This is a genomic window from Flavihumibacter solisilvae (genome assembly GCF_000814475.1).
GTDB lineage: Bacteria > Bacteroidota > Bacteroidia > Chitinophagales > Chitinophagaceae > Flavihumibacter > Flavihumibacter solisilvae.
In genome coordinates this window covers 1-115,343 of sequence record NZ_JSVC01000021.1, presented here as the reverse complement: position 1 = coordinate 115,343, position 115,343 = coordinate 1, and the positions used below count along the sequence as shown (strand labels likewise).

General features: G+C 46.9%; 100 protein-coding genes, 1 tRNA gene and 1 pseudogene (1 of these 102 running past the window's edge). 59 read left to right on the top strand and 43 right to left on the bottom strand.

From position 1 onward, the window contains the following. The 3 genes from OI18_RS18395 to OI18_RS18385 form a co-directional block, all read right to left on the bottom strand. Nucleotides 1–951, bottom strand: partial view of an OmpA family protein gene (locus OI18_RS18395; RefSeq protein ID WP_039142491.1) — the 5' end (the start) only. Its footprint begins 957 nt before the window's first position; 951 of the gene's 1,908 nt are visible here — the first part of the coding sequence; the start codon lies at nucleotides 949–951; the stop codon falls past the left edge of the window. A gap of 109 nt (nucleotides 952–1,060) precedes the next feature. Next, entirely contained in the window at nucleotides 1,061–1,693 is a 633-nt protein-coding gene (locus tag OI18_RS18390; RefSeq protein ID WP_240312794.1) for a 7-carboxy-7-deazaguanine synthase QueE, read from the bottom strand. A gap of 18 nt (nucleotides 1,694–1,711) precedes the next feature. Further along, a complete protein-coding gene (locus OI18_RS18385) occupies nucleotides 1,712–2,587 on the bottom strand; it encodes a bifunctional 5,10-methylenetetrahydrofolate dehydrogenase/5,10-methenyltetrahydrofolate cyclohydrolase (protein WP_039142489.1) in 876 nt (291 codons plus the stop codon). Nucleotides 2,588–2,847: 260 nt separating this feature from the next. Between OI18_RS18385 and OI18_RS18380 the strand changes: the two genes are divergently transcribed. The 8 genes from OI18_RS18380 (at nucleotide 2,848) to OI18_RS18345 (ending at nucleotide 16,892) form a co-directional block, all read left to right on the top strand. Further along, a complete protein-coding gene (locus OI18_RS18380; protein WP_039142488.1) occupies nucleotides 2,848–6,093 on the top strand; it encodes a SusC/RagA family TonB-linked outer membrane protein in 3,246 nt (1,081 codons plus the stop codon). 13 nt (nucleotides 6,094–6,106) lie between these two features. Beyond that, entirely contained in the window at nucleotides 6,107–7,537 is a 1,431-nt protein-coding gene (locus tag OI18_RS18375) for a SusD/RagB family nutrient-binding outer membrane lipoprotein (RefSeq protein ID WP_039142486.1), read from the top strand. Between the two features lie 300 nt (nucleotides 7,538–7,837). Beyond that, a complete protein-coding gene (locus OI18_RS18370) occupies nucleotides 7,838–11,059 on the top strand; it encodes a SusC/RagA family TonB-linked outer membrane protein (RefSeq protein WP_039142485.1) in 3,222 nt (1,073 codons plus the stop codon). Between the two features lie 32 nt (nucleotides 11,060–11,091). Beyond that, nucleotides 11,092–12,552, top strand: a complete 1,461-nt coding sequence (locus OI18_RS18365) for a SusD/RagB family nutrient-binding outer membrane lipoprotein (protein ID WP_039142483.1) — start codon at nucleotides 11,092–11,094, stop codon at nucleotides 12,550–12,552. 41 nt (nucleotides 12,553–12,593) lie between these two features. Continuing rightward, nucleotides 12,594–13,562: a BT_3987 domain-containing protein gene (locus tag OI18_RS18360; protein ID WP_039142481.1), complete on the top strand. Its 969-nt coding sequence runs from the start codon at nucleotides 12,594–12,596 to the stop codon at nucleotides 13,560–13,562. Nucleotides 13,563–13,676: 114 nt separating this feature from the next. Then, nucleotides 13,677–14,471: a hypothetical protein gene (locus OI18_RS18355; RefSeq protein WP_152616879.1), complete on the top strand. Its 795-nt coding sequence runs from the start codon at nucleotides 13,677–13,679 to the stop codon at nucleotides 14,469–14,471. Beyond that, complete coding sequence (locus OI18_RS18350; RefSeq protein WP_039142478.1) at nucleotides 14,468–16,537, top strand: helix-hairpin-helix domain-containing protein; 2,070 nt, start codon at nucleotides 14,468–14,470, stop codon at nucleotides 16,535–16,537. Before OI18_RS18355 ends, OI18_RS18350 begins: the two co-directional genes overlap by 4 nt. Before the next feature lie 40 nt (nucleotides 16,538–16,577). Continuing rightward, on the top strand, nucleotides 16,578–16,892 hold the full coding sequence (locus OI18_RS18345; RefSeq protein WP_039142476.1) for a DUF3467 domain-containing protein: 315 nt from the start codon (nucleotides 16,578–16,580) through the stop codon (nucleotides 16,890–16,892). 6 nt (nucleotides 16,893–16,898) lie between these two features. On the opposite strand, the gene radC is transcribed toward OI18_RS18345, so the two are convergent. After that, the gene (radC, locus tag OI18_RS18340) at nucleotides 16,899–17,591 is read right to left on the bottom strand and encodes a RadC family protein (RefSeq protein ID WP_039142475.1); all 693 of its coding nucleotides are present in this window, start codon (nucleotides 17,589–17,591) and stop codon (nucleotides 16,899–16,901) included. Between the two features lie 96 nt (nucleotides 17,592–17,687). Here radC and OI18_RS18335 point away from each other — a divergent pair, with 96 nt between their 5' ends. From OI18_RS18335 to OI18_RS18280, 12 genes are all read left to right on the top strand, one after another. Beyond that, on the top strand, nucleotides 17,688–17,885 hold the full coding sequence (locus OI18_RS18335) for a hypothetical protein (protein WP_039142473.1): 198 nt from the start codon (nucleotides 17,688–17,690) through the stop codon (nucleotides 17,883–17,885). Nucleotides 17,886–18,036: 151 nt separating this feature from the next. Then, nucleotides 18,037–18,987 (top strand): ribose-phosphate pyrophosphokinase, encoded by a 951-nt coding sequence (locus tag OI18_RS18330; protein ID WP_039142472.1) that lies wholly within the window; start codon nucleotides 18,037–18,039, stop codon nucleotides 18,985–18,987. A gap of 23 nt (nucleotides 18,988–19,010) precedes the next feature. Beyond that, nucleotides 19,011–19,595: a 50S ribosomal protein L25 gene (locus OI18_RS18325; RefSeq protein ID WP_039142470.1), complete on the top strand. Its 585-nt coding sequence runs from the start codon at nucleotides 19,011–19,013 to the stop codon at nucleotides 19,593–19,595. 173 nt (nucleotides 19,596–19,768) lie between these two features. Further along, entirely contained in the window at nucleotides 19,769–20,347 is a 579-nt protein-coding gene (pth, locus tag OI18_RS18320) for an aminoacyl-tRNA hydrolase (RefSeq protein ID WP_039142469.1), read from the top strand. 134 nt (nucleotides 20,348–20,481) lie between these two features. Next, nucleotides 20,482–21,093 (top strand): fumarylacetoacetate hydrolase family protein, encoded by a 612-nt coding sequence (locus OI18_RS18315; RefSeq protein ID WP_039142468.1) that lies wholly within the window; start codon nucleotides 20,482–20,484, stop codon nucleotides 21,091–21,093. 57 nt (nucleotides 21,094–21,150) lie between these two features. Next, a complete protein-coding gene (locus OI18_RS18310; protein WP_039142467.1) occupies nucleotides 21,151–23,217 on the top strand; it encodes an alpha-ketoacid dehydrogenase subunit alpha/beta in 2,067 nt (688 codons plus the stop codon). A 135-nt stretch (nucleotides 23,218–23,352) separates the two neighbouring features. Next, nucleotides 23,353–23,964 (top strand): hypothetical protein, encoded by a 612-nt coding sequence (locus tag OI18_RS18305; protein WP_152616878.1) that lies wholly within the window; start codon nucleotides 23,353–23,355, stop codon nucleotides 23,962–23,964. 367 nt (nucleotides 23,965–24,331) lie between these two features. Continuing rightward, nucleotides 24,332–27,502 (top strand): SusC/RagA family TonB-linked outer membrane protein, encoded by a 3,171-nt coding sequence (locus tag OI18_RS18300; protein ID WP_072039046.1) that lies wholly within the window; start codon nucleotides 24,332–24,334, stop codon nucleotides 27,500–27,502. 16 nt (nucleotides 27,503–27,518) lie between these two features. Then, nucleotides 27,519–29,030: a SusD/RagB family nutrient-binding outer membrane lipoprotein gene (locus OI18_RS18295; protein ID WP_039142461.1), complete on the top strand. Its 1,512-nt coding sequence runs from the start codon at nucleotides 27,519–27,521 to the stop codon at nucleotides 29,028–29,030. Between the two features lie 18 nt (nucleotides 29,031–29,048). Continuing rightward, nucleotides 29,049–29,687 (top strand): immunoglobulin-like domain-containing protein, encoded by a 639-nt coding sequence (locus OI18_RS23940; RefSeq protein ID WP_052273371.1) that lies wholly within the window; start codon nucleotides 29,049–29,051, stop codon nucleotides 29,685–29,687. A gap of 237 nt (nucleotides 29,688–29,924) precedes the next feature. Beyond that, on the top strand, nucleotides 29,925–30,575 hold the full coding sequence (locus OI18_RS18285) for a hypothetical protein (protein WP_152616877.1): 651 nt from the start codon (nucleotides 29,925–29,927) through the stop codon (nucleotides 30,573–30,575). Nucleotides 30,576–30,658: 83 nt separating this feature from the next. Further along, entirely contained in the window at nucleotides 30,659–31,459 is an 801-nt protein-coding gene (locus OI18_RS18280) for an SDR family oxidoreductase (protein WP_039142458.1), read from the top strand. Here the strand turns inward: OI18_RS18280 and dinB are convergent. The 3 genes from dinB to OI18_RS18265 form a co-directional block, all read right to left on the bottom strand. Further along, nucleotides 31,437–32,606 carry a DNA polymerase IV gene (gene dinB / locus OI18_RS18275; RefSeq protein ID WP_039142457.1) on the bottom strand — a complete coding sequence of 390 codons (1,170 nt, stop codon included), beginning with the start codon at nucleotides 32,604–32,606 and terminating at the stop codon, nucleotides 31,437–31,439. The two genes, OI18_RS18280 and dinB, sit on opposite strands and share 23 nt — an antisense overlap. Beyond that, nucleotides 32,596–35,589, bottom strand: coding sequence for a DNA polymerase III subunit alpha (locus tag OI18_RS18270; protein ID WP_039142455.1), 2,994 nt, complete (start codon nucleotides 35,587–35,589; stop codon nucleotides 32,596–32,598). Before OI18_RS18270 ends, dinB begins: the two co-directional genes overlap by 11 nt. A 76-nt stretch (nucleotides 35,590–35,665) precedes the next feature. Continuing rightward, nucleotides 35,666–36,421: an oxygenase MpaB family protein gene (locus OI18_RS18265; RefSeq protein ID WP_039142454.1), complete on the bottom strand. Its 756-nt coding sequence runs from the start codon at nucleotides 36,419–36,421 to the stop codon at nucleotides 35,666–35,668. A 161-nt stretch (nucleotides 36,422–36,582) separates the two neighbouring features. Here OI18_RS18265 and OI18_RS18260 point away from each other — a divergent pair, with 161 nt between their 5' ends. From OI18_RS18260 to OI18_RS18240, 5 genes are all read left to right on the top strand, one after another. After that, nucleotides 36,583–37,158: a helix-turn-helix domain-containing protein gene (locus tag OI18_RS18260; protein WP_039142453.1), complete on the top strand. Its 576-nt coding sequence runs from the start codon at nucleotides 36,583–36,585 to the stop codon at nucleotides 37,156–37,158. 77 nt (nucleotides 37,159–37,235) lie between these two features. Continuing rightward, nucleotides 37,236–39,482, top strand: a complete 2,247-nt coding sequence (locus OI18_RS18255; RefSeq protein ID WP_052273370.1) for a heavy metal translocating P-type ATPase — start codon at nucleotides 37,236–37,238, stop codon at nucleotides 39,480–39,482. A 10-nt stretch (nucleotides 39,483–39,492) separates the two neighbouring features. Next, entirely contained in the window at nucleotides 39,493–39,708 is a 216-nt protein-coding gene (locus OI18_RS18250; RefSeq protein WP_039142452.1) for a heavy-metal-associated domain-containing protein, read from the top strand. Nucleotides 39,709–39,717: 9 nt separating this feature from the next. Then, the gene (locus OI18_RS18245) at nucleotides 39,718–40,563 is read left to right on the top strand and encodes a hypothetical protein (protein ID WP_152616876.1); all 846 of its coding nucleotides are present in this window, start codon (nucleotides 39,718–39,720) and stop codon (nucleotides 40,561–40,563) included. Nucleotides 40,564–40,622: 59 nt separating this feature from the next. After that, a tRNA-Met gene (locus OI18_RS18240) sits at nucleotides 40,623–40,696 on the top strand. Nucleotides 40,697–41,074: 378 nt separating this feature from the next. Here OI18_RS18240 and OI18_RS18230 read toward each other — a convergent pair. The 4 genes from OI18_RS18230 to OI18_RS18215 all read right to left on the bottom strand — a co-directional run bounded on the left by OI18_RS18230 (nucleotide 41,075) and on the right by OI18_RS18215 (nucleotide 44,326). Continuing rightward, entirely contained in the window at nucleotides 41,075–42,298 is a 1,224-nt protein-coding gene (locus OI18_RS18230) for a pyridoxal phosphate-dependent aminotransferase (RefSeq protein WP_039142449.1), read from the bottom strand. Nucleotides 42,299–42,318: 20 nt separating this feature from the next. Continuing rightward, a complete protein-coding gene (locus OI18_RS18225; RefSeq protein ID WP_039142448.1) occupies nucleotides 42,319–43,224 on the bottom strand; it encodes a polyphosphate kinase 2 family protein in 906 nt (301 codons plus the stop codon). A gap of 97 nt (nucleotides 43,225–43,321) precedes the next feature. Continuing rightward, nucleotides 43,322–43,753, bottom strand: coding sequence for a DUF1573 domain-containing protein (locus OI18_RS18220; RefSeq protein WP_052273369.1), 432 nt, complete (start codon nucleotides 43,751–43,753; stop codon nucleotides 43,322–43,324). 21 nt (nucleotides 43,754–43,774) lie between these two features. Beyond that, on the bottom strand, nucleotides 43,775–44,326 hold the full coding sequence (locus tag OI18_RS18215) for a DUF1573 domain-containing protein (RefSeq protein WP_082038042.1): 552 nt from the start codon (nucleotides 44,324–44,326) through the stop codon (nucleotides 43,775–43,777). A gap of 12 nt (nucleotides 44,327–44,338) precedes the next feature. Here OI18_RS18215 and OI18_RS18210 point away from each other — a divergent pair, with 12 nt between their 5' ends. Then, nucleotides 44,339–46,732 (top strand): alpha-ketoacid dehydrogenase subunit alpha/beta, encoded by a 2,394-nt coding sequence (locus OI18_RS18210; RefSeq protein ID WP_039142446.1) that lies wholly within the window; start codon nucleotides 44,339–44,341, stop codon nucleotides 46,730–46,732. Between the two features lie 48 nt (nucleotides 46,733–46,780). Here the strand turns inward: OI18_RS18210 and OI18_RS18205 are convergent, their stop codons facing one another. The 3 genes from OI18_RS18205 to OI18_RS18195 all read right to left on the bottom strand — a co-directional run bounded on the left by OI18_RS18205 (nucleotide 46,781) and on the right by OI18_RS18195 (nucleotide 50,311). Further along, nucleotides 46,781–47,653, bottom strand: a complete 873-nt coding sequence (locus OI18_RS18205) for a hypothetical protein (protein ID WP_039142444.1) — start codon at nucleotides 47,651–47,653, stop codon at nucleotides 46,781–46,783. 169 nt (nucleotides 47,654–47,822) lie between these two features. Next, nucleotides 47,823–48,545 carry a YebC/PmpR family DNA-binding transcriptional regulator gene (locus tag OI18_RS18200; protein ID WP_039142443.1) on the bottom strand — a complete coding sequence of 241 codons (723 nt, stop codon included), beginning with the start codon at nucleotides 48,543–48,545 and terminating at the stop codon, nucleotides 47,823–47,825. A gap of 140 nt (nucleotides 48,546–48,685) precedes the next feature. Continuing rightward, nucleotides 48,686–50,311 (bottom strand): amino acid permease, encoded by a 1,626-nt coding sequence (locus OI18_RS18195; protein WP_039142441.1) that lies wholly within the window; start codon nucleotides 50,309–50,311, stop codon nucleotides 48,686–48,688. Between the two features lie 168 nt (nucleotides 50,312–50,479). Here OI18_RS18195 and OI18_RS18190 point away from each other — a divergent pair. The 4 genes and pseudogenes from OI18_RS18190 (at nucleotide 50,480) to OI18_RS18175 (ending at nucleotide 54,939) form a co-directional block, all read left to right on the top strand. Beyond that, a pseudogene (locus tag OI18_RS18190) lies at nucleotides 50,480–51,715 on the top strand (dicarboxylate/amino acid:cation symporter). A gap of 14 nt (nucleotides 51,716–51,729) precedes the next feature. Beyond that, nucleotides 51,730–52,695: a DedA family protein gene (locus tag OI18_RS18185; RefSeq protein ID WP_082038041.1), complete on the top strand. Its 966-nt coding sequence runs from the start codon at nucleotides 51,730–51,732 to the stop codon at nucleotides 52,693–52,695. Beyond that, nucleotides 52,692–53,921 (top strand): MFS transporter, encoded by a 1,230-nt coding sequence (locus OI18_RS18180; RefSeq protein WP_039142439.1) that lies wholly within the window; start codon nucleotides 52,692–52,694, stop codon nucleotides 53,919–53,921. Before OI18_RS18185 ends, OI18_RS18180 begins: the two co-directional genes overlap by 4 nt. A gap of 10 nt (nucleotides 53,922–53,931) precedes the next feature. Then, nucleotides 53,932–54,939: a glycosyltransferase family 9 protein gene (locus tag OI18_RS18175; protein ID WP_039142437.1), complete on the top strand. Its 1,008-nt coding sequence runs from the start codon at nucleotides 53,932–53,934 to the stop codon at nucleotides 54,937–54,939. On the opposite strand, the gene OI18_RS18170 is transcribed toward OI18_RS18175, so the two are convergent. The 3 genes from OI18_RS18170 to OI18_RS18160 form a co-directional block, all read right to left on the bottom strand. Beyond that, nucleotides 54,940–55,515: a hypothetical protein gene (locus OI18_RS18170; RefSeq protein ID WP_052273367.1), complete on the bottom strand. Its 576-nt coding sequence runs from the start codon at nucleotides 55,513–55,515 to the stop codon at nucleotides 54,940–54,942. A gap of 232 nt (nucleotides 55,516–55,747) precedes the next feature. After that, complete coding sequence (mdh, locus tag OI18_RS18165) at nucleotides 55,748–56,677, bottom strand: malate dehydrogenase (RefSeq protein ID WP_039142436.1); 930 nt, start codon at nucleotides 56,675–56,677, stop codon at nucleotides 55,748–55,750. A gap of 87 nt (nucleotides 56,678–56,764) precedes the next feature. Further along, nucleotides 56,765–57,283 carry a TlpA family protein disulfide reductase gene (locus OI18_RS18160; RefSeq protein ID WP_039142434.1) on the bottom strand — a complete coding sequence of 173 codons (519 nt, stop codon included), beginning with the start codon at nucleotides 57,281–57,283 and terminating at the stop codon, nucleotides 56,765–56,767. Nucleotides 57,284–57,405: 122 nt separating this feature from the next. Here OI18_RS18160 and OI18_RS18155 point away from each other — a divergent pair, with 122 nt between their 5' ends. The 5 genes from OI18_RS18155 (at nucleotide 57,406) to accC (ending at nucleotide 62,271) form a co-directional block, all read left to right on the top strand. Continuing rightward, nucleotides 57,406–57,774 carry a BlaI/MecI/CopY family transcriptional regulator gene (locus OI18_RS18155; RefSeq protein WP_039142432.1) on the top strand — a complete coding sequence of 123 codons (369 nt, stop codon included), beginning with the start codon at nucleotides 57,406–57,408 and terminating at the stop codon, nucleotides 57,772–57,774. A gap of 5 nt (nucleotides 57,775–57,779) precedes the next feature. Beyond that, complete coding sequence (locus tag OI18_RS23935; protein ID WP_052273366.1) at nucleotides 57,780–59,570, top strand: M56 family metallopeptidase; 1,791 nt, start codon at nucleotides 57,780–57,782, stop codon at nucleotides 59,568–59,570. Nucleotides 59,571–59,653: 83 nt separating this feature from the next. Continuing rightward, nucleotides 59,654–60,220, top strand: coding sequence for an elongation factor P (efp, locus tag OI18_RS18145; RefSeq protein WP_039142430.1), 567 nt, complete (start codon nucleotides 59,654–59,656; stop codon nucleotides 60,218–60,220). 133 nt (nucleotides 60,221–60,353) lie between these two features. Further along, entirely contained in the window at nucleotides 60,354–60,848 is a 495-nt protein-coding gene (accB, locus tag OI18_RS18140) for an acetyl-CoA carboxylase biotin carboxyl carrier protein (RefSeq protein WP_039142429.1), read from the top strand. An 85-nt stretch (nucleotides 60,849–60,933) separates the two neighbouring features. Further along, nucleotides 60,934–62,271, top strand: a complete 1,338-nt coding sequence (accC, locus tag OI18_RS18135) for an acetyl-CoA carboxylase biotin carboxylase subunit (protein ID WP_039142427.1) — start codon at nucleotides 60,934–60,936, stop codon at nucleotides 62,269–62,271. A gap of 52 nt (nucleotides 62,272–62,323) precedes the next feature. Here accC and hxpB read toward each other — a convergent pair whose 3' ends face one another. After that, the gene (hxpB, locus tag OI18_RS18130; RefSeq protein ID WP_039142425.1) at nucleotides 62,324–62,995 is read right to left on the bottom strand and encodes a hexitol phosphatase HxpB; all 672 of its coding nucleotides are present in this window, start codon (nucleotides 62,993–62,995) and stop codon (nucleotides 62,324–62,326) included. 97 nt (nucleotides 62,996–63,092) lie between these two features. Here hxpB and OI18_RS18125 point away from each other — a divergent pair, with 97 nt between their 5' ends. Beyond that, nucleotides 63,093–63,881 (top strand): lysophospholipid acyltransferase family protein, encoded by a 789-nt coding sequence (locus tag OI18_RS18125; protein WP_052273365.1) that lies wholly within the window; start codon nucleotides 63,093–63,095, stop codon nucleotides 63,879–63,881. Nucleotides 63,882–63,913: 32 nt separating this feature from the next. Here the strand turns inward: OI18_RS18125 and OI18_RS18120 are convergent, their stop codons facing one another. Then, nucleotides 63,914–64,429, bottom strand: a complete 516-nt coding sequence (locus OI18_RS18120) for an acyl-CoA thioesterase (RefSeq protein WP_039142423.1) — start codon at nucleotides 64,427–64,429, stop codon at nucleotides 63,914–63,916. Between the two features lie 45 nt (nucleotides 64,430–64,474). Further along, nucleotides 64,475–65,614: a mandelate racemase/muconate lactonizing enzyme family protein gene (locus tag OI18_RS18115; protein ID WP_240312793.1), complete on the bottom strand. Its 1,140-nt coding sequence runs from the start codon at nucleotides 65,612–65,614 to the stop codon at nucleotides 64,475–64,477. A gap of 117 nt (nucleotides 65,615–65,731) precedes the next feature. On the opposite strand from OI18_RS18115, the gene OI18_RS18110 reads away from it, so the two are divergent. Together OI18_RS18110 and OI18_RS18105 are read left to right on the top strand one after the other, a co-directional pair. Continuing rightward, a complete protein-coding gene (locus tag OI18_RS18110) occupies nucleotides 65,732–66,955 on the top strand; it encodes a proline dehydrogenase family protein (protein WP_039142422.1) in 1,224 nt (407 codons plus the stop codon). Between the two features lie 189 nt (nucleotides 66,956–67,144). Next, nucleotides 67,145–68,035 carry a hypothetical protein gene (locus OI18_RS18105; protein ID WP_039142420.1) on the top strand — a complete coding sequence of 297 codons (891 nt, stop codon included), beginning with the start codon at nucleotides 67,145–67,147 and terminating at the stop codon, nucleotides 68,033–68,035. Here the strand turns inward: OI18_RS18105 and OI18_RS18100 are convergent. Further along, entirely contained in the window at nucleotides 68,032–68,502 is a 471-nt protein-coding gene (locus tag OI18_RS18100; RefSeq protein WP_039142418.1) for a GAF domain-containing protein, read from the bottom strand. The genes OI18_RS18105 and OI18_RS18100 overlap by 4 nt on opposite strands. Nucleotides 68,503–68,629: 127 nt before the next feature. Here OI18_RS18100 and OI18_RS18095 point away from each other — a divergent pair, with 127 nt between their 5' ends. From OI18_RS18095 to OI18_RS18060, 8 genes are all read left to right on the top strand, one after another. After that, a complete protein-coding gene (locus tag OI18_RS18095) occupies nucleotides 68,630–69,424 on the top strand; it encodes a thymidylate synthase (protein WP_039142416.1) in 795 nt (264 codons plus the stop codon). 26 nt (nucleotides 69,425–69,450) lie between these two features. Further along, entirely contained in the window at nucleotides 69,451–69,969 is a 519-nt protein-coding gene (locus OI18_RS18090; RefSeq protein WP_039142415.1) for a dihydrofolate reductase, read from the top strand. Between the two features lie 8 nt (nucleotides 69,970–69,977). Beyond that, nucleotides 69,978–70,787 carry an O-methyltransferase gene (locus OI18_RS18085; protein ID WP_039142413.1) on the top strand — a complete coding sequence of 270 codons (810 nt, stop codon included), beginning with the start codon at nucleotides 69,978–69,980 and terminating at the stop codon, nucleotides 70,785–70,787. Between the two features lie 70 nt (nucleotides 70,788–70,857). Beyond that, nucleotides 70,858–71,970 (top strand): Re/Si-specific NAD(P)(+) transhydrogenase subunit alpha, encoded by a 1,113-nt coding sequence (locus OI18_RS18080; protein WP_039142411.1) that lies wholly within the window; start codon nucleotides 70,858–70,860, stop codon nucleotides 71,968–71,970. 22 nt (nucleotides 71,971–71,992) lie between these two features. After that, entirely contained in the window at nucleotides 71,993–72,304 is a 312-nt protein-coding gene (locus OI18_RS18075) for an NAD(P) transhydrogenase subunit alpha part 2 (protein WP_039142409.1), read from the top strand. A gap of 29 nt (nucleotides 72,305–72,333) precedes the next feature. After that, the gene (locus OI18_RS18070) at nucleotides 72,334–73,788 is read left to right on the top strand and encodes an NAD(P)(+) transhydrogenase (Re/Si-specific) subunit beta (protein ID WP_039142407.1); all 1,455 of its coding nucleotides are present in this window, start codon (nucleotides 72,334–72,336) and stop codon (nucleotides 73,786–73,788) included. Nucleotides 73,789–73,824: 36 nt separating this feature from the next. Beyond that, a complete protein-coding gene (locus tag OI18_RS18065) occupies nucleotides 73,825–75,192 on the top strand; it encodes a methyltransferase RsmF C-terminal domain-like protein (RefSeq protein ID WP_039142405.1) in 1,368 nt (455 codons plus the stop codon). Between the two features lie 101 nt (nucleotides 75,193–75,293). Next, nucleotides 75,294–76,220, top strand: a complete 927-nt coding sequence (locus tag OI18_RS18060) for a lytic transglycosylase (RefSeq protein WP_039142404.1) — start codon at nucleotides 75,294–75,296, stop codon at nucleotides 76,218–76,220. A gap of 67 nt (nucleotides 76,221–76,287) precedes the next feature. Here the strand turns inward: OI18_RS18060 and OI18_RS18055 are convergent, their stop codons facing one another. Then, complete coding sequence (locus OI18_RS18055) at nucleotides 76,288–77,085, bottom strand: DUF4382 domain-containing protein (RefSeq protein WP_039142650.1); 798 nt, start codon at nucleotides 77,083–77,085, stop codon at nucleotides 76,288–76,290. Nucleotides 77,086–77,310: 225 nt separating this feature from the next. On the opposite strand from OI18_RS18055, the gene OI18_RS18050 reads away from it, so the two are divergent. Continuing rightward, complete coding sequence (locus OI18_RS18050; protein WP_039142402.1) at nucleotides 77,311–79,140, top strand: gamma-glutamyltransferase family protein; 1,830 nt, start codon at nucleotides 77,311–77,313, stop codon at nucleotides 79,138–79,140. A 17-nt stretch (nucleotides 79,141–79,157) separates the two neighbouring features. Here the strand turns inward: OI18_RS18050 and OI18_RS18045 are convergent, their stop codons facing one another. The 9 genes from OI18_RS18045 to OI18_RS18010 all read right to left on the bottom strand — a co-directional run bounded on the left by OI18_RS18045 (nucleotide 79,158) and on the right by OI18_RS18010 (nucleotide 87,574). Continuing rightward, nucleotides 79,158–79,856: a response regulator transcription factor gene (locus OI18_RS18045; RefSeq protein WP_052273364.1), complete on the bottom strand. Its 699-nt coding sequence runs from the start codon at nucleotides 79,854–79,856 to the stop codon at nucleotides 79,158–79,160. Further along, nucleotides 79,846–80,667, bottom strand: coding sequence for a sensor histidine kinase (locus OI18_RS18040; protein WP_039142400.1), 822 nt, complete (start codon nucleotides 80,665–80,667; stop codon nucleotides 79,846–79,848). Before OI18_RS18040 ends, OI18_RS18045 begins: the two co-directional genes overlap by 11 nt. A gap of 1 nt (nucleotide 80,668) precedes the next feature. After that, nucleotides 80,669–81,304 carry a hypothetical protein gene (locus OI18_RS18035; RefSeq protein ID WP_039142398.1) on the bottom strand — a complete coding sequence of 212 codons (636 nt, stop codon included), beginning with the start codon at nucleotides 81,302–81,304 and terminating at the stop codon, nucleotides 80,669–80,671. Nucleotides 81,305–81,330: 26 nt separating this feature from the next. Next, the gene (locus OI18_RS18030) at nucleotides 81,331–81,726 is read right to left on the bottom strand and encodes a hypothetical protein (RefSeq protein WP_039142396.1); all 396 of its coding nucleotides are present in this window, start codon (nucleotides 81,724–81,726) and stop codon (nucleotides 81,331–81,333) included. 110 nt (nucleotides 81,727–81,836) lie between these two features. Then, the gene (locus OI18_RS24720; protein ID WP_160290258.1) at nucleotides 81,837–81,974 is read right to left on the bottom strand and encodes a hypothetical protein; all 138 of its coding nucleotides are present in this window, start codon (nucleotides 81,972–81,974) and stop codon (nucleotides 81,837–81,839) included. A gap of 436 nt (nucleotides 81,975–82,410) precedes the next feature. After that, nucleotides 82,411–83,034 carry a hypothetical protein gene (locus OI18_RS18025; RefSeq protein WP_039142395.1) on the bottom strand — a complete coding sequence of 208 codons (624 nt, stop codon included), beginning with the start codon at nucleotides 83,032–83,034 and terminating at the stop codon, nucleotides 82,411–82,413. Between the two features lie 55 nt (nucleotides 83,035–83,089). Further along, nucleotides 83,090–84,613 carry a flotillin family protein gene (locus OI18_RS18020; protein WP_039142394.1) on the bottom strand — a complete coding sequence of 508 codons (1,524 nt, stop codon included), beginning with the start codon at nucleotides 84,611–84,613 and terminating at the stop codon, nucleotides 83,090–83,092. A 4-nt stretch (nucleotides 84,614–84,617) separates the two neighbouring features. Further along, the gene (locus tag OI18_RS18015) at nucleotides 84,618–85,187 is read right to left on the bottom strand and encodes an NfeD family protein (protein WP_039142393.1); all 570 of its coding nucleotides are present in this window, start codon (nucleotides 85,185–85,187) and stop codon (nucleotides 84,618–84,620) included. A gap of 119 nt (nucleotides 85,188–85,306) precedes the next feature. Next, nucleotides 85,307–87,574 carry an aconitate hydratase gene (locus OI18_RS18010; RefSeq protein WP_039142392.1) on the bottom strand — a complete coding sequence of 756 codons (2,268 nt, stop codon included), beginning with the start codon at nucleotides 87,572–87,574 and terminating at the stop codon, nucleotides 85,307–85,309. A 182-nt stretch (nucleotides 87,575–87,756) separates the two neighbouring features. Here OI18_RS18010 and OI18_RS18005 point away from each other — a divergent pair, with 182 nt between their 5' ends. After that, entirely contained in the window at nucleotides 87,757–87,978 is a 222-nt protein-coding gene (locus OI18_RS18005; RefSeq protein WP_039142391.1) for a PspC domain-containing protein, read from the top strand. A 39-nt stretch (nucleotides 87,979–88,017) separates the two neighbouring features. Here OI18_RS18005 and ggt read toward each other — a convergent pair whose 3' ends face one another. Beyond that, nucleotides 88,018–89,724: a gamma-glutamyltransferase gene (gene ggt / locus OI18_RS18000; protein WP_039142390.1), complete on the bottom strand. Its 1,707-nt coding sequence runs from the start codon at nucleotides 89,722–89,724 to the stop codon at nucleotides 88,018–88,020. A 119-nt stretch (nucleotides 89,725–89,843) separates the two neighbouring features. Then, complete coding sequence (locus tag OI18_RS17995) at nucleotides 89,844–90,419, bottom strand: transposase (protein WP_039142389.1); 576 nt, start codon at nucleotides 90,417–90,419, stop codon at nucleotides 89,844–89,846. Nucleotides 90,420–90,582: 163 nt separating this feature from the next. Here OI18_RS17995 and OI18_RS17990 point away from each other — a divergent pair, with 163 nt between their 5' ends. The 5 genes from OI18_RS17990 (at nucleotide 90,583) to OI18_RS17975 (ending at nucleotide 98,075) form a co-directional block, all read left to right on the top strand. Continuing rightward, nucleotides 90,583–93,105, top strand: coding sequence for a M14 metallopeptidase family protein (locus OI18_RS17990; RefSeq protein ID WP_039142388.1), 2,523 nt, complete (start codon nucleotides 90,583–90,585; stop codon nucleotides 93,103–93,105). A gap of 10 nt (nucleotides 93,106–93,115) precedes the next feature. Further along, nucleotides 93,116–95,623, top strand: a complete 2,508-nt coding sequence (locus OI18_RS17985) for a PIG-L family deacetylase (RefSeq protein ID WP_039142387.1) — start codon at nucleotides 93,116–93,118, stop codon at nucleotides 95,621–95,623. A gap of 16 nt (nucleotides 95,624–95,639) precedes the next feature. After that, nucleotides 95,640–95,804 carry a hypothetical protein gene (locus OI18_RS24820; RefSeq protein ID WP_162836160.1) on the top strand — a complete coding sequence of 55 codons (165 nt, stop codon included), beginning with the start codon at nucleotides 95,640–95,642 and terminating at the stop codon, nucleotides 95,802–95,804. Nucleotides 95,805–95,945: 141 nt separating this feature from the next. After that, the gene (locus OI18_RS17980; RefSeq protein ID WP_039142386.1) at nucleotides 95,946–97,643 is read left to right on the top strand and encodes a sodium:solute symporter family protein; all 1,698 of its coding nucleotides are present in this window, start codon (nucleotides 95,946–95,948) and stop codon (nucleotides 97,641–97,643) included. Between the two features lie 9 nt (nucleotides 97,644–97,652). Further along, nucleotides 97,653–98,075, top strand: coding sequence for a hypothetical protein (locus OI18_RS17975; RefSeq protein WP_039142384.1), 423 nt, complete (start codon nucleotides 97,653–97,655; stop codon nucleotides 98,073–98,075). An 86-nt stretch (nucleotides 98,076–98,161) separates the two neighbouring features. Here the strand turns inward: OI18_RS17975 and OI18_RS17970 are convergent, their stop codons facing one another. From OI18_RS17970 to OI18_RS17960, 3 genes are read right to left on the bottom strand one after another with little or no spacing between them, the layout of a single operon-like run. After that, on the bottom strand, nucleotides 98,162–98,998 hold the full coding sequence (locus OI18_RS17970) for a DUF2911 domain-containing protein (protein WP_039142382.1): 837 nt from the start codon (nucleotides 98,996–98,998) through the stop codon (nucleotides 98,162–98,164). Between the two features lie 39 nt (nucleotides 98,999–99,037). Beyond that, a complete protein-coding gene (locus OI18_RS17965; protein WP_039142380.1) occupies nucleotides 99,038–100,165 on the bottom strand; it encodes an energy transducer TonB in 1,128 nt (375 codons plus the stop codon). Continuing rightward, on the bottom strand, nucleotides 100,165–100,734 hold the full coding sequence (locus tag OI18_RS17960) for an RNA polymerase sigma factor (protein ID WP_052273363.1): 570 nt from the start codon (nucleotides 100,732–100,734) through the stop codon (nucleotides 100,165–100,167). Before OI18_RS17960 ends, OI18_RS17965 begins: the two co-directional genes overlap by 1 nt. A 71-nt stretch (nucleotides 100,735–100,805) precedes the next feature. On the opposite strand from OI18_RS17960, the gene OI18_RS17955 reads away from it, so the two are divergent. Beyond that, nucleotides 100,806–102,740 (top strand): YfbK domain-containing protein, encoded by a 1,935-nt coding sequence (locus OI18_RS17955; protein ID WP_039142379.1) that lies wholly within the window; start codon nucleotides 100,806–100,808, stop codon nucleotides 102,738–102,740. Here OI18_RS17955 and xerD read toward each other — a convergent pair. After that, complete coding sequence (gene xerD / locus OI18_RS17950) at nucleotides 102,726–103,640, bottom strand: site-specific tyrosine recombinase XerD (protein WP_039142377.1); 915 nt, start codon at nucleotides 103,638–103,640, stop codon at nucleotides 102,726–102,728. The genes OI18_RS17955 and xerD overlap by 15 nt on opposite strands. 80 nt (nucleotides 103,641–103,720) lie before the next feature. Between xerD and OI18_RS17945 the strand changes: the two genes are divergently transcribed. Then, nucleotides 103,721–104,251, top strand: coding sequence for a YkgJ family cysteine cluster protein (locus OI18_RS17945; protein WP_039142375.1), 531 nt, complete (start codon nucleotides 103,721–103,723; stop codon nucleotides 104,249–104,251). On the opposite strand, the gene OI18_RS17940 is transcribed toward OI18_RS17945, so the two are convergent. After that, the gene (locus OI18_RS17940) at nucleotides 104,233–104,580 is read right to left on the bottom strand and encodes a YraN family protein (protein WP_039142373.1); all 348 of its coding nucleotides are present in this window, start codon (nucleotides 104,578–104,580) and stop codon (nucleotides 104,233–104,235) included. The two genes, OI18_RS17945 and OI18_RS17940, sit on opposite strands and share 19 nt — an antisense overlap. Nucleotides 104,581–104,614: 34 nt before the next feature. Between OI18_RS17940 and manA the strand changes: the two genes are divergently transcribed. Then, the gene (gene manA, locus OI18_RS17935) at nucleotides 104,615–105,817 is read left to right on the top strand and encodes a mannose-6-phosphate isomerase, class I (RefSeq protein WP_039142371.1); all 1,203 of its coding nucleotides are present in this window, start codon (nucleotides 104,615–104,617) and stop codon (nucleotides 105,815–105,817) included. Between the two features lie 37 nt (nucleotides 105,818–105,854). Beyond that, nucleotides 105,855–106,418, top strand: coding sequence for a DUF6580 family putative transport protein (locus OI18_RS17930; RefSeq protein WP_039142369.1), 564 nt, complete (start codon nucleotides 105,855–105,857; stop codon nucleotides 106,416–106,418). On the opposite strand, the gene OI18_RS17925 is transcribed toward OI18_RS17930, so the two are convergent. The 5 genes from OI18_RS17925 to OI18_RS17905 form a co-directional block, all read right to left on the bottom strand. Beyond that, the gene (locus OI18_RS17925; protein WP_160290257.1) at nucleotides 106,406–107,401 is read right to left on the bottom strand and encodes a cyanophycinase; all 996 of its coding nucleotides are present in this window, start codon (nucleotides 107,399–107,401) and stop codon (nucleotides 106,406–106,408) included. The genes OI18_RS17930 and OI18_RS17925 overlap by 13 nt on opposite strands. 20 nt (nucleotides 107,402–107,421) lie before the next feature. Beyond that, the gene (locus tag OI18_RS17920; RefSeq protein WP_039142367.1) at nucleotides 107,422–108,621 is read right to left on the bottom strand and encodes an MFS transporter; all 1,200 of its coding nucleotides are present in this window, start codon (nucleotides 108,619–108,621) and stop codon (nucleotides 107,422–107,424) included. After that, nucleotides 108,615–109,178, bottom strand: a complete 564-nt coding sequence (locus OI18_RS17915; protein ID WP_160290256.1) for a GNAT family N-acetyltransferase — start codon at nucleotides 109,176–109,178, stop codon at nucleotides 108,615–108,617. Before OI18_RS17915 ends, OI18_RS17920 begins: the two co-directional genes overlap by 7 nt. Then, nucleotides 109,129–109,587, bottom strand: a complete 459-nt coding sequence (rnhA, locus tag OI18_RS17910) for a ribonuclease HI (protein WP_039142363.1) — start codon at nucleotides 109,585–109,587, stop codon at nucleotides 109,129–109,131. Before rnhA ends, OI18_RS17915 begins: the two co-directional genes overlap by 50 nt. An 87-nt stretch (nucleotides 109,588–109,674) precedes the next feature. Continuing rightward, nucleotides 109,675–111,303: an acyl-CoA carboxylase subunit beta gene (locus OI18_RS17905; RefSeq protein WP_039142362.1), complete on the bottom strand. Its 1,629-nt coding sequence runs from the start codon at nucleotides 111,301–111,303 to the stop codon at nucleotides 109,675–109,677. 118 nt (nucleotides 111,304–111,421) lie between these two features. Between OI18_RS17905 and OI18_RS17900 the strand changes: the two genes are divergently transcribed. Then, the gene (locus tag OI18_RS17900; RefSeq protein WP_039142643.1) at nucleotides 111,422–112,519 is read left to right on the top strand and encodes a DUF3810 domain-containing protein; all 1,098 of its coding nucleotides are present in this window, start codon (nucleotides 111,422–111,424) and stop codon (nucleotides 112,517–112,519) included. Nucleotides 112,520–112,593: 74 nt separating this feature from the next. Beyond that, the gene (locus OI18_RS17895; protein ID WP_039142360.1) at nucleotides 112,594–115,227 is read left to right on the top strand and encodes a zinc-dependent metalloprotease; all 2,634 of its coding nucleotides are present in this window, start codon (nucleotides 112,594–112,596) and stop codon (nucleotides 115,225–115,227) included. The last annotated feature ends 116 nt before the right edge of the window (nucleotides 115,228–115,343 follow it).

Sequence of the window (115,343 nt, the reverse complement as noted above, 5' to 3'; positions counted from 1 at the left end):
ATTTGCCTGCAGGTGACTCACATAAATATCGCTGCCACCGTAGCTGTCCGGTCTCCTGCTGGCGAAATAAAGGTCACGCTTATCCGGAGACAGGCTGGGTGCAGATTCCCAATATTCTGTATTGATTGAAGTGCCGAGGTTTTGTGGCTCACTCCATCCTTCGGGAGTGAGGTAGGAAATATAGAGATCACAGCTTCCGTGACCATCCGGGAAATTACATCCGGTGAAGACCAACCACTGGCCATCCTGGGAAATTGACTGCGCTCCTTCATTCATGTTGGAATTGATCATTCCCTTCAATCCTTTTGCCTCGTTCCAGTTATCCTTATCATGCCAGGTTTCATAAAAGTCTTCATTGAAATTATTTACCCGCCTGGTGAAAATCAATTGCTTATTATCGATAGTTAGGGCAGGATAGTATTCAGAAACAGAACTATTGACACTGTCCCCCAGGTTCTGTGGAGCAAAATGGTATCCCTGGAGTTGCTGTGCCTGTTCAACTGCAAACTTATAGCAACGTCGTCTATAGGAAGAAGCGCGCTGACTGGATTCATTCAGGTCATTAATGGTCATGAAACTGTTGACGGCCTTCAGAGCATCTTCAAACCTGCCTTTGCCAGCGAGGTTGATAGAATAGGGGAGATTGTAGTCACGGAAATACACCGAATCGATTGTACGGGCTTTTTCATAATGAAAAATGGCGTTATCGTAATCCTTCATTTCGCCGTACATCCCGGCTATAGACAACCAGGCGTCTGCAAATCCCCCGTCTATTTTTACCGCTTCTTTAAGGATGCGGATGCCTTCGGGAAAATTGTTGTTTTCGGCCTGCTCAAGTGCCTTCTGGTACAGTTTCGCTGCTTTCGGGTTTACGTTATCCTGGTTGTACTGTGCAACGCCCTGAAGCGAACAAATAGTAACTGCTATTAATATGATTGCCTGCCTGATCATTTTTGAAAGTAAAAAGTAAAAATTAAAAAACCGTACCCCGGTTGTTAATTTCTGTATGAACGTGAATACCCGTGGAGTTATTTTTTACTTTTTAATTTTCAATGTTGCTTTACGGCACGTGAATGTACTTATGTGCCTGGATACTGAGTTCCCACTGCGGATTTTCCTTGATATAATCGATAATGAGTGGTAGCATCTGGTCTTTCTTGTCCCATTCCGGCTGCAGGAAAAGTTTGCAGGATGGTTTTACCTGGCTGGCATATTTTTCCGCCCATTCAAAATCCGACTTGTTGAAAATAACAACTTTGAGTTCGTCTGCCGCTAAGATTACTTCGTCCAGCGGAAATTTGAATTTTTTCGGGGAAAGACAGATCCAGTCCCACTTACCGGATAATGGGCTGGATCCGGATGTTTCAATGTTGGTGTCGAATCCTGCAGCATGCAAAGCTGCAGTCAGGTTGTCTAGATTATGAAGCAGCGGTTCGCCGCCTGTTACTACGGCCAGGCGCCCGGGATATTTTTGTGCTTCGGTAATTATTTCGGTTATAGATAACTGTGGGTGGCGGTCAGCATCCCAGCTGTCCTTCACGTCGCACCATACGCAGCCGACATCGCACCCGCCGAGGCGAATAAAATAAGCTGCTTTACCCTGGTGGTAGCCTTCACCCTGGAGGGTGTAGAAAGCTTCCATGACAGGCAGGGTAGTAGTGTCGGGGATAATCTGTTCAACTTCTATCTTCACAATGATCTTCTCCTATGTTCAGTTTTTTAATTCGCAGGCTTTGAAAGTGTTTTTCATCAATGCTGCAATGGTCATTGGGCCAACTCCGCCGGGAACCGGTGTGATAAAGCTGCATTTCGGGGCAACGTCAGCATAGGCAACATCTCCCTTTAAGGCGAAGCCGGATTTTTTGCTGGCATCCGGAACTCTTGTGATACCCACGTCGATTACTACAGCGCCCTCTTTTACCATGTCTGCTTTTACAAATTCAGGGATGCCGATAGCCGCAACGATGAGGTCTGCGTTAAGGCAAAGTTCCTTTAAATTCTTTGTATGGGAATGCGTAACGGTTACGGTGCAATTGCCAGGGTTCGACGACTGGCTGAGCAGGATGCTGACAGGCCGTCCAACGATATTGCTTCGGCCGATTACGACAGCATTCATTCCTTTTGTATTGATCTTATAGTGTTCAAGGAGCAGCATAATGCCGTATGGTGTTGCAGGTACAAAAGTGTCGAGTCCCTGCACCATTTTCCCCACGTTTACCGGGTGGAATCCGTCCACGTCCTTAGAAGGGAGAATGGTGTTGATCACCTTCTCGTCTGAAATATGTTTGGGAAGTGGTAACTGAACCAGGATGCCGTCAATATCGAGATCTTCATTCAGTGATTCAATTACCGAAAGAAGTTTATTCTCTGTAATGTCATCTTCGAGACGGATCAGTGTTGACTTAAAGCCAATTTCCTGGCAGGCTTTTACTTTGGCTCCCACATATGTTTCGCTGGCGCCATTATTCCCAACCAGCACGGCAGCGAGGTGCGGGACTTTTTTTCCCTCTGTTACAAGTTGTGCTACTTTGATTCTCAATTCGTCTTTTGTGGCTTTGGAAACCAGCTGACCATCTAAAATTTGCATGGCGCAAAGGTAATTCTTCCTTTTTTGCGGGAAAGAGGGAAATTTTTAACAGTTTCTGACGTTAAATTCAGCCTAAATGTATAAGCACTTATATCTTTTCCGGTTGCCTTGAAAGCCTTTACAGGTTTGTATTTGACGAAAATATATACAAGTAAATCATCTATTTTTTTTCTAATTCAAATACCATGGAAAGTACCACAGATTTGGATTTCATAAAAAATTAACAGTTCTATTTTCAGCCTCATAAAACACACACGTACATGAGGAAATCATCATTAATGTTCGCGTTATTGTTCTCCGGGGCAATAGCATACGGACAGGTCCGGCCGATTACCGGGCAGGTGAGGGATGCGAAAGGGAACCCGGTTCCGTTTGCATCTGTGAAGGTTAAGGGCAGTAGCAAAGGTGTCTCTGCCGACAAAGACGGAAACTTCAAGATCGATGCAGAAGGCGATGCGGTTCTTGAGTTTTCCGCAATCAGCTTCGAATCTTTTGAAGTAGCAGTAGGTTCACAGACCGTTCTGGGAGTGACCCTGCAGACAAAGGAAGGGCTGAGCGAAGTGGTAGTAACCGCATTAGGCGTGAAGAGGAACAAGAACACGCTCCCTTATGCAGCGCAGCAATTGAAGGGTGATGAAATCAACGGTGCCCGAACTGCCAACGTAGGTTCTGCACTTTCCGGAAAAGTATCCGGTCTGCAAATTCAGCAGGGTAACTCTATCGGCGGTTCTACCAACGTGGTGATTCGTGGTGCGAAATCTCTGTTGAACAACAACCAGGCGTTGTTTGTAGTGGATGGAGTTCCCATCGACAACAGCAATACCAACTCTTCCAACCAACAGACCGGACGCGGTGGATACGATTATGGTAACGCAGCAGCGGACATCAACCCTGATGACATCGAATCTCTGAACGTACTGAAAGGTGCTGCGGCATCTGCTCTTTATGGTTCAAGAGCTGCGAACGGTGTGATCATGATCACTACCAAAAAAGGTAAAAAAGGCCTGGGTATAACTGTAAATTCCGGTGTTACCTACGGTTCAATTGATAAGGACACTTATGCAAAATACCAGGACCAGTACGGCGCCGGTTATGCATATGATTACGGTGCGCCAGCTCCTGATGCAGGTTTCCTGTATTTCGATGTTGATGGCGACGGCGTAAAAGACAGGGTAGTTCCTACCACTGAAGATGCCTCTTACGGTCAGAAGTTCGATCCGAATCTTATGGTGTACCATTGGGATGCATTTGATCCGACTTCTCCCAACTACATGAAAAAAAGGCCCTGGGTTGCTGCGAAGAACACGCCTGTCGAGTTCTTCGAGAATCCCTTCTCTACCAACAACAGCATTATGCTCGATGGTGCGAACGACAAGGGTTCATTCAAACTTGGTTATACCCGCAGCGATGAGAAGGGCATCCTTCCCAATAGCCGTGTTACAAAGAACATTGTAAACTTTGGTTCTACCTATAACCTCACTAACAAACTGACAGCTTCAGCTTCTGTTAACTTCTCAAAAGTTGATGGTACTGGCCGTTATGGAACCGGTTATGATGGTAAGAACGTTAACCAGGGATTCCGCCAGTGGTTCCAGACCAATGTGGATGTACTGGAGCAAAAGGCAGCATACAAGAGAACCGGCCAGAACATTACATGGAACTGGGCTGATCCTTCCGCTGCTGATGGACTTGTACCCATCTACTCTGACAACCCGTATTTCATGCGTAACGAAAGCTTTGAAACAGATACCCGTAACCGTGTATTCGGTAACGTAGCGTTGAATTACAAAGCGACTGATTACCTGAGTTTCCTTGGACGGGTTTCATTAGATACTTATGATGAACTGCAGGAAGAAAGGATAGCTGTGGGAAGTGCTGATCCAGCGTCCTATAGCCGCTTTACCCGTCACGTTCATGAGTTGAACTATGACCTGATGGCAAACTTCGATAAAGATCTCAATGATGATTTTAACCTGAAGGCCCTTGCAGGTGTAAACATGAGAAGGTCTGCGTTGAACAGCGAATTCGCACAGACAAACGGTGGGCTTGTAGTTCCTAAACTGTATTCACTGGCAAACTCAGTGAACCCTATTACTGCTCCAACTGAAGCGTACCAGCCTAAAGCAGTGGATGGTTATTTTGGTGGCGTTACCCTGGGATACCGTGACTTCCTTACGCTTGATGGATCGTTCAGAAGGGACCGTTCTTCAACACTTCCTGTTGATAAGAATGCCTATAACTACTACTCAGTATCTGGTAGCTGGTTGTTCTCTCATCACCTGAAGCAAATTGACTGGTTGTCATTTGGTAAACTCCGTGCAAACTATGCTGAAGTTGGTAATGATGCACCATGGGGATACATCTCTGATGTATATCAAAAACCAACTCCCTTTGGAAATGGTACTTTGTTTACCCTGCCTAATACCAAGAACAACAACACCCTGAAGCCTGAAAGGACTTTCAGTAAGGAAGTCGGTCTGGAAATGGCATTCCTAAAAAACCGTTTAGGATTTGACGTGAGCTATTATATCACTAACACAAGGGATCAGATCACTTCAGTTGCGGTGTCAACTGCAACAGGTTACAGCAGCAAAGTGATGAACGCTGGTGATATCCAGAACAAGGGTATCGAGCTTTCTCTGTATGGTTCACCTGTTAAGACAAGGAATTTCTCCTGGAATGTGAATGTAAACTTTACACGTAACCGTAACGAGGTTATTGACCTGTATGGTGAAAGCACAAACCAGTTGCTGGCTTCTTACCAGGGTGGTGTTTCTGTAAACGCAACTGTTGGTCAGCCTTATGGTACACTGCAGGGTAAAACCTGGGTATTGTTGGATGGTCAGCGTGTTGTAGACGATGCTCCTCTTCTGTCTAACGGTAAGAAAAATGCAAACTACGGTCGTTACAAAATGACGACTACCACCAACAATGTTATTGGTAATGTGAACCCTGACTGGATTGGCGGTGTATACAACACCTTCAAGTACAAGAACCTTTCTCTGGGCTTCCTAATTGATGTGAAGAAAGGTGGTGATGTATTCTCACTGGACATGTACTATGGTCTCGCTACCGGTCTCTACGAGGAAACTGCTCAACTTAATGACAAGGGCAATCCTTCACGTGATGCAGTTGCAGACGGTGGTGGAATTATTGTTCCTGGTGTTAAACCTGATGGAAAACCAAATGATATCCGTGTTGAGAACATCTACGGTACCTATGGATATTCCTTCAACCCTGCACACACTTTCGTGTACGACGCAAGCTATGTGAAACTGCGTGAATTGAACCTTACGTATTCTTTCCCTACTGCTATGGTTTCTAAACTCGGCCCGGTAAAAGGAATTGATCTTTCTGTGATCGGAAGGAACCTGTGGATCATCCACAAGAACCTACCTTATTCAGATCCTGAGGAAAATCTTTCTGCAGGTAATGCGCAGGGTTACCAGAGTGGTGCTTATCCCACTACCCGCCAGATCGGTGTAAACGCAAAAATTAAATTCTAAAGAACCAGTGAACATGAAAAATTATCTAATAATATCAGGCCTCTCTCTGATGACGCTGGCATCCTGCACAAAGGATATCTCCCGCTTCAATGACGAGACCAAGAACCCGGCGTCTGCACCTGCTGAAATGCTTTTTTCGAATGGTGTACGGAATTTGATGGACGGATTGAACAGTCCGAATGTAAATACCAATGTACTGCGCTTTACTGTACAGCATTGGGCGGCTACTACCTACCAGGACGAGCCGAACTATGATTTCACAACCAGGAATATCCCCCAGGCATGGTGGACCAGGATGTACCGTGATGTTCTTGCAGACCTGAAAGAGTCAAAGAAGAACGTGGAAGCGGTGGCTGTAATGAATGAGGACACCAGGAAGAACCAGCTGGCTATCATCGATATCATGCAGGTGTACACATTCAACGTATTGGTAAATTCGTTTGGGAATGTACCCTATTCGGAAGCGCTGGACTATGATAACCTGTTCCCGAAGTATGATGATGCTAAGACCATTTATGCTGACCTGCTGACCCGTCTCAATGCTGATATCGCAGCATTGAATACCGAAGGTGCAGGATTCAGTGAAAGTGCTGACTTCTTCTACCAGGGAAATATCGCAAAATGGATCAGGTTTGCCAACACGCTTAAAATGCGTATGGCCATGACCGTTGCCGATGTTGAAACTTCAACTGCACAGACAGCGATCGAGCAGGCCAGCGCCGGTGCGATTACTTCTGCTGCTGATGATGCGATCTTCCAATACCTGAAGACTACGCCGAACACCAACCCGATCTGGAATGACCTCGTACAGAGTGGTCGCCAGGACATGGTTGCAGGTAAGCCGCTGCTGGATCAACTCACCGCGATGAGTGATCCCCGCAAAACGCAGTTCTTTGCGCCGAACAGTGATGGTGCGTTCAATGGTGGTATAGTTGGTGCCAACAACACTTATTCGCTCACTGCAAGGCCAAGCGAAAAATTCGAAGAGCCTGATATGCCGGGTGTTGTAATTGATTATGTTGAAGCGGAATTCCTGCGTGCTGAAGCTATCGAAAGAGGTTTTGCAGTTGGCGGTACTGCTGCTGAACACTATCACAATGCGATCAAAGCATCCATCCTTGCATGGGGCGGTACTGAAGCGGAAGCTGCTGCGTACCTCGCAAGGCCTGATGTCAACTACCTGACAGCGGCTGGTGATTGGAAGGAAAAGATCGGTTTCCAGAAGTGGATCGCTCTGCATAACCGTCCTGTTGAAGGCTGGACTGAACTGAGACGCCTTGATCAGCCGAAACTGGCAGAGCCTGCCGCTCCAAAGTCTGGCTTCCCAACTCGTTTCACTTATCCTAACAATGAGCAACAGCTAAACCCGGCTAACTATACCGAGGCGGCAAGCACAATTGGTGGTGATAAAGTTGAAACCAAGCTTTTCTGGGATAAATTCTGACGGATCTAATAATTATTCGATCTGATCGATTGATAATCAAGGGCCCCGCTCAAAAGCGGGGCCTTTTTTATTTGGTTTTCTGTGATATGTATGTCCGAATCAGCTGATTTTTTACCAAAAAAATATTTGGTCGCTAAATTTTGTGAACGGTCATTTTTGGGGGTGAATTGAATGAATTAAAATCACAATATGTGTAAAGTAATGTAAAAAGTTTTAAAAATACCTTACTTTTTTATGCCTCGGGCATTTTAACAATTTGTTTACTCACTAATTTGAGCCCCGTTAACTAAAACACACGACATGAGAAAAGTCCTATCACTAATGGTGATCGGGTCGCTTTGCTGTTCATTAGCATTCGGCCAGACTCGCACTGTTACAGGAAAGATTGTTGACGAGAAGGGGAATCCCATTCCCTATGCATCAGTCAAAGTAAAAGGCCACCCCGGCGGCGTTTCAGCCGATGTAAACGGGGTATTTACCATCAAAGCAAAGACCGGCGATGTAATTGAGGTGTCTGCAATTGGTCAGAAAGCGAACAATATTACCCTTGGCGAACAGTCCATGGTTAGTATTGCATTGCAGGGAGCCGGTGAGCAGGGATTGCAGGAAGTGGTTGTAACCGGAGCTTACAACATGAAGCGTACGCAGCGTAGTACAAGCTCAACTGTACAATCTATTTCCGATGAAAAACTTAACACGATCCGCCAGACAGACGTTAACAACGCACTGGCAGGTAAAGTAGCTGGTGTACAGGTAAGAAGCCAGTCTGCTGCTAAATTGGGAACAAACGGATATGCGTCTGTGCGTCTCCGTGGTGAATCAGGACTTACAGGAGCCTCAGAAGTACTGTATGTTGTGGATGGTACGGTAATTCCGACATCTGCATCTGGTGATATCAACCCTGACGACATTGAAGATCTGACTGTACTGCAGGGACCTGCAGCATCTGCGATCTTTGGTGCACAAGGTGCAAACGGTGCTATTGTAATCACTACCAAAAGAGCTAAGAAAAATGCAAAGGGTATCGGTGTTGAAGTAAACAGTGGTGTTACTTTCGACAAGGTTTATATCCTTCCGAACTACCAGAATTCTTACGCTGGTGGTGGTGTAACTGATCTTATGCAATTTACCTGGAAGCCGGGAATGCCGGAAGAATGGCAGGCACTCGACGGAAAGTACTATCATGACTATTCAGATGACGCCAGCTGGGGTCCGAGAATGGTAGGACAGGAATACATTCCCTGGTATGCATGGTACCCTGATTCCAAGTATTCCTATAAGACGGCGAAGCTCACTCCGCAGGAAGATAATTCTAAAGACTTCTACAACACAGGTGTAACGCTGAATAACAACGTTAGCTTTTCAAAGGCTGCAGACAACTATACGTTTCGTCTTTCTTACACTAACCTGGGTGTAAAGGGACTTATTCCGAATTCAAGCATGAACAGGAATAACCTCGCTTTGAACACAACTGTTGATGTTACAAGCCGCCTTACGCTTGGTGCCAATATCACTTACCTTAACCAGGTAACAAGAGGTGAATTCAACGACGGATATTCAAACCAGTCATCCGGTTCATTTAACCAGTGGTTCCATCGTGATCTCGATATGGGCATCATGAAGGAGTTGAAAGACCTGCGTTCTCCACAAGGAGCACTGGCCAGCTGGAACCACAAGAACCCTGATGTGTATAACGCTTCAAACCCGCTTAACTTCTATGGCGGTAACTACTGGTATAACTTCTATTCTTATTTCGATAATGTAAGTAACCTGAACAACCGTGACCGTCTTTTCGGTGATGTATCACTGGGATACAAAATCACAAATGACCTGAAGGTTAAGCTTACTTACCGTAAGAACCAGCTGACTACTTTCTCTGAGTACAAGACAAAATCAATCATTGAAAGCAGTGCAACACAGACTGGTACCAAGGCTTACTACGAAACAAGGGAAAGCTATTCTAACCGTGAAAACTTTGAAGGTCTGTTATCTTACTACAAAAAGATCAAAGACTTCTCAGTTAACGCGAACGTTGGTTTCGATATCATGAGGAACAAATACAAGGATATCTATGCCAATACCAACAATGGCCTGGTTGTTCCTGACTTCTTTGCCCTCAACAACTCTAAAAACCCGATCAGCTACCGTAACTACCGTGAAGATTCTAAATATCGTTCAGGTTTCGTAAGAGGTGACGTGGGTTGGAGAAACATGCTGTTTGCAGAATTTACCCTGCGCCAGGACTATTTCTCAACTCTCCCTGCTAACGACAATGGAATCCTGAGCAAATCCTTCGGTGGTAGCTTCGTATTCAGTGACCTGCTGAGAGATATCGCTCCGATTATTTCTTATGGTAAACTGCGTGCATCATGGGGTGAAATTCCTCAGGCACTTACTCCGTACCAGACAGGATTCAACTATTCTATTGCGACTAACCAGTGGAATGGTAATATCCTGATGAACACTCCGAACCAGCTGCCTGACCCGGCTATTAAAGGTGCCGTTTCAACTCAGCGTGAACTCGGTCTTGACATGAAATTCATGAAGAACCGTTTCGGATTTGCATTCACTTACTGGGATGGTACAGTTAAGGACTTCCCCTTACCTCTTCCAGTTACAGGTACATCAGGTTTCTCTCAATACCTGACCAATGTGGGTGAAATTTCGAAAAAAGGTGTGGAAGTGCTTGTTAACGTGGCTCCGATCCGCACAAAGGATTTCCAGTGGGAGATTTCTGCTACATATGCGAAACTTCTTGAGAACAAAATCGTTGACATCGCACCTGGTATTAACAGGATCACCTATGATAACTCAGGTGCATTTGCGACAACTTATGGTGCATACGTTGTAAACGAAGTAGGTAAGCCATGGGGTCAGCTCTTCGGACCTGGTTTCAAGCGTATCAACGGACAGCCAGTACTTGATGCCAATGGACTTCACGTTCGTGAGGCTGAAGTGTACTTCGGTTCAGTACTTCCTGACTACACAGGTGGTGTTCAGAACAGCATTTCTTACAAGAACTTTTACCTGAATTTCAACATTGACTACCAACACGGTGGTAAGTTTTTCTCCCTTTCAGATTTCTGGGGTTCATTCTCTGGTCTGACTGCGAAAACAGCTACAGTCAATGATAAAGGCAACCCAGTCCGTGATGCAGTTGCTGACGGTGGTGGTGTGCATGTTGAGGGTGTAGATGCTGACGGAAAAGCAGTTAGCTATTATGTAGAAGCTCAGACATACTGGCACCAGTTCCAGACCAACAAGATCTCTGAGAACAGCATTCACGATCTGACATTCATTAAACTTCGTGAGGTAAGTCTCGGATACCGTTTCAACCTGGAGAAAATGGGCATCAGCAAAGTAATTCAAGGCGCTACTTTCTCTGTTGTATCCCGCAACCCATGGCTGATCTATGCCAAAACAAGAGATTTCGATCCGTCTGAAATCAGTAACACGTATGGTGAGAACGGTCAGTTCCCCGGAACAAGGTCTATCGGCTTTAACCTGAAACTGAACTTCTAAGTGCATTGGCTTACATCAAAAAGAAAACGAAAATGAAAAACATATTCAACAAGACACTTCTTGCGGTTGCTACCGCGGTGGCATTCGGAACTACCGGATGTAATAAAATCAAGGATTTCGAGGATACGAACGTAAACCCGAATGGTACTCCAACACCGGTAACAGGTGCGTTGTTTACCAGGGCTATCGCCGAACTTGGCGGTCGTGAAAATGGCCTCGCAATTTCTGCGTATACACGTCCTGGTTATTATGCTCAGTTCTTTGCTGAAACACAGTACCCGGAAGCATCACTTTACGGTGTACCGCAATTGGAATTCCATCAGAACTATAGCGGATTCCTGATGGATTTGCAGAACGTCCTGTTATTCAACACAAGCGAAGAAACCAAACAGGCAGTTGCGGTTTCCGGTTCCAACGCAAACCAGATAGCAACAGCGCGTATCCTGAAAGCATATGCTTTCTGGACAATTACAGATCGCTGGGGTGATGTTCCATATTCTGAAGCGTTGAAAGGGGTAGAGAACTTCCTTCCAAAGTATGATACACAGGAAGAGATCTATGCTTCATTACTTACAGAATTGAAAGAAGCAGTTGATGGTTTCGATAATGGGTTTGGTATGTCAGGTGACGTAATCTATAAAGGGGCGAATGCAAAATGGCAGAAATTTGCCAACTCCCTGCGCATGCAGATCGCTTTGCGCATGAGTAAAGTATATCCCAATGCGGGCGGACTTGCTGCAACTGAATTTGCTGCAGCTCTGAGTCATCCTGCAGGCACTATCAGCACAAACGCTGACAATGCCAAGATCGACTTCCCCGGCGGTGCTTATCAGAACCCCTGGTATGTTTCTTATGTTACTAACTCACGTATCGATGATGCCGTGTCCAGCACAATAACTGATAAACTGTCTGATTTCAACGATCCACGGATCAGCCGCTTCGGAACCAGTACTACCGGTTTCCCTTACGGTTTGGACCGTCCACACGCAATCACTGTTCCTTCCGGCTGGGGACTTATTCTCGATGGTCAATCTATCAGTGATGCAGAAGACGTAGTGATCATGAATGCGGCTACAGTCCTTTTTGCAAGAGCTGAAGCAGCTGAACTGGGATGGACATCAGAAGATCCTGCTGCGCTTTACAACCAGGCAGTGACTGCTTCACTTGACCAGTGGGGCTACGGATCTCAGTCTGCTGCATATCTAGGCCATCCATCTGTTTCTTTTGGTACTGAAGATCATCTTGAAAAGATCGGTACTCAGAAATGGATCGCGCTGTATCCTGATGGAATGCAGGCATGGGCTGAATGGAGAAGGACTGGTTTCCCGGTTCTGACGCCTGCAGAATATGCTAGCAACTCTACTGGTGAAATTCCCCGCAGGTTCGTTTACGGTACTAATGAATATGGTACCAACAACGAAAACGTGAAAGCTGCTGCAGCACGTCTGCAGGGTGGTGATACACAGGATAGCCGCATGTGGTGGGATAAATAATTTTCTGCCTGATCAAATTATCGAACACAAAAAATTCAGCAATGAACATAACATTAAGTAAAGCTTTCGCACTGGGATTTCTCGCTTTGGGTTTATCCTTTGCGTCCTGCAAAAAGCCAGGTGAAGTTGAAGAACTGGGAAGCGCAGGTACAACCATATTTAAAGCAATGAATGCGGGAGAAAAGGTGCTGGCATTTGACCCGCTCTCTACACCCCAGACAGGGATATTGATGGATGTAAGAAGAGATGCGGTTTCTTCAAGCGACCTGAATACAGAAGCAACTGCAGTTGTTTCTCTTGACCAGGCATATCTCGATGCTTACAATGAAGAGAATGAAACCGAATATGAATATCTGCCGGTTGACATCTACACCACAACTCCTGCGCTGTCAGGTGATAAATTCAACCTGGTTTTTGCTCCGGGTGAATTTGCCAAGCAGATCAAGTTCAGTTTAACAGATGCAACGAAAATTGACTTCTCCAAGCAATATGCATTTCCGCTTACTATTACGGAAGTAGCTTCAGGTAAAACCATTTCCGCGTCTAAAACAGTTCTCGTTAAGGTACTGGTAAAGAATGCGTGGGATGGTGCTTATGAAGTGACTGGTACCATGCAGGATGATGGCGCTGCTCTTGGCGGCCTGTTCCCAATGGAATATAACCTGATCACTTCCGGTGCAAACACTGTAGACGGATTCGATCCAGTTTATTGGGGAGATTATTTCGTACCCATTATGAACGGTGCGGATGTTTCAGGCTATGGTTCATTTTCTCCGGTATTCACTTTTGACCCGGCTACCAATAAGATCGTAAGTGTAACCAATATTTATGGCCAGCCGGCTGGAAACACTCGCTCTGCCGAGATTGATCCTTCCGGTGAAAACTTCTATGATCCTGCAACCAAAACCATTAAGGTTAAGTTCTTCATGAAGCAGCCCAGTGTAATTACTACTGCACCCCACATCAGGGTGAAGTTTAACTGGACTATGAAGAGAACAGGTGACAGATAATAGTTTCTTTTCGAATGTCAAAAAAGGCTGCCTGAAATATGGCAGCTTTTTTTTTTGCCCCTGATACCGTGTTAACACGGTTGTACATGACCAGCTGTTTTGCAAGCTTGCGGTATGTATCGAAGTATTTGTACAGCATTGTTTCTGTTATCCTGGTTCCCGGCATTCAACCAGGAATTGCTGAGTTTTCCAGCCAATCACCCCGGTGCAGGAATTTTCAGCGACAGGTTTTCATCGCCCGCAATTATGCTCCTGCAACCTGCAGCACTTGGGCGAATCAATAACGTAGGTCTGCATATTGCTGCAACCAGGCCATATGGTATCCCTGGCTTGTCTTCGGCAGCTGCCCAGTTCACTTTTCCACTACAAACATTTGGCGGAGCCGGGCTGCATATTGGCAGTTCCGGTAATGATTATTTTCGACGGTTGTCACTCTCGCTCGCAGCAGGTAAGCAGCTTTGCCAGAATATTTCCCTCGGTGTTCTATTTGGCGCAATGCCAGTCAGCGTAGCCGGTAACAATCATACGCGATGGACAGCCGGGTTTTCATGCATATTAGGTAATAAGACAGGCAAGGTCGGAGTACATTACCTGTCTGAGTATCTCCACAATTTTCCTTCAAATGAAAGACTCCACTGGCTACGCTTAGGCTTTGGAAGAGACTGGTCAGAATTTTTGTATACCGATTTCGAAGTAACTATTGGCGACAATCGGAAAGTCAGTACGGTTACAAATTTCCGTTATGCAGGTATTTCAGGACTTGTTTCGGCGGTTGGCTTCACTACTAATCCAGGTGGCTATTGCATTGAGCTGGGGTGGACGAAAGGAAAATACAGTATTGTGACATTGACCAGATGGGCGCCTTCTATAGGTTGGTCTCCAGGCATCGGCTTATTATATGTAAAATGAAATCAACGCAGATGAAAGCTTTGGTGATCCTTTTTATTATGATTTATTCTGGTTCTGCAAGGCATTGCAGTGCACAGGAATTACCAGGGCAGGAGTCAGGTTCATTGGAAATGCTTGCAGCCCAAAATGAAAACGAACTTGAAAATGATGAACAGTTGTTGCAGCTGAGTTTTCTGAAAGGCCGGCAACTTAATATCAATGCTGTTTCGTTGGAACAGCTTTCTGTTTTCAGCTTCCTGACTCCATTGCAGTTGCAAAGTTTTTTTCAATACCGCCATTTGTTCGGACCTTTTATCAGCAGGTATGAACTCCAGGCAGTGCCGGGGTGGGATATCATTACAATCCGCAGGATTTTACCTTTTCTCTCCGTTTCAAACGATATCGAATCAGCAGTCAGCTGGAAGGAGATAATCGCAGAGGGGCAGAGTCAATTGCTGCTCAGGACCGGGTCCGTGGTAGAAAAGTCGAAAGGTTATATTCCTGACAGCGTGAGTCACAAAAAATATTCCGGCGATCCCTCAAAGTTTTTTTTCAGGTATACTTATCAGTACAGGCAACGACTATGGTGGGGCCTATCGGGTGAAAAAGATGCAGGTGAGGTGATGGGAGTGAAAAAAGGAATTGATTTCACTGGGTTTCATGTTATGCTAAGGGGAAATGGCTTTCTGAGAGTTCTTGCAATTGGTGATTATGTTGTGAATATAGGCCAGGGGTTAACGCAGTGGCAGGGGCTCGCATTTGGAAAGTCAGGTGAATCGATTCAGGTATTCAGGCAGGGCAACTTACTAGCACCTTATCGTTCAGCGGGAGAGTGGAATTTTCATCGCGGATTGGCTGGCTCATTTCAATACGGAAATTTTGAATTGACAACATTTATTTCTCACCGGAAATTATCCGGAAACCTCGTCAATGATACCTCTGTCGCTGCTATAAGCAGCCTGTCTGAAACCGGTTATCATCGTACGGCCGGTGAACTGGAAGACCGGAATCGTGTGCGGATGATTTGCATGGGCGCAAATCTCGAATATCGTCGGGGAAAATTACAATCTGGTATAAATATCATTCAATACAGGTTTTCCCATCAATTTATTCCAGCGAATGAACCGTATAATTATTATGCGTTCAGGGGTAAGAGTCTTTTAAACCCTGGCGCCCATTACAATTACCATATCAGGAACGCATTCTTTTTCGGGGAGGTGGCCAAGGGCTTCAAAGGGGCAGCTGTACTGCAGGGAATGATAATAAATCTACATCGCAGCATTGATATGTCTTTGGTTTACCGGAAAATCGATCCCGGTTACAAGGCGTTTTTTGCATCAGCACTTACAGAGGGCTCAAACGTAAATAATGAAACAGGCTTTTATCTTGGTATGAAGTTCATGTTAAGCAAAGGATGGGTTGTTTCTGCGTATGCTGACCATTTCCATTTTCCATGGCTGCGATTCAGGAATGACGCACCATCCTCCGGGCAGGAATATTTGATACAGGTTAACTGGACAAAAAAACGCAAATGGGAAACCTATATTCGTATGCGGTATTCAGCAAATCCAGAGAACGGCCAGGGAAATGTAGTGAACGAGACAGTTTCGAAAAGGATTTTTAATGCTCGTGTGCATGCAGAACTTACTTTGAACCGCCAGTTAGTGGTCGCTTCGCGATTTGATTATGCGGTTTATAATAAGGACAATCACCGTCAATTCGGCTTTGCAGCCTACGCAGATGCCAAATACCAGTTGGCAAAACCTTCCATTACCTTGTCTGTGAGATCCCAGTTTTTTAACACTGATGGCTATGAGTCCAGAATTTATGCTTACGAAAGGGATGTCTTATATACATACTCAATACCTTCATTTTTTGACTCAGGGTGGCGATATTACCTTCAGATCCAGGGTAAACTGCCACCATTGAGGATGCTTAAGTCATTAACTTTTTCCTGGTGGGTACGTTGGGCACAAACATTGTACAATAACAAATCGTCAATCGGAAGCGGCCAGGATGAAATTTCCGGCAATCAAAAGTCAGATTGGAAATGCCAGTTAATAGTAAACTTGCAGAAGCATGAATAGCAGTTTCTTTGTTAGCTTTGGAAAATTCAAACCTTAAAAAATGGACAATACCACCAACAACAATAATCAGTTGAATATTGAGATCTCTGAAGAAATAGCGGAAGGGGAATATGCCAATCTTGCCATAATTACCCATTCGCATGCTGAATTTGTGATCGATTTTGTGAACGTAATGCCTGGAACACCAAAGAGCAGGGTTAAGTCACGGATCATACTTACTCCACAGCATGCAAAACGTTTCATGAAGGCGCTGATTGAAAATATTGATCGTTTCGAAGAAGTAAATGGGGACATAAAAGATCTCGAAGAAGTTCAGATCCCTATGAATTTCGGTGGACCTGCAGCCCAGGCCTGATCCCTGTCAGATCAATCCCTGATCTGCGAAGCTGAAAAAGGCGTCCTGTCCAATAATAATATGGTCAAGCAGCTTTATGTCGAGCAGCCTGGCTCCATCCCTGATTTTTATTGTCAACTCTTCATCTGCTTTGCTTGGGCGTGTGCTTCCTGAGGGATGATTATGGCTGAGAATCAGGGACACAGCTTCGTGTTCCAATGCCTTTTTCAGAATAATTCTTGGATCGGCAATTGTAGCGGTTATTCCCCCTGTGCTGATGATCTCAGTATGCCGGATCCGGTTGGCGCGGTTTAGAAACAACACCACAAATACTTCCTGGCGCAGGTCCTGCAGCATTTGCTGAAGGTACCTGGCCACGTCTGAGGAATGCTTAACAATGGGAAATTCAACTGCCGTCGAGGCCTGTCGTCTCCTTCCAAGTTCCAATGCAGCAGCGAGAATGACGGCTTTTGCCTTACCAACGCCCTTAACTTTCATAAACTCATAGGCCGACAGCTTACCCAGTTCCATCAGGTTGTTCCGACCCAGCAGGAGCAGTTCCCGGGCCAGGTCCAGCGCCGATCTGTGGCGGCTGCCATTATTCAATAAAATGGCGATCAGCTCGGCATTACTTACCGACATAGGGTTTTTACTAAGTAGTTTTTCGCGGGGCCTATCGTCTTTTGCCCAGTCCTTAATTGAGTGGTTATGCTCTTGCATGAGGTAAGATTATATAATATTTTTATTCTGTAAAACAGGGTTTTAACCCGATTATCCAATTTTCAAGATCCTTTAGAAAAGCTAAAATCACTATCTATGAATGCCCGTACTTTTAACACACTCGGAGGGTTTCAGTCCATGCTCTTCTGCATTGGCATCTACGTAATTGCCCTCTTTTTTTCCATTTTCATCTGCTCAGCGATTTTCAAAGCCGTAAACAGCCGTGGCGGCATCTCAACCGTAAAGGTGACGCAGCCGGTATCTGGCAGCAAGGTGTTGGTCGCAGCAAGATGAAATTGGTCTGAACCAATCTAATTGCAGGACTCAGCAGGCAGGTAACACAACCCGCTTTCTGACTCCTGCTTTTTTATTTCAATCCGGTGATTCAGAGTGATTCCGGCTTTGAGCTTTTCTTTTATCTTCGCGGCACGAATTCTAACTTTCTATGCAATCGACTGCGAAAATCTTTTCAGGAACAGGATCCCAGTATCTCGCCGAAAGAATTGCCAGGTCTTATGGCATCCCTTTAGGAAGGATTAATATCCAGAAATTCAGTGACGGGGAAATTCAACCGGTTTTCCAGGAAAGTATTCGCGGAGACGTTGTCTTCCTCATTCAAAGCACCTTTTCTCCTTCAGATAACCTGATGGAGCTGCTGCTGATGATCGATGCCGCCAGGCGGGCCTCAGCTTACAAAGTGATTGCAGTGATCCCATATTATGGCTATGCCCGGCAGGACAGAAAGGATAAACCCCGCGTTGCGATCGGTTCTAAATTGATTGCCAATATGTTAACGGCTGCGGGAGCGGACCGGGTAATCACGATGGACCTGCACGCACCCCAGATCCAGGGGTATTTCGATATACCCGTAGATCACCTGGACAGTTCTGTCATTTTTATTCCATATATCGAGCAACTGAAGCTTGAAAACCTTACCTTTGCGGCCCCTGACGTAGGCAGTGCCAACAGGATCAGGGAAATTGCCAGTTATTTCAATGCCGAAATGGTAATCTGTGACAAACACAGGAAAAGGGCAAACGAAATAGCCAGCATGGTGGTAATCGGTGATGTGACAGACAGGGAAGTAATTCTTATAGATGATATTTGCGATACCGGTGGAACCCTCGCCAAAAGTGCGGGACTGCTCCTGGAAAAAGGGGCCAGAAGCGTCAGGGCAATGTGTACACACCCGGTATTGAGTGGTAAGGCTTATGACAATATCCAGAACAGCGTTCTGGAGGAGTTGGTTGTTTGTGACACCATACCATTAAGGCAGGAGATCAGCAAAATTAAAGTATTATCCGTGGCCGATCTGTTTGCAGTAGCCCTGAGGAATGCATTTGAACAGCGTAGTATTACCAGCCTGTTCATTCATTCTCAACGAAGAGATAAGTAAGAATTTTATTAATACAATCAACAATGAAGACAATTACAATCGAAGGACAACTCAGGACCGAAACCGGCAAAAAAGCCACCCGCCAGCTTCGCTCTGAGGAAAAAGTGCCAGGTGTAATTTACGGGGGTGCGCAGGAAGTTAACTTTGTTGCTCCTGCACGGGCTTTCAAATCGCTTGTTTACACACCGGAATTTATCCTTGCAGAAGTTAAGGTAGACGGAAAATCTTACCGCTGCATTCTGAAGGACCTGCAATTTGACAAAGTATCTGATGAGCTGATCCACGTGGACCTGCTTGAGCTGGTTGAAGACAAAAAAGTCATCGCCTCTCTGCCGCTGCACCTGACTGGTTCACCTATCGGGGTTAAAGAAGGTGGTAAACTGATCACCAAGATCAAATCGCTGAAAGTTAAGACGCTTCCTAAATACCTGAGGGAAAGCATAGAAATGGATATTTCCACGCTCGGTCTGAACGAAAACGTACGTGTTGAAGATGTAAAGGCAGATAACATGGAGATCCTGAACTCTCCCCGTATTCCCATTGCGTCAATCGTTATGACTCGTCAGCTGAAGCAGGAAGAAGCAGCCGCTGAAAAAGGCAAGAAGTAATTCAGGGTAGATAACTACCTTAAGGCTAATAGTTTAAAAAGGGTGTTCCGTATCGGACACCCTTTTTTTATTTGCCTGCGAATAATACCGATTTACCGCTTATACTTTGAAAATTTTGACTTTTTACTTTTGACTTTCTATTATCTTTCCGTAGGAATTATTAAGTGACTGGAATGAGCAAATTTCTGATCGTCGGATTGGGGAACATCGGTAGTGAATATGCCCAGACCCGGCATAATATCGGGTTTGATATTGTAGACACGCTGGTAAAGAAATATGAAGGCAGTTTCCGGGCAGACCGGCTTGCAGACGTTGCGGAGATCAAAATCAAGGGCAGGCAACTGGTCTGTATTAAACCGACCACCTACATGAACCTGAGCGGGAAAGCGGTTAAGTACTGGCGTGACAAGGAAAATATTCCCCTGGAGAACTTGCTGGTAGTGGTAGATGATCTGGCTTTACCTCTGGAGCGTCTGCGGATCCGGGGCGGTGGAAGCGATGGTGGACACAACGGCCTTCGTAGCATTCAGGAACTTTTAGGAACAACCGAATACCCCAAATTGAGGTTTGGTATCGGTAACAACTATCCGAAAGGCCGGCAGGCGGATTTTGTACTTAACAAATGGACCTCGGAAGAATGGCCCCTGGTAGTGCAAAAAATGGAAAAAAGTGTTGAGCTGGCTGAGCAATTTGTACTCACGGGACTGGCAAGAACTATGAACCTCTACAATAATATGGTCTTCAAGTTATGATTATTGTATATGAATAGTTATTTTCGCAAACCCTGGAGACTTACTCTTCTTATTCAATACAACCTATGTGAATCCTGGGCCGGAGAGGTCCAATTGTAATCTATGATTGTTCAATCATTAAACCCTTAGTGAATATGAAAATATTCTGCATAGGCCGTAACTATGTTGCACACGCCAAGGAATTGGGAAACGAAGTTCCTTTCGAACCGGTCGTGTTCATGAAACCAAAAAGCGCATTGCTGCAATCGCATACACCCTTCTATTACCCGGAATTCACAAACGAACTACATTATGAATGCGAACTGGTATTAAGGATTTGCAAAAACGGCAAATATATCCAGGACCGCTACGCAAGTAAATATTATGATGCTGTAACTGTCGGTATCGATTTTACAGCCCGTGATATCCAGGCCGAGCTCAAGGAAAAGGGGCTACCCTGGGAGAAAGCAAAATCATGGGACAATTCAGCTGTTATTGGCAAATGGGTTAACCTTGAAGAGGTCAAGAATAAGAAAGACATCAACTTTAGCCTGCAGAAAAACAAGGAGCAGGTCCAGATCGGAAACTCAGGATCGATGATCTTCAACTTTGACAAAATAGTTGCACATATTTCCAATTATTTCAGTGTAAACATTGGGGATCTCGTATTTACCGGTACACCCGATGGAGTTGGAGAATGCGTTGTCGGAGATGAACTGGAAGGGTTCATGGACGATAAATCCATGTTTAACATTGAAATAAAATAAACCGGAGTCGTAAAACTAACAGGTGTTCGTTTATATTTGCTTCCGATTGCACCTGTTATGATTGCCAAAGAAACTCTATTGCAGGCTTACCGCCATATGTGCCTTGTAAACAATATGGCGGTGACCTACGAACAGCATCGGTCTATCTGTAAATACGTTCACTCCACTTCCCGCGGCCATGAAGCCATTCAACTGGCCACAGCATATCACCTGCAACCTGCAGACTATGTAAGTCCATATTACCGTGATGAAAGTCTTTTACTAGGACTTGGTTTTTCTCCATACGAACTAATGCTTCAGCTGCTGGCTAAGGCCAACGACCCTTTCACGGGCGGGAGGGAATATTACTCACATCCGAACTATTCAGGCCCGGACAAGCCAACCATTATCCACCAGAGCAGTGCAACCGGCATGCAGGTGATCCCAACTACCGGCATCGCGCAAGGCCTGCAGTTCCGGGAGAAATATCTGCCGTCAACCTTACGGAAGAACGGGGATGGTTCATTACCGGTAGTTGTTTGTTCACTCGGAGATGCCAGCATAACCGAAGGAGAAGTGAGTGAGGCACTCCAGTTCGCAGTGTTGAAACAGTTGCCGATCATTTACCTGATACAGGACAATCGTTGGGGCATCAGCGTCTGTGCAGAAGAATCCAGGGCAATGGACGCTTATGAATATGCAGGCGGATTTTACGGTATGGAAAGGTCACGGATCAATGGAAGTGATTTTGTTGAAAGCTTCCATGCAATGGGAAAGATCGTACAATCAGTAAGGCATAACCGAAGGCCGCACCTGGTACAGGCAAATGTCCCTTTGCTGGGTCATCACACAAGCGGGGTAAGAAAGGAGTTTTACCGAAGTGATGCCGACCTTGATGCACATGCGACACGTGATCCCCGGATACTTTTAAGAAATTACCTGCTGGAGCATGGTGCGGGGGAAGAGTTAATTCTTGACCTGGAGCATGATGCAGCGAATACAATTTCAGAAGCCTTCCAGTTGGCTATTGCTGCGCCTGAGCCCGATCCTGCAAAAGTGGGCGAGTATATTTTTGTTCCGACCCCGGTAATTACAGAATCAGGAATCCGGGAACCGCAGGGGCGTGACAGGATCATGATGGTAGATGCCGCCCTTTTCGCCATCCGTGAAATTATGGCACAATATCCCGAAGCGATACTTTATGGACAGGACGTCGGGAAAAGGTTAGGTGGTGTGTTCCGGGAAGCCGCGACACTTGCTGACCAGTTCGGCGATCACCGCGTTTTCAATACTGCCATACAGGAAGCTTATATTATAGGATCAACTGTTGGAATGAGTGCCACAGGGCTGAAGCCGATTGTTGAAGTGCAGTTTGGGGATTATATCTATCCTGGCTTTAATCAACTGGTAACGGAAATTTCAAAATCCTGTTACCTGACCTGCGGAAAATTTCCGGTCCAGGCACTCATCAGAGTCCCTGTTGGTGCATACGGCGGAGGTGGTCCCTATCATAGTGGATGCATTGAAACAACATTGTTGTCTATAAAGGGCATCAAAGTTGTATATCCGTCAAACGCTGCGGATATGAAAGGTTTAATGAAAGCGGCATTTCTCGATCCTAATCCGGTCGTAATGTTGGAACATAAAGGGCTTTACTGGAGTAAGGTACCGGGAACGGAGTCTGCCCGCACAGTGGAACCCGATGAAAATTATATCCTGCCTCTCGGGAAAGCAGCCATTGTTTTACCTGCGTTCCAGCTTCGCGTTGAAGAAGGAGACAGTTGTTGCGTCATTACTTATGGCATGGGTGTTTATTGGGCGAAAGCTGCGGCAACTGCGTTGCCCGGACAGGTTGAAGTAGTTGACCTGCGATGCCTGTATCCGCTTGATGAAGACCTTGTTTTCGAAACTGTAAAAAAGCATGGTAAGTGCCTGGTGCTAACTGAAGAACAGCAAAACAACTCTTTCGCAGAAGCACTGGCCGCACGCATTTCACAAAAATGTTTTCGTTGGCTTGATGCTCCTGTTGAAGTTATGGGAGCTCTGAATCTTCCTGCTGTTCCGATGAATACCATCCTGGAATCAGCTATGCTGCCAAATGCAGAAAAAGTTCGTGACCGTCTCATGACAATGCTGGAAAATTAGAAGTCCGTGCATCTCCCTTATCTTGTCTGACCCGCTCATATATATTGTGTTTATGTTTTCATGATTTATCATCAATTTCATGAGTGAATGATGTATTAGTATTCTATCTGTTGTCTTTACCCTTCAACCAAAACGATGAAAAATAGAATGCTTAAGGGAGCGCATCTTACCGAGCGCAAGTGTCGCGAGATAGTTTATCTTTTCTGTGAGGACCTCACGGCCACCCAGATATCACATATTACCGGGGTCAGCAGGATTACGATCAATGCGTATCTGAAAATGATCCGGAGAAAGATCGCCAGCAGTTGCGAGAAGGAACATCCATTTTTCCCACATCGGAACGATAACAGCAACATACCTTCTTCAGTTTTTTTTGCATTCAGTAAATGGAATAATCACATCTATACTTCTGCGCTTGAAAGTATGAACAGGGACCAGATTTCCGATTTGAATAAAATGGATCCTGAACAGATGAAAGAGAAGAGCAGTCTCATGCAGGCAGTCGTTGATATCAGCAACTGGAAAATTTACCGCCTCGACCAATCCGCGAATGGCAACGGCCGTGCAGTAATGGATGAAATCTCAGGATTCTGGGGGCTGACCAAAAACCGTTTGTTGAAATTCAGGGGACTGAACAGGAACACGATTTACCTCCACATCAAAGAATGTGAATTCAGATATAACTACCGGAATGAAGACATGAACAGCCTGATCCTCCAGTTGATTAACCTCCGTCCTGCAGACTAACCGTACAACCATTCATGTTTTAAAAATAACCATTCGTCACAGTACCATATCTTACCACAAGATAACCGGAATATGCTATAAGCCGTGAAATGCTTATCAGCAGGGCATTTCAGCGTGTTGATAAGTATTGTTTGATAAGTTATCAAGTAATTAATCGCCTGTTAACATTTTTTCAGTTCCAACCTTTCTTCTTCTTTCCATTCATATAAGATTCAATCCGCTGGGAAATAATTCCTGATAAATTTTTATGAAGGCGAATTTGAAACGGTGAAGTTCAAGTTTTCATGACCGGAGAACATGCTTTGTAATTCCACCTTCATGCTCCTGCCTATTAAGATAATTTTAATTGGACAAAACTAACTTTTCTATGAAGAAAATGCTATGCTTATGCTTGCTGATGGTATTCGCATTGGCGAATACGTTAGCACAAGACCGCGTCCTCACAGGACGCGTTACTGACTCCAAGACAGGCGCTCCCATTCCAGGTGTTACTGTTTCTGTAAAGGGTGGAACGAAGGCAACACAGACAAGTCAAACGGGCGAGTTTTCCCTATCCGGTGTTGCTGAAGGAACCACACTGGTTTTTTCATTTATCAGTTACAAGACTTACGAGGCCAAAGTTCCTCCCAGTGACAAGATGATTGTTATCCTGGAAGAGGAGGCGAGCCAGATGAATGAAGTAGTTGTTACTGCAAATGCAATCAAGAGAGAAGCGCGAAGTCTCGGTTACGCCACTTCCACTATTAAGAATGACGAACTCACAAGGGGAAAGGACAGGAGTGTACTTAATTCCCTGCAGGGTAAAGTAGCTGGTGTTCAGATCACCGGAAGTTCAGGTGGTGTGGGAAGTTCAACACGGATTGTTTTCAGGGGCGGCACATCGCTCACAGGTAACAACCAGGCATTGATGGTGGTGGATGGTATTCCTATCGACAATTCGCAGATCGATGCCGGCGATAACCTTAACAACCAGGTTGATGCGGGTAACCGGGGCAACGATATAAATCCTGACGATATTGAATCAGTTACCGTGCTTAAAGGGCCGGCGGCTGCTGCACTTTATGGCAGCCGTGCTTCAAACGGTGCACTGGTAATTACCACGAAATCAGGAAAACTCAGGGGAGGAAAGAAAACTGAGATCACTGTATCAAGTGCATACAACTTTGATGAGATTCTACGCCTTCCGGATTTTCAGAACTCATATGGGCAAGGCGGAAAGAAAGAGCCGGATTCAAGAGAAAATTTCAGTTGGGGACCTGCCTTCGATGGCCTGGTAAAGCCGTGGGGACAACAAGTCGGTGATTCGATGCGCGTTAAACCTTACGTCGGGCTGGAGGATAACGTAAAAGAATTTTTTGACATCGGAAGAACGTGGACGAACAGCGTTTCGTTTTCCCAGAACAACGATAAGTCTGCCTATTTCGTTTCATTTAATAACGTTGATCAGAAAGGGATCATGCCCGGAACAGAATATCAACGCACATCTGTACGGCTGAGTGCCAATACTGAATTCTCCAATAATTTCTATAGCAGTGCCAGTGTCAATTATATTAAGGCAACGGGTGATCTTTCTATACAGGGACAAAGCGGTTCACCATACGACCAGGTGCTGCAAACTCCGCGCGACATCTCCCTGCTCGAATTAAAAGACTACAAGAATAAATTCAATGACCTGTATGGATATTATGGAGCCTACACAATTAATCCCTGGTACCTGCTTGGCGAGGATGCGTATAAAACTAATGTCGACAGGTTAATTGCAAACGTGCAGGTTGGTTACAGGGCTGCAAAATGGCTGGACATCAACTACAGGATCGGAACAGATTTTTCTGCAGACAAGAGGAGGCAGATCCAATCCAAGAGAATTATAACGGATCCCAACAACCAGAACTATGACAACAGGTTCCAGGGAAAATATGAAGAGACCACAATCAACATCCGTGAACTGACATCAGACCTGATGGCAACATTCAAGAAAAAGTTAAGTGAAGATCTGAACCTTTCCGTGCTTGTGGGACATAATGTTCGCCAACGCGATTTCAACTCCCAGATCAGTACAGCAAATGGCTTGATTGTTCCTAATGTATACACTTTAGCCAACTCGTTGAACAGGCCAACCGCAATAAACCAGATAATCAACAGGAGACTTTGGGGTATTTATACAGATATCAATTTTGCTTACAAGAATTACCTGTTCTTCGGCATAACAGCACGTAACGACTGGTCATCAACTTTACCCAAGGATAACAACAGTTTCTTCTATCCCAGTGCCAACGTTTCTCTCGTATTCAGTGAACTATTCCAGTTGCCGGAATTCTTTACATATGGCAAGCTGAGGGCAAGTATAGCACAGGTGGGTAATGATGCACCACCATATTCGTTGCAATCGGTGTTTGTGCCGGCGATTGTAACCACCGATCCGAACAATTCGTTAATAACTGACGGCTACCAGAATTCATTGATCAACTTTCCGCTGAATGGCGTTCCGGGATATACCCAGGGTGATATAATCGGCAATCCTGAGCTGAAACCGGAAATCACCACATCATTTGAGATCGGCGCAGATCTTGGATTTTTCAAAGACAGGCTTGGAATTGAATTTACTTACTATTCCAATGAAAGCCGTGACCAGATTGTAACGGTTCCTATTGCGGCATCGTCCGGTTATACCAACCAGACATTAAATGCTGGTTCTATTACCAATAAAGGAGTGGAAGTGCTGCTTCGTGGTCAACCCGTGAGAGGCAGAAACTTTACCTGGGAAATAACCGGAACATTTACACACAATCAAAACAAGGTGAAGGAACTCTTCTCAGGAATCGAGCAGATCAGCCTGGGTGGTTTCGTCGGCGCGACACTTGTTGCCAAAGTGGGTGAGCCATACGGATCGTTTTTTGGTGCAGGCTTTCAGAAAGATCCCCAGGGAAGAGTGGTGGTTGATGCCGCTACAGGGTATCCGCTTACTGATCCAATCGCGAGAATTCATGGCAATATTCAGCCCGATTACCTGGCAAGCCTTACTAATACATTTACGTATAAAGGCATCAGTCTTTCCTTCCTGCTTGATGCAAAAAAAGGTGGTGTGTTTTATTCGAGGACTATGTCCTTACAGGAGTTTGTCGGAACCGATCCACGAACACTATATAACAACCGTGAACCTTTCGTTGTGCCAAACAGTGTAATCGAAACATCCGATGGCAAGTTTGAGCCTAATACTACTCCGACACTCGACGCGCAGGATTACTGGACAAACTATTCCTCAAATAATTCAATCGGTCAGCTGATCGATGCCAGCTTCCTCAAATTAAGAGAAGTAAGTGTGAGTTACAGGATTCCGAAACAGTGGATCCAGAACTGGCCTATGAGTGCCATTATTGTTGGTGTAAGCGGAAGGAACCTGTTGCTGTGGACTCCATCTGAAAACACCTACGCTGATCCCGAAACAAGTTCGTTTGGTTCTGGTAACGTGCAGGGGTTTGAATATGGAACAGTACCATCGATCCGCAGTTACGGAGCGAATCTGAAAGTGATATTCTAATTCAAAAAATGATTGTATGAAATACAGCTATAAAATCATTGCAGCGCTGCTAGTAGCTGGAACGGTCCTGTCATTTCCCGGATGTTCCAAACACTACCTCGATGTAAACGATGATCCCAATAATCCTACCACGGCATCCGTTGATGTGATTCTGCCAACGGCATTGGGATACAGCGCATATAACCTTGGGAACCCCTTCCAGATCATAGGCGGTTTATGGTCACAGTTCTGGACGCAGGGGCCAACAGCAAGCCAATACAAGGCCTATGATCAGTATTCAATAAACAGTACAGACTTTGACAACCAATGGCAGGGTATGTATTCCGGTCCCATACAGGACTTTCGCTACCTGGTTGATGAAGGAACAAGGACAGGTAGTAACAACTATGTTGCTATAGGTAAAATAATGCAGGCATATATGTTCCAGGTGATGACAGACCTGCATGGAGATATTCCATTCAGTGAAGCTCTTAGTGCACCGGTGAATATTACGCCGAAATTTGATTCACAGCAGGAGATCTATGATGGCCTGATCAGGCTGGTGGACGAAGGACTTGCATTGATCGATGAGGAAAGCATTAATCATCCAGGTGAAGATGATTTCTTTTTCCATGGAGACATGTTTCTCTGGAGGAAGTTTGCCAATACACTTAAGCTCAGGATCTACCTGCGGCAGGCTTATGTACGCCCTGATGTTGCCCAGGCCGGGATAAGTGCGATGTACGCTGCAGGGGAAGAGTTCCTGGATTTTGAGGAGGATGCGTTTGTTCCGTTCAACACGGAACAATTCAATCAGAATCCCCTCTATGCGACTTATGAAGCACTGACTCCTGCAAACCTCATTGCAAGCAACACCAGTCTCGAATATCTGATTTCTATAAATGATCCGAGAGTTGATGTGTTTTTTGCACGGGCAACATTTGCACCGAACGCAGGAAACCATGCGGGCATTGACCAGGGTAATGGTGCCAATCTTACGGGCAACCAGGATGATGACAGTTATTCCAAGCCTGGTCCGGCGGTCGGTGGTCCCCCGACTCCGGATGATGATGATGGAGGTGCTGATGCACCCGTCATTTTTCTGAGCGCAGCTGAAAGTTTCTTTTTACAGGCAGAGGCAGTAGCCCGCGGCTGGGGTAATGGCAATGCCCAGGAATTATATGAAAACGGCGTCCTTTCTTCCTTCCTTTTCCTGGGATTAGATGAAACAGATGATTTTGCTCCATATATCGCCAGGCCACAGGTTCAGTTTCCAGCTGGAGGTTCGGCTGAACAGCAGATCAGGAGTATAATAACCCAAAAATGGGTCAGCTTCACGGGATCGCAGAATGTGGAGGCCTGGAGTGAATGGCGTCGCACCGGATATCCTGATTTCTTTGTGATTTCTAAAACCAGCAGCATCGGGAATTCCTTCCCGGTAAGGCTGTTATATGGCGACTCTGAAGTCAGCCGGAATCCAAACACTCCTCCGCAAAAAAGGGTAACCGATAAAGTTTGGTGGGATGTGAATACCACCGGTCAGAATTAAACCTTAAAACTGAATTGTATGCTATTCCATAAAATCAGGCTGAGCATTGTTGCAATGTCCGCGGTAGTTCTTATTACATCCTGCGAGAAAGACGACACTGAAAGCGTTTCGCGTGAAGTGAAAGTCAGTTACCCTGAAATAATCCTCAATGGGGATGAAGTTGTGATACTGCCGGTGGGGGCTTCCTATACCGATGCCGGAGCGATAGTTAAAGACGATATAACCGGCCAGGAGTCACCCCTCGAGGCGGTATCTGACAATGTAAATACAGCTGAACCAGGACTATACCTGGTAATCTTCACCGCTGCAAATGCAAATGGATTTGAAACAACTGTGGCGCGTAAAGTTGCTGTCACAGATGTGACCGGAACAACAGACAGGTCAGGAACATATGTGCGCCCGCAGACGGGGGTTGAAATGATCATGGAGCAATTAGGGGAAGGCGTTTATAAGATAACTAACCCGGGCGGGGCTGGCGTAGGGGTTAACACCATCGTTTATATGGTTGAAACAGAACTTGGAGTTTATACGGCTCCGGACCAGCCTACGGTGGAAGGAACGACCTCTCTTGATGAGATCTCATTTGCGGAAGGTGCTGCCTTTTGGCGTGTAAACAACGCGGGATATGGAACCCAGGTAAGGGAGTTTTATAAATGACCTCGATTTGCCGGCTCCGGCTGCAGCCCGGCATCTTCTCACGCAGCCGAAGTATAGATTTTCTCATGTGTGTAAGCAGGTAGTTTCCACTACCTGCTTTTCAATTATTTATATATCAACATGAACTGTTTATCCCGGTAATTATCCACTTGTGTATATTATGTTTTTGCTGCGCCAATTTGATCTGATATTTATCTCCGAACGCCTTCGTAATCTAGTAACCAATAACCTGTCCGGATGAAAAATAGAATGCTTAAAGGCGCACATCTTTCAGAAAGAAAGTGCCGGGAAATAGTGAACCTGTTTTGTGAGGACCTGACCGCTACCCAGATCGCAGCGATCACCGGGGTCAGCAGGGTAACCATCAACGCATACCTGAAAATGATCAGGACGAGGCTGGCAATGTATTGTGATGAAGCCTTTCCGCTTCAGCATTTGCCAGAAAATCATATTTCCCTGTTCCACAGCACAAACGGTCTTCCAAGGACACTATTTTTCGGGTTTACACGTTGGAATGGCCTGGTATATTCCACAGGACTCATGGAAATGTCAAAGGAAAACCTGATTAGCTGGCAAAAACAGCATTCCGGCGAAATTAAACATCAAATGAGCGCTATTCAGGCCGTGGCAGATTTCACAAACTGGAGGCTTTACCGGCGAGACATTATCTCCAGCGCCAATGGAAAACTTTCTTCTGATGATATTTCCGGGTTTTGGGGGCTTACCAGGAGCCGGCTCATGAAATTCAGGGGCCTGAACAGGAATACTTTATACCTGCATATCAAGGAATGTGAATTTCGGTACAATTATCGCAATGAAAATATGCAGCTTAAGCTGATGCAAATGATTCAGAAACAACCGTTGCACGAAATGCAACTACAGGCATAACGATTTTTTTTTCTCATGTGTGTAAAGCGGATAGTGTCTACTATCTGCTTTTTTTGTATTTACGTACCCGAAAATCAAAGCCAATGTCAAAAGTCATCCTGGTTACCGGCGCTTCCGGGGGATTGGGTAAATCAATTGCAGAACAGCTTACAGAAGATGGACATATAGTTTACGGTGCTGCCCGTTCACAGGCATCTTCGCAGGTCTCTTATCACCAGGTGGTTATGGACGTTACCAGCGAATCGGATATTCGTAAAGCAGTGGAAACTATTGTCCGCGAGCACGGCAGGATCGACGTATTGGTCAACAACGCCGGGCTGGGGATTGCCGGACCGCTTGAAGTTCTCGCCAGGGCCGATACAGAAGCGGTAATAAACACAAATATATTGGGAGTGCTTTTGACCTGCCAGGCCGTTCTTCCCCACATGCGCAGGCAAAAAGCTGGAGTGATCATCAACATTAGTTCCATAGGTTCTGAAATGGGATTGCCCTATAGAAGCGTATACAGCGCCAGCAAAGCTGCGGTAGACAGACTGACAGAATCCCTCCGGATGGAAATGAAGCCATTTGGCATAAGGGCGTGTATTGTACAACCCGGTGACATCAACACCAATATCAACCGGAACCGGTTAACAAGTGAATTGGCAGACAGCGAAGCGTATGGCAAGAGCTTTGCCCGTACAAACAGATTAATGAATGATGGAGTACGTAAAGGAATGGACCCGGTAAAAGCTGCACGACTTATATCTTCAATAATTTCTTCCAACCGGGTTAAGAAATTATACCGGATGGGCACTTTTTCCGAGCGGTTATCGGTAGTCCTGAAAAAGATTCTGCCTGCGCCGATGTTCGAGAAACTGATCAGTAACCACTACCAGGTGTAATACCCCTTGCGCGCAAAATGAAGCTCTCCCCAAACCGGTTTTTTACACTGTCAATTGCCTGGTATAAACGGATCATTTCCTGGGTGTCATCAAAGAGATTAATCTGGTAGTTGCCGGGAATCAGGTGGGTGAAGCGGATGCCAACCAGGCGCACCAGCATGCGTCGATCGTAAAGTTGCTGGAAAAGTGATTTTGCCACAGTAAGGATAATATGGTCAGCACCGGAATAGGGAATTGTTTGCTGTTTCGTAACCGTGTCAAAGTTGGCATAGCGGAGTTTTACGGTAATGCAACCTGTCAGCTTGTTCTGGCTTCTCAGTTCAAAGGCGATCCGCTCCGTCATTCGCGTTAATTGGGCGTTCAGGAACTGCAGGTCGATCGTATCCGTATGGAATGTCTGTTCAGTTGAAATGGATTTTTGCTCCCGATAAGGTTCAACCGGCGAATCGTCTATCCCATTTGCCCTCTTCCATAGTTCAAGACCATTGCGGCCAAGGAGGTTGTGCAGCATTTTTACCGGGATCTCACTTAGAGTCCTGACGGTTTCAACACCCATCCTGATAAGGAGCTCACCCGTTTCTTTCCCGATGCCGGGAATCTTTCCAACCGGTAATGGGGCGAGGAAGCTTTTCTCTGTACCAAATGGGATTTCCAACTGACCGTTGGGCTTTACTTCGTTGGTTGCAACTTTGCTCACCAGTTTGTTGCTCGCAAGCGCATAGGAGATGGGTAACCCGGTTTCGCGGTTAATCGTTTTTTTAAGTTCTGCCGTGAACAGGCTGCAACCGAAAAACCGATCCATTCCACTCAGGTCAACATAAAATTCATCGATCGATGATTTTTCGAATACCGGCACTTTATCCGCAATGATGTCTGTTACCATGCGCGAATATTTGCTGTAATCTTCCATGTCGCCGCTGATGACAATTGCCTGTGGACAAAGTCGCCTCGCAAGTTTCATTGGCATGGCACTATGAAGGCCGAATTTCCTCGCTTCATAACTGCAGGCCGCTATTACTCCGCGGTCGCCTGATCCTCCCACGATCAACGGTTTACCTTTTAATACCGGGTTTTTCAGGCATTCCACAGAAACAAAAAATGAATCCATGTCAAGGTGTGCGATATGTCTGTCGGCATCAATGAACATGTGACTTATAAGTACTTTTTTTAAGTCCTTTTTTTTCCATGCTATGCACTTCCAGGTTATAAACTCCGAACTCTTCGATGACGCGGCCGGAAAGCCTGTAAAAACCGTTTCCACGCAATGGAAACCTCGCGAGGCTGTCGGGGAAATGCACAGTATCAATCCAGTTCAATGTGGAGTCGATGAAGGTTCCGAAACACATTGTTTCACCCTTGACCGTCCTGACCGGCTTGGAAGTAATCAGGTAACCCAGCATCTCGATATTACATCCTTTGTGATCAGACATTGTACTTGCTGTTACATAATTTGAGGGATCATCATCCACAAGCGGAAACGGGTTGTGCAGAGGGAAATCCATCAACTCCATCTGGTCATATAAATCTTCCAACGGGTACACAGGTAGTTCAGGTAATTGAAATGAAACGGGTGGTTCAGGAAACATTGGGTTTGCCAGATATACTTTGTGATCGATGTGAGAGTGGAGGAAATTTGCTTCCCATAACAGGCTCTTTTTTGTTTTTCCAGTAAACCTTAATGCCCCGATGCGTATCAGGATATTCAAAAACTCCTTGCCTGTTTCCGTTCGCTCGATCAGGTCCTGGAGGTGCAGGTATGGTCCATTTTTTTTCCGTTCTTCAATAAGAGCCAATGCAAATGACTCTTCAAGCGATTTGATATGAATGAAACCAGTATACACATCGTTCCCCCTGATATTCGTAAGCCATTCACTGTTATTGACACAAGGCGGATAAATAGTTGCACCGGTTTTTTGAAGTTCATAGAAATACAGTTCCCTGCTGTAAAATCCGCCGAAGTTATTGATTACTGCAACCATGAACTCCTTCGGATAATATGTTTTTAAATAAAGGCTTTGATAACTTTCTACAGCGAAACTCGCCGAGTGTGCTTTTGAAAAACTGTAACCGCCAAAACTTTCAATCTGTCGCCATACTTCTTTGGAGATGTTTTCATCATAGCCCTTTTCGCTGCAGTTGACGAAAAACTTTTCCCTGATCCGCATCATTTCTTTGTTGCCCCGGTATTTGCCACTCATCGCCCGGCGGAGAATATCTGCTTCGCCCATATCAAGTCCCGCAAAAAAATGCGCCACTTTGATCACATCTTCCTGGTAAACCATAACTCCATACGTCTCTTCAAGTAAATCCTTCATGATGGGATGAATATATTCAAATGAACCGGGGGCATGGTATCGCTGGATATAAGCTTTCATCATTCCACTGCTCGATACGCCTGGCCGGATAATGGAACTTGCAGCTACCAGTGTAAGGTAATCGTCGCACTCGAGTTTTTTGAGCAGCTGGCGCATGGCCGGACTTTCAATATAAAAACACCCGATAGTATCCACCCGCCGGATCTGGTTTCTTACTTTTTTATCGTTCTTGAATGCTTCGATATCATGGATGTTTACTGTGATGTTTTGGTTTTCGCTTACCAGGCGTAGTGATTCCTTGATGTGTCCGAGTCCGCGTTGACTAAGGATATCGAGCTTGTATAATCCGACACTTTCGGCAACAAACATATCAACCTGCGTTGTAGGGAAACCTTTGGGTGGCATATGTACCGCAGTGTAACGAAAGATTGGCGCTTCACTGATGAGCATGCCTCCCGGATGGATACTCAAATGGTTTGGGAAATTAACCAGCAATTCCCCGTATTGAAAAATCAGCCGTTGTATCTTATCCTGGGCTTTTTCCTCGTCAAAGCGGATATTCCTGGAGTAATAACCTTTTACGGCAAGTGTGTCTATTTCAGATTTAGGCAATCCAAATACTTTTCCGAGTTCACGGATAAGCGCGTTGTACTGGAATGTTGTGACCATCCCCAGTAACGCCACTTGTTTCCTGCCATATCTTTTGAAAATATAGTCGATTACATCGTCGCGGTCGAGCCAGGAAAAGTCAATGTCGAAGTCCGGCGGTGATGAACGGTGCGGATTGAGAAAACGTTCGAAATACAGGTCAAGCTCAATGGGATCTACATCAGTGATCTGCAGGCAATAAGCGACAATGGAATTGGCACCACTTCCCCGCCCGACATAATAGTATCCACGACTTTGCGCATAACGGATAATGTCCCAGGTGATCAGGAAATAGGCATTAAAACCCATTTCATCAATAATGGCAAGCTCTTTTTTTACTCTTTCCATTGCAACCTTATTCTTCCTGCCATATCTCGTAAGGCAACCGTCGTTCGCAAGCTTGGCCAAAAGGATTTTATCGTCGGCCTGGGTTGCACTGAAAGTCTTTTTATTCTTGTCGGTGTGCAGTTCAATTTCCAGCGCACAGAAATCCATGAGCCTGTAAGTGTTGGTGATTATTGCCGGATAATGTGCGAAGGATTCGATTATCGAAGAAGGCGAGATAAACATTTCATGTTCACCGGCTTCCTTTTCTTTGGGCAACATTGACAACAACATATTGTTATCGATGGCCCGCAGCAAACGATGTGCATTGAAATGTCTTTTGTCCTGGAAGGTTACCGGGTGACGTACCACCAGTTTGTTCATGAATGATGCAAGGGGGAAGTTGAACAGCTTGGTAACTTCAGCCGGTTGAACGCCGAGATATTCATTCTGCTTCAGCTCCGCCGGTGACCTTGTTCCAAATGGATAAATGACAAAACCATCTGCCGGATCACGAAAGAAATGAGTTTCATCTGAATGCTCCGGAAACAACCCGTCCCGTTGCAGGTGATCAGATAGAAATTCGTTGATCCATTCAAAGCCCTGCAGGTTTGAGGCGATCAGGAGGTAACAGGTTTTGTCAGCATTACGGATCTCAGTCCCAAGTATTGGCTTGATTTTATAGTGAATGCAGTGCCTGTAGAAATCCCATGCATCAGTTGTGCAATTAATGTTGGTAAGGGCCAGGCAGCTCACGCCATGGTCAGCGGCGGCCTTAACCAGTTCTTCCGTGGCATAGGTACCATAGCGAAGACTAAAGTATGTTTTACAGTTCAGGTACATCAGGGCAAAAGTAGGGAAATGCTAAAATAATTAGCATTATTGTTCGGCGAATTCATGGCATATTCCACCGAAAATTCTACATTTCGAGCTGTCTGATTCTTGGGTAATATTGTGTTGGCACCAGCAACTGCTTTAATTTCCAGGCAAGATTGACCTTCCTGAGGAAGCGATAAAAAGGGAGCAGGATTTTCAGGAGAGAATTTCGATTGAAGTGCATCAGCCGTGCAACCTGATGCGGAACAACGAGCATTTGCGATTCAAGCAGGATCCTGTATCTCAGGCTCCCCAGGTGTTTGCGGTATTGTTTAAACAGGTCTTTGGTAAGTCTGCCATTTTGAAGGTGTTCGGCCTGGTGTTGTTCATACACGGGTAGCCATTCGGTGTAATTTTCCGGTAATGCAGGAATCAACATGTGTTCACCAACATCCCTGAAAGTTTCATATACATCCTGTTTTTCATTTGGAGTGAGTTTTCTCTCCAGTGCTTCGTAAGCGGAAATGGAGTAGTGGATAAGCATGAACAGGACGTCCCGGTATGCCCAGTCAGGAATTTTTTCGCCTCGCGCCGACTCGACGGCTGAATGGATGGACCGGATCCTGGCGATTGCTGCCAGTGCCTGTTCCCTTTCGGCGAAAATGATCTGTCTCGCGTATTCTACTGTCGTAAATAACCTGCCGATCGGATCAGCAGGTAGTTTTCCGGTGAAGTACAACCAATCCACCGCTTTGTTCAAGGCAAATTCTGCAGCGGAACCTGCAAAAATTAGCATGATGGTATCTGCTTTCGACCAGATCTTACGGATAATATGGTCTTCACGTACGAAGAATTCCATAGTTAAATTTCGGAAAATGATAGGCTTGGTTGACTTAGTGACACAAGTTTAACGTTTTATAAAAGCGCTTTGAGAAACAAAGTAAAATTAAAATAATTTACAAACAAAACAATAGGTTGGTTAGATTGCCGGTTATTTCCGTGCCACTTTAATTCTTTTTCATGAGACTAATTATCAAAAACATGGTTTGTCCGCGATGCGTTATGGTTGTCGAGCAGCTATTGGAAAAGAATTCAATTCCGGCCGTTTCTGTCAGGCTTGGTGAAGTGGAACTAACGTCTGAACCTACCCGAAAGCAACTGGAACAATTGTCGTCAGATCTTTCTTCCATGGGATTTGAACTTCTGGATGACCAGAAGAAGCAGTTGATAGAACGAATCAAGCAGCTCATCATCAAAAAAGTACAGCAGGGTGACATGGAAGATCATTTCAGTGTAAGCAAGTACCTGGGTAAACATATACATCGGGATTATTCGTCAATAAGCAAATTGTTCTCTGAAGTGGAAGGAGTTACAATTGAACAGTTTCTCATTCTACAGAAGATTGAAAAGGCGAAGGAGTGGCTTGCCTATGATGAAATGACCCTGGCTGAAATTGCTTTTGAACTGGGATACAGCAGTCCACAGCACCTTTCTAACCAGTTTAAAAAGTTAACCGGGATGACGGCTTCCGAGTTTAAGAAACTAGGTGTCGTGCATCGGAAACCGTTGGACAATGTGAGCGGCGATACCAATTAAGTATAAGTCTTTTCAGGAATTGTGTAACAGTCGGTTCTCTTACTGTGGCGAGATTTGCAGTGTTAATAACGTAAGAGATGAAAACGGCACCAATAGAAATAATAGAAACAGACAATACAGTTGCAAGGCGTGATTTCCCCCTGACCGGCCTGAGTTGTGCATCCTGCGCAATCAATACTGAAAAGGTGCTGAATGCACAACCGGGAGTAATGAAAGCTTCCGTAAATTTTGCAACCTCTTCAGCTTCCGTTGAATACCTGCCCTCGCTGATTCAGCCGGGTGCACTAAAAGCCGCAGTACAATCTGCCGGATATGACATGTTGGTCGAAGACGCCGGGGATGTTCGTAAGCAGGTGGAAGATGAACAACTGAATCATTTCCGTTCCCTGAAACGGCGTACGATATGGTCGCTGGTTTTGTCAGTCCCCATCATGACCATCAGTATGTTTTTTATGGATATGCCATATGCAAACTACCTGATGCTGTTATTGACATTGCCTGTTATGACAATAACCGGAAGGCAATTTTTTATCAATGCCTGGAAACAGGCGCGTCATCTTACTGCCAGTATGGATACGCTGGTTGCAATGAGTACTGGTATTGCATTTCTTTTCAGCGTTTTCAATACTGTCTTTCCGCATTTCTGGCATACACGGGGATTGCACGCCCATGTATATTTTGAAGCAGCAGCAACGGTAATCGCTTTCATATTACTTGGCCGGCTTCTTGAGGCCCGCGCTAAAGCCTCCACATCTTCGGCGATTAAACAACTGATGGGGCTTCAGCCAAAAACGGTCTCACTGGTACAGCCTGATGGACAGCTGAATGATATCCCCGTGAGTAGTGTTAAAGTTGGTGATATTCTTCAGGTAAAAGCGGGGGAGAAAATTCCGGTGGACGGCGCGCTGGTTTCAGGAACGTCATTTGTGAACGAAAGCATGATCACAGGGGAACCAATACCTGTCGAAAAAGTACAGGGAGATGCGGTTTTTGCTGGCACTGTCAATCAGCAGGGTAGCTTCCGCTTTGTTGCCCGCAAAGTGGGAAGTGAGACACTCCTCGCCGGCATTATCCGGATGGTACAGCAGGCCCAGGGCTCTAAAGCACCGGTGCAAAAACTGGTGGACAAAATTGCCGGTGTATTTGTGCCTGTTGTAATAGGAGTAGCCGTCCTGTCGCTGCTCATATGGCTGTTATTCGGTTCTGAAAATGCAATTACCCAGGGATTCCTGGCTTTGGTAACGGTGTTGGTTATTGCCTGTCCATGTGCGCTTGGACTTGCCACTCCAACCGCCATTATGGTTGGGATAGGTAAAGGCGCGCAAAATGGAATCCTGATCAAGGATGCGGAAGCGCTTGAACTTGCATATAAAGTAAACGCAATTGTGCTTGACAAAACAGGAACCCTGACAGAGGGTGTTCCTAAGGTTAATGGTGTTTCCTGGCATCGCGATACGGCCGAATACCGGAATATTTTATTCAGCATGGAAAAATCCTCAGGACACCCACTTGCAGACGCAGTGAGTAATTACCTGGAAGGAAATGCATCCTGGGTGGATATAGAAAAACTGGAAACCTTGCCGGGAGCCGGTATCAGTGGCAGGTATAATAACAGGCAATACTTTGCCGGAACAGAGAAGTTGTTATACGACAATAAAATCGTTGTTGCACCGGGTTTAAGGGCGTGGGCGCTTGAAAAACAAGCTCAGGCAATGACAGTAGTTTTTTTTGCTGACGAACAGAATGCTATTGCAGCTATCTCAATTAGTGACCGCATCCGGGAAAATTCAGCCGAAGCAGTAAAAGAGATGCAGAAGTTAGGACTTGAAGTGTATATGTACACAGGTGACAATATGCATACGGCTGCCGAGGTAGCAAAACAAGTAAACATTAAGTCGTTCAGGGCAGGAGCATTACCGGAAGAAAAGGCCGGTTTTGTACGGCAGTTGCAGGAACAGGGAAAAGTAGTTGCAATGGTAGGTGACGGCATCAATGACAGTCATGCACTGGCGCAGGCCGATGTAAGTATTGCTATGGGCAAGGGCAGTGATATAGCTATGGATGTAGCCCATATAACTCTTTTACAGGGCGACCTGTTGCGGATCCCCGCGGCGATAAAGTTATCCCGTAATACGGTCCGCACTATACGGCAGAATCTTTTCTGGGCATTTATTTATAACCTGGTTGGTATTCCGGTTGCAGCAGGATTATTATATCCAATCAATGGATATCTCCTTAACCCTATGGCGGCAGGTGCTGCCATGGTATTGAGCAGTATAAGTGTGGTGATGAACAGCTTACGATTAAAATGGTTGAAAATCTAACAATTAATATATGAAGAAATATCAGTTTAAAACGAACATCAATTGCAGTGGTTGTGTAGCAAATGTAACAGCGGTACTCGATGGTGAGAAGCGCATCAAATCATGGAGCGTGAATACATCCGATCCGTCGAAAATCCTCACTGTAGAAACAGAGGGGATAGGTGAAGCAGAAGTGCGTTCCATTCTGTCAAAGGCCGGTTATCGTGCGGAAAAAATAAATGACTAAAAGGAAATTATGAACCTATTTATTAAGTGTGTTCTGACTCTTTCCACATCCCTTTTGTTTTATGCATGTAACAATGGAAGTGGATCCGCAATCAACGACCAGAAAGGAAATATGTCAGTGAAATCTAAAGAGATGATGCAAATAAATTTTGAACCCGGTCCGGTTCATGCGGGGAGGGAAGTCGTTCTCGGGATGAGCCCGGTAGCGCCGGATTCCGGTACTTTTGACCTGGAAGTACAGCATGAAAAAAAGATACACCTGATTCTCGTAAGTGATGATCTCTCCTGGTTCAGTCATATTCATCCAGAGCCTGATGGCCACGGAAACTATACAGTGAAGACTATTTTCCCATTTGGGGGACGGTTTCATGCATTCGCTGATTTTAAGCCGGTCGGGGGGAAGGCTGTTGTTGAAAAAACTGAACTTAATGTTGAGGGCAAAACTGAAACACCAGCAATTTTCAACGTTCCAAAACTTACCGGTAGTTCAGGAAGTTATTCACTGGAACTTAAACCGGCAGGTGCTGCATTAAGAGCCGAAAGTGATAATCACCTGGTGGGAATTTTAAAAAAGGATGGAGTGGTCGTTGATGTGAATACCTTAAGTAATTACCTGGGTGCTAAAGCACATGTTGTGGTTGTCGGGCAGCAGGAGATAACTTTTATTCATGCGCATCCGCATGTAATGGGGAAGGAATTGGGAATGCATATAGCCTTTGACAAACCTGGCATTTTCAGGGCATGGGTGCAATTCAATGCCGATGATACATTACATACTATTGATCTGACTTTACAGGTTGTTGAAGGTGAGGCCCACGTTGCAGAAGCAGGGAATCCTCATGAGATGCACCACTAATTTTTTTTTCGTTTTCTTTAGGCGGTTTGGCAACGATTTTCTATTTTTGCGACCCGTTTGGCGAGGTAGCTCAGCTGGTTAGAGCATCGGATTCATAACCCGAAGGTCGGCGGTTCAAGTCCGCTCCTCGCTACTGAATAAATCCCGGAAGTTAATCTCCGGGTTTTTTTATTTCATGCTTTGCACAGCTCAGTGATTTCACGGAGGATGAAGACGGGTAGGCCCTTTGCACCCCCTTTGCACCCCCTTTCGAGGCCCTTTACAGTCGCTCTTAGCCTGACCACAACAACTGAACGGAAATCAATCACCAAAAAAAATAAGCCTTCCATAGAGATGGAAGGCCTCAACGATTGCTTGCCATATAAGCCCCTTGAGACAAGGAATTGCCAGGGGGAAATATGAATTAAAAAAAATTTAATACATTGTTCCTGAGGCAAATATGGCAAATAATTTTCTGTTCTTCTGAAGAATCACAAATTTATAATGATAAATTAATCTGCAATTTTGAAAATCAAACGTGCTTGGTATCGGAAACGCTCACATTGATTTCATTTGCATATGTGAATAATGCCTGTTCCAGACAATCCATCGCAGCATTAATCGACTCCACATTCAGTACATAAGCCAGCCTTACTTCGTTTTTGCCCAGTCCTGCTGTACCATAAAATCCTGTTGCTGGCGCAAGCATAACTGTCTGGTCTTTATATGAGAAGTCTTCAAGCAGCCATTGGCAGAATTTATCGGCATCGTCGATCGGAAGTCGGGCGATGGCATAAAAGGCTCCGCCGGGGTTCGGGCAGAACACGCCTTCCATGGCATTCAGCCTGTTAACCAGGGTATCGCGACGCAACAGGTATTCTGCTTTAGTGGCATCGAAATATGTGTCTGGAAGATCAACTGCTGCTTCGGCGGCGATTTGAGCAAAACCGGGCGGACTCAGCCTGGCTTGTGCAAACTTCATAACAGCATCCAGCAGGGACTTATTCCTGGTCACCAGGGCGCCGATCCTGGCACCGCATGCACTATATCGTTTGCTGATGGTATCCATCAGGACTACATGGTCATCAACCCCTTCCAGCTGCATGGCGCTGAAATGCTCGCCTGTATAGCAAAATTCGCGGTATGCTTCGTCTGCGAAAAGGAAAAGCTGGTGTTTGAGGATGATCTGCTTGAGTACTTCCATCTCTTCCCGGCTATACAGGTAGCCGGTTGGATTATTAGGATTGCAGATCACGATCGCTTTTGTGCGTGGGGTAATGGCCTTTTCAAATTCTTCGATAGGAGGCAACGCAAAGCCGTTTTCGATGTAAGAAGTAATCGGTTTTACCACCACACCTGCAGCCACTGCAAAACCGTTATAGTTGGCGTAGAAGGGTTCCGGGATAATGACTTCGTCACCGGGGTCGAGGCAGGCCATAAACCCGAACTGTATTGCTTCCGAACCACCTGTTGTAACGATGATCTGGTTGTGGTTTACATGGATGCCGACCTTTTCATAGTATTCGGTGAGTTTCCGGCGGTAACTTTCATTACCTGCACTATGGCTGTACTCAAGCACTTTGAAATCAGCATTGCGCACCGCATCCAGCATAGCCTTTGGTGTCTCAATGTCAGGCTGGCCGATGTTGAGGTGATAAACCCTGATTCCTTTTTTCTTGGCTGCTTCCGCAAAAGGTACAAGTTTGCGGATAGGCGAGGGCGGCATGGCAAGGCCGCGTTGACTAATCTGTAACATGCCGCAAAGATAATTGCAGATCAGTCCGGCTCACTCACTAATTTTTCCCGGATTCGCTGAAGTTCCAGGAGCTGGTCTTTGCTGAGCACAGGAAAAGATGTTTCTATGCGATTAAATTCCCTTGCGATTATGGCGGCAATGCATAGCCTGGAAAACCATTTATCATCAGCCGGTACCACATGCCAGGGTGCTATACTGGTTGAGGTTTCCCCAAGCATACTCTCATACGCAGCCATATATTCATTCCACAGGTTCCTTTCGTCTACATCTGCGAGTGAAAACTTCCAATTCTTTGCAGGTTCGTCGATTCTTTCCAAAAACCTTTTTTTCTGCTCTTTTTTACTCACATGAAGGAAGATCTTGATAATCACCATCCCGTTTTGCGCAAGGTTTTTTTCAAAACGGTTGATTTGTTTGTATCTCTTGTCCCAGAAGTCTTCGGTTATATCACTCGTTTTTTCAACGCCCGGCAGGTTTTCACCTAATATGTATTCGGGGTGAACCCTGGTAACCAAAACGTTTTCGTAATGGGAGCGGTTAAAGATCCCGATTTCACCGCGGGCGGGGAGTGCTTTATAATGTCGCCAGAGGAAATTATATTCAAGCTCTTCCACCGATGGTTTCTTAAAGCTGGTCACTTTAACTCCCTGGGGATTAAATCCACTCATCACATGTTTTATGGCGCTGTCCTTACCTGCAGCATCCATTGCCTGTAGTACAACAAGAATGCTGTAACGATTGTGGGCATACAATTTTTCCTGCATATCAGAGAGCATTAGTATCCCTTCCTGAAGCATTTCAACTCCCTGCTCCTTAGTAACGAATTTACCATCATGGTCGGTTTTGAAATCTTTATCCAGGGAAACTTGCTGATTTGGCTGAACGATCAATGTGTCAAGATAGTCGAGAAGCTGTTTGCTGTCCATTTGCAGGATGTTAATTTGAATATTATCAAAAAACCATGCCCGTGAAGGGCAAAAAAAATCCCCGCTGGAAGCGGGGATCGTATAAAATTATTCCGGATTATTTTCCGTCTTTCTTGCCCTTTTCGGTTTCAAACTTGGCGTATTGCTCAGCGGTGAGTACTTCTCCGCTTATACGCAGTTCAAGTGGCTGATCGGCGCCGGCAACTTTGACAAAGATTGTTTTTTCGAACGGCCCTGCGGCTGCCGCGTTGAAACCTGCCGTGATTTTATTCGCCTTACCTTTTGCTACCGGTTGTTGAGGCCAAACCGGGGTAGTGCATCCGCAGCTGGCAGTGGCAGTTTCAATTACCACCGGTTGTGCGGACACATTGGTAAATTCGAACTGGTGATTTACAGGAGTACCCTGCTTGATCTTACCAAAATTGAATTTTAGTTCACTGAATTTAACCAGGTCTTCAGCTTTTTTTGACTGGGCAAAAATGGCCGCACTGATCACAAAGGCGAATAAGGTAAGCGCTATTTTTTTCATACTTTTCGTTTTCTCTTGATATTAATTGGTTTGTTTTAGCAGTTGAACTGAGCTATTAACAGGCGCCGATGACATTGGTTTGCCCACCTGCCCTTTTATAACAATTGTTTTGGATTTGCCCTGGTTATATACAATAGTCACAGTTTTCTCAAAAATGCCCTCTGCAGCTGCATTATAGCCTACTTTGATTGCCCCTGTGCCCCGGGGAGGAACCGGGTCTTTTGACCATTCCGGCGTAGTACACCCGCAACTGGCCGACACCTGTTCAATCCGCAATGAGTCTGTTCCCCTGTTGATTAGCGTAAAGGTATAATGTACTGGCCGCCCGTGTCTTATTGTTCCGAAATCGTGAGCTGCTGAGATTTCCAGCGGATCGTTTCCGGAAGTTTGTGCACTCAGTCCCAGTGAGCCGGCAAAACAGCTTACAGCAACAATTAATAAGCGAACGGCAGGATTTCTCATTATTTTATATAAACGCAAGACAAATGTAGCTATTGTCCACGATTTTTCCCCACCGGGTAATGTCTTCTGCCGGGTATGACTAACGATTGTTCGCTTCAGCTGTTTTTCCATTAGATTTGCCGCATGGAAAAGCTCATGGACCAGGACCTGATAGCTTCAGAAAAACTTAGTTTCGACCATTTCCGGGAAGAAGTACTCCGCGATTACCAGCTGGCCTGCGAAAGCAGGGAAGCCAGCCTTATGGGTCGCAAGGAAGTGCTCACCGGTAAAGCCAAATTTGGCATCTTCGGTGATGGTAAAGAAGTTGCCCAGATCGCGGCCGCAAAATTTTTCCGGCCCGGTGACTTCAGGGCAGGTTACTACCGGGATCAGACGTTCGTTTTTGCCAGTAAACTGGCAACTGTAGAGCAGTTCTTTGCCCAGTTATATGCTAATCCGGATATCAACCAGGATCCCTTTAGCGCCGGCAGGCAGATGAATTCACATTTTGCAACTCCAAATGTTGACGAAGAAGGCAATTGGATGCCGTTGGCCTACCAGAAAAATGTTTCCAGCGATATGGCTCCTACAGCGGGACAAATGCCCCGTGCGCTTGGGCTTGCATATGCATCAAAAGTGTTCCGGAATGTAGATGGGCTGAAAGATTTCCCGGAACTATCCAATAATGGAAATGAAGTCTGCTTTTGTACAATCGGGGATGCCTCCACATCTGAAGGACACTTCTGGGAGGCCGTTAATGCAGCCGGCGTAATGCAGGTTCCGCTCGCGATTTTCGTATGGGATGACGGCTACGGCATTTCTGTCCCGAAAAAATACCAGACAACAAAAGGTTCTATCTCAGAGGTGCTGAAAGGATTTCAGCAAAGGGATGGATCAAACGGATTGGATATTTATCGCCTGAAAGGCTGGGACTATGCCGGCATGGTTGAGGTTATGGAACCTGCCATCCAAAAGATCAGGGATACTCATATCCCCGCCGTTTTTCATGTCGAGGAGATCACGCAGCCCCAGGGGCATTCCACATCAGGTAGTCATGAGCGTTATAAGAGTCCGGAAAGGCTGGAGTGGGAGCGGGCATTCGATTGCATCAAAAAATTCAGGGAATGGATCCTTGAAAACGTGCTGAGCAGTGAGGAAGAATTGAATGATCTGGAGATCAGGGCTAAAGAAAATGTAAGAGACGCCAAAAACCGGGCATGGTCAATTTACCTCCAACCGATCAAAGACCAGGTTACCCGTGTCCTTGAACTTACACGGAATGTGGTGCCGCAGGTTCCGGAGAAGGCCGCCCGGCTGAATGAACTTGTCACTCGTCTCGAAGCGGAAAAAGAGCCCATGCGCCGTGATGTAATGCATACGCTGCACCAGGTTATTGAAACATTAGGCAGGCATGACAGTGCGTTCTGGCTGAAAGACTATTACCGGGAACTTAAAGAGCTGAATGCCAGCCTGTATAATACCCACCTATATAACGAGGGACCCAAAAGTGCGCTTAATGTAACACCGGTTCCGGTGACCTACAGCGCAGATGCTCCGATGCTTAACGGGTATGAGGTTCTTAATCGTTATTTCGACCAGCTCTTCACCACTAATCCGAAAGTGATCGCCTTTGGTGAAGATGTCGGGTATATTGGTGACGTGAACCAGGGTTTTGCAGGGTTGCAGGCAAAACATGGTGAATTCCGGATTTCGGATACAGGCATCCGTGAACTTACTATAATGGGCCAGGGGGTAGGAGCAGCATTCAGGGGTTTACGGCCGATTGCAGAAATTCAATACCTCGATTACCTTCTTTACGGCCTGCAGCCACTTAGTGATGACGTTGCCACGACGCATTACCGCACTTCTGGAAAACAGAGTTGCCCGCTGATTGTGAGAACCCGCGGTCACCGCCTCGAAGGCATCTGGCATAGTGGATCACCCATGGGTATGATCATAAATTCTCTCCGTGGAATGTATGTCTGTGTTCCCCGGAATATGGTTCAGGCTGTTGGAATGTACAATACCCTCCTTAAAGCCAATGACCCGGCAATCATGATCGAGTGCCTTAACGGCTACCGGCTAAAGGAAAAGATGCCTGATAACCTGAACGAGTTCACCTTACCGTTAGGTATTCCGGAAGTGCTGCGTTCCGGTTCAGATATTACTATTGTGTCTTATGGTGCAACACTTCGGATCGTCCAGGAAGCAGCAAACATGCTGGCAGAGTCTGGAGTGCAATGTGAGATTGTAGATGTGCAGACACTGCTGCCATTCGATATCAATCATAAGATCCTTGAGTCACTGAAAAAGACAAACCGGATCCTTTTTGCGGATGAAGATGTGCCGGGTGGAGCAGCAGCATATATGTTCAACCACGTGATGGAAGTACAGGGTGGATACCGGTGGCTCGATGTGGCACCCAGAACTCTCACCGCCAAAGCTCACCGCCCGGCTTATGCCAGTGATGGTGATTACTTCAGTAAACCCAATGTTGAAGATGTGTTCGAAGTCGTTAAGGAAATGATGGCTGAATGAGGTGGAAACAACGCAGTGGCCTTTTCCCGGGTAACTGCGTTGTGACTGTTATTTAGTGTTGTTCTGGTCTACATAGTCAACCAGCTTCCAGATATCACTTCTTACCATTTTCCTTAGTTGCTCAACCATTTCGGTCATCTTCGCAAAGTCCACATTGTGAGGAATGTTATTGAAAGCTTCTTCGTACTTGGGATCTATCAGTGACTTCAGATCATCGAAGAAATTTGCCGTGACAAAATCACTGTCGGCATTTATTGAAACCGGTAACAGCTTTTCATATAGTCCCCAGTCTGTCAACGCATGCAGTTTGATCCTTTCCTGGTGAATAGGATAGTAAACATCCCGCTCAGTTTTTATATAATCCTGCACTTTCCCTGGAACGGTTTTCATGTAATCTATCTGCACATACTTTGAAACCGGTGTGTTTTCGTTTATCCCTGCCCGGTGAATATATACTTCTCTCTTTACAAGCGTGCGGAGGTCATTGATCTGTGCTACAAATTTATCAAAGCCATCTTTCGGTGCCCCACTAACAGCTTTCATGTAAAGGTCCCTGGTAGGAGTCGGGTATTCAACAAGGTCTGCAAAATTGGTGGAAACTGTTACCGCCACATAATCATACTTTTTTTCTTCATCACCGGTCATCAGTACTTCATAGAAATACCATCCAAGGATGGCCTTTTGTTTGAACCGGTATTCAAGCACTTTATGTGCAGTGTTTTTGACCATGTCCACATACGCTTCATTTTTTCCAGGTTTAACCTTAAAAAATGTGGCACTTACAAATACCTGCTGATTGCCTGCGGTCTGGGCATCTGCAATTGGTGTAAGTATCAAAAGCCAGGCGATGGAAGCGATCAGGATGAATAACCGTCTGCTTAAACTGTGCAAACAGTAACCGCGGAATAGATTAGCTGACATATTTCAAAGATTAAGATGAATAAATCTTTGTATCAGGCGCGGAGATGGGACGGAAAGGACAGATTATTGGTACTGGTGCGGAATGGCAATACAAGGTAAAATTATTGCTGAACATAGTCAATAAAAAAACCTGTTGCAATGAACAGGTTTTGATATTTTAATAAGGCGATCAGGCAAGATTGTGGAACACCTTCTGGACGTCTTCGTCCTGTTCGATCTTGTCAACCAGCTTTAAGACTTCCTGGGCCTGTTCTTCCGCCAATTGAACGGTATTCTGCGGTATCCATTCGACTTCGGCGCTTATTGGTGTAATACCTTTATCCTCCAGCGCTTTTTGCATATTTCCGAAGTCAGTGAACGCACATCGAACCACAAGCACCTCTTCACCGTTTTCACCGGTTCCTTCCCCAAGTTCTTCGAGACCAAAATCTATAAGCTCAAGCTCCATATCTTCTGCGTTCAGTCCTTCGGGTTTCAGCTTGAAAACGCCCATTTTTTTGAATTGGAAGCTCACGCTTCCGCTGTTGCCGAGTGTTCCGTTGCCCTTATTGAAAATAGCTTTTACGTTTGCTACCGTACGCACATGGTTATCCGTTGCTGTTTCAACCAGGATGGCAACGCCGTTAGGACCATATCCTTCATACAGGATCTCATCATAGTTCTCCATGTCCTTGCCCTGCGCACGCTTGATGGCTGCTTCCACGCGATCCTTCGGCATGTTTACCGATTTGGCGTTCTGGAAACAACGGCGAAGAGCCGGGTTGGTTGTAGGATCCGGACCTCCTGATTTTACTGCAATAGCAATTTCCTTACCTATACGGGTGAACTGCTTTGCCATTCTGTCCCACCTGGCAAACATTGTTGCTTTACGAACTTCAAATATGCGGCCCATTGTTATTTCTTATTCAAATGTCAATAGTCAAAAATTAATTTCCGGGCGAAGTTACTTTTTACGCGACGATTGACAATAGCCGGGAAATAAAAAAGCGGTCCGGACAGGCCCGGACCGCTTAATATTATAGAAAAAATTTATTAATCAAAATCAGCCGCCTTGGGCAGAATTTCGCCGGGCTTATGGCCAGGTTCATTCAGCTTGCTGTTTTTGCGGCTGTAGACAAAGTAAATCACCAGGCCCACGACCATCCAGATCATGGCAACTTTCAGGGTCTGGATGTCAAGCGCAATGATCATTCCTGTACAGATCAATACGCCGAGTATCGGAACGATCGGAACAAGTGGTGTCCGGAAGGGCCGTTCGATCTGAGGGTCAGTTCTACGCATAATCCATACACCTGCACTTACAAGTACAAACGCGAACAGGGTTCCAAAAGAGGTAAGATCGCCGGCAACGCTTCCCGGAACGAAAGCTGCGAACAGTCCAACAAATATGAACAGCAGCCAGTTTGCTTTATATGGTGTTTTGAACTTCGGGTGGAGATCGCCAAAGGCTTTCGGGATCAGTCCGTCATTGCTCATAGTATAAAAGATCCGGCTCTGGCCCATCAGCATCACGAGAATTACTGAAGAGAAACCTGCAAGAATCGCTACAGTAACTGCCGTTGCCAGCCAGCTGTAACCAGTCATGTAAGTCTGGATCGCATAGGCAACTGAAGCTTCTTTACCTGCAGTCTTGAACTCCTGCCAGGGGGCAACGCCTGTCAGTACATGGCCGAAGAGAATATAAAGGATGGTACAAACCACGAGTGAACCGAGAATTCCGATTGGCATGTCGCGCTTTGGGTTCTTGGCTTCCTGCGCTGCAGTACTAACGGCATCAAAACCGATAAACGCGAAGAATACAATAGCTGCTCCGCCAAGTACACCACCCCAACCCCATTTAAAGACTGAGTCATGTCCTGGCGTTCCCTGTGGAATGAGATAAGGAGTATGATTGTCAGGGTTGATGAACTGCCAGCCGAGAGCAATAAACAACAATACGATGGCAACCTTGATAAATACAATGATTGCATTCACAATTGCTGATTCCTGTGTTCCTTTAATGAGCAGGAGGGTGAGGGCAAGCAGGATAATAAGCGCAGGAGCGTTGATAATTCCGCTGGTAACCTGTACCAGCCCGCTCAGGTTTGCAGGAAGCTGTGCGAATTGTCCTTCCGTGAGTATCAGAGAACCGTCTTTTGCTGCCTTGATAAAGTCAGCGTTGAATGCAGCAATCTGGTTGATACTATCCTGTCCGGTCACCTTGTGAAGTGATTCGAACGGCGAGTGGCACCATTCATAAGGAATACTGCCTCCTAACAGGTTATTCAGGTATTCGCTCCAGGCAATGGATACAGTGGCAGCACCCAGTGCATATTCCATAATCAGTGCCCAGCCAATGATCCAGGCAACGAGTTCTCCCATGGTTACATAAGAATATGCATATGCGCTTCCGGCGATCGGAATCATTGAAGCAAATTCTGCATAACATAATCCAGCGAATGCACAACCAATTGCAGCAACTATGAAGGAAAGGGTCACGGCTGGACCGGAAGCTTCTGCCGCTGCAGCCGCAGTTCGTACAAACAGACCGGCGCCGATGATAGCCCCGATACCGAGAGCAACCAGGTTTGTTGCGCCCAGTGTACGTTTCAGCCCTTTTTCTGAATCAGCAGCCGAAGCCAGTAAGTGAGCCAGAGATTTTTTTCTGAATAAACTCATACAAGTTTTGTTGGTGTTTAGAGATCCTGTTAAGAAGCCCGTAAAATAAATAATAAATTGATTCCATCGCCCTAAACTTTGTCCCGCAGCGGATTTCCGACGATTATTTTGGTGGCGTCAGGATTTTTTCGAATTTTCGGCCTTCTTTTTCAAGTATATCCGCTCACGATGGCAAAACAAAACAGGTTAACTATATATATATTGGTAGCAATGCTGCTTGGTGTACTCGTTGGTTATCTCGTACACAACAATGCAGGGAAGGATTTTCTTACAAGTTTTGCCAACAATATAAAACTGCTGACTACCATTTTCCTACGTATGGTGCAAATGATCATAGCACCATTGGTGTTTTCGACATTGGTAGTCGGTATTGCAAAGCTCGGCGATCTTAAAGCAGTGGGTCGGGTAGGAGGTAAAGCTTTGCTCTGGTTCATTACTGCTTCTTTGACCAGCCTGTTGATAGGCATGGTACTGGTAAACTTCTTTAAGCCTGGTGCAGCAATCGATCTTAGTAATGCAGATGCCAGCGGTGCCTAGGATCTTATCGGTAAGACCAAAGTGTTTTCACTTGTCAATTTTGTTGAACATGTGTTTCCGAAAAGCGTCATTGAAGCAATGGCCACGAATGAAATTCTCCAGTTGGTAGTCTTCAGTATCTTTTTTGGTGTGGCTGCAACAGCACTCGGCGATTATTCAAAACCAGTGATCAAGGCACTTGACGGTGTAGCGCATATCATTTTGAAAATGGTGAATTACGTGATGGCATTTGCACCGTTGGGAGTCTTCGGTGCGATCGCTGCCGTAATTGCGGTGAAAGGGCTGGAAGTATTCCGGTTTTATGGTTTATACCTGTTCTATTTTCTTATAGGGATCGCGGTGCTATGGGCAGTTTTACTTTCGGTCGGATATCTCATCCTTGGCGGAAGAATGACGATACTGCTTAAGCGCATTGCGCAACCTTTGCTGATTGCCTTCAGCACCACATCGAGCGAAGCTGTTTTCCCTAAACTAACGGAAGAACTGGAGCGCTTTGGCTGTCGCGACAAGATCGTGTCATTTATCCTGCCCCTGGGTTATAGTTTTAACCTGGATGGAAGCATGATGTATATGACATTTGCGAGCCTGGCGATTGCACAGGCTTACGGCGTGCACCTCAGTACAGGAGAACAGCTGACCATGCTGCTGGTGCTGATGCTGACGAGTAAGGGAATTGCCGGGGTACCTCGGGCATCTCTTGTAGTAGTGACTGCAACCTGCGCCATGTTCAATATCCCACCGGAAGGAATTGCACTGATTATACCAATCGATCATTTTTGTGATATGTTCAGAAGTATGACAAACGTACTGGGAAATGCGCTGGCTACTTCGGTAGTAAGCAAATGGGAAGGCGAACTTGAAGGCTAAACTGTAGAATAGATATGATAAAAAAGTACAAAGGGTTCCTGTTATTGCTGATCGTGATCATGAACTGGCTGCCGGCTGCCGCGCAACCGGTCAGGGTAAGGTTTCTTAATCAGTATGAGTCACCGGTAAAAGAAATCTTCCTGGTTACATCATCAGGTTCCCAACAGTATGCTACAGATAAGGAAGGTTATGCATCGATTAGCCTGAATCCTGATGAACGTGTGCAGGTGACCGCTAGTTTGCATGACTCCGCCTCCTTCGTATACCGCCAGCTTCCGGAAAACAAAACAGTAACACTCAGCAAGGAATTTTCCTGGAAAGACCTGTTGAATCCCATGTTCTATATTATTTATGGCGGGTTATGGATGCTGCTGCTGATCGTTTTTGCGGAAACCGGCCTGTTTGCGGGTTTCTTTCTGCCGGGCGACAGTCTCCTTTTTGTTGCGGGCATTTACAGCACTAACCTGGCGAATGAATTCCTGAAAGCGGTCGGACTTGAAGGCATTGGCAACGAGTGGCTCAACCTGGTTATCCTGGCGTCTCTTGTCTCTTTTGCAGGGATCGTGGGCAATACGGTGGGCTACTGGTTCGGAAGAAAGATCGGTCCAGCCATGTTCCGCTGGAAAGACAATTTCTTTTTTAAGAAAAGATACCTTGATGAAGCGCATGATTTTTATGATAAGCATGGTGGCGGTGCAATTGTGTTTGCCAGGTTCCTCCCGATCGTAAGGACATTTGCGCCCATCGTTGCCGGAATAGTAGGAATGGATAAAAAGAAATTTGCGTTTTACAATATTGCAGGCTGTATTGCCTGGGTAGTCAGCATGATCTTCGCCGGTCATTTCCTTCAGATATGGGTAAAGAATCAATTTGGCTTTGAGTTAAAAGACCATCTCGAAGTTATCATCATCGTTATCGTACTTGTAACGACAGCCCCGGTTCTCTGGAAACTGATCTTCGGTAAAAAGAAACCATCATGAATCAAAATCCTTCCCCGAAAACCTCCGTATTCAACATTGCTGTTATTGTCGCCGCCCTTGGGTATTTTGTAGACATTTACGATCTGCTGATGTTCAGCATCATCAGGGTCGAAAGCCTGAAAGATCTTGGACTTTCACCGGATGGTGTACGTGACCAGGGCCTTTTCATCATCAATATGCAAATGCTTGGTCTGCTTATTGGTGGTATTTTATGGGGAGTGCTTGCCGATAAAAAAGGCAGGTTAAGTGTGTTGTTTGCATCGATCATCTTGTATTCCCTTGGTAACATCGCGAACGGCTTTGTTCAGACCGTTAACCAGTATGCACTGATCCGTTTTATTTCCGGAATCGGGCTCGCTGGTGAACTCGGTGCAGGTATCACCCTGGTGAGCGAACTGCTTCCTAAGAATAAACGCGGCGTCGGTACATCTCTCGTTGCCGGTATAGGACTGTCGGGCGCTGTTCTGGCCTATTTCATGAAGCAACATTTTCATTGGAGGATTTGCTACTTTATCGGCGGTGGACTCGGCATAATGCTTCTCTTCCTTCGGATTAAGGTTGCGGAATCAGGCATCTTCCGGGAAGTGAAAGAAAGTAATGTTGCCAAAGGAAACTTCCTGATGTTCTTCAATAATGCGGACCGGTTTAAAAGATACATATTGAGCATCCTGATCGGGTTGCCTACCTGGTTTGTAATCGGTATCCTCGTGAGCTTTTCCAGGGAGTTCGGAAAACACATGAATGTTCAGGGCGAGATTGATCCTGGAAAAGCAATCATGTACGCTTACGTTGGGATCTCACTCGGCGACGTGGCCATTGGCCTGGTGAGCCAGGTATTCCGGAGCAGGAAGAAAGCGCTTTACCTTTTTTACGGGCTGACAATTGCCGGAATGATCTGGTTCTTCAATCTGAACGGCGCCAGTACTGATGAGGCATACTGGGCATGTGCATTGCTTGGATTCGGAACCGGGTTCTGGGCTATATTCGTTACTATGGCAGCAGAACAGTTTGGCACAAACCTCAGGGCTACCGCGGCAACAACAGTTCCAAATATGGTCCGGGGGTCGCTGAATCTTATCACGTTGTTGTTTACCGGCCTGCAGGCATCGTATGGTTTTGTGCAGAGCGGAATCATAACAGCAGTAGTGATCCTGGTCATCACATTCATCGCTGCTGCCTTTACGAAAGAAACTTTTGGCAAGGACCTGAATTTTGTGGAAGTATAAACAAGGTATTATGAAGATCCTGGTCATCCGGTTTTCTTCCATTGGAGATATCGTTCTGACGACGCCGGTAGTCCGCTGTCTGAAACAACAGCTTGCGGGCGTGGAGATCCATTACCTGACGAAAAAGTCATTTATCTCCGTCCTTCGGGCGAATCCCTATATCGATAAGATTCACGAGTTATCACAGGACTTCGATGAGACTGTCAGGGCACTCAAGGCGGAAGGTTTTGATTTTGTTGTTGACCTGCACCATAACCTGCGCAGCATGAGGGTGAAGCGTGCTCTGAACTGCCGTTCTGCAAGTTTCAACAAGCTGAATATCCAGAAATGGCTGTATACGAATTTTAAGATCAACCTGATGCCAAAGCGGCACATCGTTGACCGTTACCTTGAAACGGTTTCTTCACTGGGCGTGACAAATGACGGGGGCGGACTGGATTATTTTATTCCGGAATCGGAAATAGTCAGTCAAAAGGATATTCCTGCCTCACACCAGCTTGGTTATATCGGGCTGGTGGTCGGGGCCGCACATGCCACCAAAAGGCTTCCCCTTCATAAACTGAAAGAACTGGTTTCCATCATTGATCACCCGGTGATCGTACTGGGCGGACCTGAAGACAGGGCCGTAGGTGATGTGCTTGCCGAAACAGATCCTTTTAAGATCTATAATGCGTGCGGAAAATTCAGTATCAACGAATCAGCCGACCTGGTACGGCAGGCAAAGCTGGTTATCAGTCACGATACCGGGCTGATGCATATAGCAGCGGCTTTTCGCAAACCGGTGATTTCTGTCTGGGGCAATACTGTTCCCGCATTTGGGATGTACCCGTATTACGGTCAGTCTTACAACCGCCCGCAAATGCAATCATTCGACATCGTTGAAGTAAACGGCTTACCCTGCAGACCCTGTTCCAAGATCGGATATGAAAAGTGCCCGAAAGGCCATTTTAAATGCATGGAGCAGATAGACCCTGCCCATATCCGTAAGCTGGTTCAAAAAATGCTGAATTCAAAATAATTATTTGGCATAGTTGCCGGTCCATTCGCCCGTTGCATCGAACAGGTTAAAACCAACCATTGAATCTTCACAGAAGAAACTCCTGGTCCATTCGTCTTGCAGGTTGAAGTAATTGTAGGTATTTGAACTTGTCTTAACAAGGTAGCCTTTCCACACGCCCTTGTCGTCAAAATCAAGCACTACAAACTGGTTGGCAATCACAAGGTAACCGGTAAGCCTGCTGTCCTTATCGAACATGTAGTACCCTCTCCAGTTATTGTTGCTCAGCGGGTGAAGACTGAACGTATACATTGGATTGATACTGTGGTTGCTCAACGGACTGAAATCCTTGTTGTATTTAGGATTGATGAGTTTGTTCTTTTCCGGATTGATACCATCATTCATGGAAGGATTGATATTCCAGTTGTGTTTTGGATTGATCCTGATGTTTTTGATGGGATTGATGCGGGGGTTGGCGTAAGGGGAAATTGCCAGGTTAAGTATGGGATTCCGCTGCGAAGGAAGTTCTGGCGCATCCTGCGCTACTGAAATAGTTACCAACGACAATAAAAGCACCGTGAGTAAGGGCTTGATCATACTCTTTTTGTTTGAATAGGTTTCAGAATTAAATGGCCTTGCGGCAATAAAAGGTAAATACCCGAAGCTTTAAATAGGCGTTGGAGAAGCTTTATATAGGTGTTGGAGCGGGAAGTATGTGATTACAAATCTAATCGATTAGTGATGGGAACAAAAGGAAAGCAGGAAAATAATTTTGAATATATTAAAAAAACCGGCCTATAGCCGGTTTTTACTATCATAACTAATTGCATTACAACGTGTTCAGTACTTCGTTCATTGCTCTGACAGCGTCAGCACTTTTATTAAAAAGAGCCTGTTCTTCTTCGTTAAGTTCAAAGCTTATGATCTTTTCCCAACCGTTACGTCCGATAATCACGGGAACGCCAAGGCAAATGTCTTTCTGACCGTATTCGCCTTCAAGCGAAACGCAGCAGGTAAACAGTTTCTTTTCGTCGCGTACAATGCTTTCTACCATTGCAGCGCCTGCAGCACCCGGTGCATACCAGGCGGAAGTGCCGATCAGTTTGGTTAACGTGGCGCCCCCGACCATTGTGTCAGCAACAGCTTCTTTCTGTTCATTCTGGTTTAAGAAACGGGTAACAGGTACAGAATTCCAGGTAGCGAAGCGGATAAGGGGAATCATTGTGGTATCACCGTGACCGCCAACCACAACGGCATTCAGGTCGGCAGGAGAGCAGCCAAGGCGCTGGCTCAGCTGGTACTTGAATCGTGCGCTGTCCAAAGTTCCGCCCATACCGATGATGCGGTTCTTGGGCAGACCGGTTGACTTCAATGCGAGTTGTGTCATGGTATCCATCGGATTGCTGATCACAATAATGATGGCGTCGGGTGAATATTTGAGGATATTGTCACAAACATTTTTCACAATACCGGCATTGGTTCCGATAAGCTCTTCGCGGGTCATGCCGGGTTTACGTGGGATACCTGAAGTAATAACCACAACACTGCTGCCTGCTGTTTTGCTGTAGTCATTGGTTGAACCTGTTATCTTGGTATCGAAACCGAGCAGGGCTGCGGTCTGCATCATATCCTGGGCCTTACCTTCTGCCAGGCCTTCCTTAATGTCAAGCAAAACCAGCTCCTGGCAAAGTTCTTTGCGGGCAATGTTATCGGCACAGGTTGCACCAACGGCTCCTGCACCTACTACTGTAACTTTCATTTGGAAATTTTATGCTGTGAAATAATGATTTGCGCAGCAAAGATATTAGAAAGTCAAAAGTCAAAATGAAAAAGTGAGAATCGGATGTTACTTGCCAAATGCACCAGCGATTTTATCAATCCTGGTTGACCCCGAAAAGCTGTTCAGCAGTTTTCCTTTCTTATCGTACAGGGCAATAAAAGGCAGGTCGCCGATCCGGAAATAAGACGGCAGAAAGAACTTTTCATCCCGGCCGATGTAAAGATTTTTCCAGTCAGCCAACTTGTAATTCTGATAAAAACGGGTAAGGTCTTCAATGGGATGATAGGTAGCCAGCACAATGTTCAGGTCTTTTAACCTGTCATATCCGGCCTTCATCCATTCAACCTGCTCCTGGCAGTGGTGGCAGTCCGGGCTGAAAAACATAATTAACGTGCCCTTATTGTTACTCAGGTTTTCCCGCTTGATCATCTTGCCGTCCAGCCCTTTGAGTTCAAACGGAGGAACAGTAGGGTAACGCAGGAAAGGGGCAGGGACGTTCTGACTGTCCTGGGCCAGCGAAGTAAATGAATGAAACATTATGAACTGGGTCAGCAGTATTATGATAGCAATACGGAGATTTTTCATGGAGCAAAAATAACTCATTCGTTCAGGCAGCCGCGGCCGGCCGATTTTAAGTTAACAGTTTTTTTAGCGAAATAATTTGCATTTCTACGAAAAATCCGTAGGTTTACGAAAACTTCGTAGATATGGAAAAGCTAACGCCTCAGGAAGAGCAGGCTATGCAGGCGATCTGGCAGGCAGGGGAAGGAAATGTAAAGGCCTTTTTGGAATCTATCCCCGAACCCCGTCCACCCTACACAACACTTGCATCAACCGTAAAGAACCTTGAGAAAAAGGGATACCTGAGCAGCAGCATGGTGGGGAATACTTATGTGTACCGGCCTGCCATAACCGAAGCAGAATACAAGAAGAGGTTCATGCGTCATTTTATCCGGGACTATTTTGATAATTCATATAAGGATATGGTAAGTTTTTTCATCCAGCAGAAAAACCTGAGTAAGGATGAATTGCAGGAGATCATCGAATTGATAGAAAAAGGAGAAACGAAAAAATAATTACAATGCTTGCTTATCTGTTCAAACTTTCAATCAGCCTGGCTTTCGTTTACCTGTTTTACCAGGTCTTCCTCCGGCGGATGACATTTTACCAGTGGAACAGGTGGTACCTTCTTGGGTACTCGGCGATTTGCTTTGTTCTTCCGCTCATAAATATTTATGGACTGATGGAAGAACACGAAACCAGCCCGGAATTTTTCAGGTATATCCCGTCAATAGGAGCGGAATCTGCCGTGGTTCCAAAGGCCGGGAATAGTATTGATCCCTATGTTGTTGTCTTCCTGGCGGGGGTAACGATAATGCTTATGCGGTTATTGGTACAGTACTTCTCTTTTATGAAAGTGTACAGGAAAGCAACCCTGATTGCCGGGGACTCTGTAAAGCTTTATGAAGTGAAGGAACCGATCATTCCATTTTCGTTCGGAAGGAATGTGTTCATTAATCCCGGTCAGCATGATGAGTCAGAGCTTAAGGAAATCATCCGGCACGAAATGATCCATGTAAAACAGGCGCACACAATCGATATTCTATTTACCGAACTGTTGGTCATCCTGAACTGGTATAATCCTTTTGCCTGGCTGATAAGAAGGGCCATGCGCCAGAACCTTGAATTCATAGCTGATAGCAAGGTGCTGGAACATGGACTTGATCCGCGGCAGTACCAGTACTTGCTATTAAAAGTGGTAGGGCAGCAACAGTTCAGTTTAGCCAGTCACCTCAATTTTTCCGCAATTAAATCAAGAATTGCCATGATGAACAGTATCAGAACAGCCAGGGTTCACCTGGTGAAATTTGCCTTTGTGCTTCCCCTGGTGGCAGTATTACTGCTTGCATTCAGAAAAGAAAGAGAAGCGCGCAAGGAAAAAGAAGAATTTTTGCAAAATGGTCAGAGCCCACTGTCCAGGTCCATAGCAGTCAATGACACTACTCCGTCCGAAAAGCTCCAATCCCACAGGGAAGGCTACGTGCTGAGTATTGCAGACAACAATGGTGAGTGCATTGTAATCTTCAAGGACAAAACCGGTAAGGTTGTGAAAGCAATGGAACTTACTGAATGGAATAAGAACAGTAAAGTTAATACACTTATATATGGTGAATTGCCTTCGGTACCGCCACCACCACCACCTGCGCCGGGAGCGCCGGTTCCTGTTGAAATAGTTGTGCAGCCGACTCCGGCCATAGAGGCTGCGCCAGGAGTTGCTGAGGCACCAAAAAAGACAGTTATGTCGCCTCTGAAAGTATATCCCGTAGTTCCCGCAGCGCCCGAAGCCCCCAGGTTACCGGCCAATGTCCGCAGCATTCAAATCAATAATAATAAGGTAAACGTGGAGCTCAAGAATGGCAGGACGGAAAAATATGACCTGGAAATACCGGCAGAGAAGGCTGCCTTTGAAAAAAAGTATGGTAAGATCCAGGAACCCCAACCACCTCTTCCTGTAAAAAGTATCCAGTTGCAACAGCCTGTTCAACCGGCACCACCCCCGGCACCTGTCCAGGATAAAGGGTCCGGAAGATTTGTGGTAAGAACGACAGGGGATGCTCCTGAACCAATATTTTTTATCGATGGCCGTGAAGCGGGCAGGGATGAGGTGAACCGGATCAACCCGTCAACTATCGAAAGTGCCAATGTTCTTAAGGGAGAATCTGCCACCCGGAAATATGGGGATAAAGGCAAAAACGGCGTAGTGGAGATCCAGTTGAAAAAGGCATCCGGTTCCGGAAAGCCAGCCAGTTCTTCCACATTCGGACTTTTCAACCCCTTTAAACCCAAAGTTGAGGAAAAGGATAAGTGCTGACGAAATCCCTTATTTGCCCTTGACCTTTTAACGAATTACAGTAGCTTTGCCCCCTCAATTATCATTAGAAAAAGTAATTCGTTATGGCAAATACATCGGATATCAGTCGTGGCCTTATCATCAAGCTCGACGGGAGTCTGTATAAAATCATTGAGTTCGGGGAGAACAAAACAGCACGCGCTGCAGCCAAGGTGTGGGCGAAGCTGAAAGGGGTTGACAACAACCGTTCCATTGAACAGACCTGGAACAGTGGTGATACCATTTATCCCATCCGCGTAGAGAGGAAAGCGTTCCAGTTTTTGTATAAAGATGACAGTGGCTACAACTTCATGGATAATGAGACCTTTGAACAGATCGTAGCCCAGGAAAGCCTGGTTGATGCTCCCCAGTTCCTGAAAGACGGCCAGGAAGTGTCTGTCCTGATTAACACGGAAACCGAGTCGCCAATGAGTATCGAACTTCCCGACAAGATCGTTCTCCTTGTCACTTACAGCGAGCCTGGCATGAAGGGTGATACGGCTACCCGTACGCTTAAGCCGGCAACAGTTGAAACCGGTGCTACCGTGATGGTTCCCCTGTTTGTTAACGAAGGTGAACTTATCCGGGTAAACACCAAGAGCGGTGAATACGTTGAACGCGTGAAAGAATAGTAATCTTCGGTTATTGAAGATAGTGTCCCCTCGGAAGAGGGGATTTTTTATTGTAGATTGCAGATAGAAGATTCTTATTCAATCTTTCCTATCTTAGCCGCCTAAATTGATCACCAACTGTAAATTCAGTACAATGGATTTCAAACAAATTCAGGAGTTGATCCGTCTGATCAACAAATCGAACATCGGTGAACTGACGATTGAAGAGAAAGGGTTTAAGGTTACGATTAAGCAAAAGCAAGACAACATCCAACAAGTGGTAGCAGCACCGGCCTACGCCCACCAGGCACCGGCCTTCCCTGCAGCACCTGCTCCCGCTCCAGCTGCGGCCCCGGCTTTACCGGCTGCTGACAGACCGAAAGCTGCTGAAACTGCTGCTGCATCCAACCTCATTACTATTAAAAGCCCCATGATCGGTACCTTTTACCGTCGTGCATCTCCCGATAAACCGGTTTTCGTGGAAGCAGGTGATGAAGTAGCACCTGGCAAAGTAGTATGTATCATTGAAGCAATGAAGCTGTTCAATGAAATTGAAAGTGAAGTAAAAGGCAGGGTTGTAAAAGTCCTTGTTGAGGATGCATCCCCCGTTGAATACGATCAGCCCCTTTTCCTGGTAGAACCTGCTTAATGTATTGCAATAGTCCACAGCACATGTTCCTTCATATGAAGGTGTATTGGCATGTGGACTATTACTTTTTAAAATCTGACAGACGATGTTTAAAAAAGTTTTGATCGCGAATCGCGGTGAAATTGCGCTCCGTGTCATAAGGACCTGTCGTGAGATGGGTATTAAGACCATAGCCGTTTATTCCACTGCCGATAAAGATAGCCTTCATGTGAAATTTGCTGACGAAGCAGTTTGTATTGGTCGTCCGCAGAGTTCTGATTCCTATTTGAATATACCTCACCTGATGGCCGCGGCAGAGATTACCAATGCCGACGCGATTCATCCGGGCTATGGTTTCCTGGCAGAAAACGCAAGGTTTGCGGAGATCTGCGGTGAACACAATATTAAGTTTATCGGACCCACTCCTGACCAGATCAGGTCTATGGGCGACAAAATGACCGCAAAGGAAACAATGATCCGGGCGGGAGTTCCTGTTATCCCAGGCAGCGAAGGATTGCTGGAAAGCCTTGACCAGGCACGTAATGTAGCCCGTGAAATGGGCTACCCCGTTATTATCAAGGCAACAGCCGGCGGTGGAGGCAAGGGGATGCGCGTGGTATGGAGCGATGAAGAAATTGAAAGGGCCTACAACACTGCCAAGGCTGAAGCACTGGCATCGTTCAAAAATGATGGCATTTACATGGAGAAGTTCGTTGAGGAACCTCGCCACATTGAAATCCAGATTGCCGGCGACCGTTATGGAAAGGTTTGCCACCTGAGTGAGCGCGACTGTTCCATTCAGCGCCGTCACCAGAAGCTTGTTGAAGAATCACCTTCTCCCTTTATGACCCCGGAACTCCGCCAGGCAATGGGCGAAGCGGCTAAAAAAGCAGCTGGAGCCATCGGTTATGAAAGTGTCGGAACAATTGAGTTCCTCGTTGATAAGCATCGCAACTTCTACTTCATGGAAATGAATACCCGGATACAGGTTGAACACTGTGTGACGGAAGAAGTGATCAATTTTGACCTGATCAAAGAACAGATCAAGATCGCGATGGGTGAACCGATCAGTGGCCGTGACTACGAACCGCAGATGCATGCCATCGAGTGCCGCATCAATGCTGAAGATCCTTATAATGATTTTCGCCCCAGCCCCGGCCGGATTACAACTCTTCACACTCCGGGAGGCCACGGCGTCCGGGTCGACAGCCACGTATATGCAGGTTATACCATTCCTCCTTATTACGATTCAATGATCGGTAAACTGATTACTATCGCCCGTACCCGCGACGAAGCGATCAATACGATGTATCGGGCATTGAGTGAGTATGTGATTGAAGGCGTGAAAACGACTATTCCATTCCACCTGCAACTCATGCAGAATGAAGATTTCAGGAACGGGAACTTTACAACCAAGTTCCTGGAGACCTTCAAGATGAAATAAGGAAGTAAAGGAAACAATATTGGAAGTGTGGTGCCACCGGCATCACACTTTTTTAATTTTTGCCCGCCCAGATCCCTTCGAGCAGCAACTCATTGAAATTCGCCAGCGATCTCAGCTTCAGGTCTGCTGCTCCCCAGCCGGCCTCATTGTATTGCTCGTGAAAGGGAACGACGACACATTTCATTTTTGCAGCTTTTGCAGCTATCATGCCGTTAAAGGAATCTTCGAAGCAGACACAATGAACCGGGGTGATATTTAGCGCCTCAGCACAGTTGAGATATACCTGCGGATGCGGTTTGCCGTATGCCAGCTCACCGGCTGAACTCATGGCATGCAGGTAAGGTCGGATGCCCAGTTTGTCAACGACTACTTCAATAAGTTTCATCGGTGATGAAGATGCCAGCCCGATGCGATAATTCTTCCTGATGAAGAAGTTCATGATATGGTCGGCTCCCGGCATCGGCTGACCGCCAAGCCGGATCTTCTCGATAGCGGATGCCTCAATGGCATTGATTGCTTCTGGTGCATGTACCAGGTCAACATTGAAATGGCGGAACCAATGGTTGATCCACTCGATCGTACGAAGCCCGGTACTTGAATGATACTGGCGAACACTCAATTGGATGCCAAACCTGGAAAGCGTTTCCATGCCGGCTTCCTGCCAGTAGGGCTCGGAGTCGATCAGCAACCCATCCATATCGAAAATGACAGCTTTCTGCAACATGCGCAAATATACGTCCGCACCTGCCAATAAACCATTGTATGTATCGGCAAATCACTATATTGCGGCATTGAATTTCCGCTCTAACTACAACCTTTGAATGCGCGAACTGATTGATCGATTGAAGCAGATACGGCTTGTCAGAAAACTGGTATATGCCATTGTAGGTGTGATTTCCTATCCCGGGTTGGTAATTATTAACAGGATCAGAATTACCGGAACTGAACATATTGAAAAACTTCCACGCAAGAATGTATTGTTCGTCAGTAACCACCAGACATACTTCGCAGACGTTATTACTTTCCTTCACATTTTCTGTGCTGTAAAATGGCGGAAAAGCAACAGGCTCGGCATACCTTACTATCTGCTGAATCCGTTCACAAATGTTCACTATGTTGCCGCAGAAGAGACAATGAGAGGAAGCTGGGTCAGCAAATTTTTTATACTGGCTGGAGGACTAACGGTAAAGCGCACCTGGCGACAGGGAGCCACCGAAGTGAGACGAGGTTTGGATCCTTCCGACACGAGAAAAATTGAAAGGGCCCTAAGCAACAGTTGGGTGATAACATTTCCACAGGGCACTACCAAACCGTTTGCTCCGGGCAGAAAGGGGACCGCACTGATCATCAAGAAGAATCGACCGATCGTAATACCAGTCGTAATCAATGGTTTCTGGCGCGCATTTACCAAACGCGGCCTGAGCTTTAAAAAGAAAGGTTCCCTTCTGACTGTAAATTTTAAGGAACCTCTCCATATCGATTATGATGCTCCCACAGAAGTGATCCTCGAACAGCTGATGGACTCTATAGAACAGAGCCGCAAATACATGATGAAAGTGCCGCATCTTGCTGCCACATTCCAGGCAAAACCCGAAAGTGCAAAAAGCTGATCCCGGTCCGGGAACCGGGTTTCCTTCTCATCTTACTGCACCTGGAACAATGCCTTGAGTTCTGTCGCATCATTCGGTTTCATTTTGCCACCCAGAATAAGGCGCAACTGCCTTCTACGTAAAGCACCTTCAAAAAGCTTCTGCTCGTCTTCTGTTTCCGGGGTAAGGGCAGGAACCGTACGTGGTTTGCGATTTGGATCAAGGGCAACAAAAGTATAATAGGCCTCATTGCTCTTGTATTTGTACTGGTGCGTCAGGTCTTCTCCCCAGACTTTCAGGTGTACCTCCATAGATGTATTGAACGACCTGGTAACTCTCGCTTCAATATGCACAACGTTTCCCAGCTTAATGGGGGATTCAAATGAGATATTGTCAACCGATGCGGTTACAACCGGCGCATTACAATGTTTACCGGCCGAAAGCGCTGCCGCAATATCCATCCAATACATTAATCTTCCACCCATCAGGTTGCCAAACAGGTTGGTATCGTTTGGAAGCACCAGTTCGGTCATTATTACTGAGCTCTCAGAAGGCTTTCGCTGTTCCATATTCGATTTTTAGAAGGTGCAAGCTACGTTATTAAACCGGATGCTTTAAACCCGGATGGCTTCGAGCCGGGAAAGATATTCGGGGTCAACATCTGCGCCAATACCGATCCCGTCCGGGAGTTCAACCAGGAACCCATTGTATCGTACCCCGTCAATCACCGGGTCCTCTTTATGTCCGAGCAGGCAGGTATCCATATCATAAAAGCGGATATTGTCAAAAGCAGTTGCAAAATGAGCGAAAGCGGTAAGTGCCACCCGGCTTTCCAGCATTCCTCCCATCATACAGGCGATACCATTTTGCTCACAAACTTCATTTACCGCTATAGCTTCAAGGATTCCGCCGCTTTTTGCGAACTTGATATTTACATAGCTGCAGCCCTTTGACCGGATTACCCTTGTTGCATCGTGCCGGTTATACACGCTTTCATCAGCCATTACGGGAACAGGAGACTGTATATTCAGATCAGGAAGGAGATGGTCATTATAGGTGCGCATCGGTTGTTCGCAAAACTGGATGTTGAAAGCGCCCATAGCGGAAAGCGCTTTCCGGGCACCTGCGGGGTCCCATCCCTGGTTGGCATCGATGCGAAGGGTGATCCCCGGCCCAACAGCTTCCCGGATCAGTTTCACCCTGCGGATGTCGGCATCCGGGTCTTTACCCAGTTTGATTTTTATGATCCGGACACCGCGTTCCCTGAATTCCACTGCCTGTGATGCCATAGCTTCCGGCTCACCGATGCCGATTGTAAGGTCTGTTTCCAGAGATTTCCTGGATGTTCCACCCAAAAACCGGTAGAGTGGCAGTCCGGCTGCCCTGGCCGCAATATCATAAAGGGCCATGTCGAACGCACTTTTTATTGTGGCATTGCCCGCGGTGAACCAGTGTAGTTCCTGCATCCGGGCAGGAATGTCTAGTGGGTCCTTGCCCTTCCAAAGCGCAGCAAAATCGCGGGCCATCACGAAACAGGTTGATTGCGTTTCCCCTACGATCATAGGAAAAGCCGAGCATTCCCCCACACCAGTGATGCCTTCGTCGGTATGAATGCGGATAAAGATATTCTGCGCAAACTCCATAGTACCGGTCGCAATGGTGAAAGGATGCATCGGTATACTATACCGGAAAATATCAATTGAAGTGATTTTCATATCGTGCCCGAAAGTAAGATTTTCGTGTTGACGCCTCATAGTTAAATCCTTTGGTATGTATTCGTTGATCAAAATCAGTGTTACGGTAAGTGATTGTGACTTTTTACTGTTTGCTCTTTACTTATCATTATTTTTGCGGCCAAAATTTGCCCGGAAATGGATGCTCTGCCAATGATCTCCTTTGACAATACCGAAAATGCTTTTGCCTATAAATCCGATAGTTCCCTGCGCAAAGCAAAACTCCTTTTCAGTACAATGGGTTACCAGGCGCTGGTAAAACTGGGAACCAGGATTACGCCATGGGCGATCCGTTCTGGACTACCGGTCAAGGGTATGATCAGGAACACAATCTTTGAACAGTTCGTCGGCGGCGAAACGCTGGAAGAAACCGCAGCAGTTGCCAAAAAGCTGGGCAATTTTCATGTACAGGTGATCCTTGATTATGGTGTAGAGGGTGGTGATTATGGCGAAGAAGGCCTTGATCATGCCTGCGAGGAGTTCATCCGGGTAATAAAATATGCCGCTACTCAGCCCAATATTCCCTTCATGAGCATTAAGGTTACCGGTCTCGCCCGTTTCGGGCTGCTGGAAAAGCTCGATAATGCAGCCCAGGCTAAAAGCGGGTTTGAAGGTAAGGTTCATACAGAAGTATTGAGCGCGGAAGAACTGAAAGAGTGGGACAGGGTGATCGAACGGATGCACCTGATCTGCAAAACCGCCGCGGCAGCAAATGTGGGCGTACTGATCGACGCAGAAGAAAGCTGGATCCAGGACCCCGTAGATGCCCTGACCATGCAAATGATGCAGGCCTACAACCAGGGCAAAGCCGTTGTTTACAATACGATCCAGCTTTATCGCCACGACCGGTTGCAATTCCTGAAAGACAGCTACCACGCAGCTGAACAGCAGGGCTTCCTCCTTGGAGCCAAACTGGTTCGCGGCGCTTACATGGAAAAGGAGAGAAAGCGTGCCGAAGAGCAGAACTATCCTTCACCCATTCAGCCGAACAAAGAAGCTACGGACCGGGATTATAACCTAGGGGTTGAATTCTCCATTGAACATCTCGATCGGATAGCCCTGATCGTGGCTTCGCATAATGAGCATAGTAACCTGTATGCGACAAAGCTGCTTCAGAAAAAAGGACTGCCGCTCAACCACGATCATATTCATTTTTCCCAACTGTATGGCATGAGCGATAACATCACTTTTAATCTTGCCAAGGCAGGCTGCCCCGTTAGTAAATATCTTCCTTTCGGCCCGATTGGCGACGTGGTTCCCTATCTCATGCGCAGGGCACAGGAAAACAGTTCTGTTGCTGGTCAGACCGGCCGGGAACTCGGACTTATTAAAAAAGAACTGCAAAGAAGGAAGTCCGCCTGAGTCTTCAAACATCCGGCCTGTAAGTTTTCCCCATCAGTTTAATTCTGGTATCATTATTGGTATTTTACCAATAGTGTCCCCGTTACTCCAACGTACACCATTATCCCTGATCCGTAGTTGAAATGAATGGTTTCGTAATTCCTCTCAATTTGTCTGGAATGATCTGAGTTTTACTTTAAACTGTCTCTTATGCTGCTGCTTTCGGTTTCGACCTACGAGGTCGGACGCTTCCTGCAAATCGCCGGCCTTATCAGCCTGCCCATAATTGTGATCACACTTTCTGTTGTTGCCTGGTTGCATTACCGCAAAAAGAAACTGGCGGCATTTGAATCAGAAACCATGGAGCCGGTATTTTGGATTGAACCACCCGGCGAGTCCACGGTATTAAAAATGAATGGGCCGGTGCGGGCGGACAATGGTTCGGCTATGCTTTACCAATGCACGCAAAAGTTGCATGCACAGCACCATTTATATGAAGCACTCCAGGAACGTTATAAGAAACTGCAGTATGAGTACGAGGTGGCAATGATGAGCAATGAAAAAACACTGATCCGCTATAACCAGTTAAGGGAAGAGAAAATGAACCAACAGCAGATGAAGGACAACCACAATGTAGTAGCGGAAAAGTTGCAGCAGGAGATTGATGAAAAGGAAGCGGAACTAAATGAAATGGAGATCATCATAAATGACTTACAGCACCGCATAACTGATCTCGAATCTGTAGAGATACCTGCGGTCAGACAGACGCTTCCACCAACACCAACTATAGAAAACCATATGACAACAGAAGAAAAATGCCTTCAGGACCTGCTTAACGAAAAACAGGCGCAGGTCGACTTCCTGCAACAGCAACTGAATATCCGCATCCGCAATTACCACGAAGCGGAGCAGCAACTCCAGTCCATCCGTGAACAGAATATTGCGGCTCTTCGCGACCTCGAACAACAACTTACAGCGGCAAACCACCAGTTGCAGAAAAAGAATGATGTGCTCCGGAACATTTTACAACAGGCTTCCGGTGAAGTCAACGAGGAGTTCCATGAAAAAAATGAGCCAGTGGTAACCCTTACAGCTATTTAAGCAATCAGCTGAACGATCTGCTCAAGGAATAATTTATCGGTTTCATCGAACTGGTCGAGTTCTGAGCTGTCAACATCCAGCACGCCGGCAACCTGTCCGTTCCTGAAGAATGGAACGACGATTTCCGACCTGGAAAGACTGCTGCATGCAATATGACCGGGGAATTTTTCCACGTCGGGAACGATGATGGTTTTTTCCTGTGCCCAGCTTGTACCGCAAACGCCGCGGCCTTTGCGGATGCGTGTGCAGGCTACAGGGCCCTGGAAGGGACCCAGCACCAGTTCGTTGTCCTTCACCAGGTAAAAGCCTATCCAAAACCAACCGAATTGTTCTTTCAGCGCAGCCGAAATATTCGCCAGGTTCGCGACCAGGTCGGGCTCTCCGTCCACGAGGGCCCGGATCTGGGGAATTACCGACTGGTATTGTTCTTCTTTGGTTCCCTTTATAATCTGTAAATCTTCTGCCATCCCCCAAAGATAGCTGCTTTGCTTTTGCACCAGGTAACAGGGCAATCTATCCACAAATTAATAACAGGCCTTTAGGTATTATCACCTGATAAAATGCTGTCAGGCAGCCTTTCCTTAACTTGCGTGCATGCAACAGTATCAGCAATTATTGCAATATATCCTGGACAACGGCACAGAGAAGTCAGATCGAACCGGCACCGGCACCATCAGTTGTTTTGGCTACCAGATGAGGTTTGATCTGCAGAAAGGGTTTCCTCTGGTTACAACAAAAAAGGTGCACCTGAAAAGCATCATCCATGAATTGCTTTGGTTTTTGAAAGGTTCAACCAATATCGCATACCTGAAAGAGAATGGCGTCTCAATCTGGGACGAGTGGGCTGATGAACAGGGCAACCTGGGGCCGGTTTACGGAAAACAATGGCGCAGCTGGGAAACAAGGGATGGCAGAACCATCGATCAGATCACCGATATTGTCAGCCAGCTGAAAAATAATCCCGATAGCAGGCGCATGATAGTAAGTGCCTGGAATGTTGCCGATCTTCCGGATATGGCGCTGATGCCTTGTCACACCATCTTCCAGTTTTATGTTGCAAACGGGAAACTCAGTTGCCAGCTCTACCAACGCTCGGCAGACGTATTCCTGGGAGTACCTTTCAATATTGCCTCTTATGCTTTGCTGACCCTGATGATGGCGCAGGTTACAGGGCTGCAACCAGGTGAATTCATTCACACTTTCGGTGATGTGCATATTTACAGCAACCATCTCGAACAGGTTAAACTGCAACTCGGAAGAACTCCTTTCCAGCTTCCGGAAATGAAAATTAATCCTGACGTAAAAGATCTCTTTTCGTTCCGGTTCGATGATTTTACCCTGGAGAACTATCAGAGCCACCCTGCTATTAAAGCACCTGTTGCAGTCTGATATTCATGTAAATTCATTTTTAGCCAATGACTCCACAGATAAATATTGTTGTAGCCGCAAGCGATAACCAGGTCATAGGAAAAGATAACCAGCTTGTATGGAATCTTCCGAATGACATGAAATTCTTCAAGAACACCACCTGGGGAATGCCTGTTATCATGGGAAGGAAAACATATGAAAGCCTCGGCAAACCATTGGCGGGCAGAACCAACATCGTCATTACTTCAAACCCCGGCTGGAAAGCTGATGGCGTAAAAGTTACCCATTCGATCGATGCGGCGTTAAAAGAAGCATTCTCCACTGATGCAAAATCAGTTTATATCATTGGAGGAGGCGAAATCTTCAAACAATCACTTTCCCGGACCGACCGCGTTTACCTGACACGCGTTCATGCCACCCTCGACGGTGATGCATTCTTTCCTGTGCTGCCGGAGAGTGAATGGAAACTGCATTCCCGGCTTGATTTTGAGCCTGACGAAAAACACCAGTACGCATATAGTTTTGAAATCTGGGACCGGGTTGCAGGAGGGCCGGACCGAACCTGAGTTTTACCATGGATAGTCGACCCTACAATTCTATCGGACTCCTCGTCCGCTACCTCTCCTATATCCTGACCGCGGGAAATGGTAAAGGTCATGGTATTCATTCTCCATTCGTATATGCTTTCATCCGTGATTTGCTGAACGATAAACGGAAATACTATGCATTCGACAGGGTTGAGTCACTGAGGCAAACATTGCTGCATGATCAAACTGCCATACCTGTAACAGACCTGGGGGCGGGGTCCGGCCGGGATAACGGAGCCAGCAGGAAACTTTCTCATATCGCTGCACACGCGGCAAAGGGAGCTAAACTCGGGCAGTTGCTTTTTCGTACCGTCAATTATTTTCATCCCGCGGTAATAATAGAACTGGGAACATCACTTGGAATTTCCACAGCCTACCTGGCATCAGCGAATTCCGGTGCCAAAGTGTACAGTATAGAAGGGTCGCCGGCAATAGCAGCACAAGCTGCGAAAAATTTCGCAACGCTCGGACTGCAGAATATCGAGACCCTGGCTGCAGACTTTGATTCGGCATTGCCCCGGTTGCTCAACAAACTTCCGGGTTTTGACCTGGCATATGTCGACGGCAATCACCGGTATGAGCCCACAATCCGCTATTTCAATCAACTGGTAACGAAAACTCATGCTGACAGTGTTATCATCCTGGATGATATTCATTGGAGCGGTGAAATGGAAAAGGCATGGGAGGAGATCAAAAATCATCCTTCGGTAACCTGTACCATTGACCTGTTTTTCCTTGGCTACGTTTTTTTTCGGCCCGAATTCAAAGTGCGACAGCATTTCACGATCCGCTACTGATAATTACTTCTCTCACGTGTTCTACTATCCGCAATATCACTTAAATTGTTCCTGAATCAATACCATTCAAATGATCATTGGTGTATTGAAAGAGCCATCCTTTGAATCCCGCGTTTCATTATTGCCGGAAGCAGTTGCTGCGCTTACCAAAAAAGGACATGAACTATGGGTGGAAAAAGGTGCTGGTGCACTTTCATTTTCAACTGATGAACAATACCGGCAGGCGGGGGCATCGTTGATGGACCGTGACCAGGTGCTCAAAGCCAAGGTAATTCTTGCCATGCACGCACCAGCAGGAGGATCACTGACACCCGGTACAGTACTTATCGGCATTTTTCAACCACTTTACCAGTTCCGTCTTATCCAGGAATGGGCCGCTGCAGGATTAACAGTCTTCAGTATGGACATGCTTCCGAGGACTACCCGCGCACAGAGTATGGACGTGCTGAGTTCGCAGGCCAATATTGCCGGTTACAAAGCAGTATTGCTGGCTGCGAATACCTATTCCCGTTACCTGCCTATGTTTATGACCGCCGCCGGTAGTATAGCTCCGGCAAAATTCCTGATTCTTGGTGCAGGGGTAGCGGGACTGCAGGCTATTGCTACAGCACGACGACTCGGTGCTGTTGTAGAAGTATTTGATACACGTCCTGCAGTTAAAGAAGAAGTGATGAGCCTTGGAGCAAAATTCATAGAAGTGGAAGGTGCGGCCGATGCATCTTCAGCGGGAGGCTACGCAGTTGAACAGGATGCTGCTTTCCAGGCAAAGCAGCAGCAGCGGATAGCCGAAAGTATAACACGTGCGGATATTGTTATTACAACTGCACAAATTCCAGGTAAGCCCGCACCGAAACTGATCACCAACGCTATGGTCAACAGCATGCGTCCCGGGTCAGTGATTGTTGACCTGGCTGCCTCAACCGGTGGGAATACCAGTCTTACCAAAGACAATGAAGTACTGGTGCATGATGGTGTCACTATTATCGGTAACTCCAATCTTTCCGCAGGTATGCCATCCGACGCAAGTAAATTATATGGAAAGAACCTGCAGAATTTCCTGCAGCTGATCACCGGTAAAGACGCAGTGCTCGACCTCAATTGGGAAGATGACCTGGTAAAGGGAACCTGCATCTGCTATGACCGTGAAATTATAAACGACAGGGTTAAAGCACTGACCACATAATTGATCATTTTAATTGTCCTTTATGCAAACCATTCTTGAAAAGATCTCACTGCACCAGGACTACATTTATATCGTTATCCTGATGATCTTCCTTGGGATCGAAGTTATTGGCAGGGTTCCGAGCGTACTGCATACCCCGCTGATGAGCGGCGCCAACGCAATTCATGGTGTCGTAATAATCGGCGCTATAATCGTGATGGGAAAAGCGGAACAGGATAATTATCTCGCGCTGGCGTTGGGCTTTATTGCTGTCATATTGGGAACACTGAATGTGGTTGGCGGATTTGTGGTCACAGACAGGATGCTGGAAATGTTCCGGCAAAAAAAACACTGATATTCATTTGACAAATAAAACTTACCACTTTGTCTTTTTCCCTTCTCACCATAAGTTACCTGATCGCTTCAGTAACATTCATCATTGGATTGAAAATGTTGTCGCATCCCGCGTCGGCACGCAGGGGAAACCTGATCGCCGCTGCAGGAATGGCTGTTGCGATCGCGGCAACAATTTTCCTTTACCGGGATGAAGACGGCCTTGGCCTGCGAAACTACGGTTGGATCTTTGGCGGACTTTTTATTGGCAGTATCGTAGGGACCCTGGCTGCCAGGAAGGTGAAGATGACCGCCATGCCCGAAATGGTGAGTCTCTTCAATGGAATGGGGGGAGCCTGCGCAGCTTTAATTTCCATCATTGAATTCAATCACCTTGCATCACGCATCCACCGGTCGGCTGAAATACTTCCTTCCGATATTTTCCCGCCATCAGCAGATTACAACCAATGGGTAAGCGAAGCCATAATTATACTCGCTGGCCTCATTATCGGTTCAGTGTCGTTTGCGGGAAGCATTATTGCGTGGGGGAAATTAAACGGCAAGATCCGCGACCTCGCGTTCCGGGGACAGCATGTGTTCAACCTCTCCCTTCTCGTTGTAATTGTGCTGCTGGCAGCGTGGTTATGTTCGGTGTATCAAAATGCAAACCTCCCGGTATTTTACCTGGTTTTCCTGTTATCCCTGCTTTACGGGGTATTTTTTGTGTTGCCCATTGGCGGTGCGGATATGCCGGTTGTGATCTCGCTGCTGAATTCTTTTACCGGTGTTGCCGCTGCCTGTGGAGGATTCCTGTACAATAACAAAGCAATGCTTACCGGGGGTATCTTAGTTGGAGCAGCTGGTACCTTGCTTACCATCCTCATGTGTAAGGCCATGAACCGTTCGCTTAAGAATGTGCTGATCGGGTCATTTGGTGGTGGTTCGCAATCGAAGCATGCAGCGTCGCCGCAGGGGTCGTTCCGGGAGATCAATCTGGCGGATGCTGCCGTTCTCCTCAGTTATGCAAATAAAGTAATGATAGTACCGGGGTATGGACTTGCAGTTGCCCAGGCCCAGCATGCCTGTCATGAACTGGAAAAATTGCTTGCTTCGAAAGGGGTGGAAGTTAAGTACGCCATTCACCCGGTTGCGGGCCGGATGCCCGGACACATGAATGTACTGCTTGCAGAAGCAGACGTGGACTATGAACACTTACTGGAAATGGAACAGGCTAATGAGCAGTTTCCAACTACCGATGTGGTACTGGTGCTGGGCGCCAATGACGTGGTAAACCCTGCGGCTAAAACTGATCCAGCTTCGCCCATTTACGGTATGCCCATTCTCGATGTGGAAGCAGCCAAAGCCTGTATAGTCAATAAGAGAAGTATGAAGCCCGGTTATGCGGGAATTGAAAACGACCTGTTCTTCCGTCCACGAACTTCCATGCTATTCGGCGATGCAAAAAAAGTGTTGCAGGATCTGACCGCAGAAATTAAGAATCTCTAATGCCTTAATTTTGCCAGTTCATCATCCGCTTCAATTTTGCCTATCAGTTCTGAAATCGTTAACGCAATTTCAAATGCACCCGGCTTCGACGAAAAATCATTTCGGGAGATCCATGAAAATGGCTCACAGGTTGTTTCAGTGAGGATTAATCCTTCCAAGTCCCCGGATAAAACAGCTTTAAGTTTTGACCTGGCTGCAAAAGTGCCCTGGAGCAGTTACGGCTATTACCTGGCAGAAAGGCCCATCTTTACCTTTGATCCTTTGTTACATGCTGGTGCTTTTTATGTCCAGGAAGCCAGCAGTATGTTCCTGGAGCAGGCGATGCGCCAACACCTTCAACCTGGCCAGCCGGTTGCCGCACTCGATCTTTGTGCCGCCCCGGGGGGGAAGTCGACCCATATCCAATCGCTGCTGCCCGAAGGCAGTGTGCTCGTAAGTAATGAAGTAATTCGCAGCCGCGTTACCATCCTTGAAGAAAATTTAGTGAAATGGGGCGCAGGCAATGTCGTGATTACGAATAGCGATCCGCGGGACTTTTCAGCTATGCCTGGTTTGTTCGACCTCATGGTTATTGACGCCCCATGCAGCGGCAGTGGCATGTTCAGGCGTGATCCGGCTTCAATGGACGGATGGAGCACTGACCTTGTCACACTTTGCAGTGAAAGGCAACAGCGGATCCTGGCTGATGCATGGCCAGCCCTGAAAGAAGGCGGTCTGCTCATTTACTCGACCTGTTCCTATTCAGTCGAAGAAAACGAAAGAGTTGCCGACTGGATTACAGAAACCCTGGGTGCCGAATCGCTGGGTGTTGAGGCGGACCCAGAATGGAATATTGTTCCCAGCAGGAGCGATCGGACCGGAGCAGCCGGTTATCGGTTTTACCCCGACAGACTCAAAGGGGAAGGGTTTTACCTGGCGGTCTTCCGGAAGACCGCTGTATCAGGTCATCCCGGGAGGATCTCAGGAAAACCAAAATGGGAAAAAGTTCCGAAGCTGGTCCGCGCAGGTATGCAGCCCTGGCTCGAAAATGATAACCTGGAATTTATTTCCATAAGTGACAATATAATTGCCCTTTCCGAACCTGTTGCCAGGATGCTCCCGTACATACAGCACCTGTATATCCGAAGTGCAGGAATTTCCATCGGTAAATGGGCTAAGACAGAACTGGTGCCAGCTCACCACCTGGCAATGAGTAATCTTCTTTCAGGTTCCATACCCGCAATAGAACTGGATAAAAATGCAGCCCTTCAATACCTGAGAAGGGAGGAAATACCTGCTTCCGGACCGGTCAGGGGGTGGTCACTCGTGAAATATTGCGGACATTCGCTGGGATGGATTAAAAACCTGGGAAACCGGGCCAATAATTACTATCCGAAAGAATGGAGGATCCTGAGGTCCGCTTAACTGGTTTTTGGCTCCAAGTTTGCCGGGAATGCCGCATATTTGCAACGAGTAAAATTCATTTCCTTATGGTACAAAGGCCGATTCTGTGGATACTTTTTTTAATGGTGTGGAGTGCTGGTTACGCCCAGTCGGATCTGCAGGTGCAGGGTAAAACGCCCACATTGTATCTTACTCATAAAGTTCAGCCCAAAGAAACCTGGTACAGCCTGGGAAGGCTGTACAATATAAGTCCGAAAGAAATCGCTCCGTTCAACAGTACCGATATCAATAAAGGACTATCTATTGGCCAGGCAATCAAAATCCCGCTGGTGCCAGCAAACTTTTCGCAGGATGACAACAAGGCCGGCGATGAAGTTTTTGTTCCTGTAAGATATAAAGTTAAAGAAGGGGAGTGGATGTTCAGGGTGAGTGCGAACAATAATAAAGTGCCTCTTGAACAACTGGAAAAATGGAATAACCTGAACAGGAACCAGGTCAAAGCTGGAATGGAACTGGTTGTAGGCTACCTGAAAGTGAAAAAGGACCAGTCTGCACTTGCTGGAAAATCTGCAGCAGATATTGCAACATCTCCAAAAGCTCCTGCGGAAGTGCCAAGGGAAACCAAACCAATTGTTGCGGTGGCTGACAACAAACCGGCAGATGAGAAGCCTGCCCAGGCCCCGGTTTTCAGAAATGCCGACGTAACTCCGGCGAATTCCGGTACCTCTGTCGCTGTGGTCGATTATAAAGGCGGATATTTCCGTTCGCAGTATGAGAATGCGGGCAAATCTACCCGCGGAATTGCCAATATCTTCCGTAGTACCAGCGGATGGAACGATGGAAAATATTATGCATTAATGGATAATGTTCCCGTGGGAACCATTGTACTGGTCAGCAACTCGGCTACTAACAAGGCTGTTTATGCGAAAGTGCTTGGCAATCTTTCTGATATAAAGGAGAACGCTGGACTGGCGATAAGAATCAGTAACGCTGCAGCAGCTGAACTTGGCGCTGGTGAAAATAAATTTAATGCAGAAGTGAAATACTAAAAAATACAAGGAAGTAAAAAGCCCCGGGTCTTACCGGGGCTTTTTTTATGCTGTATACATTTTGAAATTACGGCTTCAATTCGAGATGTAAAGTGTCAACCTTTGTGGTTTGTCCAAGTGTAACAGGTACATCCAGGGTTGCTGTCTTGAAAGTGTCCAAAGAGGGATAGTAATGGAAGGAATAGTTTCCCTGCGGAATATCCCTGAACATATAACGGCCACTGTCAGTGTATGTAGAGGCGATCGTGTCTGTGCCGAGAAGCGCATAAATTGTGGTGTTAACGGAATCCGGTGCCACAAATCCTTCCACAATACCACCCGACGGTACGAAAGAAAGCACCCTGATCACAGGCTTCAGGAGGAATTTTCCACTGTTGCCAGCCTCAACTATTGATTTGGCGGCATCGAAATCAAGGATCAACCGGTAAAGCACGCCTCCTGTGAGATCACTATGCACCTGTACTTTCAGTCCTGATTGTTGTGCGCTTGGGGTAGTAAGCATTTGTTTTGAACCATCTGCCATTATCAGGTAGTTGTTATCTCCAAGTATCAGCCTGAGTTGGGAAAGTTTACCCGATGGGATTGTCGCATCTGCGAGCAGGGTATCTTTTCCGTCTGTCAGTTTCAGGAGGTCATAGGTACCCGGGTAAATATGTGGCAATGACGACCATTTGGAGCTGTCGCCGTAATTGATCTGAATATCCCGGATATCTACCCAGACCTCCTTTACATCCGGATTTGGTGCATCCGTGAGCCGGATCTGGAGCCTTGCTTCATCGGGACCGGAATTGTTTTCACTGCAGGCCGCAAAAAAGAAAAGGCAACAGGAACTTAAAAGGCCTAGCAGAAAATGATTTGTTTTCATAATTGGGTTCTTTAGGTCAGTCATTATTCAAATTCCGTTCCTAAGTTTCGATTCGTATACAATTTTCGCTCAACGGGCACCGTGACCTACAAAATATCCTGATTTGAAAATGAAATTCAATCTGTTATTAATGCGCCAAATAGTTAATAACTATTCGGTCTTCGGTTATGGGGGCCGTTATCCGGTTTTTTCTTTATTTTAAGATCGCCCAAATAAAATTCCGTTATGAAGCATTTGTTTACAATCCTGGTTTGTCTACCGTTGATTCTGTCTGCGCAATCCACTCAAAAGCCGGTGTTACATGGCAGACATTGGATGGCAATTACAGGCAAGCCGTTGGCCGCAACTGCCGGTGCTGCCATTTTTCAGAAAGGTGGTAATGCAGTTGATGCTTCCTGCGCGATGCTCGCTGCCACCTGCACCATGTGGGATGTGCTTAGCTGGGGAGGCGAAACACAGGCACTCATTTATCACCCTAAACTGAAGAAAGTAATCGGGATAAATGCATTGGGTGTTGCACCTACCGGGGCGACTCCTGAATTTTTCACTTCGAAAGGAATGAAGTTTCCTCCTGAATATGGTGCACTGGCTGCAGTTACTCCGGGTACCCCGGGTGGACTCTGTACCATGCTTGCTGAATACGGGACCATGAGCCTGGAAGAAGTACTGAGGCCCGCAATGGAACTTGCCGACGGCTATCCCATTGAAGCGCAGACGGCAAATAGCATCGAACGCGAAAAGAACCGAATTAAAGAATGGCCATATTCCAGGTCCGTTTTCCTCACACACCCTGGAGAAAAAAGGGAAGCGCCCACCGCTGGTGAGATCTTTCGCCAGGCAGAACTGCTGGCAACACTTAAGAAGCTTGTTGAAACTGAAAGAGAGGCATTGAAAAAGGGCAAAAGCCGTAAGGAAGCAATTTATGCGGCAAATGACCGGTTTTATAAAGGAGATATCGCTGCCGAATTTGTCAGGGGTTGCCAGGAGCAGGGTGGACTTATAACAACTAAGGATCTTGCCGACTGGAAAGTGCGTATTGAAGAGCCACTTCACGTCAATTATAAAGGCATCGAAGTGTATAAGCTTTCACAGTGGACACAAGGCCCGATGATGCTGCAGGCCCTGAATATCCTGGAACAGTTTGACCTGAAAAGCATGGGATATAATTCTGCGAGATATATTCATACGGTTTACCAGGCAATGAATATGGCGTTTGCTGATCGCGACTTTTATTACGGCGACCCCTACTTTCCTCCTGCAGAGCCGATCCGGGGATTGCTTTCAAAAGAATATGCAAAGAAGAGAGCTGAAACCATGAATCCTGATAAAAATGATCCGGCCGTTCTTCCTGGTGATCCGTATCCATTTGAGAACGGCAGTAATCCTTTTATCCGGGATCTCGAAAAACGCATTGCAAAGGAAAACTCTACTGCTTCCATTGATCAGCAGTATCTCGACCAGGTATGGCGTGGCACAACTTCAGTGGAAGCGGCGGACAAAGACGGTTGGGTGGTATCCATTACACCAAGCGGTGGCTGGGTGCCGGCATGCATCGCCGGTAGAACGGGGATAGGTATGAGCCAGCGGATGCAAAGCTTCGTTTGCGATTCATCACTTAACCCATACAATGTTGTTGCTCCCGGCAAGAGACCGCGTGTGACCCTTACCCCGACACTTGCATTAAAGGACGGGAAGCCCTTTTTATCCTTTGCAGTTCAGGGAGGAGACACGCAGGACCAGAACCTGTTGCAATTCTTCCTGAATATGGTTGAATTTGGAATGAACGTGCAGGAAGCTGCTGAAGCACCAAATTTCAATACATACCAATTTTGGCTGTCGTTGGGTGACCAGGACCGCAAGCCTAAACCAGGCCAGCTGCTTCTGCAATCCGAAACTCCGGCCTGGATCAGGAAAGAGCTGATCCAAAGAGGATACAAGCTACGTTTCGAAGACCGGACATCCGGCCCCATAAACGCAATTTGGTTCGACTGGCAACATAATAGCTTCTGGGGTGGATCCAGCAATCATGGTGAAGATTACGGGATTGGGTGGTAAGCGCGAAAGTGGCGTTATTAATGATGGTTATTGCCTGATTTGATCTTTTCAGCTTTTACCCAGCCAATACGGATGGCAAAGAGCACCAGTCCGACGCGACTTTTTACCTGTAGTTTTTCGAACAACGCTTCGCGGTAGCCGTCGATAGTCCGTTCACTGAGCTTCATCGTTGTGGCGATTTCCTTGTAGGTCATCTCCGATGCGGCGTGACGGATGAATTCCATTTCCCGTTCGGTGAGCTTTATCACCTGCTCCGGCGACTTTTCTTCTTTATGTATGGTGTGAATCAGTTTGCCGGTCACGAAATCGGAATAATAAAATCCCCTTTCAATGATTTCAGTCATGGCCCGGTGTAATTCCGCCTGGGTGCAGTCTTTCAGCAGGTAACCCCTGCAGCCTGAACGGATCATCTGGATCACAGATGTCTCATCATCGTTCATGCTTAACGCGAGTAATTTTATCAGTGGGTAGTCGGCGGACAGTTCACGGGCTGTTGCCACGCCATTCAGTACGGGCATATTGATGTCAAGGATGGCAATGTCCGGCTGGTTTGCGCCGGAGGCCAGCGCGTCGATCAGGATCCGGCCATTGTTTGCCAGCAGTGTTACTTCAAATCCGGGTATATCGTTAATGAGATGGGAAAGCGATTCAGCAATAAGCCTGTGGTCGTCAGCAATGGCCACTGAGTACTTCCGGGATGGTTGGTTAGCTGGCATTTTGAGCAGATTTAGGGAGGGTGATCAGAATGTTTGTTCCTTTTCCGGGTATGCTTTTGATCTGCAGGTCAGCTCCCACCAGGGCAGCTCTTTTTTGCAGGTTTCGCAATCCCGAGCCCGCATCTGCAATATTACGACTTGTTGCTTCCACCTGGTCAAATCCTTTCCCATTGTCGTTAATTGCCAGTAAAAACACATTGACGGTATAGATCATACTCAGCTCGATGCGAGTAGCCGAAGCATGCTTCAGGATATTGTTCAGGATCTCCTGCACCATCCGGTAAATCACGATCTCTTTTTTGGCGTCGATGGCGAAGTCCTCACCTTCGGTAGTGAATTCACAGGCGATCATGGCGCTCTGCTGAATTCGCTGTAATTCAAAACGGATCGACTCGCGTAGTCCATATGAGGTAAGCATATCCGTATTCAGGCCCTTCGAAAGCATCCGGATATAACGGATTACATCACCCAGTATATGATTGGTATCGTGGATGCGCTTCAGTTGTGGACTGTCATCCATTTCCTTTTCCAGGATATTGAGGTTTATCCGGGCCACACTCAGTAACTGGCCCATGTTGTCATGGATCTCCTGGCTGATATCGCGCAGCGTCTGGTCGCGGCTTTCAATCTGTGTGGTAAGCACTTCCTTTTCATAAGCTTCCCTGAGCAATTCCTGCTCCCTCATTTGCCGTAGCCTTTTTCGCTGGCTGGAAAAGATGAAATACACGACAAAGCCACTTAGTGCCAGCATAATGATCACGGATCCCGCAAGGGAAAAAATGATCTCGACTCTTGTAGCATCATCCGGCATATCAGGTTTCGGCCTTTTGCTTCTGAAGAATAAAGTTTATGATGAATGAACTGTAAAAAAGCCATTCACTGACGATCAGGATAGGGACAAGTGCTTTCTGACCTTCGCCCTCGATAAAGTTATAAATCCCCAGGCTCAGGAAGGACGAAATCGAATTGATCAGGATGCCCATGGCTATCCAGAAAGAATGATGATAAATGGTTTCTTTCCAGTTATGGTTTTCAAAAAGGAAGGCAACGTAAAACAGGACCTGCAGGATGAGCAGTACGCTGATAATAATGATTACTAAAGTGTTCAGTTGTCGATCAGGATGCTGAAAATATATGGCGTTTATCAGGGCGATGATCCAGGTCACAGGTATGCTGATTAAGAAAGTCTTTCTTAGCCTGCCCATTTCGCCGGAAAGCGCCAAAGTCAGCAAGGCATAGTATAACGGGCGGAATACATGATAGTAAGGGTAGTTATTGCACAGCAGGCGCGCCATTGAAATATCCAGTATTTCCCCCGCAAAAGCCACAAGCAGGAAGTACCAGAAATGATGGTTCGTCGTCGTGAGCACCTTTTCCCGCGTATACCCGGCCGCGATGCCTACAGAAATTATTCCCAGTTTGATATACGTACTCACCAGCAGGTCCATAAGGTTCCAGGTAATTTAAGATTTTATTAGCGGCATTGTGTCGGACATGGGTAATATACAATAAAAGTGCTTGTCGCGGGAGGATTTGCCGGGGCGGAACTCTTGTATTCCATCGTTCCTTCTTTGGTGCCGTAGATCAGGAAGACGGGAGTTAGGTTAGTTGAATACTTGCCGTAGTATATGGAAAATCCGGTGAGGCCTTCAGTCTTCCGCAGTTCATCAATAACTTTGATGGGAATGAACATGCCATCACGGAATGCGTTTTTAAAAGCCTTGTCTTCCGCGAAATTTTTCTGCAGGATGTTTGCTGAGTCCTGGCTTATTTCCCGGTAAAAGTATTGTCCGTCCTGGGTTTGCGCTTTTGAGGACTTACATGCGACAAAAGCAGTTGCAATAAAAAATACCAGCATCAAATGTTTCATGGTCTTTGGTTTATAGATTAAAGATAAATTTATATAGCAACAAAAAGCCAGGGTGACTTGACAATCCCCTGGTGTGGTCAGAAGTAAGCACATCTACTACGATACCTCGTTTAGTCCTTTCTCTTTATTTTTTCGTGTTGTTGTTTTTTCCGGTACAGCACAATCACCATCGTCACGAGGGTAAGCGCTGCCATGCTCAACATCAGCCAGGGCAATGTGTGAAGCGAGAGTTCAAGCAACCTTTTCATAAGTCGACAATTTATAAGATGAGAGCCGGTAAGGCTGTGGCGTCATGTGACAACCACAACCATGACCGACCGAACCTGATTTCAATGTGAAAGTAAATATGACGGCGGTCATGGGAAAGGGTATAATCCACCGGTAGAAAGGGGAAAAATCCCGTATAGGTGACCGTTATAGTTTCGGAACAAAAGCTTATGTAAATTGGAAGTATTAGAAAAAAGCCTGGCCTGCTATTAGCAGGCCAGGGTTAAAACAGGAGTATGCTGCATTGCTCGTCCTGGTAAGTTTTTTCCAGTGGTTTCAGCGACAGATACCCGGATAAGGAATGGCTTAATGGTTATTCGATCTGGTTACATCCAGCACAGTAAAAATAGTCCATCTCCGATTTCGCCATAAAGGGTGTTATACACGGGAAAGGGGGGTGTTTTTCCCGTCCGGCTGTTAAATTTTTTCCATCCAGTCGCTGATCTGCTCTAACCGCTTCAATTCCCGGATACGATCTGCAGAGTGTTCAAACATGTACGATTTTACTGCATCGTTGTCTGCAGAAATATAATACAGGTTGATATACACATCCTGTTGGATCAATAGCCTGTTACCGTGCGCGTCTATAAGTTGTTGTGGTGTCTTTGTTGAATGAAGCCTGATATCAAACCGGTGATTGAGTATAGAAAACAGGCTTTCGTTATCCTGCTGGTTGAAAACATAGAATACATGTTCTACCAGGAACAGTTCTTTTTTGAAAAAGTGGAAGTAAGTTTTTACTTCATTGTTCAGGAAATTAGTAATGAACAGGTAACTCGATAATACATTGTGTGTGCCGTGATGCAGAACAGCATCAGGTTTACCAAGTTTCTTTCTTACCACATCAGGGTTGGAGCCGAAATCAATTCCATGTGAACGAATAGTTGAACTAACAGGGATTGAGGTTCGGTGACTTTCACTCTGAGAAAGGATGGAACTGATGCGATGAATGTTGGAGTTGCCTGTTGACTGAAAATCGTTGGCCTGATCATAGCCATAGAAGCCATTGTTTCTGGATAGGATGGATTTTAGGATTCTCATGGCACCAAAATAAAAGAAAAAATCCCGCCGAAATTTTTTACAGCGGGATTTTTTTTTATTGTTCTATCTCGGAAATTTTATTGTTTTCTTCACCTTTCAGATACGTCGGAAGATTTAGTCCTGCCATATTAAAAAGATCATTCAAGGGAGGAACGGTTTTCATCATTCCACTTACAAAGTTGGCTGTGGAAGTATTACCATCACCAGAAGCGTTGTCCCACACCGTTATCTTGTCGATCTTGATGTTTTTCACAGCTTCAACCTGTGTTTTTACGAGCTCCGGAAGCTTTTCGATTAGTAATAATTGGAATGCTTTATTCGGATCTCCACCTGCGGCTTTTACTACCTTCTCATAACCTTCTGCCTGCTTGGTCAGTATTTGAAGCAGACCTTTTGCTTCCGCTTCCATTTTTGCATAGATCGCATCTGCTTCACCTTTGGCATTCTCTCTTATTCTTTCCGCTTCGGCCTGCGCTTCAATTATCGCCTTCTGTTTAGCAATCTCTGCAGGCACGACGATGTTTGCGATCTGCGTTGACCTTTCCCTTTCAGAACGGGCGAGCTCGGCCTTTTGCTCGGCCTGGTATGCTTCTTCCATTGCACGTGCCTGCTGCACTTTTTCAGCTGTTACGGCCAGTCGCAAAGCTTCGGCTTCTTTTTCCCGTCTCGCAGCTTCTGAGTTTGCAATAGAGATCTTCGCAGCATTTTCACCGGTTACGGCAATGGCATTTGCTTCTGCCGTTTTTACCCTTGTATCACGGGCAGCTTCTGCCTTTCCGATTGATTCATCTTTTGCCGCACTTGCAATACTTACTTCACGGTCTTTCTGGGTAATGGCGATCTGTACATCTCTTTCCCTTAGTGTTTCTGCGATCTGTACATCTCTTTGCTTTTGTGTAGATGCGATCTGGATATCTTTTTCCCGATCAGCTACTGCCTTACCAGTTTCACCGATCTTCTCCTGTTCTGCCACGGAGATCTTTGCTTCGTTGATTGCTTTCGCTGCTGCTTCTTTTCCAAGCGCTTCAATATAGCCTGACTCATCTTTAATGTCGGTAACGTTTACGTTGATCAGTTTAAGACCGATCTTTTTCAATTCCGTATCCACATTCTTCGAGATGTTATCAAGGAACTTATCCCTGTCCGAGTTGATCTCTTCAATGGTCATAGTGGCGATCACCAGCCTCAGCTGTCCAAAGAGAATGTCTTTAGACAATTCCTGGATCTGCTCCGGTGCGAGGCCGAGCAATCTTTCTGCAGCATTGTTCATGCTATCCGGGTCTGTTGAAATGGCAATCGTAAACCGGCAGGGAACATCCACCCGGATGTTCTGGCGACTAAGTGCATTGGTGAGGTTGGCTTCGATCGAGATCGGCTTCAGGTCCAGGTATGCATAATCCTGGATTACCGGCCAGATAAAAGCACCCCCGCCATGGATACACCTGGCAGATGCGCCACCTGTTCTTCCATAAATAACAAGGATCTTGTCAGACGGACATCTTTTGTAACGGGAGAGGAGGGCGGACAGGGTAATAAATACCACTACCACCGCGATGGCAATGAGAATAACTGGAGACATTGTTTCAGATTTTAGCTACGAGTAGTAAATTTTTGCTTTCCACTTTTTGTATGCGGACCATTGACCCGGTTGGTATCCGAACATCGTCGGTTATGGCATCGAGCTCATGGAAAGAGCCTTTTATACTGATATGTACTTTCCCTTTTCCACTGCGGTTTTCAGGAATAGCCAGGTAGACTTCTGCAGTGTGGTCAATTGTTGATTCAAGCGAAAAAGTATTGTCTTCGGCTAGCTTGTGCACCTGGCCGATAAGAAAGAAGAAAATCAGGACAAACAAAATGCCTGTTATGATCGCCAGGCTGTATACGATCAGCTTGCTGCTGAAGATCGGGTAAAAGACAATTCCTGCCCAACTGAATCCCAGCAAAAAGTTGATAAGGTTCCTGAAGGAAAATAACTGGAACGGATGGTCGCTGCCTGATAAATCACTGTCAAAGTCAGCGGCAGTGCCATCTCCTGAATCAAGTCCGGTGAAAGTAAGAATGCTTTGAACCACGAAAACAAGGCTGCTGCCTATTGCCAAATACCAAAGTATCTTATGTGCCTGTTCCAGGTCCTGTAGGAAATCAAACATAGGTCGGGTTTATTCGGGTTACTCGGGTTAACAGGTAGCCAAAATATCTAAATTTTCCGGACGGCAAAAAAAATACCGCCCCGAAAGGGCGGTATCTGTAAGAAAATACGTGTTTTAACTTAGTTGACGAATTGTCTCCTGATAATGTTCAGCGCAGCGCCAGCCTTGAACCATTCAATCTGCTGTTCATTGTAGCTATGATTGGCTAGTATGGTTTCACTTGTCCCGTCTGCATGATGGAGAACAAGCTCAAGTGCTTTGCCCGGCGCGAAAGAAGGCAGTCCATTTATATCAATGGTATCATCTTCCATGATCTTATCGTAATCGCTCTTATCAGCAAATGTCAGCCCCAGCATACCTTGTTTCTTCAGGTTGGTTTCATGGATCCGTGCAAAGCTTTTTACAAGTACAGCACGTACTCCGAGGTGACGTGGTTCCATCGCGGCATGTTCGCGGCTGGATCCTTCACCGTAGTTCTCATCACCAACAACGATGCTGCCAATGCCTGCTGCTTTGTATGATCTTTGCGTTGCAGGAACAGGACCATATTCGCCCGACAGTTGGTTTTTAACGCTGTCAGTCTTTTCGTTGAAGAAGTTCACGGCACCAATCAGCAGGTTGTTGCTGATGTTGTCGAGGTGTCCGCGGAACTTGAGCCATGGACCTGCCATAGAGATATGGTCAGTCGTACACTTGCCCTTTGCCTTGATCAGCAGTTTCAATCCTTTAAGATCTGTGCCTTCCCATGCTGCGAACGGATCGAGCAATTGCAGGCGTTTTGAAGCCGGGTCAACAATAACACTGATCCCGCTTCCGTCTTCCGCAGGAGCTTCGAAGCCGGCATCTTCAACTGAAAATCCTTTTGGAGGAAGTTCATATCCTGTAGGGGCATCCAGTTTTACCTGTTCGCCTTTTTCGTTTGTAAGTGTGTCAGTGAGGGGGTTGAACGCCAGGTCTCCGGCGATCGCCAGTGCGGTTACCAGTTCGGGGGATGCCACAAACGCATAGGTGTTCGGGTTACCGTCAGCACGTTTTGCAAAGTTCCTGTTGAAGGAGTGGACGATCGTATTTTTCTCCTGCTTTTCCGCGCCCATCCTGTCCCACATTCCGATACAGGGGCCACATGCGTTGGCAAACACTTTGGCACCGATCTGTTCAAAAGTATTCAGGAAACCATCGCGTTCAATGGTATAACGTACCTGCTCTGAACCTGGAGTGATGGTGAATTCGGCTTTCGTCTTCAGGCCTTTTTCTGCTACCTGTTTGGCGAGTGAAACCGCCCTGCTGATATCTTCATAAGAAGAGTTTGTGCAGGACCCGATCAAACCTACCTCAACTTTTGTCGGCCAGCCATTACGCGCAGCTTCCTCTTTCATTTTTGAAATAGGAGTGGCCAGGTCCGGGGTGAATGGTCCGTTCAGGTGTGGTTCCAGTTCGCTCAGGTTGATCTCGATCACCTGGTCAAAATATTGTTCAGGATTTGCATACACTTCTGCGTCAGCGGTCAGGTGTTCCCTGATTCCGTCTGCGAGATTCGCCACATCTTCACGGCCGGTTGCTTTGAGGTACCTGCTCATGCTTTCGTCATAGCCGAAAGTTGAAGTGGTTGCGCCGATTTCCGCACCCATATTACATATGGTGCCCTTGCCGGTACAGCTCATGCTGGTGGCTCCCTCGCCAAAGTATTCCACAACGGCGCCGGTTCCACCTTTTACCGTCAGGATGCCTGCCACCTTAAGGATAACATCCTTAGGGGCGGTCCAGCCGTTAAGTTTACCTGTCAGTTTCACGCCGATGAGTTTCGGCATTTTCAGTTCCCAGGCGAGTCCGCTCATCACGTCGCACGCATCTGCGCCACCTACACCAATGGCGATCATCCCGAGTCCACCGGCATTAACGGTATGGCTGTCCGTTCCGATCATCATTCCACCGGGGAATGCATAGTTTTCCAGGACTACCTGGTGAATGATCCCGGCCCCGGGTTTCCAGAAGCCGATTCCATATTTATTGGACACAGAGGCCAGGAAATCATATACTTCCTTGCTTTCCTGTACTGCACGATCCAGGTCGACCTTGCTGTTTTCTTTGGCAACGATCAGGTGGTCGCAATGTACCGTTGAGGGTACCGCAACCTTGTCGCGGCCCGCTTGCATGAATTGCAGCAACGCCATTTGGGCGGTGGCATCCTGCATGGCAACGCGGTCCGGTGCAAAATCAACGTAACTTTTTCCTCTTTCGTAAGCCTGGGTGGCATCTCCCTGCCAGAGGTGGGCATACAATATTTTTTCTGTAAGGGTCAGTGGCCGTCCGACAACCTTGCGGGCAGCAGAAATGCGCCCGGGGAAGCTCCCGTACACTTTTTTGATCATCTCGAGGTCGAAAACCATAACTATCTCTGTTTGAAGTTTGCGGTTTATCCCGAAAATTCGGGTGGTAGTGTTGCCCGTCCAGGTCCCGTTTTTTGCTGTAAGCGGGTGTGAGGTTCGGGAACCGCGAATTTACCGAAAAAGCAATTCCCTTTCCAACCTTTTAACCAGTGAATTTGTCTGAAAATGTCTAATTTGGCTTTATGAAGAACTTCAAACACTTTATAGAGTGGCATGTGTTTGGTGTTTGCTCGTACCTGGGTGACAAGATGGGTATCGCGCCTGCAACGATCCGTAAATACTTTATGTACACTTCCATTCTGACTATGGGTTCACCCATAATCTTCTATATTATTACTGCATTCTGGATGAATATCAAGCAGTATATATATGAAGGAAAACGAAACCCGCTCCGGTATTTTTGACCGGTTGGCTGATGTTCCCTGCAAATTCGTATATCCGGCTCAGTAACCTTCGGCAGCGTCGTCACCTCTTTTGTCGCCGACCGCTTCTATTGTGCCGTCAGCCAGGATCCGGATTACTTCGGTTCTTCCGATCTGGCCCCTTTTCTTAATGGTATATCCCATTTTCCTCAGGCCTTCCAGCGTTTCTTCCGGGAAATCGTTCTCCACTGAAATAAGATCAGGCAGCCACTGCATGTGAAATTTCGGCTTGTTTACCGCATCGTCCGGACCCATATTGAAATCCAGCATATTTACGATGGTCTGGTATACAGACGTAGTAATCGTAGTGCCACCCGGTGTTCCGGCAACAATGTAGGGCTTGCCGTTCCTTAGCACGATCGTAGGCGTCATGGAACTGAGCATCCTTTTCCCGGGCACAATGGCATTGGCTTCACCGCCTACGGCTCCATACATATTCGGTACCCCGGGCTTTACGCTGAAATCGTCCATTTCATTATTTAGCAGGAAACCCGCACCGCCGACAACTGTATAACACCCGTAACCACCGTTCAGGGTTGTAGTAATGGACACAGCATTTCCCTGGCCATCTGCGACACTGAGGTGCGTGGTTTCTTCACTCTCTTTGGCCACTATGCCTGACTGGATCTCCTGGCTGTTGCCTGCCATATCGGGGCGGTATAACCGAAGACGGCTGCTGATATAAGCCTCACTGGTCAGTTCCTTTACCGGTACCTTATAAAAATCGGGATCCCCGAGATACTTTGCCCGGTCGGCGTAAGCAAGCCTTTCGATCTCTGTCATCAGTTGCACTGCCTTCAGCGAATGAAACCCATACTCAGCGATCGGGAACCTTTCCGTCATCTTCAGCATCATCGGCAATAATACGCCACCGCTGCTTGGCAATGGCATTGTAATGATCTGGTGCCCCTTATATGTAAATTCACTTGGAGTTCTTTCCTTAGCGTCATACTGGCTTAGGTCTTTCCTGCTGATAATTCCTCCACCCCGTTTCATTTCTTTCACCAGCAGCTTTGCCGTTTTGCCTTTATAAAAACCAGCCTGCCCTTTTTCACTGATTCGTTTAAGCGTTTGCGCCAGTTCCGGCTGGAACAGCGTATCTCCACCTCGCCATGGCCGGTCACGCACAAACGCAACCGGGCGCGTATTGTATTTAATGAAGTTGGGCCGGTCGTCATTGAGACTTTCTGCTTCCGACGGCGTAATTACGAAACCTTTTTCCGCCAGTTCAATGGCAGGCGCAATGAGTTGCGACAAAGGCAGCTTCGCATATTTCAGTGCCTTGAAGATACCGGCTACTGCGCCGGGAACGCCTGCCGCAAGGTGACCATTCTGGCTTTTATCCAGCACGGCATTCCCTGCCGGATCAAGATACATGTCGCGATGACCCTTTTGCGGAGCCTTCTCCCTGAAATCAATGGTGATGTTCTCACCCGTACTGAGATGGGCCACGAAAAATCCGCCGCCGCCGATATTTCCTGCTGCCGGGTATACTACAGCCAGTGCCAATTGTGTCGCGATAGCGGCATCAATAGCATTCCCGCCCTTTTTTAATACGCTCACACCTGCCTGGCTTGCCAGTGGATGCGCTGAAACCACCGCACCATTCCTCCCCGTAAAACTCTTTTGGCTGGCATAATTGTACGGATCCAGCTTCACAACCGGCGACTGCGCCGCCGCCGCAACAAATGCCCACAGGGCCACCCCCAGCAATAAACTTGATTTCATCTAACGGATGTTAAGGGATAAAAATAATGCTTTTATTAACCCGTCGGGTCTCACCCGTCGGGTCTCACCCGTCGGGTAAAAAAAGGTTAATACACCCAAAATGCGGAAAACGGAGTTTATTATTCAAGTGTAAGTGATCTGTGCTCGCGCCAGTAATAGTCGGCCTGAAGACGATGATGCTGCCTGATCTGTTCAGCGCCGCCGAAAAGATCTTTAAAGAAATTTGTAGTCAATATGCCTGGTTCTTCCCTCAGGTAATGACTATATGATGAGTATGGCCAACTTTCCCAGTCACTCGTGATTAAGTGGTGAAGAGGGTTTCGATGAATATACCAGAAGGTTGTAATGAGGTGAGCCTCTGTTTCAATCATGACCCGTTTGAATGGCCGCATAAACAGGCCACCAATTCTTTCATTGATGAAATTGAATTTTTTGGCATATGTACTTTGTAATCGATTCATCTGGCTAATGAAAAATTCAGGCTTAACCTCATCCCTGACTCTCACCAGGAGATGATAGTGATTGGACATTAGGCAATACGCATGCAGTTCTGCAGCGGGAATAACAAACTTCCCAATCCGGTCAAGGAAGGAATAATAGTCTGCGGGAAGCAGGAACAAAGGCTCACTGCCTACTGCCCTGTTGCAGATGTGAAAGAAGTGACCTGGAACGATTTTAGCAAACTTGGTACCCATTTTTGACAAAAGTTGCAATCTTCGGTTGCCCCTGCCAGCGTTTAATAACCCGATTTTCTTCCCGTTTTTCAACAGATGTTAACAATTGTTCGCCACCCGTCGGGTGGCACCCGACGGGTTAATTCCTTAGCTTCACAACTTCTTTTTTAAAAATAAACCGTCGATGAAACGATTTCTATTGTTGCTTGGATCAGCTATTGTCTCAGTTTCGGCAATGGCACAACTGCAATCCCCTGAACAGTTCCTGGGCTACGAAGTGGGAACACGGTATACCCCCCATTACAGGATCGTACAATATTTTCAGCATGTTGCTCAACAGGTGCCAAACCAGGTGAAGGTGGAGCAATATGGCGAATCAACGGAAGGCAGGCCTCTTCTCCTCGCGACAATCGCATCTGCGGAAAACCTTGCCTCGATTGAACAGATCCGGTTGAATAACCTCCGTCTCGCAAACTCGGCCAAGGATAAAATGGCGCCGAACGAGAATGCACCTGCAATAGTATGGCTCAGCTACAACGTTCACGGCAATGAAACATCTTCTTCGGAAGCGGCAATGATGACGCTGTTCGAACTGGTTAATCCATCAGGTCAGCGCGCAAAGGAATGGCTGAAGAATACGGTAGTACTAATCGATCCCTGCCTGAACCCGGATGGGCGTGACCGTTATGTAAACTGGTACACGACCATGATCGGCAAAAATGTAAATCCACAGCCACTTGCGCGTGAGCACCGCGAACCCTGGCCCGGTGGCAGGAGCAATCACTATAATTTTGATCTAAACCGTGACTGGGCCTGGCAATCGCAGGTCGAAAGCAGGTCAAGGGTGAAGAAATACAACCAATGGCTGCCACAGGTTCATGTCGACTTTCATGAACAAGGTTTCAATGAGCCCTATTACTTCGCGCCTGCCGCGGAACCTTTCCACGAGGTAATCAGTAAATGGCAGCGTGACTTCCAGATCATGATCGGGAAGAACCACGCAAAATACTTCGACCAGAATGGCTGGCTGTATTTCACCAAGGAAAGGTTTGACCTTTTCTATCCGTCTTACGGGGATACCTATCCGACATACAATGGTTCGATTGGTATGACCTATGAACAGGGAGGAATCCGCGCCGGGCTCGGCATCATTAATGAAGACGGTGATACCCTCACGCTCCGCGAACGTGCCCTGCATCATTTCACCACTGGCATCAGCACAGTCGAGATTACTTCGCTTAACGCCTCCCGCGTTGTACGTGAATTCCGGAGTTATTTCAACAATGTGATCAACCATCCGCCGGGTGAGTTCAAATCATGGGTTGTCAGGAACGACAGCACGGACCGCATGACCAGGCTGCAGGAACTGCTCGACAGGAATGACATCGACTGGTCGTACGCAAATACCGCTTCCCTTAAAGGATTGAACTATTTCACCGGGAAGCAGGAATCCTTCTCTACAACTCAGGGTGATATCGTTATCAATATCAACCAGCCAAAAGGAAACCTGATTAAGGTGCTGTTTGAAAGGACTTCTCAACTCAGCGACTCGGCAACTTATGACATCACTGCCTGGGCCGTTCCGTTTGCATATGGACTAAAAACTTATGGGGTACAGCAATATATTACCGGTACATCAAAAACGCCTCCTGCCCAAACGGCATCGCAGGCAGCAATGGCCAATGCTTATGCCTATGCAATAAAATGGGATGGACTCAACAGCGCCCGCCTGTTGTCTTCAATGTTGCAGAAAGGAATTCGGGTACGGTATGCTGAACAGCCATTCAACAGTGGAACGGAAAGTTTTGAAAAGGGAACCCTGCTGATTACGAAAGCATCCAATGCATCAAAGCCCGTACAACAGGTTCTTGAAGAAGCCGCAAAAAATACAGGCACAAAAGTTTACCCGATCACCTCGGGTTTTGTCGATAAGGGATTCGATTTCGGCTCTGATCGGGTGCGCACGATCAACGCGCCGAAGGTAGCCATGCTTGCAGGGGAAAATATCTCGTCCCTCGGCATGGGAGAGATCTGGCATTTCTTCGATCAGCAGCTTGGTTATCCCATTACAATAATGAGTGCGGCCGATTTCCTGAACGAGGGAATGAATTCATATACTGTGCTTATCCTGCCCGACGGTTATTATGACTTCTTCGGAAAGAAAGAAACAAATGAAGAGTTGAAGAGCTGGGTTCGAAGGGGAGGAAAGATCATTTCAATCGAAAGCGCTGTAGCCCAGATGGCCAAGGCCGACTGGGGAATAAAGCAAAAGGACGACGATAAGAAAGACGATGATAAAGACGAAGCGAAGAAGGTGGATTACGCTTTACTCCGCAAGTATGAGAACCGCGAACGCGATTGGCTCATGACAAGCATGCCCGGATCTATCTTCCGGGTGGAACTTGATAACACGCATCCACTGGGTTTCGGGTTCCCCGAGTTTTATTACACACTCAAGCAGGACACAAACATCTATGAGTTCATAAAAGAAAACGGTTGGAATGTCGGAGTTATTAAAAAAGACAATTATATCAGTGGATTCACCGGCAGCCGCCTGAAAGATAAACTGAAAGATGGTATGCTCATGGGTGTGCAGGAAATCGGACGCGGCCAGGTAGTATATCTTGGCGATAACCCGGTTTTCCGCAGTTTCTGGGAAAACGGAAAGTTACTTTTGTGCAATGCAGTATTTTTAGTTGGACAGTAAAGTTTCACTAATGAAAAAATGGTTAATAGTTACAGCCATATTCCTGGCAGGGCGGATCACCGCAACTGCGCAATCTCCGCAGGTTCAATCTTCAGCCGATATCCTGGTTGGCTTGCAAAAGCTGAAAGTGTTGGGCGCCGTCTTGTATGTGGCCGCACATCCCGATGATGAAAACACAAGGCTGCTTGCTTACCTCGCAAAGGACCGGAAATACCGCACCGGTTACCTTTCACTTACAAGGGGCGATGGTGGTCAGAATCTTATTGGAGATGAACAGGGAGTTTCACTGGGGTTGATCCGGACACAGGAACTGTTGGCAGCCCGTCGGATTGACGGCGCAGAACAATTCTTCAGCAGGGCCTTTGATTTCGGATTTTCAAAGTCCACCGACGAGGCCTTACGGGTATGGAATAAAGAAAAGATCCTTAGCGATGTAGTTTGGGTCATCCGTAAATTCAGGCCCGACGTGATCATAACCAGGTTTCCGCCCGACAATCGTGCAGGCCACGGCCATCACTCTGCATCTGCAGTGCTCGCAATTGAAGCAGTGAGGGCAGCTGCTGATCCCGCAAAGTTTGCCGACCAGCTCGCGTATGTTCAGCCATGGAAAGTGAAGCGCATCATGTGGAATACCTTCAATTTCGGTGGACTCAACACCCAAAGCGAAAGCCAGTACAAACTTGATGTTGGCGGATATAACCCGCTGCTTGGCAGGAGCTACGGAGAAGTGGCAGCAGAAAGTCGCAGCCAGCACAAAAGCCAGGGCTTTGGCGTTCCCCGCCAACGGGGATCAGCATACGAATATTTCACGCCGCTTGACAGCACCGCAGTTCCAGGCGACCTGATGGAAGGCCAGGCTACTACCTGGGCAAGAATCTCAATGCCGGAAATCGATAAAAAGATTGATTCCCTGGTGAGTGCTTTCCAGCCAGTCAATCCTTCCGCGATAGTTCCGGCTCTTCTTCAGCTACGGGAGCAAATCAGCGAAAAAGTCACGGACGATTACTGGAGACAACAAAAGGTAAAAGAGATCAACGACCTGGTTAAAGCAGCCACAGGGCTATACTTCGAGGCTGTGGCCAACCAGCAGATGGCTGTTACCGGAGATTCATTGCAGGTTACCTTCAATCTCGTAAACCGCAGCAATGTGCAGGTGAGCAATGTAAGGGTTAATATGGCTGACACCATGTTCCAGCTTACACCGTCTACTACCTATAACCAATTGTACCAGGCCGTGATCAAACAGGTGGTGCGGCAGGACTTTTCAACGGACCAGCCCTACTGGCTGAGGGAGCAGATGGATACCGGCAGCTTCAATGTGAATACCAGGTTACTGATTGGTTACGCACAGAACCCGGTAAACTCGATCAAAATAACTTACAGTATCGGAAAGTTCCATTTCGCGGAAGATCTTCCGTTGAAATATAAATATACAGACCCGGTCAAAGGCGAGATCTACCAGCCGGTCATCACAGTACCGCCAATTGTAGTAGGAGCAGTGCCACCTGTTTTGCTGGCAAACCTTAAACCGAAACATCCGCAGTATTTCCAGGTCAGCTACAAGCCATACGCAAATCGTGATACGGCCAGGGGAAGTATCCGGCTCGAATATTTAAACAGTGTTAAGCCGAAGGAAAAGAATCTTCCGCAGGTGCTTCCGCAAAACCGGTACATCCAGCAGGCATTTACCATTTCCTATGACTCATTGTTTGCAAAGGAAAAACCGGAAAGGATCTATCCATGGATTGAACTCCCCGATACGCACAAGAGCGTCCGATACAATAATGCGATGAAGCTCATCCAGTATGATCATATTCCTTCGGTGCATTATTTTACTCCGAACAGCATCAAGGTTATCCATGAAGAAATCATCACGGAGGGTAAGTTTATCGGTTATATCCCGGGCTCGGGTGACGGAGTTCTCGATGCTTTGAAGCAAATGGGCTATATGGTGGAAATACTTGATGACCAGGCGCTGGCTTCGGCCGATCTTTCGCGTTATGATGCCATCATTACCGGGGTTAGGGCATATAATGTGAAGGAGTCGCTCAATAATTATTACGACAAGCTGATGCGTTATATCGCCGGTGGCGGGAACCTGATCGTTCAATATAATACTTCGAGCCAGATCGGACCGGTAAAGGCAAAAATCGGCCCGTACCCGTTTAATATTTCCCGTACCAGGATCACCGATGAAAAAGCAATAGTTAACATAACCAATCCTAGCCATACCATCCTGAATTTCCCGAACAAAATAACAGCGAAGGATTTTGAAGGCTGGGTGCAGGAGCGAAGCATTTACCATGCTGCAAGTTGGGATAGCAAGTATGAAACTGTATTCAGTATGAGCGACCCGGGTGAGCAGGCTGACCTGGGAAGCCTGATCGTAACTAAGTATGGAAAGGGAAGCTTCGTCTATACGGGACTGGTATTTTTCCGGCAGTTACCTGCCGGTGTGCCGGGTGCTTACAGGTTAATGGCTAACCTCATTGCTTTAAACAAAAAGAAAGCGTTTTAAAAAGAAAGCAGGTTAAATGGCTACTCAAAATCAGGGCAGGAGAGATATAGGTATCGTGGTTTGCCTCGTACTCGGACTGGTGATCGGGATGTTCATCAAACGGGTACACATTGGACTCATTATAGGCCTGGGCCTCGGACTCCTCGCAGCAGGGATGATTTCAGGCAGAAGGAACAAATAATTTCACAATATAAATTACGATTGCAATGAGATCCGGAGATGATATTCCTGTATTCAGATCATGGCGGCACTGGTATATACTGGTGATGCTTTTCCTGGTGCTCCAGATTATTGGGTTTCATTTCTTCACCCAATATTTCTCATGAGCACAGCAGACTGGATTGTCTTAATTGTCACACTTGCGGGAATCATTGCCTATGGTCTCTATAGAAGCAATGCAAGTAAAAACCTGGATGGCTATTTCCTAAGCGACCGCACCATGCCCTGGTACCTTGTGCTCCTGAGCATAATGGGAACACAGGCCAGTGCAATTACATTCCTTTCGGCACCCGGACAGGCATTTACCGACGGGATGCGGTTTGTCCAATATTACTTTGGACTTCCGCTGGCCATGATCGTTATCTGCGTCTTCTTCGTGCCGATCTTCCACAAGCTGCAAGTCTACACAGCCTACGAATACCTGGAGCAAAGATTTGACAAAAGGACAAGGACGTTTACCTCCCTGCTGTTCCTGCTTTCCCGCGGATTGTCAACAGGTATCAGTATCTACGCGCCCTCGATAATCCTTTCTTCATTGCTGGGCTGGAATATTTACTGGACGAACATCTTCATGGGTGGACTTCTCATCATTTACACGGTAACAGGCGGGGCCAAGGCAGTTGCATACACACAACAACTGCAGCTGCTCATCATTTTCACCGGCATGTTCATCGCCGCCTACATGATGGTACACCTGCTGCCAGAAGGTGTAGGATTTATCGACGCCCTGAAAGTCAGCGGAAAGATGGGCAGGCTTAATGTGATTACAACCGGAACCAATGGGGAGGGGTTCGACTGGACCGACAGGTATAATATCTGGAGCGGACTGATAGGTGGTTTTTTCCTTGCCCTCTCATATTTCGGTGCAGATCAAAGCCAGGTGGGAAGATACCTCACTGCGAAGAGTGAATCGGAAAGCAAGCTCGGGCTGTTGATGAACGGCCTTGTGAAAGTTCCGATGCAGTTCTTTATCCTGCTGGTCGGCGTACTTGTTTTTACCTATTACCAGTTTAATCCTTCGCCTGTGTTTTTTAACCAGGCAGTTTCCGGCACGGTTGCCGATTCGGTAGCTCACCGGAAACTGGACGAAATCGAGGTGCGGTACCAGCAGAAAGCCGGCGAACAGGCAAAAATGGTAAGGGCTTACGTTGACCAGCAAACGAATACGCAATTACTGGATTCACTTTCTGCCAACCAGCGTTCCATGGAAGAAACCCGGACTGAATACAAATCTACTCTCAGGAGTGCGGTACCGGCTGCGGATATCAATGATACCAATTATGTTTTCCTCCGGTTCGTAGTCGATCACCTGCCGAAAGGATTGGTCGGACTTTTGATCGCCGTAATATTTCTGGCTGCCTGGGGAAGCATTGCAGCTGCGCTCAATTCGCTGGCCTCGTCCACCATGTGCGATATCCACCAGCAATATGCGCGGCCTCCGGATTCACCACTCGAAGAATATCGTTTATCCAAATGGTACACATTTGCCTGGGGCATATTCTGTATTGTGGTTGCACAGTTTGCCAACAATATGGGAAGCCTTATTGAGGCTGTAAACGTTCTGGGGTCACTTTTTTATGGCGTGATCCTGGGAATTTTCCTGGTGGCCTTCTTCCTGAAAAAGGTAGGGGCAGGACCTGTATTCTGGAGTGCTATTATCACTGAAGCCATTGTGATACTGCTTTTCTGGAAATCCAAAATCGGGTTTTTATGGCTCAATGCCATTGGCGCCCTCGTCCTGGTCCTGATCGCTTTAATGATCCATGCAACGTTATTGTTCTTCCGGCGGTCAAAGGCATAAACCACGCTGATGAGAAACCGCTTTACCTGGATCTTGCTGCTGGCATCAGCTATGCTCGCAATGGGTTCCTGTAAAAAGGAAAACGAACCATCCGGGCGCGAGTTACTGGGAGTGTGGGTAGACGTTAACCACCGTGCAGATACGCTGGTGATCACCCGCGAAAGGGGCGGTGTCGTACTGTTCGACAATTCCATGGCTTACCGTACTCACCCGCGTGCGCAGGAAATCAGGAATAGTTACAAGTGGTTTGTAGCGATGCAAAAAGACGAAATCGGGATTGCCTGGTTCGAACAGTCATCACTCATTAAAGATTATACCTATTTCCCATTCGAATGGCTGGAAAGAAATGACAAATTTGAAATCGAATCGCTCACATTCAGGCCATGGGTCAGTTGCCTGGGATGTAAACTCCAGTTTGAGAGAGTCAGGTAAAGAGAAAGGAAAAATTTAGGACGGTCGGAATAAAAAAAATCCTGCATTATGCAGGATTTTTTTATGCTCAGGAGTGAGGTCAGAAGTTATTTGAGTGAAGCGATCAGCTTTTGGTTGAGGGCAACGTAATCATCGTTCTGGGCTGCTTTTGCCAGTTCAATTGATTTGTTTGCAGTAGTGATGGCATCCTGCTTTTTGCCCAGCTTTGCCAGCGCATTGGCTTTCTGATGGTAAACCCAGAAGGCATTCGGATTCTGCTCGATTGCTTTATCCAGCCAGGTCACGGCCTTGTTCAGGTCCTTGTTGTTTTCCATGTAATACATGGCTGCCTGGAAATAAGGACGGTTATCCTTGTTCATCAGGTTGTCGATCTGGCCCATGATCTTCTGATCAATGTTTGCCTTAATGGGAAAGCTTACACTTGTGTTCTCCCACAGCATTTCCAGGTTCATGCTTGTCGCTGTTACATCATCAAACACGATGATGAAATTTTCCACAGTGAAAGGAACCTGTGCAGTTTTCACATTGATCCTTGCCACGTCCTGGTCCTGTTTGTAAGCCGCGGGGCTCGTTACATCAAGTTGCTTACTGATAATGATGGTCCATTCTCCCTGGCCAGGAATTGTGAGCAGTCCATATTTTCCAGCAGGAACTGGTTTGTCACCTACCGTAACATCTTCTCCAAAGGTTATGGTTGTCGCATTGTTAGCACCGGTACGCCATACTTTTCCAAAAGGAACGAGGTCGCCAAAGATCTTACGGCCACGCACAGCGGGACGTGAGTAAGCTACTTCAACATTTGACAGTGCAAATTCCTGTTTGATATTGGAAGACGGACTGGGTGCGGGAGTGCGCAACTGCTGTGCTTCTGCAGATTGAAGCAGGCAAATTGCTACAGAAAAGGAAAGCAATAACTTTTTCATGGTGGCATGAGTTTAAGTCTCAAAAGTAGGGCATAATGGTCAAAATCCTATCCTTACGGTTATACCTGTACGTTTCCCGTCGATCGGTTTCCAGCGGGGACCGTTTTCAAGCAGCTTTACGGCCTGGGAATCCAGTGCCGGATGCAGTGAGCGGATGACTTTTATCTCAGAAACCTTGCGAAGGCGGTTGATATTAAATTCCAGTTCCACCTCACCATGAACGGACCTCAGGCTGTCGGGTACCTTTTTGTTCGAGTTAAGGTACAGGCGGAAGGCTTCCCAGCCATTCGCAGGTTCAGCCACCGAAGCAGATTCTGTTCCGGTTGCATGTTCCACATTGCCTGCTGCAGGCTCATCGGCCTTTGCTGATGCTGCTGAAGCTTTCTTACTCCTTCTCGTGCCATTGTCCACCTGTACACCAGCAACCTTGCCAGAAAGTTGAATTTGGATTTCTTTTGAGGCTTCCGACTGCTCAATTTTCCGGCTGGCGATCGCATACCCTTCAGAAACAACGTTCAGGTTCACTGCAGAATCACCGGCTGGAAGCCGGAATCTGCCGGCTGAATCTGTTATGGCAATTCCAGGGATTTTGCCCTGCAGCTCCACCGACGCATCTGCAACGGGGCGATTTTCATTGTCCTTAACTACTCCATGAATAATTTTAGAAGGAATTTTCGGTTGCGCCTTTGCTTTAGACAATTCCTTCGGTGCAGATGCACCTGGCTCCTGGGTATACGGAAGTATTTGCTGCAAAGAATCGTGCACAGATCCTTGCATTGAATCAGTTATTACCTGTTTCGATTTCTCCTCCTGCTTGTTTGCCTGTTCCATGGCCAGCCGCGATTCACCTTGCCGGTTAAGCAGTAAATAGGCAAGTGCACCAAGGCTTACTACGATTATTGCGGCGCCCGCCAGTTTCCACCAGTTTAATATTACCAAATTACGACCTGGCCTGGTTCGCGTTTCAAGCCTGTACTGTAGTTCTTTCAAATCGCTTTGGATGCCACCTGACAGCCCTGAATACCCATCCATGGCATCTGCAAGGAATGGGTCATCAAGCGCTGCCTTTTCCATGGCATGCATTTCTGCAGGCGTGAGTTTACCTGTCCAATATTTTTCAATATCGGCCGCACTGTATGTGTTGGTATGTTTCCTCTCTTCTGCCATCAGCTGTTTTTATCCATGCAGTTTTTGAGATTCCTCCGCCCGTTCTGGATCAGGCTGCGAACCCTGTTCCAGTCCATGCCGGTAGAGTCAGAAATTTCCTTATACGATTTTTCATCCAGGTAAAACATCCTGACTGCCTGCTGCTGGTCAATTGCCAGCGCCTGCAGGCATTTCTCCAGCAGCCTGAAATGTTCTTCCTGCTGCAGCTTTCCATTCAGATGCGGATTTTCTGCCGATTGCACAAGCGATTCAGGCAATTCAACTGTTTTTAGCTGTTTATTGCTTCGCAGGTACATCAGGCAATGATTTTTTGCGACAGTATACACCCAGCTCCTGAAATTGTCCACTTCATGTTTTTTCAGTTTCACCACAAGCTCTTCGAAGATATTCATAACGGCATCTTTCGATGTTTCACGGTCTTCCAGGTATTTCAGGCATACACCGAAAACCAGGTCCATATACCTGTTATATAAAGTGGCAAGTGCCTGCAGGTCGCCGTGGTGCCGATATACGTCGACAAGTTCCTCATCAGTGGAGTCAGTACCGGGTATGGTTCGAAGAAAATTCAAATTTTCAGTTCAGGGCACCCGGCAATTTATGTAATTATTCAGATCACTGCATCCATTAGAAAACTTAACCAATGCGATACGCAAAATATGCCGCATGTATGATCAGCTGCCTGGTGCTGATCACCATATTCAGCTCTTTCTCAAACCGGGATAGCAATATCATCAATGGCTTTGTAAGGGATGCCGTTACGCAACAACCCATCGAAGCAGCCAGTGTATCAATAGAAGGCAGCAGAACTTCCACACTCACACTAAAGGATGGAAGCTTCCGGATTGAAATTGCAAGTACAAAGGCGGTACTTAGAATCTCATCAACAGGATTTACTACGCAGTCAATTACTGTGTTGGCATCGGGTCGAGTATTAAACATAAATCTCCAGCCGATAAGAAATGTAAAACAGCAGCCTTCGTCGAACAGGCTGGAAGAAGTGGCTGTTGCCGATAACGGCAGGGCCAGGCAGCAACCGTCGGTTGCTTTGCAGGGAAGTGTCGCTGGCATTGCGGTCCGGAACAATACTGGCCGGAATAAGAAATACTTTACCACGGAGCACAACACCGAAGAATATGATGGCATTACCGAGAACAGGTTTCATGACGTACTGCAAAGCCCGCTTTCCACATTTTCAATTGATGTGGATGCGGCTTCATACAGCAATGTCAGGAGATTCCTGAACCATGGTCAATTGCCGCCTGCAGGTGCTGTACGCACGGAAGAACTGATCAATTATTTCAACTACGATTATCCGCAACCAAAGGGTGAGGTCCCGTTTTCCATCAACGCAGAATACGGCCCCTGTCCATGGAACCCGGAACACCAGCTGCTGTCAATTGGTCTTCAGGGGAAAACCATTCCTGTCGACAATCTTCCGGCAAGCAACCTGGTGTTCCTGATTGATGTTTCCGGCTCAATGATGTCGGAAGAAAAACTTCCGCTGGTTAAATCTTCCATGAAGCTGCTTACCGACCAGTTAAGGGAGCAGGACAAAGTTGCCATTGTGGTGTATGCAGGCAGTGCCGGCCAGGTACTCGGTTCAACCAGTGGCGCCGATAAAAGAAAAATAAAGGATGCCATTGACGCACTGGAAGCCGGTGGCTCCACTGCGGGTGGTGCAGGGATTAAACTGGCCTACAAAATTGCAAGGGAAAGTTTTATGCTGGAAGGAAACAACCGCGTTATCCTTTGTACCGACGGCGATTTCAATGTCGGTGTCAGCAGCAACGCTGCCATGGAAAAACTGGTTGAAGAGGAGAGGGGAGACGGCATTTTCCTGACAGTACTGGGATATGGAATGGGTAACTACAAAGACAGCCGGATGCAGATCCTGGCCGATAAAGGAAATGGCAACCATGCCTACATCGATGGGATGAGTGAAGCAAAGAAGGTCTTGGTAAATGAATTCGGCGGCACACTCTTCACCATCGCGAAGGACGTGAAACTGCAGGTGGAATTCAACCCTGTTAATGTTCGCGCATACCGACTTATCGGGTACGAGAACAGGCTGCTGAATAAAGAAGATTTTAACAACGATAAAAAGGACGCAGGTGATATGGGCAGCGGTCATACGGTAACGGCATTGTACGAGATCATCCCTGCAGGTGTTCACAATAAATTTACCGACAGCGTCGATGCGTTAAAATATCAGCCGAAACAAAAAGCGACAACCGGCGCTTCAAACGAAATGCTTACAGTAAAGGTGCGATACAAATCACCGCGAGGTAACAAAAGCATGCTGACAGACATGGTTGTGCGCAAACATAATTCACGCAGGGATCTTTCCGCCAACTGGAAATTTTCAGCTGCCGTTGCCTGCTGGGGGATGCTGCTGAATAATTCGGGGTTCATTCAGCAGGCTGATCATGCGAAAGTGCTTGAACTGGCGCAGCAGGCCACAGGAGCCGATCCCGAAGGATATCGTGCTGAGTTCATCCGGCTGGTTAAAAAATCGCAGGCATTGAGTGCAGGAAGAAACAAAGACGCAGCAGCAGAAATTTTAACGCGGGAGTGACTTATTAAAGGCCGGGTGGTGGGAAGCCAGTGTCATCCGCAGGAATTCCCGGTCGAGGTGGGTGTAGATCTCCGTTGTAGTGATGCTTTCATGTCCAAGCATTTCCTGCACAGCACGAAGGTCTGCACCCCCTTCCACCAGGTGTGTAGCAAATGAATGCCGGAAAGTATGCGGGGAGATGTTCTTCCTGATCCCCGCTTTCGCAGCCAGGTCCCTGATCATCAAAAAGATCATGACCCTGCTTAGTGCTGCACCCCTGCGGTTCAGGAACAGGATGTCTTCATGACCATGCTTAACCGGCATGAACCGACGCGTATGTTCCATATAAATGTTGACCTGCTTTATTGCATTGTCGCCGATTGGTACAAGTCTTTCCTTATTCCCTTTCCCGATCACCCTCACAAAGCCGCTGTCAAGGAAAAGGCAACTGATCTGCAATCCGACAAGTTCGCTCACCCTTAATCCACAGCTATACATGGTTTCAAGTATCGCCTTGTTTCTTTCTCCTTCAGTTTTGCTGCGATCTATCGCATCAATAAGCATTTCAATTTCCTGGAAGCTGAGTGTATCAGGCAGGGTTCGCATTAATTTAGGTGCTTCCAGCAAGGCAGTCGGGTCAATGGTTGTCAGCTGTTCCACCAGGCAATACTTATAGAAACTGCGGAGCCCGGACACGATCCGGGCCTGTGAAGTTTGTGTCATACCCAGCTCTGCGATCCACCGGATGAATTTTTGTAAATGTTCCAGCTCGAGCTGCGCCGGGGTAAACATCCAGCCCTGCAGCTGAAGGAATTGGGTAAGTTTCTCAATATCATGCATGTATGCCTCGACGGAATTGTCGGACAGTGATTTTTCGAGTCTAAGCCAGGCCTGGAAGCCTTTTTTATATGTTACCCACATTTTAACGAACCTGAGTTTTCTCCGGCAAAATAACGCATTGAAACCTTTATATTGCGCTTTCTAAATTTTTCTCTGGCAGCATGATAACTCCTACTAATCCGAAGGCCGTTAACTTACGACAGTTCAAAAAAAAGGTTGAGGACAATAAACGAAAACTGAGACGGTTCCTGACCAAGCTGGAATCTCAACGACCTGCAGGCCTCGACAAAATGACTGTGGAAATTGAAAAGGAAACCTGGGAAAAAATAGACTGCCTCACCTGTGCCAATTGCTGCAAGAAGATGAGTCCCACCTTCACCACGAAAGACATCACCCGCATCTCCGCACACCTCGGCATGACACCTGGGGCATTCAAGGAAAAGTGGCTTTTCTTTGACAAAAAAGACAAGGACTGGATGAATGTAAAACAGCCCTGCCAGTTCCTCGACCTGAAAACAAACATGTGCTCGATCTACGAGGTGCGTCCCGCAGATTGCGCAGGTTTCCCCCACCTGTCAAAAAAGAAAGCAATCGACTACCTCCACGTTCACAAGCAGAATATTGAGTATTGTCCTGCCACTTACTCAATGGTGGAACGAATGAAAGAAAGGTTTCAGACATCCTCAAAATAATCAATCGACAGATCGCTACCTCTCAACCTGATAGATACTACATCAAACTGGATCCTTCTCCATTGCGGATGTTGTTCGAGAAATGCTTCTGCAGCGATCAGGATCGATCGTAACTTGGCCGGGTCAACCTGAACTTCGGGCATCCCGAATGCCGTCGATCGTCTTGTCTTGACTTCAATGAAATGAAGCCTGTTCTCTTTTGTGGCAATGATATCGATCTCGCGTTTCCCGCTACGCCAGTTGCGCTCCATCACCACAAATCCATGCGCTTCCAGCCAATCGGCCGCAATTTTTTCGCCACCTGTTCCAACTGATAAATGATTTGACAAGCTTTCCTGTTTGCAGTATTTTCGACCCTTAGCTATGACACAACAAAATAAAATATTTGCACTGGAAGGTAAAGTGCAACACTATCAATGGGGTGGTTTCACCTACATTCCAACGTTGTTATCACGGTCAAACGACGCACAACAGCCGTTCGCAGAATATTGGCTTGGAGCACACGCACAGGCGCCTGCCGTTCTGAAAAATGACGGTGCCCTTGATTCCTTCATCAAGGCAAATCCTGAAGTGCTGGGCGAGAAGGTAAAAAAACAGTTCGGAAGATTGCCATACCTGCTGAAAGTGCTTGATGTAAAAGATATGCTCAGTATCCAGGTGCATCCTTCCAAAAAAGATGCAGAAAAAGGATTCGCTGCGGAGAATGCATCCGGCCTGGCGGCAACTGCTTCCAACCGGAACTATAAAGATGATAATCATAAACCCGAGCTTGCAGCAGCCCTCGGCGAATTCTGGCTCCTGCACGGGTTCAGGTCACCCGGCTCCATGAAGAAGATGATGCAGGATGTACCGGAAATGATGTTCCTGCAAAACGATTTCGGCGAAGGCGATTACCAGAAAGTTTACAGCCGCGTGATGGAGATGGACCAGGATGAAGTCAACAAACGACTCCAGCCGTTGCTGGAAAGAATACTACCTGCTTACGAACAAAACCGGCTTGACAAGGACCATCCCGATTTCTGGGCCGCAAGAGCCGCGGTAACATTCAGCGAGCCGGGAAAAACAGACCGGGGAATTTTTTCGGTTTATTTGCTGAACCTCGTCAGGCTCTCAAAAGGAGAGGCTATTTTCCAGGACGCCGGGATTTTACACGCCTATCTTGAAGGCCAGAATGTGGAGATTATGGCCAATTCTGATAATGTATTGCGGGGTGGACTGACACCTAAACACATCGATGTTCCGGAACTGATGAAACATGTAAGTTTCAAGGCGGTAGACCCGAATATATTGACCGGAACCCCTGTAAATAAGGGCGAGGACGCATTTCTCACCCCGGCCGAAGATTTCGAACTGCATGTGATCAACCTCCACGGCGGGCAGAGTACGGAAAGCAAGGCGAAAACAGTTGAGATTTTCGTGGTGACTGAAGGTGAGGCCACGATCGAAGCCGCCGGGTCAATTTTATCGCTTTCCAAAGGTGAATGTGCAATGTCGGTAGCTGGCGCCGAACTGACCATCAGGTCATTGGAAGGAGCTGAGCTTTATCGGGCAACCGTTCCGCAGTAGCATTATTTCTATTATTTTTGCCTCAACATTGAACATTATGAAACTCAACAGATCCATACTGATCTCCCTCTGCCTGCTGATAGTCGTTGCAGCCCTGTATCGCATCATACCCGCGCGTCCTTTCGGATTCGCACCTCATATAGCCATGGCCATCTTCGGTGGCGCAATCATTAAGGACAGGAAATGGGCATTTGCCCTGCCGGTTTTCTCCATGTTCCTGAGCGACCTGATGTATGAACTTTTGTTCCGCGCAGGGATTAGTGATACACAGGGATTTTATGCCGGGCAATTCACCAACTATGTTCTCTTTCTCGGGTTAACCCTCGTTGGATTTGCCATCCGCAAACACGTTAGTACGCTAAGTATTTTCGCTGCTTCACTTGCCGGACCTACAATCTATTTCGTTCTTTCTAACTTTTTCGTATGGTTTGCCGGGGGTGGGTTCCAGCGCCCGAAAACTTTTGCCGGACTGATGCAGTGTTATGCCGACGGTCTTCCTTTTTACTATGGAAGCATAGTCGCTACCATGGTGTTTGGCGCGTTGTTGTTTGGGGGTTACTACCTGGTTGCAGGCGAAAAGAAGCAACTTCAGTCTGCCTGAAGTTTGCCGCGTTCGACAGAATAATATGACCGGACTGCTCCTTTCAGGGGTTTCCAGTTCACGATATCAAAATGTTTTTCACCAGACGATGAGCCCTGGATGGTATGAACCTCCAGGGCTTTTCTTTTTCGTTTCCAGCTGAGTGGCAGACCAGCCTTACATTCTTCCGGTCCCTTTCTCCTGTTCCGGATAAAAAAAGCCTTGTTGGTTCCGTATACGATCGCTGTGCCGTCGGGCTCTATACAAACCGCGGTTTTTTCATCTACTCCAATGCCTTTTACAACTGGCAAAGACCAATCAGAATTCATCCTGGCCAGCCAGGTCACAAGTCTGCCCTGCCGGTTGCGTTGTGTATAATGCTGGTCGGTTATTGTATTGGCAAGAAACGGAGCGAGAAGGAAGCTGTCGCGTTGAATGGTAACATTCGGATGATATGGATCATGCAGTGCCTGTTCCGAAGTGACAGATCCATTTTGCGCGGCAAAATAAATTCTTCCCAGAATTGCCGTTCCCGCACTGGTTCCGCCAACAGGTACTTTCTTCGTATTCAGGAGATAATTGATCGCATCTTCCACCGGGCTATCCTTCCAGTACTTCACATAGTTCCACTGGTCTCCGCCCGCGATAAACAGCATTTCGGCACCGCGGATCCTGGTAACTGCGAAGCTGTCGTAGCTTTTTTCCCGGCTATCGAGAATCAATGTTTCCACGGAATTTACTTTTCCAAGCGAATACAAATAACTGTTATAACCATCGGCACCGGATGACCTGATCACGACCACATCGCCGCCACCGCATTTGGAAATCATCCACCGCAAAGCTGCGTCAACATCCGTACTGCCTCCCATGAGCATGATGCCGCCAGTCGTAACCGCCTGTACATCAGCTGCATCCCCGGTAAGGTAGGAGGTGACCTGCGACTGTGCCATGCATAAATTAGAAACACCAAAAAGGAATAACGATGGCAGGAATCTTTTGATCATATTCATCGGTTTGGATAGAACTAGAAAAGCTGGTCCTGGTAATTCACTTCAGGTGCACGTGAATGCCGGTTCATGAGGTATTCATTCCGCCAGGCAATCACAGCTGCAAAAACTGCAAGGAAGAAGATGATGGACAAGCCCGTTGCAACGCTGTATTGTTCCGCGACCAGGCCTATCATCGAAGGGCCGGCAAGAAACCCGATCAGTCCGCCGCTGGCAACGGCAGAAATCCCGGTGACCGGGCTCACACCCGGAACTTTCGTTGCAGTGCTGAAAAGGATTGGAACGATGCAGGAGAAACCAAGTCCTATCAGGGTGAAACCGGCAATGGCAGTGGCTATGCTTCCGAATGAGATGGCAACCAGGAACCCTGAGGCAGCAACCAGGCTGCCGGTAATGGCCATCCTTTTGCTTCCTAGTTTTGGGATCCAGCTGTCACCATTAAAACGACCTATTGCCATGGCAATTGAAAAGCCTGCAAATCCTAGTCCTGCTACGGCCTTGCTGCCACCAAGTGATTCCTTCAGGTAAATCGCACTCCAGTCGGCTACACATCCCTCACCCATGAACGTTACAAAGCAGATAAATGCAAGTCCGATCACGCCGCCGGCAGGAAGCCTGAATGAGGTATCGGATTCAATGTGCTGGTTATAAGACAGCAGGTAGCCGCGAACCGAGATCAATATTCCGGCAAGTGCCACAGCAACAAAAGCGATCTGCCAGCCGGAAGGGATTTTTACGGCATAGAAAATTGCAGCGAGGCCGGCGCTGATGCCCCCGCCCAGGCTGTACATGCCATGACTTGCACTCATGATCCGGCGGTTGTGCTGTTTTTCGAGCAAGTCTACGACTGCATTTGTGGAAACGCCGTTCAGGAATCCCACCAGCCCGTTTGCATATAATGCGAGCCAAAGTAATACCGGCGTGAAAGCCGTGACCTGCAGAATGAAGATCAGGCAATACAATAAATGCCCGGTAAGCATCCATTTACCGACGGCAATCTTTTTAAAAACGAACGGTGCCGCCACCACGCCTGTTAATGCGCCGGCCGGTGCAAGCAGCAGGGATAATCCAAGGGTCGCATCGGTGAGTCCAAGCCGCAGTTTGATCTGGGGAATAGCCGCCACCCAGATCCCAAGCAGCACACTCGCAACTGTAAACAGGAACCCAATGGTGAGACTTGGCTTATGACGGAAATAAGCGATTGTATTGGTCAGCATAGATTTTTTGTAAGCACTAACTGGTGACGGCATTCAATGCCATCCTCCACGATTTTGGTGGGATAATGCTGAACAAAATAGTTCCAGCGGATATCTGAAAGTTCAAAGCCGAATTGCTGGTAAATTTTTAATTGCCGCGTACTTGAATTCCCGGTATTGATCTGCAGTATCGAGTAGCCAAGCCGCTTCGCACGTTCACAGGCCTCCTGCATCAATAGCTGTGCAATTCCTTTACCGCGGTATGTTGCCGCAACGGCAAGATTCCTGATCTCTGCTTTCTCCCTGGTTTCCGGTGTCATAGCGAGGATGCCGATTATCTTTCCTTCAGTTATGGCTGCCAGCACGAGACTGAATGAAATGTAGTTACGAACCCGGGATTCATCAGGATCTGCTTCAAGCAAAAGATGTATGGGCAATGGTGCCCCGTCGGGAACCTGTTCGATCACAACTTCAGGAGAAGTGGTTGTTTTGGCCATCCCTTCAAATATCTGGATTTTTTTTCCTGCGTCAGGAACTTTCTGCTTCGTAAGCAGTGTCGATGAGAAGGTCTTTACCATCGGCTGCTGTAGTGGCAAGCACATCACAACGGTTGTTGTATGGATTGTCTGCATGCCCTTTCACCCAATGGAAGCGAATGGAATGCTGCTGGGAAAGTGTGTGATAGCGCATCCAGAGATCCTTGTTTTTTTTGCCGCCACTGAAGTTGGTAGCGATCCATTTGCGCAGCCATCCCTGTTCAACAGCCTTCACAACATATTGGCTGTCGCTGTAGATCATGATCTGCAATCCTTTTTTGGTCAGCGCTTCAAGGCCGGCTATTACAGCCATCAGTTCCATCCTGTTGTTGGTCGTCAGCCTGTAACCGCCGGAAAGCTCTTTTTCCTTTGTTCCCCATTTCAATATTGTGCCGAAACCGCCTGGTCCCGGATTTCCTCTGCTTGCGCCGTCGGTGTAAATAATCAACATAAGAGGGCAAAGTAAGTAAAAGGAGTTGATGAACTGCGAGAATTCAATAAGTCAATGGTTGAATGGGTCAATCGCCAATTCATTCTCCTATACCTGAAATACTCCCGTTTTCAGTTGATCAATATGGGGATTGTGGTTCGCGGCATTGATACCTTCCGAGATGACCATACGCGTCTTGCCAGGATCAATAATATCATCTACCCAAAGCCGTGCGGCCGCATAATAGGGTGTAGTTTGTTTTTCGTAACGGCCTTTGATGTCGTTGAGTAATCGTTGCTCCTCTTCGGGTGGCACTGTTTCACCTTTTGCCTTCATGCCCGCAACCTGGATCTGCAGTAAGGTTCTTGCTGCCTGGTCACCGCCCATAACGGCAATGCGCGCAGTCGGCCAGGCATAAATGAATCTTGGATCATAGGCCTTGCCGCACATCGCGTAATTACCAGCCCCGTAGGAATTGCCGGTTACAATTGTGAATTTGGGAACCACTGAATTGGCCACCGCATTCACCATCTTGGCCCCGTCCTTGATAATGCCCGCATGCTCGCTTCTGCTTCCAACCATAAACCCGGTAACATCCTGCAGGAATACGAGGGGAATCCGTTTCTGGTTGCAGTTGAGAATGAACCTGGCTGCTTTGTCAGCACTGTCGTTATAGATCACGCCGCCAAGCTGCATTTCTCCTTTTTTATTTTTTACGATCAGTCGCTGGTTTGCGACGATGCCAACAGCCCACCCGTCAATTCTCGCATACCCGCAAACGATAGTTTTACCATAATCGGCTTTGAACTCATCAAACTCCGAACCGTCTGTAATGCATTCAATGATCTCCCGCACATCGTAAGGCTTTGCATTTCCTTCGGGGATTATATGATAAATGTCTTCGCGATTCCGTGTCGGTTCAACAGGTGTAACCCGGTCGTATCCCGCTTTGGCCGGGTTGCCAAGCTTGCTTACAATCCGTTTGACCTGGTCGAGACATTCCTGCTCAGTTTTGAATCGATAGTCTGCAATGCCGCTGATCGATGTGTGGGTGACAGCACCGCCAAGTGTTTCCACATCAATGTCTTCGCCGATCGCTGCTTTAACAAGGTACGGTCCTGCAAGAAAGATGGATCCGTTTCCTTCAACCATCAGTGTTTCATCACTCATGATCGGCAGGTACGCGCCACCTGCCACGCAGGCGCCCATCACGGCTGCGATCTGCGTAATGCCCATCCCGCTCATCCTCGCATTGTTGCGGAATACCCGCCCGAAATGTTCCTTGTCGGGGAAGATCTCATCCTGCATGGGAAGAAAAACGCCGGCACTGTCAACCAGGTAAATTACCGGCAAATGATTTTCCATCGCGATCTCCTGCATGCGCAGGTTCTTTTTACCTGTAATGGGAAACCAGGCGCCCGCTTTCACGGTCTGGTCGTTTGCCATAATCACGCATTGCCGGCCACTCACATAACCTATGCCCGCAACTGTGCCGCCGGCAGGACATCCCCCTTCTGCTTCATACATGTCATACCCGGCAAAAGCCCCGATCTCGACAAAATCACAGTTTTCATCCAGCAGGTAACTGATGCGTTCGCGCGCTGTCAGCTTATTTCTCTCATGCTGCTTCTCGATGGCTTTCTTTCCGCCACCAAGCCTGATCTTCTCCAGTTTTGTGCGAACCTCACTCATGGCAAGTTTCATGGCATCTTCATTGCGGTGCTTTTCGATATTCATGACAGGTATCAGTTATGGTGCAAAATACGGATTAGGAAGATATAAAAACAAACAGCTGTTAGCTTTTTCAGCTGGCGCGAACAATCTAATATTGCTACCAGTTTATTTGTGAATGTACATGGTCACACAACAGAAATACCGGTATATAGTTTTGTTCAGCCTGCTGGCAGTGGCGCTGGCAATTAAAATCTTTTCGTGGTTTCCGGCTGCGGTTGAACGTTATTATTCACAGGGTATCTATCCGGCAATTTCCCGGATGCTCCGCTGGCTTTTTGGCTGGGTACCTTTCAGTATGGGGGATATCTTATACGCCATTGCCGGGATCCTGATTATTTCGGCTATATGGAAACTGATTCGCGCCATTATACAGAAGCGGGTAAATTCATCCTGGCTGCTTCGGTCAGGCGTTCGCGTTATGACCTGGTGGCTGTGCATTTATATTGTGTTCAACCTGTTCTGGGGATTGAATTATAACCGCCTGGGGATCGCACACCAGGCCGGTCTTGAAGTTACCCGGTACAAAACAGCGGAGCTTGACACGCTGGTGAACCTCCTGATCGTTCGCATGAACCAATTGCGCGAAGTGTCCCTGCCCGAAAGGAATCCTTTGCTGCACAAACGAACCCTGTTTAAAAATGCGTTTGCTGCCTATTCTGTGCCGGACGGAGACGCGCCTTTTCTCAGGTATGGCGGTCAATCAGTAAAGCCTTCCATCTATAGCCATGTGGGAAATTACCTCGGGTTTACCGGGTACTACAACCCATTTACCGGTGAGGCGCAGGTGAATACGACGGTCCCGGTTTTCGTACAGCCCTTCACTACCTGCCATGAAATTGGTCACCAGATGGGCTATGCGAAAGAAAATGAGGCCAACCTGGCCGGCTATCTCACGGCAAGCCATAGCAGCAGGCCCGCATTCAAATATTCCGCTTATTTCGACCTTTACCTGTATGCGATCCGTGACCTCTACCAGCGCGATTCAATGAGGTCGCTTGAGCTGTTTGAACAGCTCTCACCGGGCGTGAAGGCCGACATCAGCGCCCTCCGCGATTTCAACCTGAAACATGTGGGCTTTATGGAACCCCTTGTCCGCAGCCTGTATGCACAGTTTCTCCGGGTAAACCAGCAGCCTGGCGGCATGATGAGCTATAACCAGGTGGTGGCCATGGTGATCGCGTATATGCGCAAATATGGCAAGCATGCCGTCTGCCCCTAGCCGCTTGCCACCCAAATAAAAATTTTGGCCGGTCGGCAAAATTTGTCGCATATTGGCGAATCAAAATATACATAATGAGAAAATCGAGTTTACTGCTTTCATTCGCCCTTGCTGCAACGGGGGCAATGGCACAAAGCAAGAAGACGACCCCTGTCACTCCAGCCGCGGATACAGCGAAGAAGTCCGCCCCGGCCGCTCCGGCCAAATCTTCCATCAAGGATAAAGTGAAATCCAGCAGGAAGGTTGATGGACTGTTTACCCTTTACCAGGATACCGTTACGGGAAGCCTGCAGATGTATGTTAGAAAGGACCAGCTCGGAAAAGATTTCATCTACCAGAGTTTCTCCATGGGCGGACCAACAAGTTTGTTCCTGCACCAGAACATGATCAGGGCTACATTCCTTTTCAAAGTGCAGAAATCATACGATAGACTCGAATTCCTGCAACAGAATACGAACTTCTATTACGATAAGAACAACGCGGTAAGCAAGTCTGCCAACGTAGACGTGAGCGATGCCGTGATGTTCGCCGACAAATTCAGCGCTGAAGACAGTTTAGGTTACCTGGTATCTGTTGACGGACTGCTGATCGGTGACAAGCTTGATCCCGTTAAACCCGTTTTCCCGCCAACCATTCCGCCCGGTGCAATTTTTAACCTCGGAATGTTCAATGCTTCCAAGAGCAAATACGGACTCGTTCGTTCTTTCCCGAACAATACAGACGTGATCGTTGAACTGGCATACGATAACCCTATGCCGCTGAATGGTGGTGGTAAGGACATTACAGATGCCCGTTATGTTCGCGTGAAAATGCAGCATTCATTCCTGGAAGTTCCTGAGAATGATTTCCGTGCCCGCCGCGACGATCCGCGCGTTGGTTATTTCGGAGCTGAAGTGGATGACCTGACTTCCATTTCCCCAACCCCATACAAAGATTTTATCAGCAGGTGGAATCTCGTTAAGAAAGATCCTTCTGCAGCCATCAGTGAGCCTGTTGAACCTATCGTTTGGTGGATAGAGAACACAACCCCGGTTGAACTCCGCGAAACCATTAAGGAAGCAGGTGAAAAATGGAATGAAGCTTTCGAAAAAGCAGGTTTCAAAAATGCAGTTGTGATGAAGATCATGCCTGACAATGCTGATTGGGATCCTGCTGATATCCGTTATAACGTGATCCGCTGGGTAAGCTCTGCAAACCCTCCGTATGGCGCGATCGGGCCCAGCTTCTTCAACCCACGCAATGGCCAGATCCTCGGTGCTGATATCACCGTTGAATGGAAAAGCGGTGCAGGTACACCAAACTTTGATGAGCTGTTCAATGGCGGTCTCACCGGTGCGGTAACTACCATGCCCTGGGAAAATATTGAAGCAGCCATGAAGCCCGGAGCTACTTACAACATGTTTGGCAAGAAGCACATGGCAAGCTGTAACCTCGCTAACGAACTCGCGACACAGTTCCAGTCAGGTGTTTCTGCGCTGGAAGTGCTCGATAACAATGGCGACGGAAACAGCAAGGAGACCATCAAGGAAATGCACAAGCAGTTCCTGTATTACCTGATCCTGCATGAAATGGGCCACACCCTTGGTCTGAACCACAACATGAAGGCCAGCCAGATGCTGACTCCTGCACAGGTTAATGATAAAGCACTTACTGCAAAAATTGGTCTGCAGGGTTCGGTGATGGACTATCCTTCCATCAACGTAAGCCGCGACAGGTCTAAGCAGGGTGATTACTATACGACCAAAGCAGGTCCTTATGACCTGTGGGCGATCGAATATGGTTATACTCCGTTCACTGCAGCGGAAGAAGAAGCAGGCCTGCGCAAGATCCTGGCCCGCAGCACAGATCCACAACTCACATTCGGTAACGACGCTGATGATATGCGTAGTCCGGGTGGTGGTATCGATCCCCGCGTAATGATCAACGACATGAGTAGCGATATGGTTACTTATGCTGAAGAGCGCTTCAAACTGGTGAACACGATGGTGCCGAAAATGAAAGCACGTTTCGCCCGTCCTGATGCCAGCTATGCAGAACTTCGTGGCCGTTACCTGATGCTGCAGTCTCAACGTATGCAGATGGCAAACAGCGTTAGCCGTTATATCGGTGGCGTGTATGTAGACAGGAGCTATCCTGGCCAGAATGCTACGGTGAAGCCGTTTACTCCGGTTTCTGCCGACTACCAGAAAAAGGCGATGGCATTGCTCACCAAATATATCTGGGCACCGAACGCATTCGAAACTGATACACAGTTGTTCCCTTACCTGCAGATGCAGCGTCGTGGTTTCAACTTCTTCGGATCAACCGAAGATTACAAACCGCAGAACATTGCAGTTACTGTACAAATGTCGCCGCTGGCACAAATCCTGCATCCGATCACACTCAGCAGGATCAACAACAGTGGACTGTATGGCAATACCTACAGCGTTGCTGACGTAATGAGCGATCTCGTTAAAGGGATCTTCAACGAAGACCTGAAAACCAACGTGAACCTGTACCGTCAGAACCTGCAGACTGAGTTCGTAAGAGGACTTGCTATGATTGCAAACGCCCCAATGGGTTACGACAATGCTTCAAAAGCAGCTGCCGTTTCAACCCTGAAAAAAGTAAGGGCTTCACTTACAACAGCAGTAAGCACCAACGAACAGAGCCGTGCTCACAGGACGAACCTGAACTTCCTGATCGACAAAGCACTCGCGGTGAAGTAAAAATCGAAAATGAAATAATCAAAAAAGGCAACCTGCGAAGGTTGCCTTTTTTTTACCCGTCGGGTCCCACCCGTCGGGTCCCACCCGTCGGGTCCCACCCGTCGGGTCCCACCCGT

Bases quoted from the DNA above. Each gene is read 5' to 3' on its own strand.
- OI18_RS18385 (WP_039142489.1), bottom strand. From the start codon at position 2,587: ATGCAAATTTTAGATGGTCAGCTGGTTTCCAAAGCCACAAAAGACGAA.
- OI18_RS18380 (WP_039142488.1), top strand. From the start codon at position 2,848: ATGAGGAAATCATCATTAATGTTCGCGTTATTGTTCTCCGGGGCAATA.
- OI18_RS18375 (WP_039142486.1), top strand. From the start codon at position 6,107: ATGAAAAATTATCTAATAATATCAGGCCTCTCTCTGATGACGCTGGCA.
- OI18_RS18370 (WP_039142485.1), top strand. From the start codon at position 7,838: ATGAGAAAAGTCCTATCACTAATGGTGATCGGGTCGCTTTGCTGTTCA.
- OI18_RS18365 (WP_039142483.1), top strand. From the start codon at position 11,092: ATGAAAAACATATTCAACAAGACACTTCTTGCGGTTGCTACCGCGGTG.
- OI18_RS18360 (WP_039142481.1), top strand. From the start codon at position 12,594: ATGAACATAACATTAAGTAAAGCTTTCGCACTGGGATTTCTCGCTTTG.
- OI18_RS18355 (WP_152616879.1), top strand. From the start codon at position 13,677: ATGTATCGAAGTATTTGTACAGCATTGTTTCTGTTATCCTGGTTCCCG.
- OI18_RS18350 (WP_039142478.1), top strand. From the start codon at position 14,468: ATGAAATCAACGCAGATGAAAGCTTTGGTGATCCTTTTTATTATGATT.
- OI18_RS18345 (WP_039142476.1), top strand. From the start codon at position 16,578: ATGGACAATACCACCAACAACAATAATCAGTTGAATATTGAGATCTCT.
- radC (WP_039142475.1), bottom strand. From the start codon at position 17,591: ATGCAAGAGCATAACCACTCAATTAAGGACTGGGCAAAAGACGATAGG.
- OI18_RS18335 (WP_039142473.1), top strand. From the start codon at position 17,688: ATGAATGCCCGTACTTTTAACACACTCGGAGGGTTTCAGTCCATGCTC.
- OI18_RS18330 (WP_039142472.1), top strand. From the start codon at position 18,037: ATGCAATCGACTGCGAAAATCTTTTCAGGAACAGGATCCCAGTATCTC.
- OI18_RS18325 (WP_039142470.1), top strand. From the start codon at position 19,011: ATGAAGACAATTACAATCGAAGGACAACTCAGGACCGAAACCGGCAAA.
- pth (WP_039142469.1), top strand. From the start codon at position 19,769: ATGAGCAAATTTCTGATCGTCGGATTGGGGAACATCGGTAGTGAATAT.
- OI18_RS18315 (WP_039142468.1), top strand. From the start codon at position 20,482: ATGAAAATATTCTGCATAGGCCGTAACTATGTTGCACACGCCAAGGAA.
- OI18_RS18310 (WP_039142467.1), top strand. From the start codon at position 21,151: ATGATTGCCAAAGAAACTCTATTGCAGGCTTACCGCCATATGTGCCTT.
- OI18_RS18305 (WP_152616878.1), top strand. From the start codon at position 23,353: ATGAAAAATAGAATGCTTAAGGGAGCGCATCTTACCGAGCGCAAGTGT.
- OI18_RS18300 (WP_072039046.1), top strand. From the start codon at position 24,332: ATGAAGAAAATGCTATGCTTATGCTTGCTGATGGTATTCGCATTGGCG.
- OI18_RS18295 (WP_039142461.1), top strand. From the start codon at position 27,519: ATGAAATACAGCTATAAAATCATTGCAGCGCTGCTAGTAGCTGGAACG.
- OI18_RS23940 (WP_052273371.1), top strand. From the start codon at position 29,049: ATGCTATTCCATAAAATCAGGCTGAGCATTGTTGCAATGTCCGCGGTA.
- OI18_RS18285 (WP_152616877.1), top strand. From the start codon at position 29,925: ATGAAAAATAGAATGCTTAAAGGCGCACATCTTTCAGAAAGAAAGTGC.
- OI18_RS18280 (WP_039142458.1), top strand. From the start codon at position 30,659: ATGTCAAAAGTCATCCTGGTTACCGGCGCTTCCGGGGGATTGGGTAAA.
- dinB (WP_039142457.1), bottom strand. From the start codon at position 32,606: ATGTTCATTGATGCCGACAGACATATCGCACACCTTGACATGGATTCA.
- OI18_RS18270 (WP_039142455.1), bottom strand. From the start codon at position 35,589: ATGTACCTGAACTGTAAAACATACTTTAGTCTTCGCTATGGTACCTAT.
- OI18_RS18265 (WP_039142454.1), bottom strand. From the start codon at position 36,421: ATGGAATTCTTCGTACGTGAAGACCATATTATCCGTAAGATCTGGTCG.
- OI18_RS18260 (WP_039142453.1), top strand. From the start codon at position 36,583: ATGAGACTAATTATCAAAAACATGGTTTGTCCGCGATGCGTTATGGTT.
- OI18_RS18255 (WP_052273370.1), top strand. From the start codon at position 37,236: ATGAAAACGGCACCAATAGAAATAATAGAAACAGACAATACAGTTGCA.
- OI18_RS18250 (WP_039142452.1), top strand. From the start codon at position 39,493: ATGAAGAAATATCAGTTTAAAACGAACATCAATTGCAGTGGTTGTGTA.
- OI18_RS18245 (WP_152616876.1), top strand. From the start codon at position 39,718: ATGAACCTATTTATTAAGTGTGTTCTGACTCTTTCCACATCCCTTTTG.
- OI18_RS18230 (WP_039142449.1), bottom strand. From the start codon at position 42,298: ATGTTACAGATTAGTCAACGCGGCCTTGCCATGCCGCCCTCGCCTATC.
- OI18_RS18225 (WP_039142448.1), bottom strand. From the start codon at position 43,224: ATGGACAGCAAACAGCTTCTCGACTATCTTGACACATTGATCGTTCAG.
- OI18_RS18220 (WP_052273369.1), bottom strand. From the start codon at position 43,753: ATGAAAAAAATAGCGCTTACCTTATTCGCCTTTGTGATCAGTGCGGCC.
- OI18_RS18215 (WP_082038042.1), bottom strand. From the start codon at position 44,326: ATGGAAAAACAGCTGAAGCGAACAATCGTTAGTCATACCCGGCAGAAG.
- OI18_RS18210 (WP_039142446.1), top strand. From the start codon at position 44,339: ATGGAAAAGCTCATGGACCAGGACCTGATAGCTTCAGAAAAACTTAGT.
- OI18_RS18205 (WP_039142444.1), bottom strand. From the start codon at position 47,653: ATGTCAGCTAATCTATTCCGCGGTTACTGTTTGCACAGTTTAAGCAGA.
- OI18_RS18200 (WP_039142443.1), bottom strand. From the start codon at position 48,545: ATGGGCCGCATATTTGAAGTTCGTAAAGCAACAATGTTTGCCAGGTGG.
- OI18_RS18195 (WP_039142441.1), bottom strand. From the start codon at position 50,311: ATGAGTTTATTCAGAAAAAAATCTCTGGCTCACTTACTGGCTTCGGCT.
- OI18_RS18185 (WP_082038041.1), top strand. From the start codon at position 51,730: ATGATAAAAAAGTACAAAGGGTTCCTGTTATTGCTGATCGTGATCATG.
- OI18_RS18180 (WP_039142439.1), top strand. From the start codon at position 52,692: ATGAATCAAAATCCTTCCCCGAAAACCTCCGTATTCAACATTGCTGTT.
- OI18_RS18175 (WP_039142437.1), top strand. From the start codon at position 53,932: ATGAAGATCCTGGTCATCCGGTTTTCTTCCATTGGAGATATCGTTCTG.
- OI18_RS18170 (WP_052273367.1), bottom strand. From the start codon at position 55,515: ATGATCAAGCCCTTACTCACGGTGCTTTTATTGTCGTTGGTAACTATT.
- mdh (WP_039142436.1), bottom strand. From the start codon at position 56,677: ATGAAAGTTACAGTAGTAGGTGCAGGAGCCGTTGGTGCAACCTGTGCC.
- OI18_RS18160 (WP_039142434.1), bottom strand. From the start codon at position 57,283: ATGAAAAATCTCCGTATTGCTATCATAATACTGCTGACCCAGTTCATA.
- OI18_RS18155 (WP_039142432.1), top strand. From the start codon at position 57,406: ATGGAAAAGCTAACGCCTCAGGAAGAGCAGGCTATGCAGGCGATCTGG.
- OI18_RS23935 (WP_052273366.1), top strand. From the start codon at position 57,780: ATGCTTGCTTATCTGTTCAAACTTTCAATCAGCCTGGCTTTCGTTTAC.
- efp (WP_039142430.1), top strand. From the start codon at position 59,654: ATGGCAAATACATCGGATATCAGTCGTGGCCTTATCATCAAGCTCGAC.
- accB (WP_039142429.1), top strand. From the start codon at position 60,354: ATGGATTTCAAACAAATTCAGGAGTTGATCCGTCTGATCAACAAATCG.
- accC (WP_039142427.1), top strand. From the start codon at position 60,934: ATGTTTAAAAAAGTTTTGATCGCGAATCGCGGTGAAATTGCGCTCCGT.
- hxpB (WP_039142425.1), bottom strand. From the start codon at position 62,995: ATGTTGCAGAAAGCTGTCATTTTCGATATGGATGGGTTGCTGATCGAC.
- OI18_RS18125 (WP_052273365.1), top strand. From the start codon at position 63,093: ATGCGCGAACTGATTGATCGATTGAAGCAGATACGGCTTGTCAGAAAA.
- OI18_RS18120 (WP_039142423.1), bottom strand. From the start codon at position 64,429: ATGGAACAGCGAAAGCCTTCTGAGAGCTCAGTAATAATGACCGAACTG.
- OI18_RS18115 (WP_240312793.1), bottom strand. From the start codon at position 65,614: ATGAGGCGTCAACACGAAAATCTTACTTTCGGGCACGATATGAAAATC.
- OI18_RS18110 (WP_039142422.1), top strand. From the start codon at position 65,732: ATGGATGCTCTGCCAATGATCTCCTTTGACAATACCGAAAATGCTTTT.
- OI18_RS18105 (WP_039142420.1), top strand. From the start codon at position 67,145: ATGCTGCTGCTTTCGGTTTCGACCTACGAGGTCGGACGCTTCCTGCAA.
- OI18_RS18100 (WP_039142418.1), bottom strand. From the start codon at position 68,502: ATGGCAGAAGATTTACAGATTATAAAGGGAACCAAAGAAGAACAATAC.
- OI18_RS18095 (WP_039142416.1), top strand. From the start codon at position 68,630: ATGCAACAGTATCAGCAATTATTGCAATATATCCTGGACAACGGCACA.
- OI18_RS18090 (WP_039142415.1), top strand. From the start codon at position 69,451: ATGACTCCACAGATAAATATTGTTGTAGCCGCAAGCGATAACCAGGTC.
- OI18_RS18085 (WP_039142413.1), top strand. From the start codon at position 69,978: ATGGATAGTCGACCCTACAATTCTATCGGACTCCTCGTCCGCTACCTC.
- OI18_RS18080 (WP_039142411.1), top strand. From the start codon at position 70,858: ATGATCATTGGTGTATTGAAAGAGCCATCCTTTGAATCCCGCGTTTCA.
- OI18_RS18075 (WP_039142409.1), top strand. From the start codon at position 71,993: ATGCAAACCATTCTTGAAAAGATCTCACTGCACCAGGACTACATTTAT.
- OI18_RS18060 (WP_039142404.1), top strand. From the start codon at position 75,294: ATGGTGTGGAGTGCTGGTTACGCCCAGTCGGATCTGCAGGTGCAGGGT.
- OI18_RS18055 (WP_039142650.1), bottom strand. From the start codon at position 77,085: ATGAAAACAAATCATTTTCTGCTAGGCCTTTTAAGTTCCTGTTGCCTT.
- OI18_RS18050 (WP_039142402.1), top strand. From the start codon at position 77,311: ATGAAGCATTTGTTTACAATCCTGGTTTGTCTACCGTTGATTCTGTCT.
- OI18_RS18045 (WP_052273364.1), bottom strand. From the start codon at position 79,856: ATGCCAGCTAACCAACCATCCCGGAAGTACTCAGTGGCCATTGCTGAC.
- OI18_RS18040 (WP_039142400.1), bottom strand. From the start codon at position 80,667: ATGCCGGATGATGCTACAAGAGTCGAGATCATTTTTTCCCTTGCGGGA.
- OI18_RS18035 (WP_039142398.1), bottom strand. From the start codon at position 81,304: ATGGACCTGCTGGTGAGTACGTATATCAAACTGGGAATAATTTCTGTA.
- OI18_RS18030 (WP_039142396.1), bottom strand. From the start codon at position 81,726: ATGAAACATTTGATGCTGGTATTTTTTATTGCAACTGCTTTTGTCGCA.
- OI18_RS24720 (WP_160290258.1), bottom strand. From the start codon at position 81,974: ATGAAAAGGTTGCTTGAACTCTCGCTTCACACATTGCCCTGGCTGATG.
- OI18_RS18025 (WP_039142395.1), bottom strand. From the start codon at position 83,034: ATGAGAATCCTAAAATCCATCCTATCCAGAAACAATGGCTTCTATGGC.
- OI18_RS18020 (WP_039142394.1), bottom strand. From the start codon at position 84,613: ATGTCTCCAGTTATTCTCATTGCCATCGCGGTGGTAGTGGTATTTATT.
- OI18_RS18015 (WP_039142393.1), bottom strand. From the start codon at position 85,187: ATGTTTGATTTCCTACAGGACCTGGAACAGGCACATAAGATACTTTGG.
- OI18_RS18010 (WP_039142392.1), bottom strand. From the start codon at position 87,574: ATGGTTTTCGACCTCGAGATGATCAAAAAAGTGTACGGGAGCTTCCCC.
- OI18_RS18005 (WP_039142391.1), top strand. From the start codon at position 87,757: ATGAAGAACTTCAAACACTTTATAGAGTGGCATGTGTTTGGTGTTTGC.
- ggt (WP_039142390.1), bottom strand. From the start codon at position 89,724: ATGAAATCAAGTTTATTGCTGGGGGTGGCCCTGTGGGCATTTGTTGCG.
- OI18_RS17995 (WP_039142389.1), bottom strand. From the start codon at position 90,419: ATGGGTACCAAGTTTGCTAAAATCGTTCCAGGTCACTTCTTTCACATC.
- OI18_RS17990 (WP_039142388.1), top strand. From the start codon at position 90,583: ATGAAACGATTTCTATTGTTGCTTGGATCAGCTATTGTCTCAGTTTCG.
- OI18_RS17985 (WP_039142387.1), top strand. From the start codon at position 93,116: ATGAAAAAATGGTTAATAGTTACAGCCATATTCCTGGCAGGGCGGATC.
- OI18_RS24820 (WP_162836160.1), top strand. From the start codon at position 95,640: ATGGCTACTCAAAATCAGGGCAGGAGAGATATAGGTATCGTGGTTTGC.
- OI18_RS17980 (WP_039142386.1), top strand. From the start codon at position 95,946: ATGAGCACAGCAGACTGGATTGTCTTAATTGTCACACTTGCGGGAATC.
- OI18_RS17975 (WP_039142384.1), top strand. From the start codon at position 97,653: ATGAGAAACCGCTTTACCTGGATCTTGCTGCTGGCATCAGCTATGCTC.
- OI18_RS17970 (WP_039142382.1), bottom strand. From the start codon at position 98,998: ATGAAAAAGTTATTGCTTTCCTTTTCTGTAGCAATTTGCCTGCTTCAA.
- OI18_RS17965 (WP_039142380.1), bottom strand. From the start codon at position 100,165: ATGGCAGAAGAGAGGAAACATACCAACACATACAGTGCGGCCGATATT.
- OI18_RS17955 (WP_039142379.1), top strand. From the start codon at position 100,806: ATGCGATACGCAAAATATGCCGCATGTATGATCAGCTGCCTGGTGCTG.
- xerD (WP_039142377.1), bottom strand. From the start codon at position 103,640: ATGTGGGTAACATATAAAAAAGGCTTCCAGGCCTGGCTTAGACTCGAA.
- OI18_RS17945 (WP_039142375.1), top strand. From the start codon at position 103,721: ATGATAACTCCTACTAATCCGAAGGCCGTTAACTTACGACAGTTCAAA.
- manA (WP_039142371.1), top strand. From the start codon at position 104,615: ATGACACAACAAAATAAAATATTTGCACTGGAAGGTAAAGTGCAACAC.
- OI18_RS17930 (WP_039142369.1), top strand. From the start codon at position 105,855: ATGAAACTCAACAGATCCATACTGATCTCCCTCTGCCTGCTGATAGTC.
- OI18_RS17925 (WP_160290257.1), bottom strand. From the start codon at position 107,401: ATGATCAAAAGATTCCTGCCATCGTTATTCCTTTTTGGTGTTTCTAAT.
- OI18_RS17920 (WP_039142367.1), bottom strand. From the start codon at position 108,621: ATGCTGACCAATACAATCGCTTATTTCCGTCATAAGCCAAGTCTCACC.
- OI18_RS17915 (WP_160290256.1), bottom strand. From the start codon at position 109,178: ATGGTAAAGACCTTCTCATCGACACTGCTTACGAAGCAGAAAGTTCCT.
- rnhA (WP_039142363.1), bottom strand. From the start codon at position 109,587: ATGTTGATTATTTACACCGACGGCGCAAGCAGAGGAAATCCGGGACCA.
- OI18_RS17905 (WP_039142362.1), bottom strand. From the start codon at position 111,303: ATGAATATCGAAAAGCACCGCAATGAAGATGCCATGAAACTTGCCATG.
- OI18_RS17900 (WP_039142643.1), top strand. From the start codon at position 111,422: ATGGTCACACAACAGAAATACCGGTATATAGTTTTGTTCAGCCTGCTG.
- OI18_RS17895 (WP_039142360.1), top strand. From the start codon at position 112,594: ATGAGAAAATCGAGTTTACTGCTTTCATTCGCCCTTGCTGCAACGGGG.